This window comes from Paenibacillus lignilyticus (assembly GCF_017942085.1).
Classification (GTDB): domain Bacteria; phylum Bacillota; class Bacilli; order Paenibacillales; family Paenibacillaceae; genus Paenibacillus_Z; species Paenibacillus_Z lignilyticus.
Genome location: NZ_JAGKSP010000010.1, coordinates 57,350 through 172,692 on the forward strand (window position 1 = coordinate 57,350; position 115,343 = coordinate 172,692).

Here is a 115,343-nt window from a genome sequence, read left to right on the forward strand (position 1 = left end):
TCCTCCATTAGGGAAGGCGACGAAATTGTCGGGGAAGTGGTTACCTTCAAGGATATTACGCAGCGGAAACAGATGGAGGAAGAAATCAAATATCGTGCGTATTTCGACAGCTTGACCGATCTTCCTAACCGGCTTCTGCTGAAGGACAGGCTGAATCAAGGACTGACGCAGGCTCAAATCAACAATGAGAAGCTGGCTGTGCTGTATTTGGACCTGGATCGCTTCAAGTTTATTAACGATTCCATGGGACACAGCTACGGCGACCTCTTATTGCGCGATGTGGCGAAGCGGCTCAGCGATTGCGTGCCGAAGGGAGCGACAGTCTCGCGGCAGGGCGGCGACGAGTTTACCATTTTCTTGCCCAATATCAAGAACGAGAACGAAGTGCTGAAGGTTGTCCAGCTGGTGGTCGATTCCTTCACGGATCCGTTCCAGCTGCTCGACAATGAGATCTACATGAAGGCGAGCATCGGCATCAGTCTCTACCCGGATAATGGCGATACGAGCGAAACCTTAATCAAGAACGCAGATACGGCGATGTACAAATCGAAGGAGATTTCGGGCAACAGCTACCATTTCTTCAGCGAGGGCATGGACACCCGAACGTTCGAACGCGTGAAGCTGGAGAACGATCTCTATAAAGCGCTGGATCAGAATGAGCTTGAAATCTATTACCAGCCGCAAATTAACTATAAAACGAAGCGGATCGTCGGTGTGGAAGCGCTGCTGAGATGGAACCATCCGAAGAGAGGCCTTATTGCGCCTGACCAGTTCATTCCGATTGCGGAAGAGACGGCATTAATCGTGCCGATCGGCGAATGGGTGCTTAGAGAGGCGTGCAGGCAGTTAAAGGAATGGCAGAACCAGGGGTATCCGCTGTTCCGGATGTCGGTCAATTTGTCGGTTCGTCAGTTCGAACAGAACAATCTGTTCTCGATGGTCAATAACGTACTCAGGGAAGTAGGCTTGTCTCCCGAGCACTTGGAGCTGGAGCTTACCGAGAACTTGATTATCAAGAATCGGGAATTGACGTTGAAAACGATGAAGGAGCTCAAAGGCCTTGGCATCAAGATTGCCATCGACGACTTCGGAACGGGGTACTCGTCGCTCGGCTACTTGAAGAGCTTGCCGATCGATACGCTTAAGATCGACAAATCGTTCATGCAGGATATCACCAATGACGATGACAATGCGGCGATTACGAACATCATCATCACGCTGGCACAGAACTTGAACCTAAGCGTTATTGCCGAAGGCGTCGAAACCGAGCAGCATGCTCAATTTTTATTTGCTCGTGACTGTTACTTAATGCAAGGCTATTACTTCAGTCGCCCTATGAAGGCGCAAGATATTGCAGAACAATTTCTTCATATCTAAAGCAATAGGGGGCTGGAAGCATGAGAGCAGCAGGGGCGGTATTGGCTTTTTTAAGGGAAAATGGGGTGAAACATCTATTCGGAATTCCGGCAGGCTCCGTTAACGCGTTTTTCGATGAGTTAAATGACATGCCGGAAATCGAACCCATCGTGACGAAGCATGAAGGGGCAGCTTCGTATATGGCCGCGGCCTATGCCAAATATACCGGTCAGTTGAGCGTAGCCATCGGCTGCAGCGGACCGGGCGCAACGAATTTGGTGACGGGCGCGGCTAACGCGATGCGCGAGCATTTGCCCGTTCTGTTTATAACCGGGGCTGTTCCCGTCAACACGATGGGGCTGAATGCTTCGCAGGAGCTCGATGTCGCTCCGGTATTTCGTCCCGTGACCAAGTATAGCGTCTTGGTCACGGAAGCGAAGGATCTGCTTCGCGAAGTTGCCAGAGCCTGCCAAATCGCCATCTCCGGCGTGCCGGGCCCTGTACATATTGCGATTCCAATAGACGTTCAACACGCGGATATCGGCAATCCAATCCTTCCGCCCTTGCTCCCACGCAAACCGATGATTCCTCAGCTTACTACGATAGAGAGAGCGGCGAAAGCACTCTGGAAGAGGCAGAAAGGCTGCATCTTTGTCGGACAAGGCGTACGGGGCTCGGTAGATTCCTTGATTGAGCTGGCGGAGCTGCTGGCGTGGCCGATCGTTACAACGCCGCAGGCCAAAGGCTATATTCCGGAAAGCCATCCTTTGTATGTCGGGGTGTTTGGATTCGCAGGTCATGAAGCGGCATCGGCTTTAATTGCCGAGGATGAAGGTGGCGCATTGTTAATCGTGGGCTCCAGCTTAGGCGAGACCGCTACGAACAACTATAATGCCAATCTGACTAAAGGCCGCTACACGGTACAGTTGGATTTTGACGAGACAGTGTTCAATCGAAAATACAGCATTGATCTGCCGGTTCTCGGAGACATCCATTTGAGTTTGCTGATGTTGATCGAAGAGCTTAGAGCGCTTGGGGCTTCGAGCCAGAGGGGGAAAGTTGACGTAGCAAGCCTGCGGCATCGGCCGCTTCAAGATGCAGCCGAAGACTATAACACCCGAAACGTGCTGCTGAACATTCAAGAATGCCTCCCGCCGGATATGCGCTACACGGTTGATATCGGGGAGTTCATGTCCTATGTCATTCATTACATGAAGGTGCGGGATTGGGATTCGTACAATATCAATGTCCACTTTGGGGCGATGGGAACGGGGATAGCCTCGGCGATCGGCTCCAAATTGGCGGAACCGGATCGTCCGGTGGCATGCATTACGGGAGACGGCTGTTTCTTCATGCACGGCATGGAAATTCTGACAGCCAAAGAATTGGGCCTGCCGATCTTGTTTATCGTGATTAACAATGCCCGGCTGGGTATGGTGTATCACGGACATTCGCTGCAATTTAAGCGGACCCACCCTTCCTTCGAGCAAGAAGCCGTCAGTATCGCGGGAATGGCTGCCGCGATGGGGATACCAAGCTACCGCATTAACGGGATGGCTGATATCCGTTCTGAGCTTATTGAGCCGTTAACGGCATTAAAGGGGCCGGCGATTCTGGAGGTGGCCCTAAAGGACAACAGCACTCCCCCGATGGGGGATCGCGTTAAGTTTCTCTCGTCCTTCGGCAAGTAGCCGCGGCTGTCGTTAGAGGTGAGCGGAAACGGTTCGGATGGCTGACATCACGGCCTTCATCGTTTGGCCTTTGAAGGCATCCGGAACCGGTTCGCCGTGGGGACTTGTGTACGAGCAGGCTCCGGATTCCGCATCGCGGGTGAACCCCAGGTCGGTCAAGGCTTCCAGCAGCTCCTGCGGCAGTTGCGCGGTGCCGGTGTGCTCCGCGTAATAGGCAGTGGGATAAATGCTCACGCCTATGTCATCGGTTCCGGTGTGGACGACGAACAAGTCCCATTCATGCCGGAGCATCCATTGCCCTTTGGAATAGAGGGAAATTCGAGCCTGCTCCAGTGCAGATAAGGCATCCAGATTAATCGCAAACGTTTCATTGATCATTCTGCGGACTTCCGGGCCGGTCACGGAACCAGCGGCCTGCTGAAGAAAAGCATCCAGGACTTCTCGCGGCAAAGGCGATACCTGCAGGGTTTCGAGATCGAAGTTGAAAATGTCCTGGATGATTGCGATGAGTTCAGAGCTGTTGATTCCCTCCTTATAAGCATCAAGAAGCTTGTCCATTTGTGCGGTTTTGGTCATCTGATAGCCGAACCTCCGTTACCGTTGGAATAGTTCCTTCTAACTATTTATTCGGCAATTCATGGACAGAAATAAAGGTCGCCTCAAAGCGACTAATTACGAGAAAAGCTAAGCCGATGATTCGGCTTAGCTTTTTTTGTTGTTGACGGCTTAAGGGAAAGATGGTAAATTAATTTTACGCAATTAAATTGTATGCAATTAAATTATGAAGGAGAGATTAGACATGGAAACATTATATACGGCAATCGCAACAGTAGAGGGTGGACGCAATGGCAGAATCACATCGTCCGACGGTGTGCTTAATCTGGATCTGCGCATGCCTAAGTCGCTTGGCGGTAACGGTGAAGAAGGTACCAATCCGGAGCAGCTGTTCGCAGCGGGCTACTCCGCATGCTTTGACAGTGCATTGAACTTGGTGGCGCGTTCGCAGAAGGTGCAGCATGCCGGCACGGACGTTACTGCTCACGTCGGAATCGGCAAAGATGCGGAAGGCGGATTCGAGTTGGCTGTTCAGCTTCACGTCAACATCGATGGCGTAGATCAGCATACGGCGGAAGAGCTGGTCAAAGCGGCCAAAGGCGTATGTCCGTACTCCAAAGCAACGCGCGGAAATATCGAAACGAAGCTTGTTGTAAATGGACAGCATGTAGGCTAACCACTTGTGCCATTCCCAAAAAAATGCTATAAAAAAGAGAGTGTTTAGCACTCCGAAAGCCAGAGTGCTAATGACATGACTGCGACATTTTTTGGGAGGGTATCGACTAATGATCAAGCAAGAGTTTAAGGCAGAGTCCAAGCGACTGCTCGAAATGATGATTAATTCCATCTACACGCAGCGAGAAATCTTCTTGCGGGAGCTGATCTCCAATGCGAGCGATGCCATCGATAAGATCTATTACAAGGCATTAACCGATGATAACCTGGTATTTAACCAGGCTGATTATTACGTGAAAGTGACTGCCGATAAAGAAGCACGTACATTGACGATCACCGATACCGGTATCGGGATGACGCAAGAAGAGCTGGAGAACAATCTTGGCGTCATCGCGAAGAGCGGCTCGCTCGCGTTCAAGAAAGACAATGAAAGCAAGGACGGCCACAACATTATCGGCCAGTTCGGCGTTGGCTTCTATGCGGCGTTCATGGTTGCGGACCGCGTGACGGTAACAAGCCGTGCACTCGGCAGCGACGAAGCGTTCAAGTGGGAATCCGAAGGCGCGGACGGCTACACGATCGTGCCAAGCGAGAAGGCGACCGTCGGCACGGAGATCGTGCTGCACATCAAGCCTAATACGGAAGATGACAACTATGACGAGTTCCTGGAGGAATACCGTCTGCGCTCGGTCATCAAGAAGTACTCGGACTTCATTCGTTATCCGATTAAGATGGATGTGAAAGGTCAGCGTCCGAAAGCGGGCAGCGAGGGCGAAGAAGAGGCTGAGCTGGAATCGTATGTGGAAGAGCAAACCGTGAACAGCATGGTGCCGATCTGGCGCAAGAATAAGAGCGAGCTCACTGCAGCGGATTACGAGCAGTTCTACAATGAGAAACGTTACGGCTTCGATAAGCCGCTGAAGCATATTCATATTAGCGCGGATGGTGCGGTCGTATACCAAGCGATTCTGTACATTCCGGAGAACACGCCGTTCGATTATTACACGAAGGAATACGAGAAAGGGCTTGAGCTCTATTCCAACGGCGTTCTGATCATGAACAAATGCGCGGACCTGCTGCCGGACTACTTCAGCTTCGTCAAAGGGATGGTGGATTCCGAGGACCTGTCGCTGAACATCTCCCGCGAGATGCTGCAGCATGACCGTCAGCTGACGCTCATCGCGAAGAACATCAAGAACAAGATCAAGAGCCAGCTGCAAAGCCTGCAGAAGGAAGAGCGCGACAAGTACGAAACGTTCTACAAAGCATTCGGGCGCCAGCTGAAATTCGGCGTTTACAGCGACTACGGCATGAACAAGGACACGCTGCAGGATCTGCTGCTGTTCTACTCCTCCAAGGAGAAGAAGCTGGTTTCGCTGGACGAGTACGTATCGAGAATGCCTGAAGACCAGAAGTTCATCTACTACGCTGCGGGTGATTCCATCGAGCGTATCGAGAAGCTTCCGGCGATCGAGCTTGTTTCGGACAAAGGCTATGAAATTCTCTACTTCACCGACGATATCGATGAGTTCGCGATCAAGACGATCATGAGCTACAAAGAGAAGCAGTTCAAGTCCGTCTCGAGCGGCGATCTTGGCATCGAGTCGGATGCGGATAAGGATGGCCAGGACGCGGAAGAGAGCGGCAGCAAAGAGCTGTTCGAGCAAATGCAAACGATCCTTAGCGGCAAAGTAATCAAGGTTAAAGCGTCAAAGCGCTTGAAGAGCCACCCGGTGTGCCTCTCCAGCGAAGGCGAAGTCTCCATTGAGATGGAAAAAATCTTGAAGGCGATGCCGAACAACCAAGACGTGCAAGCGGAGAAGGTGCTTGAGATCAACGTCAATCATCCGGTATTCCAGTCGCTGAAGGAAGCGGCTGACAAGGATGCGGAGAAGCTGAACCTGTATACGCAGCTGCTTTACAACCAAGCGCTGCTGATTGAAGGTTTGCCGATCCAAGATCCGGTTGCTTTTACAAATGCGATTTGCAAAGTCATGGTATAGAAAATGAAGAGAGACCTCATTGCGAGGTCTCTTTTTTCATGTTAGTTAGTTCGACGCTTGTTCGATTCTCACCGCGTTGGCGGGTGCATCCCATGTAACATGGGCTCCGAGCGTCTCCGATAAGAAACGAAGCGGGACGAACACGCTGTCGTTCACGAAGACGGGTTTCTCGGATGCCGGCACGATGCTGCCGTTAAGCGTTGTTTTCAAAGCGATCTTCCCCCCGGTCATTTAACCGTGAAATATCGCCGTTATTCCTGCACCAGTCAGCTGAAGCTTAGCTACTGCAGCGTATTTGAGGCACCGTAAGGGAACTGACTCGAGTAGCCGTTGAACTGTTGATAGGCTTCGTCAAGCTTCGTTTGCTCTTCGGCTTCCAGCTTGTAATGGCCCTTGCGGAACATTAGCTCGAAGATCTCATGCTGGCATTGATGCGTCTCCGTCAGCACCGTCATAATATCTTGATGGAGCGCGACATGACTGGCTTCATTGGCAGCGATGCTGAAGCTGTCGCCTAAATATTTCTCCGTTGCCAAGATGTCGTTGATGCGGTCGCGGTCCGTTAACTCCGGGCCTTTGACCTGCGGCTCGTAGGACGGTTTCGGATTTTGGATCGTATTTTGATTATTCGGGCTCACGATCGGAGTGCCTCCTTTCTAATGTTGGGGAACGTTCTTCATTCCCTCTGCGTTGTTGGTCTGCAGGTGCTTAAGCAGCAGGTTATAGTGGCGTTCGTGCATCTTGCCCGCTTTATCAATCGCTTGGCCGATTTCGGGATCCGAACATTCTCGGGCAAAATGACTGCATTTCTTCATGGCCAGTAGAAGCCAGGACAATTGGTCTTTCAAATAAGACGCATCTTTGGTCGTGATGACTTTGGGCGGCGCCGGCATGATACCGGCCTGCTGCTGGGTGGATTGCGTTTGCTGCAAGTGAAATGACCTCCTTTACGTATTCCCGTTTAGCTTGCGCAATTCCGTCAAAATAACTCCGAATCGCGGCGATTCACTTTTATTGCCATGGTAACATGTAACGGTTTTAAGCTTCTCTTAAGATTCGGCTTCTATAGTGTTGGGATGTGATGCGAAACGTGGAGCTGCGGCGCGGAAGCCGTGACTTAACATACAGACCACAACAAAAGGGGTGCCTTACAAATGGATAACAACTTAGAAACGAATACGCCGAAGAGGCAAACGTCCTATCGAGTGAAACGAACAAAGAAACGTTGGCAGCGGACGGTCAAACAGCTTTCGGTCTTTCTGTTAGTGGCCGTACTGGGTGGCAGCGGATGGTTCTACCTGACGCCTTCCGGCTCGGACGTGCGCTATATGCTGGCGGATACGCTCATTACGAGCCAGCATCGTTATTTGGCGAAATATTTGATCGGACAAGCTGAGCTCGATAACCGCGTCGCGGCTTATAACGAGCAGTTTGATGCGATGGCGCAGGTCAAAGACAATCATAATGTCAATTTGGCCTCACACCCGGAAGGGACCGTGAAAATTGAGCCGATTTCGCGCAAAGGCTTTAAAGGATATTTGATGTATGTGCATGATCCGAAAATGATCCGTGTCGTCACGACCAGCATTGTCGGTTCAGGTGAGCGCGTGGAGAGCATGGTGAAGCGGACGGGCGCCATTGCCGGCGTGAACGGCGGTGCGTTTGATGATCCGAACTGGAACGGGAATGGGTTTAAGCCGGCCGGTATCGTCATGTCCGGAGGAAAAGTGCTGTATAAAGGCAACGGGATGAACGCGAAAGTAAATGTCGTCGGTATCGACCGCAACGGTCTCATGGTGGCGGGCCGTTATTCGCCTAATCAGCTGTTGTCCATGGGCGTATCGGATGCGGTAACGTTCCAGCCGAAATTTATCGTGAACGGCAAAGGCCTTATTAAGAGCGAGGCAGACGGCTGGGGAATCGCGCCGCGTACTTGTATGGCGCAGTTGAAGGATGGCACGATCGTATTCGTCGTGATCGACGGCCGTCAGCCGGGCTATTCGGTCGGCGCAACGTTGTATGATGTGCAGAAAATTTTGCTTGAGAAGGGTGCCGTAACGGCTGCGAATTTGGATGGCGGTTCATCCACGGTTATGGTGAAGGATGACGAGGTTGTCAATAAACCATCAAGTAAATATGGCGCGCGCTATTTGCCAACGGCTTTCCTCGTGTTCGATCATCCTGAGGATGTTAAGGTGCCGAATATTTGGGCAGGCATCGATATGAATAATTTCGACTCTTCGAAGAAACGTACGCAGCAGCAGGTCTCATAAGCAGCTTTCCGAAGAAGCCCCGTGTCCGCTTTAGAGTGGACACGGGGCTTTTTAATACGGGATGGAAGGGGCTGTTTGGAGGATAAATCCCAGTTTGCGCGCACATAGTATAAGGTGTTGAATGGATGAACAGGAGGAACGAATGTGGTTGTAGTATGGCGCTGCTGTGCGGTTCTACTGTGCATTTGCATGTTATGCGGGTTTCAGCTGCCGAAGAAAGACCGTTATTTTTATGAAAGCCGGGGGGACATTATATGGGAGGTGCCGCTCAATGAGAAGAAGATTGCGCTGACCTTCGATGACGGTCCTTATCCGGAAATGACGAATGACATTCTGGATCTGCTCAAGCTGTACAATGCCAAAGCGACTTTCTTCGTACTGGGTTACCGTGTCAAAGAATTTCCGGAGCTCATTAAGCGGGAAATCGCTGAAGGGCATGAAGTTGCGAATCATACATATAGCCATGCTTTTCTGACGAAGGGTACCGCGCTCGCGACGATTCAGAAAGAGATTATGCAAACCGAGGATTCGCTGGTTGCGTTAACCGGGAAGAAACCGCATTTGTTCCGCCCGCCAGGCGGCTTCTACAGTGATCAGACCATCCAAGTCGCACGCAAGCTCGGCTACACGACGGTGCTCTGGTCTTGGCACCAGGATACCGCCGATTGGCGCAGTCCGGGCGTGAATTATATTGTGCGCAAGGTGTTGAAGAATGCGCGGAACGGCGACATTGTTCTGCTCCATGACTATATCCCGGGCTCCATCCACACGGTGAAGGCGCTGCGCATTATTTTGCCGGAGCTTGCTCGGCGAGGGTTTACGTTTGTTACGGTGTCGGAGCTGATTGAAGAGAAGACAAATGCGTATCCGTGACATGTAGGTGGACACAGGAGTGGCTATAATGGAGTGCCCATAACACATTGAGGTGGGTGATCGGTTTTGGAAACCAAGACGGCAAGGGAAACGCGGTGCTTCAAAGTATCTCGGGTGTTCCCTACGGACGTGAACAATCATGATACGCTGTTTGGCGGGAAGCTGATGTCTTATATTGACGATATCGCTTCGATCTCCGTCTCGAAACTGTGCCGAGCTGCGGCGGTGACCGCCTCGACGGATTCCGTCGATTTCTTGCAGCCGATTCGCCCGACGGACTCCGTATCGCTGGAATCGTTTATCACGTGGACGGGTACGAGCTCGATGGAGGTCTTCGTGAAGGTCATCCGCGAAGACCTTCGCAGCGGCGATCGCAAAATCGCTGCGACCGCCTTCCTCACCTTCGTAGCGCTCGACGAAAACAACCGTCCAACGGGCGTTCCGCAGATCGTGCCGGAGACGGAAGAGGAGAAGAAGCTGCACGAAACCGCCGAGCGTCGCGCCGAAATGCGCAAGCACCGCAGAGAAGAAAGCAAAAAGTTCGCAGATTACTTGCTGACAAAATATCCGTGGGAGTAGCGCAGAGGGAGGGCACTCCGGGACTTGGGTGGGTTTGGGAGGGCTTTAAACTAAAGTAGCTCTCTGAGTGATCTACATATTAGATAATCGGTCAATATCCGAGAATGTAGCTCCCTAGGTGATCTACATTCTCGGATAGTACCTTTTTTCAACTAATGTAGATCCCTAGGTACCCTTCTTTCGCAAATTCCGCCTAACTCCGACGCATGCAGCCCCCTGGTTACCCTTCTTTCACCCATTCCGCCCTACTCCGACGCAAGTAGTTCCCTAGTTACCCTTTATTCACCCCTTTCACCCAACTCCCGCACAAGTAGCTCCCTAGGCACTCTTCTTACTCGACATACGTCGGAACGCTGCGGCTTCGAGTAATCAGCAGCATCAGAATTGCCGCTCATACACCAAATTCGTTGCGGAAATTAGTGAAACGTTTCGCAATTCCGCCTCATAATTCCATTTTGGCTGCTGATTTTCCTTGTGAAATCAGCCCTCGAACAAGCAATCTTAATTTTGGTCACTATCATATAAGAAATGATCCGTATAATTTGTGAAAGCGCTTCATGTATAGTGGGGATATAGAAATGAAGGAGGCAAACGGATGACGGAGACACACGCGATCTTCGCAGGAAAGCTCGTTCATAAGCGAAGCGTTGAAGAAGCTTCCGGTCTTTTGAAACGTTTCTACTTAGTGGAGAAACAAGTGATGCGAACACTGGGCGGCGCACTGATCAAAGTGGCCAACTGGGAGTTAAATAAAGATTTGCCTTATCATTTCTGGCAGGATTCGCTGCGTGCGGACGCACTGCGTACCCGCATTATGGAGCTCCGTTACCCGCGCAGGGACGTTGAAGCGAACCATGATCCGAAGCTCGTCCAATTCCTGTCGATGCTCATCCGCGCTCAAGATGATGCGGAGCTGCTCGCCGGCATCTACGATGTGGTGAAGCAGGAGCTGATGGAGCAGTACCGGCTCTACGTGGAGCAGGCAGATCCTGTAAACGATGCACCGACACTGGAGTTTATGGCACGCTTTCCCGAGCAGATTCAGCAGCAAATCGATTACGTGCATGACGTAAGAGATAACATCATGCCGCAGAGCGATGCATCGGAATGGCGGAATGTTATTCGTTCTTATCTGACAGGAATCGGTGGCATTGTTGGAAACGCTGTCACGCCGGAACAGGATGCGGCGGCAGCCGAAGCCGAGCAGTGGATCCTCCGCGAAAGAGCGGAATACGTCATGCCGCGCAAGGCGGCACGGGATCCGCGCTTTATTCCGGCACCAAGCTCGGTACCGCCTAAGAGAGCGGAATCGCCGATTGAAATTCAAGTGCTGACGGCGATCTACCACATCACGGAAATCTGGGCAGCGGAAGCGCCGGGCTTGGCGATCTGGAAGTGGGATGACATGCCGTGGGAGTTCTATTTTGACCTTGCTCGCTGGGCTTACGATGAGACAAGACACGTCAAGATGGGCGAACAGCGACTGAAGGATTGGGGCTTTGAAATCGGCATCGACGTGCCGGTCTACGAAGAAACCTACGCATCGCAAGCACAGAATGGCGGCGATGAGCTTGACCTGATGGCACTGCTGCATCGTTTTGAAATCGACGGTCCGGCCAATCGCGAGAAAGCGAAGCAGCAATTCGAGAGCTTCGGCGATCTCCAAACTTCAACTCATATCGATTACGACTGGGCAGATGAAGCCATCCACCTGAAATACGGTCACAAATGGCTGCTGTACAAATTCGATAACGACTACGAGAAGATGCAGGAAGTGATGGAGGTCACACTGGCCCGTTACTATCAATACGTGGAGGATGTCCACAAAGTATGGGATTACGAACCGTTCCAATCCCGTATCGCAACGAAAATGATTGAGATCGAGAGGGAGTACAATGAGCAGCAATCGCGTAACCATTCAAGCAACGGGTGAAGCGTTTGAAGTAGGGAATCGTGAATTCATCTTGGATGCCGCGATTCGCCAACAAGCGAAAATCCCTTATTCCTGCCGAAACGGTACATGCCGCACATGCATCAGTACCGTAATCGAAGGGCATGTGAAGCAGCATGATATCGAGGATTGTTTGATCTCGCCAAGCGAGCTTGCCGCGAATCAACGATTGGTTTGTCTGTCTACCGCAACAGGTGAGGTTGTCATCGAGCCGCTACGCAAATTGCCTAGGAGGTGAGGGCCGGTTTCGAACGTTTATGAGTCGGAGCTTATCAGCAATTGGCAATAGGGGAGTTTGGAATTAGCGAGTTTGCACCATTACATCAAGCAAACAGGGGGATTTTTAGAATGAAAAAGAACTACTGGGTTAAGCTGGCATCACTTTCACTGTGTCTTTCGTTATCGCTATCGCTGGCAGCATGCGGCAACAACAATAATGAAGGTTCGTCAGATTCAAATGAAGCCGCTGACATCTCCAAGTTGTTGGATCCGAACTCGGAGCCGAAAGATCCGGGCAAATATTCACCGGCAATCGAAGTCACAACGGTTCATACGAACAACGGCATTCTGCAAAACATGCCGAAAGACATTACGATTGAAAACAACATCTACACAAAGACTTGGGAAGAGAAGCTTGGCATCAAGCTGAAATATAACTGGACTTCGCCCGGCGAGCAAGCCGAAGAAAAGATGAACCTGATGATCGCAAGCGGCGACTTGCCCGACTTCTTCTACGTAACGCCGTCCCAATTCGAGAAGCTTGCTTCGACAGGCCAATTGGAAGATATCACGAAAGTCGTTCAAGACTATGCTTCCAAATACACGAAACAGTATTTGACAGGCGACTACTTGGGATTGCTTGAAGGCGTAACGAAGAACGGCAAAATCTACGGTTTGCCGAACGGTATGACTTACCATGATCAAGGCAACATGCTTTGGATCCGTGAAGACAACTTGAAGAAAGCCGGTCTTGAGGCGCCTAAGACTGTAGCTGATCTGGACAAAATTTTGGAAGCGTTCAAGAAGAACGACTACGACGGCACAGGCGGCGAGAAATACCCGATTCCGCTGGCAGACGCAAGCATGGATTCAACAAACTGGGGCATCGGCGGCGCATTCTTCAACATGTTCCATTCGTATCCGGACATTTGGGTGAAGAACAGCAAAGGCGAGCTCGAGCACGGGATGTTCGGTTCAGAAACACGCGAAAATACGCGCGCCGCGCTTCTGAAGCTGCAAGAGTACTACAAAAAAGGCTATATCCACCCCGACTTCGCATCGCTTGACAGCGCGAAATACAACGAGCAAATCGTTAACGCGCAATCTTTCGTCGCTTTCGGCGGACTGTGGGATGCTTGGTGGCCGCTTAACCTGGAACTTGAGAAGAACCCGAATGCGAAATGGGAGCCGGTGGGCATTCCATCCGCAGACGACAAACCGGGTAAATCTTCGGTTACGGCAGCAACTGTACTTGGTGTCAACGTAGCGAAGAAAGGTGTTAAACACCCTGAGGCGCTTGTAACGATGGCGAACCTGTTCCATGATTTGAACAACAATCCGGAAACGATGCAGTTCGGTAAATACAACACAGATCCAAAAACGAACGCAGGTATTTTCCAACTGTACTCGATGCCAATCTACAACCCATCGTTCAACTATCAAGCATTCCTTGACATTAGCGATGCGTTCAAAACAGGCTCGACCGATAAGCTGTCCGAAGCATACAAACTGTTCTACGATCAATCCAAATCGTATGCGGATAAGAATGATGCTGCCGGATTCCCGTCCTACCTGTCCTACACGGATAAAGGTTCCCTTGCTGTCGTAGATCAGTACATCAAGGAAAAAAGATTCGCAATGAACGAGTACACAGCTATGCCGACGCAAGAAATGCTCGATAATGCGCCAATCATCAAAAAAACATGGGATGTTATGTTCCTGAACGTAGTGAAGGGTGCAGACATCAGCGAGTATGACGAGTTCTTGAAGCAATACGATTCCATGTATGCTTCCGTTGTAAATCCGGTTGTGAACAAATGGTTTGAAGCGAAGAACAAAGAAAGCGTTCAAGAGTGGTTTGAGAAGAAATAAGGAATCGGAGTAGGCATGCAGAGTCCGGATGGCAAGTACATCCGTACTCTGCATCTATTCTTAGCCTTAAATTTAGTCATCGTAAGGGGCGAGCTTATGAACGCTTTCAAAATTCCGAAGAAGCAGCTGGCGCTGTATCTCATGCTGATTCTCCCAGTCATAGTCGTATTTATTTATTCCTATCTCCCGATGTTCGGGGTGATCATGGCCTTCCAGAAATACGAGCCAACGCAAGGCTTCTTCGGCTCCAAGTGGGTCGGGTTGGATCATTTCAAACGTCTTCTGCTTATACCTGACGTGAAGCAAGTCGTTGCCAATACGCTCTTTATCGCAACGATGAAAATTATCGTTGAAACGTTTGCGGCCATTGCGGTTGCCATTCTTCTAAATGAAATCGTATCTAAAGTGTTCAAACGCACCGTGCAAACCATTGTTTATTTTCCGTACTTCCTGTCGTGGGTTATCCTCGGCGGTATTTTCCGGGATATGCTCTCTCGCGATGGCTTAATCAATATGATGCTTGGCAAAATGGGCTTCGACCCGATTATTTTCCTGGAAAAAGCGTCATGGTTCCCCTATATACTTGTAGCTACTGAGACATGGCAAATAACCGGCTTCGGTACGATTGTATATCTAGCAGCGATTACGACAATCGATCCGACGCTTTACGAAGCGTCTGTTATGGACGGCGCCAGCCGCTGGAGACAAACGCTGAATATTACACTACCCGGCATGAAATCGACGATTGTTCTTATGGGTACTCTAAGCCTTGGCTACATCCTCAATGCCGGTTTTGAACAGGTACTTATGCTTTACTCTTCGGCTGTCTACTCGACAGGCGATGTTATCGATACATGGGTCTATCGGATGGGGATTCAGCAGGCTCAATATTCGTTAGGTGCTGCGATCGGCTTGTTCCGTTCCGTTGTCAGCCTAATCCTCATTGTTGCATCGTACTATCTGGCCCGCAAAATATCGGATCATCGCATTTTCTAAAGTCTGGAGGGGAATCTAAATGGTAGATCGTTCGTTAGGCAGACGTATATTTTTGAACTTGAACGGCTTGCTGTTCATTCTGTTTTCACTTGCCTGTATCATTCCAATGCTTCACGTACTTGCGATTTCATTCAGCAAGAGCAGCGCGGTAACGGCCGGCGAGGTTACGTTTTGGCCGGTACAGTTCTCGCTGAAGTCGTATGAATATATTTTGAGCAACTCCGAATTCTGGACGGCGATGTTCGTCTCCGTCAAACGCGTGTTCCTTGGCGTGGCGATCAGCATGTTCCTTACGGTGCTGGCGGCTTATCCGCTTTCCAAGAGCCAAGCGAACTTTAAGCATCAGTCGTTCTTTGCCTGGTATTTCGTCGTGACGATGCTGTTCTCGGGCGGTCTTATTCCGACCTTTATGATCGTAAAGAACACCCATCTGTACGGCACGATCTGGTCGCTCGTTATTCCGGGTGCGATCTCGGTATTCAACGTGCTGCTCCTCTCCAACTTCTTCCGCAATATTCCGAAGGATATTGAAGAGTCGGCGTACATGGATGGCGCCGGACATTTCCGCATTCTCGGCACGCTGTATCTCGCGCTATCGATGCCGATTATTGCAACGTTGATCGTATTCTCGGCGGTTGGACACTGGAATGCTTGGTTTGACGGATTGATTTATTTGAAAAGCCAGAAGGACTATCCGCTGCAGTCTTACTTGCAGACGATTCTCGTGGAATCGAACAGCAGGCTGCTTACGAAAGCCCAAGCGCAGCTCATGAACAAAGTATCGAACCGTACGATCCAGGCGTCGCAAGTGTTTATCGCTTCGCTGCCGATTCTGATCGTCTATCCGTTCATGCAGAAATATTTCGTATCCGGCATGATGGTCGGTGCGGTAAAAGAATAGGTTTAGCAGCGAAAGAAGCCGACCCCCCGCGGGGTCGGCTTCTTTTTGATCGCTCGGCATTAATGGTTATCCCTCTTCGTCGGGAGCTGGGCATCGCCGAATTGGCGGGGCGTCATGTTCGTATGCTTCTTAAATACTTTGAAGAAATGCCGCTGGCTCTCGAAGCCGGTCTGCATCGCGACCTCGCTAAGCGGCAGGGAAGGGCGCGAGATAAGCAGCTCCTTGGCTTTGATGACTCTAAGCTGCTGAATATAGGCGAGCACATTCATGCCGGTTTCTTTCTTGAACAGATGGCTCACATAGTTCGGGTGCAGGCCGACATGCTCGGCAACGGAGGTGAGGGAGAGATCCCTCACGTAATTCGCCTCAATAAAGTCGAGAATTTGCCTGCTGGCTTCCGGCTTCTCCACATAATCATGGTCGGCGCCTTCTGTGAAGGCCTCTTGCTCTTGCTCTTCGGCTTCATGTTTCTCTTGTTCGGAGAGTGCGGCTTGACCGAGCCGGGTAAGCAATTCTTCGAGCTGGTCATCATCGATAGGCTTAAGCAGGTAGTCGATGACCTGCAGCCGCAGCGCATCCCGCGCATAAGAGAAATCGTCGTAGCCGGACAAGATGATGAATCGGCTGCACAGTCCTTCGCTCTTAGCGGTTTGGATGAGCTCCAGCCCGTTTATCTCCGGCATGTTGATATCGGTCATGACCAGATCAGCCCCATGCTGCCGCAGCGTCTCCAGCGCTTCCGCGGCGCTCGAGGCGCCCGCGATGTCCGTGAAGGGGGTATGGAATTGTTTGATTTTGCGCAGCAATCCCCGCAGGATCGGCGCTTCATCTTCAACGATGAGGAGCTTCAACGGCATTTCCCTCCTTCGGCATGGATAATGTAATCGTAGTGCCTACCCCAAGCTCGCTTGCGATCGTAAGCCCGTAGGCGGGTCCGAAATGGCTGATCATCCGCTCGTGAACATTCATCACGCCAATGCCGCCCTGCTCCTGCTCAGGCTCCGGCATACTCACGATGCCATCAAGCTTCTGACGAAGCATCTCAAGCCGCTCCGGCGAGATACCGGCCCCGTCATCTTGAATGCATACCAAGGCTAGTGGGCCTTCGCTATATAAGCGGATGCGGAGCGTCCCTGTGCCGCGCTTCTTGGATATGCCGTGCACGATGGCGTTCTCCACCAGCGGTTGAATGATAAATCGCGGACAGGCGATGCGAAGCAGGCTCTCATCTTCCACTTCGATTTCGTATTGAAGCCGCTCTTCCATCCGTACCTTATAAATTTGCAGATAGCTGCGAATGTGCGAGAGCTCGTCCCGCAGCACGACGTACTGGCTCTTGGACAAGCTGTAGCGGATCGACTGCCCGAGCGCATAGATCATTTTGGCTACGTCGGGGCTGTCGCTTTCCTCGGCCGCCATTCGGATGGCCTCAAGACCGTTGTAGATAAAATGAGGGTTAATCTGCGCTTGCAGCGCCAGATAGGCTGCTTCTTTCTGTCGCAGCTGCGAAATATCCACCTTGCTCGTCAGCTCGTCGTTGCGATCAATCATTTTATTGTAGGAAGAGACGAGGAAGGCGATCTCGTCGCTGTCCTGCTCTTCTTTATATTTGGCCAGCAGGTTGCCCCGCATATGCTTGCCGAGCTTCACGATACGCTGTACGACAGTGGAGACGGTAAAGAAATAGGCGCAAGAGAGGATGAGCAGCAAGGCGCTAATCATCAGTAAGTAGAACTGTACGGAATTTTGCGTTTTCTGGAAAAGCTCGCTTGTCGGCGTCACGGTCAGGATCGTGGAAGACAGGCGCGGCACATAGAAGCTGTTCATCATCAGCAGCCCCAGCTCCGAATCCATGTACTGCAGGGATTTGGACTTCTGCACGGCCGAGTAGATCCGTATCTTGTCGGGACTGGCGAGCGGCAGCTTGGCCGACAATGCCACGATTTCGGTATGGGTGATGCCTTTTCTCGGATTGCTGTCTTCGGCCATGTAGTAGTGCAGCGGCGTGCCTTTGACGTCCGAGGAGTGGAACATGCTGGAGAGGAACGTGTATTTCAGCCTGATTTCCATAAGTCCGATCGCCCGGGAGAAGTCCTCGTTATACAGCTTCTTGTAATAGATCATTTGCACCGCGGAAGGTGTAGACATTTCCTGCAGCCAATAGCCTTCCCCGACCTTCAATCCGGTGGCTCGGGACGGGATGCTGCCATCGCTGTCCACGATGCTTGTCCCCATGTTGCGCACTTTAGGGTCTGACTTATAGATCCGGATTTGATCGATGTAGAATGAATTGCTTTTATAGAAGGAAAAAAGAGGCACGAGCTCTTTCAGATAGACGTTGACCTGATCGGACTCCGTTTTGTACTTGCCGGATAGCAGGCCGCTCAGCACCTTATTCGTTTGGAAAATATCATGGATCATCTCGATCTGATTCATGTTCATCGTGAGAGATGAACCGAACTGCTGGATGAAGTATTCGCGGTTATTGGCAAAATCCTTCAGCGCATTATTGTGAATCTGTTTATAGTACAGCAGCCCGATACAAATGGTGGGCAGCAGAATGATGACGACATAGCCGATAATCATTTTCTTAACGATGCCGATTCGAAGTTTACGCAGCTTCAGTCTGTTCACCTTCTTCTGATGTAAGCGTGATCTTTCAATTATAATTCACTTGCCGTGTAATATACTACATGGCGTAGGCATTTAATATCATTCAATATTCATGCTATGATGGAAGCAGCACTGCAAGCATCCGGGAGAGGGGGCCATTGCAAGTTGAACAAGCTAATGAAAGCCGTTTCTTTCGTTATGGCAGCATCCTTAGTATTAGCCGGCTGCGGGGGCGGTAACGCCGACAAAGCGGGGAATGTCGGCGGCAATGAGGCGAATCCCGAGACGGTCGATTATTTCAAGCTTCCGGAACCGGTGGAAATGAGCGTTATTAAATCGGTTGGACCCGGGCTGAAGTTAAAGTCCGGCGAGACGATCGAAGATAATGAATATACGAATTACGTGTTTAACAAAACGAATATTAAGACCAAGGTGCTGTGGGATGCGTCCTCAACCGATTTCGATCAGAAAATGCAGCTGGCGATCGCGAACAACGAAATTCCGGACGCGATGATCGTGGATGAGAAGACCTTCCGCGCCATGGCCGCAGCAGATCAGCTTGAGGATCTAACAGCGGTTTACAAGCGATACGCTTCGCCTCAAATGAAGGATTTCTATAAGTCGACGGATGACAAGGCGCTGGAGAAAGCGACCTATGACGGCAAGCTGATGGCAATTCCGAGCGTGGCGATTCAAGCGGACGCGCCGTCCATTCTGTGGCTTCGCCAGGACTGGCTGGATAAAGTGAATCTCAAGGCGCCGAGGACGATCGATGAGCTGAAGCAGGTACTGCATGCATTCATCGAGAAGGACCCGGACGGCAATGGACAAGCGGACACGATCGGACTAACGGGGAATAGTTTTCAGCTTGCCACGGACGGCGGCGGCATCCACGATTTCAAAGGGATCTTTAACGCTTTTCATTCTTATCCGATGATCTGGATCAAGGATGAGAACGGCGAAGTGGTATACGGCTCCACGACGTTTGGCACGAAGCAGGCGCTAAGCGCTATTCACGAAATGTATGCGGAAGGCTTGATTGATAAGGAGTTTGCGCTGCGCAAAAATCCGGACGACCTTGTCTTGAGCGGCAAAGCCGGCGCTTTCTTCGGCCCATGGTGGGTGCCTTGGGCACTGATCGATTCGCTGAAGCATAATCCCAAGGCGGATTGGAAGCCGTTCATGATTGAGGATGCGAAAGGCCAATATAATATTGCGAGCGTGCCGGTCAGCAACTTCTTCCTCGTCGTTCGGAAAGGCTACGCGCATCCGGAAGCGGCGGTTGTCTATTCGAACATGCGCGTGCAGGCGGAGCGTACGCCGGATAAGCAGGCGATGAAGCTGGACCCGGGCCATGGCCTGTGGCCGCTGCTGATGACAGTCGACTATGCCGATGCGGCAACGCGCAAGCACGATCTGCTGCTCGATGCGTTGGCCGGCAAAGTGAAGAAGGAAGAGATGGACGGGGAAATGCAGCTGGTCTACGAGCAAGAGCTGCGCGACCGTAAGAACCCAAGAAAGAATCCGGATGATTGGGCTGCGCCTGCAGCATATTTGCTGGGAGCGGGCATACTGAAACTACCGATGAACGTGACCGACCCGGTGTATTCGGCGATGACGAAGACGATGGAATCGCGCTGGGCGAATCTGCAGAAGATGGAGACCGAAACCTTCTACAAGATTGTGCTTGGCGATGAGCCGTTAAACGCGTTTGACCAGTTCGTAAAGGATTGGAAGGAGCAAGGCGGCGACAAAATCGTCGAGGAAGTGAAAGAGGAACTGAAGAAGTAAGCAGCTTGTTCCTCTTCAGATCGGCCATGGTCGATGACAACCGGTGGTATTTCGGATAAACGATTGATAGAGCAACCGTTTTCGGGTTATAATAACGTATTCCGTGCCCGCGCACGAAGCTTGGGACTGGTTATCATTATTCGTATAGGAGTGAACATTAATGGCAACGAGAATTTACCTGATTGGCGCAGGCTTCATAGCCCGCACGCACGCAGAAGCGGCTTATAAATTTTATGGTGAAACACCGACGGACATCGAACTGAAGGTAGCGGATCCGAATCCGAAAGCACTGGCTAGCTTTGTTGAACAATTCCCGCATGCGGTTACGTTCAGCGACATGAAGGATATGCTGGCAGAAGAAGCACAAGAGCATGATGTCGTTGTTGTATGTACGCCGCCATTCACGCATTTCGAGCTTTCCAGCTACGCGCTGAAATCGGGCCGCCATGTCCTATGCGAGAAGCCGCTTGTAATGAACGCTTCCGAAGCCGATGAGCTGTCGAAGCTGGCGAAGGATCTGGGCAAGCTGTTCGGCGACTGCAGCGACCGCTTCATCGGCCTTCCTAAGACCGAGCAAGTCAAAGCGATTGTCGCTTCCGGCCAACTGGGCGAAATCTACAAAGTAAGCTTCATTCATCGCGATCAACGCGGAAGAGCAGGCATCGAGTACCAACCGGAGAGCCGCTGGTTCTTGAACAGCAAGCTTTGCGGCGGCGGCATTCTGACGGATTGGGGTCCGTACGACTTCACTGTGCTTGCGGATATTCTTAAGCCATCGGCTGTAGATGTGCTTGGCGGCTGGATCAGCAAGCCGGTAACAGGCGCGGATCCGCAGGATGTCGTTTACGACGTGGAGCATAACTCCGGCGCGTTGATGCGTTATCATGCACAAGGCCAAGACCGTCCTGTGCTTGTGCAGTATGAGCGTTCTTCCTGTACGCATGGCGAGGCTTATTCCCTGGTTGAGATCGAGGGTACGCTTGGCGCAGTGAAATTCTCGCCGTACTTCGGCGGCGACGCAGTCGTACACCGTTTCGATGAGCAAGGCTCCGTTGCAGAGAAAGAAACGCAAGTTCCTAATGATAATGCATACGGCTTCATGGATGCGCCGCTCTACTTCTTCGTAGAACGCGTGCTGGGCCGCGACTCGGCAGCTCTTCTGAATGAAGATGCGGTATTTAACTTCAAATGTATCCAAGCGGTATATGAGAGCGCGGCTTCCGGTAACATTCAATCCGTTAAACGCGGCTAGGTTGTGAAGGTATAGACGGTTTTCTCTAAAAAGCGATCATTTACGGCTAGATTGCCAGTAAGTGGTCGCTTTTTTGCCTTATTTGCCCGCGCACAGTGATTAATAAATGAAGTATAATGGGTAAAATTAAAGTTTAACGATGGCTTGTCGAAATAAGTGTTGTAATTCCGAGTATCCCGATGTATGATTACGAATATCAAATATATACTCTTCATAGAGATACTTGGAGGATGAGAGAATGCGCAGCAAGAGAAGTTTACCCGTCGTGATTGTTCTAGCCCTACTTACCCTGGTAATCAGTGCATGCTCCGGAGGCACTTCGAACAATTCGAATTCGAACACGTCTTCGAATAACGCACCGGCCAATAATACACAAGCGTCTGACAATGCGGGTACCGACGCATCGCAGCCGAAGGATGGCGGCAGCCTCATTATTGCTGTAGCAGCTGATCCGACGATCCTTAACCCGAACTATGCAAGCGACCGTGTCAGCCTAACCATTGACCAAGCGTTGTATGCTCCACTGTTCCAAATCAACAACGGCAAGAAAACCTTCTATCTTGCAGAGAGCTTGACGCCATCTGCCGATAACCTGACTTATACCTTAAAGCTGAAGAACGGCCTGACTTGGCACGATGGCGAGAAGCTGACTGCCGATGACGTTGTCTTCACTTTCAATAAAATTTTGGAAGAGAAACAAAACAGCTTCCTGCGCGGCAACCTCATCATTGGCGGCAAGCCGATCGAAGCGGTTAAAGTGGATGATACGACAGTCGACTTCAAGCTTCCGAGCGTAAGCCCGGCATTCGAAGCAACCTTGGTTCAAATCACGCCGATTCCGAAGCACATCTTCGAGAACGAAGCGGATATTGAGAAAAGCACGAAGAATGCAGCGCCAATCGGCTCCGGCGCATTCAAATTCAAAGAGTACAAAACAGGCGAGTACCTGACGCTTGAGCGTTTCGATAATTATTTTGGCGGCAAACCGCATCTGGATTCCATCACGTACCGTGTTGCGAAAGATACGAATGCAGCGAACCTTGCTCTGCAAAGCGGAGAGATCAACGTGAAGTACTTGGATCCGCAAGACGTAGCGACAATTGATGCTACAGGCAATTTCGAAATTAAGCCTTACAGCGAAGGCCGTCTGTCCTACCTGAACTTCAATGCAAACAGCGATACTGGCATCCTGAAGAAGAAAGAAGTTCGTCAAGCACTGTCTTATGCGCTAAACCGCGAAGAACTCATTCAAGCGGCTTACTCCTCTGCTGATTATGCAGAGCAGGCTCATTCCATTCTGACGCCGGATACGCTGTACCACACGAACGACGTTGCTTCATTTGACAATGATACGGCGAAGGCGAAAGAACTGCTGAAAGCGGCAGGCGTTAAAGAAGGACAGAAGCTGCGTTTCATCGTGTCGAGCGGCAACAAAGTTCAAGAGTCGGTTTCCCTATACGTGCAACAGAAGCTTAAAGAAGTCGGTCTTAATGTAGAACTTCAAAATATGGATGCATCGGCTTTCGGCGATAAGGCTTACGATCCGAAGGCAGCTGATTTCGAATTCTTCGTTGGTGGTTACATTATGGGTTCTGACCCTGATGCATACAGCATCCTGTACGCGACAGGTGCTGACTATAACACGACACATTACTCGAATGCGGAAGTAGACGGCTTGTGGAAACAAGGCGCTGCGGAAGGCGATACTGCAAAACGCGGTGAAGTGTACAAGAAAATTCAAGAAATCGTTGCGGATGATGCTCCTCTCTTCCCAATCGGTTACACGAAAACAATCGTTGCCATGGACAAACGCTATGGCGGCATTGACGAAGCGGTTCTGAAACCGGTCGTAATCTTCGAAGATCCGTCCAAACTATATTTGAAATAAGAACGTTCAAAAAATAAGCTGGATCGTTCCAGCTTATTTTTTGCTACTTGAAAGCAAGGAGAATCCAGCATGAGACAGCTCATCGCCAAACGATTATTGCAGACCATCCCGATGCTCTTCTTCGTCTCGGTTGTCTGCTTTGCTATGATTAAGATGGCTCCGGGCGATCCGGTGCTTTCCTTTGTTACACCCGCCATGCATGCTGACGATATTGAGCGGATTCGGCACAATATGGGGCTCGATCAGCCTGCGATTGTGCAGTATTGGGAATGGCTGAAATCCTGCCTTACAGGCAACTTGGGTTATTCCCTCATTAATCATCAGCCTGTGACGGAGCAAATCTTGGATCGTCTGCCCGCAACAGCAGGGCTGATGGGTGCCGCGATTGGATTGGCGGTATTGCTTTCGATCCCGCTTGGGCTGCTTGCAGGCGCATACCGCAACAAATGGGTGGACAAGCTGATTAATTTCCTCTCTTATATCGGTATTTCCGTGCCGCTGTTCTGGCTTGCTATTTTGTTTATCTATTTCTTCGCGGTTAAGCTGCACTGGCTGCCCAGTATGGGAATGCGGACAATCGGTACGAACTCTGCTTGGGATGTTTTCAAGCATGGCATTCTGCCTTGTCTCGTATTGGCGTTTGGATTCATGCCCGGTTACGTGCGTTACATCCGTTCGAGTACGATTGGACAATTAAAAGAAGACTATGTGCAAATTCAATATGCATTCGGTTCAACTCGAATGAAGATTCTATATCGCCATGTCATGAAGCATGTTCTGCTGCCCGTCATTACGCTGCTGGGGCTGTCCATGGCAGATTTGGTAGCAGGCGCTATTGTGACGGAAACGATATTTTCCTGGCCGGGTATCGGATCGCTGGGCATGACAGCCGCGAGGGGAATGGATTATCCCGTTATTATGGGCATAACGCTATTCTCATCCGTGATGCTGATACTGGGGAATTTGGCCGCGGATCTGCTGTACGGCATTGCCGATCCGAGAATCAAACAGACGAGGTGACTTCATGAATCGCACCAAATGGCGCAATGTTAGAATCGAGCTACTGTCGAATAAATTTGGGATCGCGGCCGTCGTCATTTTGGCGGTGCTGACGATTGGCGCCATTCTGGCGTTTCTATCCTCGCAGGATCCCAATCAATTGAATGTCTTGGAGCGGCTGAAGAAGCCGAGCTCGGCCCACTGGTTCGGGACGGATGACTTCGGTCGTGATTATTTTACAAGGGCGCTGTTCGGCGGTCGCGTATCGCTGATGGTTGGTTTCGCGTCCATGATTTTGGCTACGGGTATCGGCGTCACCATCGGGGTGATTAGCGGCTACTTCGGCGGCAAGCTGGATAATGTACTGATGCGTGGCGTAGAGGTGATCATGTCGATTCCTTCATTCTTAGTTCTGCTCTTGCTCAGCATTTTCTTGAAGCCGAATGTCGGCAGCATCATTCTTATTATTGCTTTATTAATGTGGATGAATATCGCGCGGATCATTAGGGCGGAGACGATGACGGTGAAAGAGCGTGAATTCGTTCTGTATGCCAAAGCTTCGGGGCAGAGCGCCATCGGCATTATTATTCGGCATATTTTGCCGAACCTGATGCCCGTCATTATCGTAGGCGCGACGAATACGATCGGGAATGCCATCATGATGGAGTCGTCCCTTAGCTTTCTCGGCTTTGGGGTGCAGCCGCCCAGCGCGACATGGGGCAGCATGCTCAACAATGCTCAGGGTTATATCGCGCAGGCGCCTTACTTGGCGGTATTCCCAGGACTATTCATACTACTGACGGTTCTTAGCTTCAACGTGCTTGGCGATATTTTGCGCGTCGGATTTGAACCGAAGCTCACTCGGAGATAACCGGTGAACAGCAGGCACAAGGGAGTGAGTCACAGATGACAAAACGGTTACTGACCGCCACGGACCTTAAGGTTTCTTTCTTCACCCGCGAAGGGGAGAATCAAGCTGTCCGCGGCGTCAGCTTTCATATTGATGCAGGGGAGACTGTCGGTATCGTCGGCGAATCCGGCAGCGGCAAGAGTGTAACGGCGAAGGCGTTGATGGGGCTTATTCCGCCGCCGGGCAAGGTGCTTCAAGGGGATATCACGTTTGACGGGAAGTCGATCGCGAAGCTGTCGGATAAAGAATGGCGCAAGCTGCGCGGCAATCGGATCGCGATGGTGTTCCAAGACCCGATGACGGCGCTCAATCCCGTGCAGCGGATCGGCGATCAGATGGCGGAGGTCATTCAGCGGCATCGCGGCTTGAAGCCGAAGGCGGCGATCGCCGAGGCGATCGAAATGCTGCGGCAAGTCGGCATTACGGAGCCGGAGCGGCGCGTGCGCCAATACCCGCATGAGTTCAGCGGCGGTATGCGCCAGCGGGTTATGATTGCGATGGCGCTGTCCTGCCAGCCGGAGCTGCTCATTGCCGATGAGCCGACGACGGCGCTCGACGTGACGATCCAAGCGCAAATTCTGGATCTGCTCAAGGAGCTGAAGGAGCGCTCCCAGACGGCAGTCGCGCTCATTACGCATGATCTGGGCGTAGTGGCGCAGGTGTGCAGCCGCGTTGTCGTCATGTACGGCGGCATGGTGATGGAGGAAGGACCGGTAGAGCAAATCTTCTACAGTCCGCAGCATCCTTATACGCAAGGCTTGCTTCGTTCCTTGCCGAAGCCGGACAAAGGCTCCAAGGAAAGGCTGGTCCCGATCGACGGCACGCCGCCGAATCTACTGGACCCGCCGCCAGGTTGCCCGTTCATGGAGCGCTGTCCGCATGCCATGTCCAAGTGCGCAGCGCTGCCGCCGGTCACCGAGGTTTCGCCGGGGCATCGTTCGCTGTGCTGGTTAACGGTTGAGAAGGAGGGCGGCAACCATGAGTGAACGACGCGATGATTTGCTTGTCGAAGTGCGAGGACTTAAGAAGCATTTTACGAAGAGCACGGATGTGTGGGGCAGGCCGACCGAGGTGCTGAAGGCCGTGGATGGTGTCAGCTTCGGCATCAAACGCGGAGAAACGTTCGGCCTTGTCGGCGAGTCCGGCAGCGGAAAGTCGACCGTCGGCCGGTGCTTGCTTCGGCTTTACGACTATACGGCGGGCGAGGTTCATTTTGACGGCCATGAGCTGTCGTCGCTTGGCGAGCGGCAGTTGAAGCCGTTCCGCCGCCGCATCCAGTCGATTTTTCAGGACCCGTATTCCTCGCTGAATCCCGGCATGAACGTGCTGGAGCTAATTGGGGAACCTATGGATATTCACGGGCTGCATCGCGGTGCCGAGCGTAAGGATGCCGTGGCTGCGCTGCTGGAGCGGGTTGGATTGAAGCGGGAGCATCTGCTTCGTTATCCCCACGAGTTCAGCGGCGGTCAGCGACAGCGGATCTCGATTGCCAGGGCGCTCTCAGTGCGGCCGGATTTTGTCGTATGTGACGAGCCGATCTCGGCACTGGACGTATCTGTCCAAGCCCAAGTTATTAACATGCTGGAGGATTTGCAGCAGGAGTTTGGTTTAACTTATCTCTTTATCGCGCATGACTTGTCGATGGTACGGCATATTTCGGACCGGATCGGCGTGATGTACGGCGGCCGCTTGGTTGAAGTGGCGTCAAGCGAGGAGCTGTACGAGAATCCGCTGCATCCTTATACGAAGGCACTGCTTTCTTCAATTCCGGTACCGGACCCGCGTGCGGTAAGCGAGCGAGTGATCTGGACGAAGGAAGCCGGAGCGGTTGTGCCGGAGTTGCGGGAAGTTAGCCCGGGACATTTTGTGGCGCTGGAGTAGGATTGATGATGGATATAGCATAGTGCATAGAGTATATAGCAGGGAGGAAAGCATGATGGCAGCAGAAGGAACGGAACGGGTGAAGTTGTCCCAATGGGACGCGATGCTGATTGAGTCGCTGCGTGTACTGGGCTGGTCGGACGAGGAGCTGATTCGCCGTACGCAGCAAGGCGACCTGCCGAAGGATGACACCAGCATCTATGAGTTTAACTACGAGGAGCTGGCGGCTTTCGCTGCCAAAGAACCGGCAACGTTCGAAGCGGCGGTACGCTCCGGCTACCAGATCAAGTACAACACCATTCGCGGGATTCGCAGCTGGATTGCCATTGCATTCGCTCAGGAGCCTGAGCTTGTGCTGGAGGAAGGCCGCGAAGCGGTGATCGCTACGCTGACGCCGGCTGAGAAGGCGCGTCTGGATGGAGTGTTATCGCATGGCTGGACGATTCTCGATGGCGAAGGTGAGGCAGGAGCGGGAGCGGCTGTATATCGGATCGTGCCGCAGGCTTAGGCTTAGATGATAGAGCAGCTCGATGAAAAACCGTCCCGAAAGTGCACTTTGTGCCTTAGGGGGCGGTTTTTTTGCGTTTTGGGGAAAGTGGGGGCGAGGAAGTGTTGCAACTAGTAGGGATCATCCCCTCTGGGAGCCGCTTTTCCCATTTCCGATCGGATGATATGGCTCTAACGAATCCAGGAGGGCTTATTTGGGCCAAATGGGCCGGTTTGAAATTCTAACGAATTCTAGCGGTCTTATTTGGTATCAAAACGCCCGTTCCCACTCGAATTTCCCTTAATAAGGCTCCTACGATTCGTTAGATTTTATTTAGGGCTATTTTCACCCAAATAAGACCTCTACGATGCGTTAGCCGCATACGGCCACGGCCAATGTTGCAAAAGGGGCACGGTTGGATCCGGAGCAGGCGCTGGCTAACTGCCGAAGTGTAGCCCTTAGAGCGCCACATGAGCAGAAATCACCAACAAACTGCGCAAGTGTTGCCCCAGAAGCACGATAGCTGCCTTAATGCGCCGACTTTACCAGGCGCATTAAGGCAGCGCCTCCGGTCGCATGTACCGGTCGCGGAATACCGATGGCGTGACGCCTTCGGCGAATCGGAAGCGCTCGATGTAGTAGCTTGGCTTCGAGAAGCCTGCTTCAAGGGCGATTTGCTTCACGGGCTTGGACGTTGTGATCAGCATCTGCTTCGACAGCTCGATGCGCTGCATATTCAAATACGTTAGCGGTGGCATACCCATCTGCATATGGAACGTCCGGCTAAAATAAGCCGGGCTTATTCCGCATTGATCGGCCAGCTTCTGCAGCGGCAAATCCTTGGCGCAGTTCATGCGCATGAACTCGGCGGCGCGCCTGATGGCATGCACCAGGCCGGGCTCGCTTGGTGCGTTCAAGTCCACGGTATGGAGCAGAATCTCGAGCAGGATCTCATACGATAAAGCGGCATACCGAGGCACGCAGGCCATGTCGTTCTTGCCTGCCGCTTCCCAGAGCTCCTCCATAAGCGCGATCAGCCGCGTATTTCCTTCAAACGAGAAAGCCCAGACTTCGCCGATCCGCTTATCGCCGATCAAATCCCGAATCCCTTCCCCGCTCAAGTAAATCCACCACACTTCCCACGGGTCATCCGCGTAGGTTCCGAAATGCTGATACTGATCCTCGGCATAAACGAATCCCATCCCGGGCTTCAGCTCAACGGAGCCGACACTCGTCCGGAGCCACCCGCTGCCTCGCACAACAAAGTGGATATTGTAGAAATTCTCAGCATAACGCATGCCGTTAACGAAATGGTTCGGCTCATCGAAGATATGTCCAACGCCAATCGGGTAGGCCGGGAAACGGTTGAAATCAGGTTTGGCTAAAAAGTGAGCCTCGTACATCTTCATCAGCTCCGCAAAAAGTTGGTATGTAAATCGCAAAAAGCAGGTATCCGATTCACGATAATAATAGTATATATTGAGTTTATGGAAGACGGAATAACAAAATCATCATACTTCTTAAGTGGAAGGACGCTGAGGCATGGAGTATACGACATTTGGGCGAACGGGATTGAAGGTATCCAAGCTTGGCCTTGGAGGGGCGCCGATCGGAGGCGATTTCAAGGATGTGGATGAAGCGGAAATCGAGCGCGTCATTCATGAATCGTTGGATCTGGGCATTAATTTCATCGATACGGCTCCGTTATACGGAGGCGGCTTATCGGAAGAACGCTTCGGCCGGGCGCTTGCCGGCGGGAGACGCGAGAAGATTGTACTCGCCACGAAAGCGGCGCGCTTCGATAAGGATTACGATTATGCAGGCATCATCAATTCTGTAGGAGAAAGTTTAAAGCGCTTACAGACGGATTATATCGATCTGCTTCAGCTCCATGATGTGGAGAAGAAACCGTATGACGTCATTATTAACGAAGCCATTCCGGCGATGCAGAAGCTGCGGGAAGAAGGCAAAATTCGTTTCCTCGGCGTCACGACGCGCAACCTGGATTTGCTGAAACGCTATATGGAGACCGATGTGTTCGATTCCATTCAGTTCTACGCCCGTTATATGCTGCTTGATTATTCCGCGGCCAAAGAGATCATTCCGCTCGCCAAAGCCAAGAACATTGCGGTTATTAACGGCAGTGTGCTGGGCATGGGACTGCTGGCGGATGCGCCTGCGAAGTTTCTGAATGAAGAACTGACCAGCGAGGCAGCCAGGCGCATGGAGAGTTTGGCATTCCTGCGGCGCACGGAGCCCAAAGGGCTGGTGGAACCGGGGATGCGATTCAGTCTGCAAAATCCCGATATCCATGTCACGCTGACCGGCACCGCTTCGAGCCGCTCACTGCGCGCCAATATCTCCTATTGCGACGGCCAAGGCTTGGCGCCGGAGGATCACAGCCGAGTAATGCGTTTATTCGCGGACAGCCCGTCCTTATTTGCTTAATCCACAACTAATTAACCATCTAAAGGAGCGTTTACGACGATGACCTATATTGTGAAAAACACCCATACGATCAGCGATGAATTGCTGGAGGAATTGAAGCTTGTCAGCGTAAGCACGGCTTCTCATACCCTTGTTGAGATGGGGTATCGCAACGCTTATATGCAAGGGATAATGCCATTAAGCTTTCCCGAAGGCCAGGAAAGCGCGGTAGGCCGCGCGGTAACCTTGCGTTTCATTCCGCTGCGAGAGGACCTCGTAAAGCAGCAGTATGATACGCTGCCGGAATCGCCGCACCGGGTTGCGCTGGAGTCGATTACGCAGAATGATATCCTCGTTATCGACACCGGCAGCCATATGGAAACCGGCGTTATCGGCGATATTTTCACCCGTCGTCTCCGTTACCTGGGTGGTCAAGCCATCATTGTAGATGGTTGTATTCGCGACTTGCAGCGGGTAAAAGCTGTGAATTTCCCCGTGCTGGCCAGAGGCGTTCACGGCGGCGCGATTCCGCGCTCCCTGATGTCGGTTGGTTTCAATGAACCGATTCGCTGCGGCGGGGTGTCCGTTGTGCCGGGCGATATTATACTGGTAGACCGGGATGGGGCTGTTGCCATTCCGCCGCAATGCGTGGAGGATATCGTGAAGATTGCCAGAGCGCATGATGAGCTGGAAGAGCGCTGGATCAAGATGAAGCTGGACGAAGGCGCATCGCTGCACACGCATTATCCGCCTAACGCAGAAGCGAGGATCGAATTCGAGAACTGGAAGAAGGAGAATGGCTATGCTTAAACTGCAGGCTAATCTTGCTTTCTATGAGCCGCCGAAGTGGGCTTTGCTGGAGCGCCAGCTCATCAATCTGATGAACGACGCGGTAGAACCGTTGTTGGAACGCTATATCCGTCCTGACGGCACGATTCTGTGGCCAACCACGGATACGCATACCGGCATCGATGCGTTGGACGACATGTACGAGAGCTTTTTCAATTGGCCGTTGTTCTATATCCTGGGCGGTCATGAGAAGTTCAAGACGTTATCTAAGAAGGAATTCGACGCGATTACGGCACAATTCGCGCGTTATGATTCCGGTACCGGCCACAAAATGGTCGAGAAGGAATATGAGCAGGGCTATGACTGGTTCCACCAAGGCGAAGGCTATACGATGTTTTACCATATGGGGCTAATGGATCCGAATGATCCGGTTATCAAAGAGCGCGCGAAGCGTTTTGCCGGACTCTTCCTCAACGAAGACCCGGAGGCGATCAACTATGACCCGGAGCACCGCATCATTCCATATCCGCATTCCGGCAGCAAAGGCGCGACGGACCGCAATTTCAAGACTCATTTTAGTGGCTGGTATTATATCGATTGGATGAGACATTACGGACTTCATTTCCAAGACGTGCCCGGCGTAACTACGCTGGATGATCTGAAGCATGACGAAGGCGCAATGGCGATGGGCAAGGCGATTGTCGAGCGCGCCTCGCGCGGCGATATTCCGCTGAATTTGCTGGCCACCAGCATGGTGACGAATGCGTACTTGCATACGGGCGATCCGAAGTACAAAGCGTGGGTAAAAGAATACGTGGACGCTTGGATCGACAGAACGAAGCAGAACGGCGGTCTGATTCCGGATAATGTCGGCTTGAACGGGATAATCGGGGAGCATAACGGCGGCAAGTGGTACGGCGGCTGGTATGGCTGGACTTGGCCGCATGGCTGGGTAAGCATTGGCCAAGGCGTTGGCGTTGCTGCGCAAAACGCGCTCCTCCTGGAACGCGATCCTGCGTATATGGATTTTCTGCGCTCGCAGTTGACCATCATGAACGATAAGGCGATTGTCGGGGAGGATGGCACCCGCTATTTGCCTAATAAATTCGGCGATCCGGGTTGGTATGAATACACAACCTCGAATATTATTCTTGATGACGACGGGAAGACGGTGACGTGGAAGGATCACGCCTTCGAGTTCACCACCATCGAGCCGTTCTATCCGACGCATCTCTGGTACATGTCGATGGAAGAGGCCGATCATACGCTGCTCAAGTCGCTGCGCAATTATGCGAAACCGGATTACAATCAGATTCGTTATTTCCGGAACAAGGACCAAGCCGGACATGATTATTGCTGGGTTTCCTATCTGGAAGGGGAATATCCGAGCTATCCGGAAGAGATCTTGAGCTATAATTTGACTCAAATTTATCAGCGCCTCAGCTTCATGCGCACAGATACGGAAGATCCGGCGGATTACCGGGATGATTACTTGCAAATTCGCAATACCGTGACGCTGGAAGGCTTGCTGCAGCTTACGCTCGGTGCGCCGTCTCCGCTGTATAACGGCGGTCTGCTGCAGGCGAGGCTCCGCTATTACGATGCAGATGCCAAACGGCCGGGATTGCCTGCCGATGTGGCGGCACTGGTCGAGAAGCTGGAAGCGGATCGGACGACGGTGAAGCTGGTCAATCTTCACCCGACGCAGTCCCGCAGCGTCATCTTGCAAGCAGGCGCATTCGGCGAGCATCAGTTCACGGATGTAGCGTACACGGTGTTCGGTACAGCTGTGAACGATGGCAGCCAGCTGAGCGCATCCACGACGATGGAGAAGCTGCCGAGCGGTTTGTTCAATCCGCAATCGGCAACAGCCACGGCGGAGGTCAACGACAAATGGCTGCAAGTGACGATTGAGCCGGGCAGCCACACGACGCTTGAGCTTGGCATGGCGCGTTTCGTAAATGATCCTTCCTATCAGGAGCCTTGGAGTGAATAACATGTCTAATGAAATCGAACGGATCATCTGGATATCCGCCATCAAGCCGGACATGGAGGAAGCGTTCCTGACCGAGCTGGCAGGCGCGGATGCCTCATTGAAGAAGCGCCTGAAACAGCAGGGCGTGGAAACCTGCAGCGTGTTCCGCGAAGGGCGGTACCTCTTTACGTACTTGGAGCAGCTGCAAGGCGGCAATAGCGACAGCGCCGGCAGTCGTGTCGAGCGTGCTCGCTTATGGGCAGCGGAAGAGAAGCTGTCAGCGTTGCTGGAAACGTGGCCGAGTATCGGCGGAGCTGGGGGCAGCTTGGAGCTGCGGATGAACGATATTTTTCACGATGATCTTCCGCAGCCCGATGTGCCATGGCGGCATCCGGACTACCGGCCAACGCAGCGGGTCGGCAGTCTGTCGAGGCTGAAGCCGGATCAATACGCCAGCTACGTATTCTTGCATTATCAGCTGCAGGAAGAGAAACCGAGGCTGTTCAACAAGTACTATATGATCGGCAGCTTAGGCGAATATATTTTCTCTTATCAGGAGCTTCCGGCGATTGTGGAGCCGCCTCGCAAGGGGCTGCTTTCAACAAAAGAGACGCCGCCGGATTGGGGCGTGGCGATGGAGCCGCATTTTGAGCCGTGGACGGATAAACCGGAAGCGGAGAGGCTTTGGTGCGTGCTGGAAGAGCTGTTCTATATGGGCCGAGGAGAATAGCTTTGGTTCGATAACAAAAAACCTTATCCGGCGTTGGCGGTGTCGCGAACTTTGCGAGCTGCCAACGCCGGATAAGGTTTTTCGGTTTGTTTAAGCCGACTGCTTATCGAATAAGTTGAACATCATGTTGTAGATCACCGCGGAGAGCGCGGCGAGAACGGCCAATAACGTAAACGTCCACGTGAAGCCAATCCAGCTGGTCAGCGGAATGGTGAGCGGCGAAAGTGTCCGTCCGAGCGTGTAGCGCAAGCTGGCGGCGGCAAAATATTGTCCGCGCATCTCCTCTGGCGCGAGCCTGGCGATAAAGGCTTGCTGCGGTCCCGCCGACATCAGCTCAGCCAGGGTGAAGATGGCAATCGCCAGCGTGAACCCCCAGAAGGTGGACATGAGGCCAAACATCTGAATGCCGACGGCGTAGAGTAAAGCTCCTCCGATGAAGATGTAGCGATCGCGGAAACCGACAATCCACTTGGTCACCAGTACGGTGAAGAGAGCAACGAGCAGTCCGTTCTCCGATACGATGAGGCCAAACAATTGCTGACCGGTCACTTCCAGATGCCAGTCCTTAAACGAGAAGATCGTTGCTTGCTGAATGGTTTCCTTCAAGAAGACCGGGAACAAGAGGTCCAGCTGCATGAACGTTTGCGAGAGCAGAACGCCGGCAATGGTGAAGAGCAAGAACACGCGGTCAGTGGCGATTACCTTGTAATCCCGCAGCTGCACAGCGACGGAGCGGTACCACGGATCACCGGCATTGGAGCGTTTGCGTTCGGCAAGTTTCTCCGGCAGCGTCTCCTGCAGTCGGTAGTTCATGAAGAGCGCGAGCAGCATGCAGATAATGGCCGCTATAACCAGCACGGTATAAGGATTGTCTTCATATAGGATCGATCCGAGCAGGGGTCCGACAACGACAGCCATATTGGCTGCCGTATAGAAGATAGCGAAGACGCTCGCCTGATCTTTCTCCTCGACCACATCGGCGACCATCGCTTGACTGGCCGGCCAATATAAGGCGCCGAAGAAACTGGCCATCGTAAAGCCGGTGAAGCCGAGAATCGGCATCGACAGCCAAGGGGATGCGGCTGCGGCGAATAATCCATAACCGACCGCTTGTCCATAGGCGGCAAACACCATCATGCGCTTGCGTCCGAAACGGTCCGCGCAGTAGCCGCCGAGCAAATTCGCAAATACGGACAATAACTGCGACACAACGAGGAGAACCCCGGTCCAGCCTTTGCCGAACTCGCGGGTGAAATAGATGGAGAGGAACGGAAAGAAGGTCCAGAAAATAACGTTAAAAGCAGCTTCTCCGCCGAGGCGGATTTTTAAATTTGAATCCCAATCTCTGATTTTCATGGTGTGTAAATCCCTCTGGTTCTAAGTGTTTAACCATCATACACCTTCTATTCATGTTGAAACAACAAGAAATGGCTGTCATAATTGAGCGAACAGTACAAATGACCAGAGGTGTCTATGTCCAGCGATACGTCTTATACGACCGAAGAAATAGCCAAGCTGCTCAAAATATCCAAGCTCACCGTCTATGATCTCATCAAGAAAGGCGAGCTGCCTTCCTACCGAGTAGGGAAGCAGATCCGCGTGGAGGCTTCCGCTCTCGACGTGTATAAGCATCGGGCCAAAGGTGCCGGTGCGCCCGGTCAAGGAGCCTCGCAGCAGCAGGGGATCACCTCGTCTTCGACCGCCCAGCTGTCGAACATGCCGATACCCCATGCAGCTTCAGAACGCTCGCTTGTCATCACCGGCCACGATATCAGCCTGGACTTGCTGAGTAAGCACATCGAGAAGCAATTGCCCGGCTTCCGGCCGCTTCGTTCATTCGTCGGCAGTATGGACAGCTTGATCTCCATGTACAAAGGCGAATCGGACATCGTGAGCACCCATCTGCTCGACGGCGACACAGGCACTTATAATTTGCCCTATATTCGGAAGCTGCTTGTCGGCAAGCCTGTTATTGTTGTTCATTTACTCGCTCGTACGGCAGGCTTCTATGTCAAGCAGGGGAATCCGAAACAGATGCTGACATGGGCCGATTTGAGCCAGCCGGGGCTTCGCATCGTCAATCGCGAGCAGGGCTCAGGCGCGCGCGTGCTGCTCGATGAACAGCTGAGGCTGCACCGGATTTCCTCGCAGCAGCTTGATGGCTATCAAGATGAAGAGCACAGCCATCTGGCGATAGCCGGCAAAATCGCCTCAGGAGAAGCGGATGTCGGAGTTGGCACCCAGCAGGCAGTGAATATCGTCGGAGGCGTCGATTTCGTGCCGCTCATTCAGGAGCGCTACGATCTGGTCATGCTGAAACGGCCGGATAATCTGCGGTGGATTGAAGCCGTCGTGCAGATTCTGCAATCCGATGCTTATCAAAGCGAGCTGCGGAGCATCCGCGGCTATGATTTGCGGGAGAGCGGACGAGTCCTGCTCGATATGTGACATAGAAGCGAAGTAGAAGAAGCCCCCTCGCCTCGCGTGTAACACGCGTACGCCTGAGGGGCTTCTTTGCTATGCCAAAAATTCCTTTTACCCGTGCAGCACGCGAGGCGAAGGGGATTCTCGAATTAGTAATCCTCTTTCGTTAATCGATTAACGATCAGGAGCATGATAAAGGAGAGCACCACCATGGAGCCGGCCCATGCCCATGCCATGCGCATACTGCCTCCGTCCATCGCAACATAGATGGCGGTAGGAATGGTCTGCGTTCTGCCCGGAATATTCCCGGCAATCATGAGCGTGGCTCCGAATTCGCCGAGCCCGCGCGCGAAGCCCAGAATATAGCCGGTCGTCACGGAGCGAAACGCAAGCGGAAGCGTAATGTAGCGAAAGACCTGCCACTCGGACGCGCCGTACACCCTTGCCGAATTTTCCAGTGAGCGGTCTATTCCCTCGAAGCCGGCTTTCATTGTACGATAAGCTAGCGGAAACGCAACAACCACGGCAGCGATGACGGCAGCTTCCCATGTGAAAATAATCGGACCGCCGAACAGCTTCTCATAAAGCTTGCCGGGCCAGCTTCTCCGTCCGAAGACAACGAGCAGGATGAAGCCGATGACCGTTGGCGGCAGTACAAGCGGAAGCATCAGAATCGCATCGACGATGCTCTTGCCGAAGAAGCGCATGCGGGCCATCCGCCAAGCAATGAGAACGGACAACACCAGCATGATGACGCTGGCGATCAGCGATACTTGAATGGAAAGCGATATGGGTTCAAGAAAGGTTGGCCAATCCATTGTTCATCATCCTGACTTAGGGCAGCATAAAACCGTATTTGACGAATATAGCATCAGCATTACTGCCTTGTAAATACGAATAGAACGCAGCAGCTTCTTTCAAATGTTTCGTATCTTTCACGATACCGGCCGGATAGAGAATCGGCTTATGGACGCCCGGAATAATACGAAGAGCGACTTTTGCTTTCTTGGAAGTGAGCGCATCTGTCTTGTACACGAAACCGGCATCGGCATTCCCGGTCTCTACGTAAGTCAGCACCTGGCGAACATCCTTGGCGTAGACGAGTTTGGACGCAAGGGAGTCCCATAATTTGCGAGTAGTTAACGTTTCTTTCGCATATTGTCCGGCCGGAACGGACTCCGGTTGACCGATCGCAATCGTTTCAATATCTTTACCAACCAGTTGTTTAATGGTAGTAAATGCTTTCTTGCTATCGGTTGGAACTACCATAACGAGCTCATTCTTCAGCAGCAGCGAGCTGCGTTCAATTCGTTTCGCATCATTCAGTGCATCCATTTGCTTCTGGCCTGCAGAGAGGAACAAGTCGGCCGGAGCGCCTTGCTCGATTTGCTTCTGCAGCGTACCGGAGGAACCAAGGTTAAACACCAAGTCAATCGTTGGGTGGCTGGCTTCATAGCCTTTCTCAATCTCAGCGAGGCTGTCCTTCAAGCTTGCGGCAGCGCAAACAAGCAGTTCCGTTTTCTTCGAAGCCGCGATTGCAGGTTGTGCCGTTGCAGCAAGCAGAGCTATGGGAAGGGCAATACGCAGCATCATTTTCGGTGCGCGTTTCATCATACAATGCAACACTTCATTTAATCGTCTATGAATTCGTTTATGTGATGTATCGTAACATAATAGACTACTGTTTTGAATCTCTATTTTATAATTAGTGATATTTAGTATGGTTTAGTTATAACTAGTATGAGGGCTAATCTGAAATATCGGGAGAAGGATCCTAGTGAACAGACATAAGAGTCGAAAACTGCTTATTATTGGCGTTGGTTTTATTTTTGCCATCATGTCATTTACCATTGGCGTGAATCAGTTGCTTACCTTTAAGAAAGCGACCGTTGTTTTTGCCTCCGGCACCGAGTCGGAGGTTCAAATTCCGGTGCTCTGCTATCATTCGATTACGGATAAGAAAACAGGAGAGTATGTGGTCAGTCCGGCTCGCCTCGAGGAACAGATGCAGTGGCTGCGCGAACAAGGCTATCGGAGCATCAATCTGAGCCGGTTTGAGCTATTAATGAAAGGAAAATTGCCAAACGACGGACGAAATGTGCTGATTACGTTCGATGACGGCTATAAGGATAACTATACGAATGCGTATCCGATCTTGAACAAATATGGCTATGTCGCTGTGGAGTTCCTGGTTACCAACTGGGTTGGCGGGCCCGACTATATGAATTGGAGCGAGGTTGATCAGCTGAGCGGCAAGGGCTGGGACCTGATGTCGCATACGCGGACACATCCGTATCTGCCTCTCCACACGACGAAAGGGCAAATGGACGAAATTGCTGGTTCCAAGGCGCTGCTCGAGAAGCATTTGTCCAAACCGGTTCATGTCATTGCCTATCCGTATGGACTGCGCAGCTTTGAGACTGTGAAGATCGTGAAGGACAGCGGGTATGATTACGCGTTTACGTTCGATGACGGCATGACGACCTCATTGCAAAATCCATATCTGCTCAAACGGCTGTTCATCTCGGGGGAGATGGATTTGCCCGCGTTTAAGCAGAAGCTGGAACCGGATAGCGGAAGCTGATCGTATCCATCACAAAAAAGAACCTTCAATGCCACTGCTGCAGTGGCATTGAAGGTTCTTTTGCATGGGCGAGTTATTCGGTTGTGTATCCTTGAAAGAATTGTCCGCTCTCCAGCTGATTGACGAACTGTTGGAGCCATTCATAGTAACGGACGGCATGCTTTAATTTATGGAGGTCCTTCAGGCATAACATCCGCTCTTCCTCGGAGGTGTCTAGCTCGAGGATCATCTCCGATAAGGAAGGGAACACTTCGTCAATAGCGCTGCGCATGACGTCGATTTCCCGTTGCAGCTTCGTTGCGAAGAACTGCTGAAACGCTTTGAAGAAATCCGTTTCGACTTCATAGAGCTCTTTACGGTCAGCCTTCTCTTCCAGCTTGACCATCATTTTGGAATCGATCAAAGCACGAACGGCATAGCTCATGTTGCTCTTGCTCATATTCATGCTGGCTTGCATCTCTTCTTGCGTCATTGGCCGATCCTCGAAGAGCATAATGCCGTAGAGCTGTCCGAAGGAATAATTAACGCCGTACAAGTCCATCGTTTTGGCAATGGCATCAATGACCTTCATGCGAAACTGCTCGCGCGGCGACACCGGTTCTTTCAGTTTCCCCGAAGTGACTTTCTTCACGTTCTCCGCCTCCGACTCCGAATGTACAAGGGTTCCGTGAAATTATACCAAACCGATAGGGGAAACGAAATAACCTCTCTCTATTTGTTCAATAATTTTTGAATTTATGTCAATTATTAAGGTAAAACGATGATATTCCATAAAAAATAAATATTTTTTGAACAAAAATGGATTGATGATGGTGCATGATATGAGTATAGTGATAAAGAGGGGAGAGGACGACTTGAATCATTTGGTGGCAGCAGGTGTTAGTTATCCGATTGATGCAATTTTATTTGATAAAGACGGAACATTGATCGATTTCATCTTCACTTGGGGAAAATGGAGCGAGCATATGCTGGAAGCGTTCGCTAACCAGCTCGAGGCAAAGCATTTGCCGCCGATGCAGCTGGATATCGCTACTCTGTGGGGGACTCGCCATGCTCCGAACGGGGTAATCATCGACTACGATCGCAATGGTCCCCTTGCCATGGGCACGATTGAGGATCTGGTTGCCGTGCTCGCCTGGCAAGGTTATCTTGCCGGTATGTCATGGGCCGAGGCGAAGCTTGCAGTGGAGCAGTGCCGCCAGTTTGCGGATAAGCAGCTTAACGCGGCGCGAGCGGCCAAAGCGCTTCCCGGCATCATTCCATTCCTGGAGCAATGCCGCGAGAATGGGCTTACGCTCGCTGTCGTAACCGCAGATGAGACGGACGCTGCCGTCAAGCAATTGGAGTGGCTGGGGCTCACGTCTTATTTTGCAGTGTGTATCGGCACGGATCAGATAGAGCGGGGCAAGCCGTTCCCGGATATGGTGGAGCTGGCCTGTTCGAGGCTGTCGCTCTCTCCTTCGCGGGTGGCTGTCATTGGGGATACCAATGGCGATATGAAGATGGCCAAATTCGCGGGAGCGGCAGTTGCCATCGGCATTGCGGCTGACGCCGGCGTTGAATCCTTGGCGAAATTGCCCGATGCGGATGCGATCATCGTGTCTATGTCTGAATTAGAACTGCGTAAACAGCTATGATGAAAGGTGAGAGCACCGTGGGCTGGATCCTATTAGCGATTGCGATCGCCTTCGAGCTGACCGGTACGATTTCGATGAAATTGTCCGCAAGCTTCACGAAGCTGATTCCTTCCATCGTTATGTTCGTCTGTTATGCAGCGAGCTTTACGTTAATTAATTACGCGCTTGGTTATTTGCAGGTTAGCGTTGTATATGCGGTTTGGTCGGGCGTCGGAATCGTGCTGATTACGATTGCCGGGTATTTTATTTTCAACGAGAAATTGCCGCCGATCTCCTTCTTATGGATTGGTTTGATTCTTGTTGGCGTGATCGGCTTGCAGGTGAGCAGTAAGGGGCATTGAAACCGACTTAATAGGGGGAAGCTCGCATTCTATGGAAACGAAACTAAACCAAGAGCGGTTGGAGCAGCCTTTGCTCTCCTTCCAAGTTATTACGGACACGCATATTAACAATGATCCGGCGCATGAGCATAATCGGAATTTGGAGCGCGCGCTTGCCGATATTGCGGCCAATGGTGGAGGCAGCTGCGGTATCATGCATGCGGGGGATTTGACCGATAACGGGTTTATCGAGGAGTATGAGGAGTTTTACCGGATTTGGAATGCGAACAAAGAGGCGCTCCCGAAGCTGTACGTGACGAGCGGCAATCATGATATTGGCGATGAATGGCGGCACCACATGGAGCTTTTCTTAGGCCAAACCGGGATGACCGGCATGTATCATGACCATTGGATCGATGGCTATCACTTTATCTTCCTCGGAACGGAGGAGGGGATCGGTCTGTTCTGTACCTTATCGGAGACGCAGCTTGCTTGGCTGGATCAGAAGCTTGGAGAAGAGGCTTCGCCTGATAAGCCGGTATTTGTATTCTTGCATCAGCCGCTGAAGGATACTGTGGCAGGCTCGCTGGAAGCGCAGCACTGGTACGGCGTCACGCAGGACGCGGAGCTCAAGGCGGTGCTGGCCAAACATCGCCAAGCGATCATGTTCACCGGTCACACGCACTGGGAGCTGGATGCCCCGCATAATTTCTTCGACGGAGGCGGGCAGCTGCCGGCGATGTTTAATGCCGCTTCGACTGCGTACCTATGGACGGATGAGGATGAGCATAAGGACGGCAGTCAGGGGTATTATGTCGAGGTGTATGCCGACCGCGTACTCGTGATCGGAAGGGATTTCGAACGAGGCGAATGGGTGGAAGGCGCGCAATTTCAAGTGAATTATCCGGCCTCATTTTAGGTTGGAGTAGGGCACCCGAGCGGGTGTCCTATTTTATTGTTGTCTTTCCGTCTTCGCGGTTATATTATTTTACCAAGTTAATTGGCGGGAGGACGCTGCGAATGGCCTTGTATAAGCAACGCTTGCAGACCGAAATCAGGAAATCGATCTCGATAGGCTATCAGCTCTTTCTGCCCTCGGCCTATGACGAGCAAGAGGAGAAGGACTGGCCGCTGATCGTATTTCTTCATGGCATTAATCGTCGCGGCGACGACCTGAGCGCGCTCGACGGATATGGGCTGCCGGCGATTGCGGAGAGCCGCGGCATCTTCAAATTTGTCGTCGCGGCTCCGCAGTGCGGAGCGCATTCGTTCTGGCCGATCGAGCGTGATGGCGTGATGGCGATGATCGATCATCTCGTTGCGAACTGCCGGATCGACGAGCGGCGCATTTATTTAACCGGATTTAGCATGGGCGGCAACGGTGCATGGGATCTGGCGGCGCGTTATCCGGAGCGCTTCGCGGCGGTGGCTCCGCTCTCCGGCTGGTATCAGCCCGAGGCTGCGGCCTTGCTGAAGGACGTCCCGATCTGGGCCTTCCACGGCGAAGACGACGATGTTGTGCCGGTTAGCGGTTCGCGCGATATGGTGCAGGCGCTCCAAGCGGTCGGCGGCAATATTGCCTTCACGGGCTACCCGGGGCTGAAGCATTCGATCATGAGCGAAACGTACCGGAATACGGAGCTGTACCGATGGTTTTTGCAGCATGAACGTAGGGAGAACCCAGCCGATTAATGGCTGGGTTTTGCTGTTTAATGTAAAAGGAATACATAGTATGAAAATTACTGACATGCTATATTTAGGTAGTTCTTATATATCCTAGAAAAGAGGAAGATGTGCTTTGAATAAGAAGCTAACCCAGGGTCTAATCGCCTTCTTGATTCTCACCCTCTTTACAGCTCAACCGCTGTTCGCAGCCGCTAAAACAACGAAGATTAAAGTGACATTCGTTAGTGCATCTTTAGTCGAGAACAATCATGTGGGGAATGAATGGTGGTCAGGTGGCTCAGTTAACGGTAAGGAACTCGGGGAAGGTCAATCGACAACGCTGAGCCTGAAGTCGACGGATACCGTTAAGTTAGTGGCCGAAGCGCAGGAACAGGATAAGTATCCGGATAATGGTGAAGCTGCTACTTCAATTAAGGTTTCTTCGATTACCAAAACGATCACGAAGACTCTGACGGTATCCATTGTTGAGAATCGCGGACGCTATTCCGGGAATACGGCAATATGGAAGTTTGTTTTCAAAGTCGAGAAAGTAAACTAATATGAACATGGAAGAGAACCCGTCCGGCGGTCGGGTTCTTTTTGCGTTCAGAGAAGGTGGTTGGTATGCAACCTTCTGCGCAGGGTGACCGTATGGCCGAAATGCAACCTTCCATGCAGGGGGATCGTCTGTTGAGATGAAGGGGGAGCTCGATTGAATAGAACTAGGGCCAGTATGATTTTGATTGCGCTGATTGCGCTGGGGTGTGCATTCTATGAAGGATTCCTTCTGGGCTCGAAACAGAACAAGGCAGCGGAGGTTATAGTCCAAGAAGCGATCGCTTCAAGATGGATCAAAGGGGATAAACCTCCATTGCCGAAGATTGTGATCGATGGGGAAGCGATACCTGTAAAATTGAGCGCCTACTCGTGGTGCGGCTCATCCGCCGGGGATTCAGCGACCTGCACAAGCGCGGATGCCTCCATTCCGGAAGTGGAACCCGTCTTCGTCAAAAGCGGTGCATTAATCGAGCAAGTCCCGCCGCAGGGGATTAAAGAGTTCACGCTGACGAATACAAACAAGGATTATAACGGCGACTCATACTACGTACCCACCGCGAAAGGGGTATACCTGTATCACATCCACTGCGAATGGTTCCTGGACCAAGGGCAGGCAGAGTATTATTTCGCCGTTGAAGTGATATAGAGCGAAGAAGGCGACCCGGATGGGTCGCCTTTGTTGTTTGCAGCGTATAGCTTGGGAAGGGGAAGGTAGCACACTGAGCAATATTAGTCTGTATTTAGCCGATCGACGAAGCAATTTCTACTCTACATCAGCAGCAACTTCACTCTAACTAGCCATTCGACGATGCCATAGCAACAGTACATCAGCAGCATTTCACTCTAACGAATCCTAGAGGGCTTATTTGGGGGATTACTGCCCAATATCGCTCCAATTTCCCCAAATAAGGCTCCTACGATTCGTTAGAATCATTTAGGCGCTAATTTACCGTAAATAAGGCTTCTACGATTCGTTAGATTTTTTGAAACGCGAAATTCACCGAGGGGGTAGTCCGGTATGGTATGAAGGCATCGCACATCGCCGCGGACACATTCGCGCAAACGACAAAAAAGCTTTCTCAAAAGCCGCCTCCTGCGGCAATTTTGAGAAAGCTTATTATCGCGAACCGGCTACCCGACCATCCAATCGCGACGCAGGGTGAACAGGTCCTTCAGGGCATCGGTAGACAGCTCGGTGATCCAGCCCTCGGAGCTGGTGATGACGTTGTCGCTCAGCTGCTGCTTGCTCTCCAGCATTTCGTCGATGCGTTCCTCCAGCGTGCCGAGCGAGATGAACTTATGCACCTGCACATCGCGCGTCTGGCCCATCCGGTAAGCCCGGTCGGTGGCCTGGTTCTCCACGGCGGGATTCCACCACCTGTCAAAATGGAACACATGGTTCGCCGCCGTCAAATTCAGCCCGACACCTCCTGCTTTGATGGACAGCACGAACACATTCGGCTGTTCCGCAGCCGGGAGCGACTGCGACTGGAACTGCTCGATCATCCGGTCGCGGCCCGTCTTGGACGTTCCGCCGTGCAGATAGAGCACCGGCTCCTGCAACTCCTGCCCCAGCACCTGCTGCAGCATTTGCCCCATTCCAATATACTGCGTGAAAATCAAACAGCGTTCGCCTTCCTCGCGCAGCTCCCTCACCATCGCCAGCAACCGCTCCAGCTTAGCCGAGCGGCCGATTAACGGCTCCGTTGCCAGCAATCCATCTTCATCCGGCTCCGGAATCGGCTCCTTCGTGAGCAGCATCGGATGATCACACAGCTGCTTGAGCTGGGTAAGCGCGGCAAGTATGGCACCTTTGCGCTCGATGCCCTCCAGCGACTGCATCTTCTCCATCAGCTGATTAACGGTTTGATCATAGAGCGCGCCTTGCTCCGCGGTGAGATTGATGTAGGTTTTCATCTCATTCTTGTCCGGGAGATCGAGCTGAATCGCAGGATCCTTCTTCTTCCGGCGAAGCATGAACGGCTTGACCAGCTTCTGCAAATCCTGCGTGCGTTCCTCATCGCGCGCCTTCTCAATGGCTTGGCTGAACTGTTCATTGAAGGCGCGCGAGCTGCCGAGATAACCCGGATTGATAAAATCATAGATCGACCATAGCTCGGACAGGCGATTCTCAATGGGAGTACCGGTCAGCGCAATGCGGTGCCGGGCAGGGAAGCTGCGGACGGCCACGGATTGTTTGGTTCCGGCGTTCTTAATGTTCTGCGCCTCGTCCAGGCAGATGGCGGACCAGTGCAACCCGCTGATCGTGTCTTGATCCAGCGCCGCAGTCGCAAACGAGGTGAGCACAAGATCCGCTTCCTTCGCCTCCGCGAGGAAAGCTTCACCGCTCTGCCGCCTGCTTCCGTAATGAAGCATGATGCGCAGCGAGGGAGCGAAACGCTTGAGCTCCTTCTGCCAGTTGCCGAGCACGGAGGTCGGACAAATAAGCAGGGACGGCATCGGCAACGTTTCGCTACCCTTACCGTCACCGCTAAGTTCAGCCAGCTCCTTCACATGCAGAAGGTAGGTGATGAACTGAACGGTTTTGCCAAGTCCCATATCGTCTGCGAGGCAAGCCCCGAGTCCGAAGCGGCGCAGGAAGGCAAGCCAGGCAAAACCATCCCGCTGATAGCTGCGCAGCTCCGCCTGCAAATCAGCAGGCACCGGGACTGAAGGCCATTCCGTCTGCTGCGTGAGCTGCGCCATGAGCTTGGTCAGATGCTCATTGAGCTCTACCTCAAGCTGAATACGGCCTGGATTATCTGCCTCGCCGTCGGCACCGCCATTGCCATCCGCTGAACCACCATCCGAGCGACTCTCCGCGCCGTTCCCAAGCAAATGCAGCTGCATAATATCTTGGAAAGACAATCCGCTGCTGCGATCCACACTTGCCATCGCCTTGCGAATTTGTGCGAGCAGCACGGGGTCCAGCGGGACCCAGCGGCCCCGGAAGCGGACGAGACGTTCGCCGCGGGCAACCAGCTCCGCGAATTCTTCCTCGGTCAGATCGGTATCCCCGATCGCAATCCGCCAGTCGAAATCAACGAGCGAATCAAGCCCGAACAGCGAACCGCCGCCGCTGGTTCGATCGCCGCCGGCGCCGGGGCGAACCTTCGCCCGCAGTCGCGGCTTCTTGCGGCTGGCTGCTTCCCACCAGGCGGGAAGCAGCACTTGCCAGCCCGCCGCGAGAAGCCGCTGGCTGCCCTCGGTCAAGAACTGCCATGCGGCATCATCGGTCAGCGGGCAGTTTAAGACATCGTCATCGCCGCCGGCAAGCCGCTCCGCAGGCAAGCTTGCCTGCAGATGCGTCAGCCAAGCGGACGAACGCTCGCGCACATGCGGCGACCACGATGTCGGCCACGACCCCAGTGCCGAGCCGTCCCTTGTCAGCCGCAGCGGGACAAGAAGCGAAGGCTCGCGTTTATCTTGCAGCACGAGCGCAAGCTGCCAGTCTTCTTCGCCTTCTTCGGGCTCAAGCAGCTGCAGCAAGGGCCGGAACGGCGATGTATCGGCCTTCCAGCCGGCCGCGACCAGCCAGGCTTGCGCATCCATGCCGGCGACGGCCGATGCACGATCCTTCGCGAAGAGCATCGGGAAGTCGCGGCGCAGATCGGCCGCGGTTTCTTCCGTTCCATAATAACGCGCGAAGACGGCCGCCGAGAACGCGGCGCGCAAGCCGGCGAAGAAAGCATCATCCTCGCTTTCTCCACCCGCACCTTGATCGGCTTCGGCCAGCAGTCCATGCTGCCGAAGCAATCCAACCGCCTCGGCATCCAGCTGCGCCTCGTCCCAGATCCACTGCAGCTTGCCGCTCCGATAAGCGTCGAAGCTCGGCACGAATTTTCGCTCCGTCAAACACGCAGCGAGAATAGGGGCCAGCGCTACCAGCGTTGCCGCGTCATTCTCCCAAGTCCACTCCATGTGCTCCAGCAGCCGGCGTTCGCCGAAGAAAGGAATGACATGCTCCGAAGGGAGCACGACAAGCTCCATGTCCCGGACCTTCTCGATTTCCAGCTCCGTTCCGTAGAAGGAGGGTTCGTGCCACGCGAATAACCGATGCTTCACATAGACGCCGGTCACAAGGAAGCTGGGTACCGTACCGTGAATGAGCGCATCGCCATGCGAAGTCAAGCTGACTTGAATTGAAAGGGTCTCCGTGTATGCGCTCATGACAGCAATCCTCCCTTCCGAAGCTCTTCTTGCAGCGCGCGAAGGCGGCTGTGGCGAGCGGTGAACGCGCTAATGAAGACGTCCCAGCGCGCGTCCTGCTTGGTTTTCTTATAGAGCTTATTCAGACGTTTCAACAGTTTCACGGCAGCCTTATAGCTGTCTCTGTTCTTCAGCAGAACATAGCGTTCAACAGCTTGATGGTAGAAAGGAAGCAGCAGCTCAGGCGCATCTTTCTCGATGGGCTTCAATACGCCAACCTTAAACTCAAGCGGCTCTTTACCCGAGCTGATTTGAAAATCCATCCATTGCTGCCATCTACCGTAGGACAGCAGTGCATCCTCGTAGAGATGGCGGGAATAGGGGAGCATCGCGCCAAGAGTCGCCCACATCCGCGGCTCTGCATCTTGAACATGCGTCAGCGCAGTCTCCCAATAGCCGCCATAGGAGTTGAAGTCATCGCTGCGATAACGGCTTAGCATCGGACCGACCTGCTCCAGCCAGCTCACGAGCCTTGGCCATGCCTCGGCCTGTACGAGCGCTTCTAATAACGGATCCACTTGACCCGGCTGCAGGGAGGCTCGTTTGCCTTCTGCTCTGAGCAGCGCCCAAGCATCCTCGTCCCGGTGCAGCTCGAAGAACAGCAAACATTGCGCCAGCATCCAAGGCACGCGGGACAGATGCTGCCCATGCACATCCTCGGCCTGCTGCAGCTCGCGCAATTCCTCTTCCACCAGCTCGATGCCGCCATCCAGATTCGGCCGGATCCACTTCATCCAGAACACCTGATACAGCTTGGCAAAACAGTTCAAGCTGCGGTCTTCCCTCAGCATATGCGCCCGCAAATAAGCCAGCGTTTCATTCACGCGCGGCCAATAGTCAGACGCCGGGCCAATCGGCAGCGGTTCAGCGAGGCAGCGCAGCGCCGCTTCGAGCAGCTCATCCATCGCAAGCTGCGTATGATACCCCATGAAATGACCGGAATGGCGCCAATCCTCCTGGGCCGGCTTCACCAGCTTCTCCAGTACAAACAAATAAGCATGCAGGTTAAACAGCTGCTCCGGCACCAGGGTAAGATGCGGCTTCATGTTGTGGATGCCCGTAAGCATTTCCTTCGCTTCCTGCAAGAAGCGGGGGCTGTTGTTGAAAGGGCCTAACGTCCTGCCGAACCGCGAGTGCCACTCGGCAATGCTCAGCGCGGTGAGCTCATCCGCACTAAGCGCTGCGGGGCGAGCTGCCACAGCGGCCTTACCGATAACTTTAGTCCCCTTAGCCGAGGCGTTCGCACTCGCAACCGCTGCTGAGCGAGCATTCACAATGGCATGTACGGAACGCCCTTGCATAGCCGCGTAATAGAGCAGCACGGCAATCACATGCTTACAGCCGCGCGATTTAACGGGACAAGAGCATTCGCTGTCCCGGACATTTTGGAGATTCAGAACAACATCGTACATCTCTGAGCCGTCCACTGCGGCTTCTACTACGGTAGGTTCAGTCATGATGGCGGTATGAACCCGGTCCTGCTTATAATATTGAAAGCCTCGTTTGATCGTGAGGTCGTCGAAATGGGTACCCACCTGCGCGACGAGCGCGGTCCAAGCGGCGTCATCGATGGAGAAAGGGAGTTTCATCGTCATAATTGGCGTCTCCTGCACGTAAATTCATAAACTGCATTCTATTATATCAGGTTTCGATTCACACAAAGGCGAACAGAGGCTATATTCCTTGAAAAGAAATAGCCACATTCAAAAACCCGAACAATCCACAAACAATCGGATAAATAGTTCGCTTATAACCATCGGAAATCACATATTTTCATTGACAGCGCCGACTAATAGCATTAACCTAATAAAGGATTTACCCAATTAAACATTATTTAATCGTTCGTATATCCTCAACAATATGGTTTGGGGGTTTCTACAAGGAGCCAAAGAATCCTAACTACGAGCATAGGGGTACGTGTATCTATGACCCTCCCTATGCTTGCAGGTTAGGTTTTTTTTATTTGGGGGAAGCTAGGTCAACAAGGTTTACAGGAGGCGCTGCAAGACATGGACAAACTATTTAAGCTGCAAGAACGCGGAACTACCGTGTCAACGGAAGTCATGGCGGGGATCACCACTTTTCTGACGATGGTTTATATCGTCATCGTAAACCCGGGTATTCTGAGCGAAGCGGGCATGGATTTCCATGGCGTATTCATCGCTACGGTGCTGGCCAGTATCGTCGCGACGTTAATTATGGGCGTATTCTCGAATTATCCGATCGTCATTGCGCCGGGTATGGGGTTAAATGCTTATTTTGCCTTCAGTGTTGTAGGGGGAAGCGGGATATCGTGGCAGGTGGCGCTGGGAGCTGTGTTTGTCGCGGGCGTTCTGTTCGTGCTGCTGTCGCTGACTTCGTTCCGTTACGCGCTGCTGGATGCGATTCCTACAAGTCTGAAGCATGCCATCACGGCGGGAATCGGCTTGTTCATTACATTCATCGGCTTGCAAAATGCAAAAATCATCGTAGACTCTCCGGCAACGCTGCTGACACTAGGCGATCTCTCTGCACCGATGACGCTGCTTACTATAGTTGGCCTTGTTATTTCTCTTATTCTAATGGCTTACCGCGTACGCGGGTTTCTGTTTATAGGCATGATCATTACAGCCATCATTGCGTTGATAACCGGACAGATGCACTTCCCCGATGCCATTGTTTCGATGCCGAGCGGACTGTCTGCAACAGCCTTCCAGCTGGATATTGGCAGTGTGTTTACGAAAGGGCTCTATTCGGTCATCTTCACCTTCCTGCTGATCACGTTGTTTGATACGACAGGCACCATGCTGGGTGTAGCCGAGCAGGCCAATCTGTTGAAAGATAATAAATTCCCCCGCTCCCAAGGAGCCTTGCTGGCTGATGCCGCCGGTACAACGGTCGGCGCGCTGCTTGGAACGAGTCCGACTTCTGCTTATATCGAATCCAGTGCAGGTGTTGCGATCGGCGGCAGAACGGGCCTTACGGCTGTAGTCGTTAGCATCCTTCTGGCAGTCACCTTATTCTTCTCGCCGGTTGTATCCGTGCTCGCCGGCATTCCGGCCATTACGGCGCCCGCGCTGATTATCGTTGGTTTCTTAATGCTGAACGTGCTGCGCAAAATCGAATGGAATGACATCGAGGAAGCGTTCCCCGCATTTCTCATCGTCGTCCTTATGCCGCTAACGTACAGCATTGCGACAGGCATCGGCGTTGGCTTTATCGTCTATCCGATTCTGAAGCTGGTGCGCGGCAAGCGCAAGGACGTGCACCCGATTTTCTATTTGTTTGCGGTGCTGTTCTTCATCCAACTCGCATTTTTCAATCATTAAAAAAGTTTGGAAAGTATGAGTGAAACTTTTGTGGGATACCACTTGTATTCTAGAAAAAACCTAACATTTTCTTGCTATACTGACAAAGCAGCAAACAAATGTAACCGCCACAGGGGATAGGAGTCAGTCAGCATGAATAGAGTCGTTGGATTGGGAGAATGGGTTTGTTCAGGCAACCAAGTAGAGACTATCACAACCTTCTCCCTGTCCACCTGCGTGGCGGTTACAGCTTACTGCCCGGTTAAGAAAGTAGCGGGCTTAATTCATATCGTGCTTCCGCAGCCGCTTTCCGCGAAGGACGAGGTCAAACGGCCGGGCCATTTTGCCACAACGGGCGTTCCATTACTTATTCGCAAGATGGTGGAGCAGTTTGGCTGCCGCAAGGACAACCTGATTATCCAGCTGTTCGGAGGCGCACAGCCGAAGAAGCGGGATTACTTCCGGATTGGAAGCCGCAACTTGGAGCAAGTGCAGCTCATGCTGCAGCGTATGAATATAGAGCCAATTAAGGCAGAAGTCGGCGGTCATGTAAGCCGTACGCTAATGATGAGTGTCAAGACAGGCGAGATTAAACTCTCAACGTTACCTCTCAGTTCGTAAGAAGAGTACACAATCACCGACATTACACCTAGAGGAAATTCACCATTGTTGTCGAATGATGACTGATAACCTATCAAGCAGGTGCGCAGACATGACGACTTGGACCGGTACGACCACAATTATAAGTACAATTGCAGCGGCTCTCTTATGGGGCCGCTTCTATTACGTTCGGATGCGCAGAGCAGGAGCGCAGCTCAAAGCGCTTCAGTTGGAATATGCGGCTTTGCTGCGAGAGCAGCAGGGGATTACGTTCAAAATTAAGAAGATTGACGGCCGGTATTGCTACACGATGGCTGACGGTCAACTGTTCTATAGGCTCGGGCTGACGCAAGCGGACATCGGCAAGACGATGGAGGATATCTTCCCGGAGAGTATGCACGCTTATATTAGAAGCATATATGACCGGGCATGGGCAGGCGAACAGTTTCAATATGAATCCGAGCTAAAAGGATATACCTATCTGAACAGTGTCATGCCTATTAAGAAAGATGGCCAAACGGTGGAAGTCATCATCGTTGGCAGCGACATTACCGAGCGGAAGAAAGCAGAGAAGGACATGCAAGAGAGCGAAGACCGCTATCGCCGCTTAGTGGATTTGTCTCCGGATGCGATTATGGTGATCGGGAACGGCAAGCTTGTACTGGCCAATCAGAAGGCCATACAATATCTGGGTGACGGCAGTCTCGAGAAGCTAATGGAGCGTCCGCTTGGGACGATCGTGCATCCGGATTATTTGACAAGGGCAAGCAAGCATGTCCAGCAAGTGCTCGAGAGAAGGGATGTCCTGCGGCCTTTCGAGAGCGTCTATTTGCGCTTGGATGGGCAGCCGTTTGATGTCGAAGTGACAGCATCCTGGATGCAATATAACGGCGAGTCTGCCGTTATGGTTATTTTCCGGGACATTACGCAGCGTAAGCTGGAGAAACAGCAATTGCAGGAATCGAATAAGCTGCTCTCTCAGCTGGCCCATGTCGACGGATTGACGGGCATCGCCAACCGCAGGTTTTTTGACGATATGTTCGATAAAGAATGGGAGCTGGCCGTTCATGGGGCGCTTCCGTTGTCGGTTATCCTTTGCGACATTGACTATTTTAAAGCGTATAATGATAGCTACGGGCATCAAGAAGGAGATACCTGCTTGCGGCAGGTGGCCGGTGTACTGAACCGTTTACCGCTGGCGAACGGCGGTGTGGTCGCGCGTTATGGCGGAGAGGAATTTATTATCCTGCTGCCGGAGACGAGCCTGGAAGATGCGGCGGCGATCGGCGGCATGCTGGGCGACAGCATGATGAAGCTGGCGATTCCGCACCGTGCTTCTCGCGTCAGCAGCTCGGTTACGATTAGTGTAGGCGTGGCAGCAATAACGCCGACAGCCTGGGCAGATAAAGAGGTGCTCGTTCGCCATGCGGACACGGCTCTCTATGAAGCGAAGCAGCAGGGGCGGAATCAAATGAAGATCTATGGCAGTGAATCTATGGTTAAAGAAGGTGTGTAGGTGGCGAAGCAGAAGTTTTATGTCGTTTGGGTAGGGAGAAAGCCGGGCGTATACAGCAATTGGAGTGAGTGCCAGGCTCAAACAAGCGGGTTTGACGATGCGAAATTCAAGTCCTATGAAACAAGGGCTGCGGCCGACGAAGCCTATCAAGGCGGCTGGAAGAAGCACTGGGGACAAGGCAGCGGAAGCGCCGGAAGCAGCTCCGGGCAGAGCTTTAAACGGAAGAGCGCCGCAGCGGAAGCGGGAAGCGAAGAGATCGATTACAACAGCATCTCCGTAGACGTAGGGACGAACGGCAATCCCGGACCCGTGGAATATAAAGGCGTGGATACGCAAACGGGCGAAGTGATCTTCGCCGTAGGCCCGATATCCAAAGGCACGAACAATCTCGGAGAGTTTCTCGCCATTGTGCATGGACTGGCTTATTTGAAGAAGCTTGGCAGCAATAAGACGGTATACAGCGATTCGATGAATGCACTCAAATGGGTGAGGCAGAAGGAAGTATCCTCTACGCTTGTCAGGGATGCGTCAACGGCAGAAATATGGGGCATGGTAGACCGGGCCATCAAGTGGCTGCAAACCAATACGTATTCGAATAAAGTGCTGAAGTGGCAGACGAAGCAGTGGGGCGAAATTAAAGCGGATTACGGGCGTAAATAAGCGTCCGTTCTACGCTGAATACAGGTAGATGAACGGAGTACGCATATGGCTTTTCAAGAGATTACCGAACAGGAATGGCTGGGAGAATCCAAAGCGGAGAAGGAGCGGGAAGCGATCTACTTCTTCACGCCGCTCTGCGGGACATGCAAGCTGGGGCTGCGCATGCTCGAAATCGCAGCAGCGGCCGGCAGCACAACGCCGATTCGGACGATGAATATCAATTTCACACCGACTCTGCGAGACGGATGGCGAATTACAAGCGTGCCTTGTCTAGTCCTTCTGGAGGGCGGAGAACCGGTCCGTTTCGAATACGCAATGAGGTCTGTCGATGACCTGTATCGACTGCTTAAATAACGTTCCTTTCTTTATAGAAAGGGACGTTTTTTTCATTTTTTTTTGAGAAAAAATAGAAATCTAACAGTTACTAAATAACTTTACTAACGACTGTGTGGTACATTAGTATCAGATTAGTCCGAAAGCACGATTTTTGGTGGAATTTGTCGAAAATACCGCTTTACTATCATACTAGAAGCTGATTGAGGAGGCGGGGTTTGTTGAAGGCGAATTTCAAGCCCTTTCTGTTTATATTACTATGCTCTACCTTGCTGGTCGCCGGAATCAGCTTCTTCTCTTACTCGCAGTCCAAGTCCATTCTGAAAGAGAAGATGACGCTCTCGACGCAGCAGATGGTGATGCAGTCTGTCGATAAATTGAACCTGATGTTACGGAGTTACGAGGACCTGACCTATAACTTTATTACGGACAACGTGATCTTAAGCAATTTGGCCGAGTACAGCAGCGACAGCAGCGACCAGTTGGACCGCTACACCGCTGCGAATGCCATCAAAACAACCATTGCGGTCCGTTTCTTCAGCAAAGGCGAAATTACGGCCGTTCACCTCTTGCCCCAGGATTCCAAACTGAAAGCCATTACGACGAATCCTCCTGATGTACCCAGCATCGATTACACACATACAGACTGGTATAAACAAGCTTTGGCCGGAGGCAGGACAGCATGGCATGAAACGAAGAGTGCGGGCTACATGTCCGGTTTGTCATCGTTTGCGATCAGCCGCAGTTTGACGCTGAGTTCCGGACAGCGATATCTGCTTATGGTCGAAATCAGTACTCATATACTGAACGATACGCTCTCCGAGAGACAGCTTGGCGACGGCGGCGAGATTGTACTGCTGGATGGCAGCAATCGTCTGCTAAGCCCGGCTCATGGTGCAACTGAAGGAGAGGTTTACTCGATTCCTTCTCTGAACCTGGCCAATATCGACAAAGATGCCTCCTTGTCGACGATCGATACCGCTACGGTCAAGGTGAACGGTGCCAAGCAGCTCATTGTCGCAGGCAAGCTGTCCGTCGCGTATTGGAAGGTAGAGGCGGTCATTCCGGTCTCGGAGCTGGTGAAGGATACAAGTAAAATTCGCAATACAACGCTCGCAAGCGTGATTACCATCGCGATCGTGACGTATTTGCTCAATTATTTGTACCAGCGCAGGCGAAGTGATGCCAGAATCCGCTACATGGCCTATCATGACCATTTGACGGACTTAGCGAATCGCAAGCTGTTTAACGAGCTCTTGGAGAAGGAGATCGGCGTTGCCAAGCAGCATGGGCAGCGTTTTGCCGTAATGTTTATCGATTTAGACCGGCTCAAGATTATTAACGATACGTTCGGACATGGTGCAGGCGATAAGCTGCTTGTCGATATTTCGGGCAAGCTGAAGCGGCAGCTCGATAAAGCCTTTACCATTGCGCGATTTGGCGGAGATGAGTTTCTGGTGCTGATGCCCCAAATCGGCGAGTATGACGAAGTGGAAGCGGTTATTTATGAAATCTCAGCGCTTATCCAGCAGCCTATCTATTATCAGGATAAAGAATTGTTCGTTTCCGCCAGCATCGGCGTTAGTATTTATCCGCTGCATGGCGAGGACGGACAGTCGCTCATCAAGAATGCGGATATGGCGATGTACAGCGTCAAGGAAAGCGGGCGCAGCAGCCACAGGTATTACGATGCGGCGATGGATAAGAAATCGTACGGCAACCTGTCGCTGGAGCGGGATTTGCGCAAGGCGCTGGAGCGGGAGCAGCTGCTGCTGATGTATCAGCCGCAATTTGAGCTCGCAACCGGGCGAATCGCCGGCGTCGAGGCGTTGGTCAGGTGGAGGCATCATGAGCATGGGCTCATTTCACCGGCTGAATTCATCCCGATTGCCGAGGATTCCCGCCTGATCATCCCGATCGGTGAATGGATTCTATATACAGCCTGCAAGCAGAATAAGGCATGGCAGGATGCCGGATTGCCCGCGGTACAGGTTTCCGTCAATTTATCCATTCATCAATTCCAGAGCAACGGCATTATTGAAACGGTATCGTGTGTTTTGAAGCGGACGGGGCTTGAGGCACAGTATCTGGAGCTTGAAATTACGGAATCCATTGCGATGCAGGATGTCGAGAAGGTCATTCTTACGCTGCAAGGGCTGTCCGAGCTGGGCGTCAAAATATCCATCGATGATTTTGGAACAGGCTACTCTTCACTCAGTTATTTGAAGAACTTCCCCATTCACCGACTCAAGGTGGACAAGTCCTTCTTGGACGACATGATCGAGAACCCGAAGGAACGCGCGATTGTCGGAGCCATTATCGTCATGTCGCACAGCTTGAATTTGAGCGTAACTGCCGAAGGCGTCGAGACGATGGAGCAAGTGAAGCTGCTTAGCGAATTGAATTGCGATGATGTTCAGGGATACATATTCAGCCGCCCTCTCTCGCCGGAAGATTGCGCGAGTCGTCTAGTCGAAAATGTCAGTTATGCAGGCAGGAGGCCATAGCTATGGGAGTACATCCTACTAGAAAGCTGCGTCCGTTTGTTTTCGCATTCATGATGTTGACCGTGGCCGCAGGCTGCAGCGTCAAGAACAATTCGAATTCGAAAGATGCCGTTCTCCTGATCGAGCCGGTGCAAGCGAATACGCCATCGGAGAAGGTAACCCTTAAGATGATGGAGAGTTTGACGAACCCGCAGCGAACGGGCATTCTGAAAGAACAACTTGCGGCGTTCGAGGCGGAGAATCCGCTGATTCATGTGGAACTGATCTCGCCGCCATTCGACCAAGCGGACGAGACGATTCGAACGATGCTCGCTGCCAAACAAGATCTGGACGTGATCGAGGTACGGGATGTTAACATTGCAGATTATGTGAGTAAACAGTATATCGATCCCTTGGATACGTACGCGGCGAATTGGAAGGATTTCTCGACCGTGGCGGATATTCCGCTGAATGTGGGCAGCGTGGAGGGACAGATGTATTTTCTGGCCAATGGCTTGTATGAACGGCAGCTCTACTACCGCAAGGATTGGTTCGACAGTCGGGAGCTGACGCCGCCGACAACGTGGCAGGAGCTGTATGAGACGGCCGTGAAGCTAACCGATCGCAGCAAGAACCGTTACGGATTCTCCTTCCGCGGCGCGAAGGGAGCCAATTCCATCTTTGATACGATGATCCGGACGTACAACGGCGATCAGATGGATCAGGATGACGGCGCCTTCCGCAAGGACGGCGCGAGTGCGTATTCGTCGCCGGAAGCGGAGCAAGCATTATCGTTGTTTGCCTTGCTCTATAAGAATGCCTCGCCGGAGGAATCCTTGTATTTTGGTTTTGAAGAGCAGGTTAATGCATTCACCTCGGGTCAGACGGCGATGCTGCTTCAAGATTCGGATGTCATCCAGACGCTTCAGGCCAAGATGGCGCCGGGCACTTGGGCTACGGCCCCGATGCCCGCAGGTCCGAGCGGGAAAGCATTAATTACAGTCGGAGCGGCAGGCTGGGGAATTCCCGCACAATCGCTGCACAAGGAAGAAGCGTGGAAGCTGATTGCATATCTGTCGAGCCCGGAGCGAAACATCTCCTTCGGCAAACGGTACGGATTGGTGCCGATTCATACGACTGCCGCTGTTGATCCTTTTTTTATGACCGGTCCTTATCAGCCTTTAATCGAAATGACCAATGATCCCGATACATATATGTACTATCGGCTGCCGATCCAGTACCCAAGCTACTTGGAATGGGAGAAACGATCCACCAAAGCGGAACAGCGGATGCTCCTCGGGGAAGCAACGGTGAAGGAAACACTGAAGGCGTGGGACGCCTTTTGGAAAGAACAGAAGGCACTCATGCATCGTTAATAACAGCAGGTCTGCCATTGGGTGGACTTGCTTTTTTTTACAAAAAAACGTTGACAGTTTGTCCCAAGCGGGAGTAGCATAGGTGCCATGTTACAACAGTAAACCGTTTTCATTCTAACGTAGGGAGTGTACAGCGACTTGTATAACTTTAATGGTTTGGATTTGGGAATTGGAAACTTAGCAAGACTGTCGAATGCCGTAACAAGATCGATCAGCCCGGAAAACTTTACGGGTGAGCCGGGTAAGGGCGGCATGGCCGCTGAAGGTACAGGTGCAAACTGCGCACGTGACTTGGGTGTAGGCTGGAAAGTGTCTCCATCGGTGGAGATCGCGGCAGGAGAAACGTTAACGATGGGCGAAATTGCCGGACCCGGCGCGATTCAACATATTTGGCTGACCTGCCATCCAGGTTCATGGCGCAACTTGATCTTCCGCATTTATTGGGACAATGAAGAAACACCTTCCGTGGAAGTGCCTGTCGGCGATTTCTTCTGCAATGGCTGGCAAGAGCGCTGCAACGTGAATTCGTTCCCTGTTGCGGTTAATCCGGCCGGCGGCATGAACAGCTACTGGCAAATGCCTTTCCGCGGATCGGCACGGCTCACGATGGAGAACACGTCGAAATCGGACAAAGCTGTCCTATACTATCAAATCGACTACACCCTTACGGAAGTGCCGGAGGATATGGCGTATTTCCATGCGCAATGGAGAAGAAGCAATCCGGTCGCTTACAAGGATGTTCATACCCTAATTGACGGCGTTAAAGGTAAAGGCCATTATGTAGGCACTTACCTCGCTTGGCAAGTCAACAACACCGGCTGGTGGGGCGAAGGCGAAATCAAGTTCTTCATGGACGGGGACAGCGAGTACCCGACGATCTGCGGAACCGGTACGGAAGATTATTTCGGCGGCGCTTGGAACTGGGAGCATCCGCAGGGCCAATATGGCGTGTACTCCACGCCGTTCCTCGGGATGCACCAAGTCATTAAGCCGGATGGTCTGTATCGCAGCCAACAGCGTTTCGGAATGTACCGCTGGCATGTGCAGGATCCAATTCGCTTCGAATCCGAGCTGCGCGTGACGATTCAAGATCTGGGCTGGCGATCCGGCGGCCGCTACCTGCCTCAGCAAAGCGATATCGCTTCGACGACCTTCTGGTATCAAGCGGAACCGCATGCGCCGTTCCCGACTTTGCCGGGTAATGATGAGCGGGAAGTTATCTAATTGATGCGTAGCTTAGGTTGAAGCCGGCTCAAGATGAGTCGGCTTCTTTTCTGTGCTATGATAATGACAACCTAAACATTGGAAAAGCAGGTGGTACCCCTATGCCTTCGCGTAAGTTCGCCGGGTTATGGAAATGGATCGCACTAACAGCTGTCTATGCGGTCTTGATGGCTGTATATGTCTGGTTTACATCGCCGAATAATGTACCGGCTGCCTATGTCGGAACCGCTGGCGATCCGGCGACATTCTTCAGCGCGGAACAATTGAAAGACAGCGCAGTGTTAAACGCGATGCGCAATTGGATTTTCTTCATCAGCGGACCATGGGAATGGCTCATTTATTTGTTTCTGCTCTTCGGCGGTCTTGCTCGGTATTGGCGGGATGCACTGGAGCGCCGCGGGCTGCCGCTTATTGTGCGTTTTCCGCTCTTCGTGCTGCTTGTTGACGCGGCTTCGTTTCTGCTTTATTTGCCGCTTCGCGTGCTGGGCTACAGCTTGTCGAAGTCGTACGGCATTACGACGCAGCCCGTGCCGGGGTGGATCCGGGATAAGCTGGTTGCTTTCGGCGTCGGCTATGCGACGCTGCTTGCCGTCTCTGCGGTTGCGTTCTGGATTCTCTCCCGCAAGGGCAGATGGTGGCTGAAGCTGTGGCTGATCTCGGTGCCGTTCACGGTGTTTATGATGTACGTGCAGCCGGTCGTCATTGATCCGCTGTACAACCATTTTACCGAGCTGTCTGATCCGCAGCTGGAGAAACGGATACTGGAGCTCGCTGCCAAAGCAGATATCCCGGCTGATCGCGTATATGAGGCGGATATGTCCACCAAGACAAACGCGATAAACGCGTATGTGACCGGAATCGGCTCCTCGCTGCGGATCGTACTCTGGGACACGACGCTCAAGCAGCTGACCGAGCAGGAGATTCTGCTCATTATGGCGCATGAGATGGGCCACTATGTGATGCACCACTTGGAGTGGAGCGCGCTCGGTGCCGTCGGTTCGTCGCTTGTGGTTATCGTAGTGGGCGGCTGGGTATATACATGGAGCATTCGCCGTTACGGGGAGCGTTTCGGCATTCGCAGCCGCTCCGATATGACGGCATTGCCGCTCTTGCTGCTGATTATCGCGGTGTTGTCCTTCGCTTCGCTGCCGATTAGCAATTTCGTGTCGCGGGGGGCGGAATCCGCAGCCGATGCGTATGCGATGGATTTGCTCGGCAGCGCGGACGGATCGGTCTCGATGCAGCAGAAGACCGCGGTTATTACGCTGAGCGATATTAACCCGCCGCTGCTGGTGCACTGGTTCCGGGATACGCATCCGAGCGACCTGGAGCGGATTGCCGCGGCTATGAAATTCGAACGCGAGCATAAAGGGGAAGGCACGCATGAGTAATCCTCCTGTTGCAAAAGGAGAGATCTCGCTTTATTTGCTTAGCGGTCTGGCGACTGCGCCGCAATTCATGGAGAGCTTTCGCGCGGCGCTGCATGCTATACTGACTCGAGAAGGCTACGAGGTAGGTGCTTCACAGCTGCTCTTCCCGTATGGGGATTGGAGCCGTAACGTTATTCCCCAGCTCTGGGAGATCGGGCGTGATATGCGGCTTAGCCCTCGGAGGGCTTCGCGCTCTATCGGCGGGAGGCGAGTCGTCGCCGACATTCAGGCCGGCCGACTTCGCCGCGGGCAGCATGGTGGCCGGACGATTCTGATCGGCCACAGCGGCGGCGGCGTTGCCGCCGTGCAAGCGGCGAAGCTTCTGCTTGAGCAGGAGGGCGGTGCGCCGAGCCCGGTTGTGATGATTGGCTCGCCGAGATGCCGCATTGCCGAAGAGCTGCGGCAGTCGGTGCTGTTTGTTCACGCCACCGCGGAGTCGGAGTCGGCCAGCGATCGAGCGGTGGATACGATCAGCCGGCTGGGCTCCTTCGGCGGTTGGGCTCGCGGGCAGCGCGGCTTCCTGCCGGTATGGCAGCCGGGTAAGCATGGGCCGGCCGGAGCATGCGGCGTTCCGATTATCGGTAAACATGCGGATTACTTTCGAGAGCACGCCCCGTATACGAATCGGATGGGCTTGTCGAACCAGTGGCTGACGCTTCAGGCGGTATGGGGCTGGCTTAGCGGAATGATCTAGAACAAAGTCTTGCTGTTCTTTGGTAATTTTGCTATTTTGCATAATAGACAAACTAATTATGGTGATACAACGACTGGGAGGAACTGGGGATCATGCTTATTGGAGCGGTGGAAGCCGGCGGCACGAAATTTGTTTGCGGGATCGGTAATGAGAAAGGCGAAATTCTGGATCGGGTAAGCTTCCCGACCGAACAGCCGGAGAAGACGCTGGCGAACGTAATCGCGTATTTCCGCGAGAAAGAAGTAGAAGCAATCGGGATCGGCTCGTTCGGCCCGATTAACATTGATCCGGCCAGCCCGTTATACGGCTATGTGACGACAACGCCGAAGCCGGGCTGGGGCAACTATCCGTTCCTGCCGGAGCTGCGCAAAGTGTTCGACGTTCCGTTTGGCTGGGATACCGATGTAAACGCAGCTGCACTGGGTGAAGCCACTTGGGGCGCGGCTGCGGGACTGGACAGCTGCCTTTATTACACGATCGGTACCGGCGTCGGTGTCGGCGTCTATGCGGAAGGCAAGCTCGTGCACGGTTTGGTTCATCCGGAAGGCGGACATGTGCTCACGCGTCGTCATCCGGCGGATACGTACGAAGGCTTCTGCCCGTATCATGGCGATTGCTTGGAAGGGATGGCCGCGGGTCCCGCGCTTGAGGGCCGATGGAAAGTGAAGGGCAGCGAGCTTGCGCCGGAGCACCCGGCTTGGGCGATGGAGGCTTTCTATATCGGACAGGCCGTGTCGAGCGCGGTCCTGCTCATGTCGCCGAAGCGCGTTATTCTGGGCGGCGGCGTTATGCACCAGGAGCATCTCTTCCCGCTGATCCGAGAAGAGGTACGCAAGAACCTGAACGGTTACGTCAGCGCGGAAGCCTTACTTGGCGGCATCGACGAGTACATCGTGCCACCGGGCCTTGGCGACAATGCCGGCTTGAGCGGCGCGTTGGCGCTTGGCCTGCGTGCGCTGGGCGCGAAATAAAATAAAGCTGCTCCAAAAGTGGTTTAGACGACTTTTGGAGCAGCTTTTGTTTTGTGTGGAAGAGTGACGCCTCTTAGCACAAGTGGCTTCTAGTGGAAATGCTGCATGAAATGCAACATTTCGCTTCTCCCAAGGATAAAAACGACCAAATGTTGCACGAATAGCAACATCTCAGTGCAGATTGGCGCGCAGGAGGCTGTATGAGGCGAAAATGTTGTAAAAAACGCAGCATTTCCTCCACGGGACCCACTTATCCCAAGAAATGTTGCACAAAAGGCAGTATTTTATATAGCTGCCGCTTGGCCAACTTGAGCGTGGGATGGGCTTGCGGCGTGCAGCTTGCTTAGGGCTCATGGCTGCTGCTCGGTCAGCGAGCGCACATAGCGCAGCGCGGTGCCGGAGAGCTCTTCCCACTGATCGGCGTGGTCCGGCGGGACCTGAATCCAGCCCTTCATCGCTTTGCCGGGGGACGGCTCGAATGCTGCTCATAGTGCGGCATACTCGTTCCTCCTACTCCTCGCGGACAAGCGGTTTCCCGCTGAAATTGCGGACTTCAATCGTAAGCTGAGGCGGTGCCGTGATGCGATAACGAAGCTCGCCGTCCTCGATGCGCCATTCCAGTTCAACAAGCCCTTCCGGCGTCGGCAGCTTTCCGCTGCACCATTGCAGCGACGTGTCCGTGAAGGCGACCGACAGCTTGTTCTGCTTCAGATCGAGCGACTCGATGCCAAGCGCATCGCGGTACAGACTGCGTACGACATGGGAGGCGAAGCCGTGGTTGCAGCTGGCCGTCGTCCGGTTATGCTCCCAGAGCGTCCCGGTTTGCTCCGCCATGCGGCCGAAGAACGCCTTAATCTCCTCCAGCAGCTGTGTGGTGGCACCTAGCTGCGATAACAGCTCCATGCGCAAATAATAACCGATAAACGCATTGGCAGGATGAATCTCGCTGATATCCGCGATTGTCGGCTCATCCGCGCCGCGGCTCGGGCTGAAATCGTGAACAAGACTCGCGTACCACTCGCGCTGTTCTTCAGGATCCGCGATCCCGAAAAAGGCTGCGTAGTATTGGCACACTTCGGTGCGGTTGTCGGTCATTTCGATTTCGCCGTCCGCATTCTCAATCGCTTGGTCAATGAAGAACTCCCCGTCGAACGAGAATTCTCGGATGACTTGTTTGAGTGCAGCGCCTTGCGCGAGATAGTCCGAGTTCGTATATAATCTTCCTGCCGCTTCTAAAGCCCCGGCATAGAGCATGTTGGAAGGGAAATTAATGCCGCTGACAAAGCTGTTTGCCTTCGACCATTCGATGAACACCCAGCTCTCCAAGTTCTCCAGCAGCCCAAACTCATTATGGAAGCCTTCAAAATAACGCAGCAGCGCATCCACTCTCGGCTGCAGCGAACGGATTAGCGATTCATCTCCGCCGCGGAAGCGGTATTCCTCCAGCTGGATAATGAACCACAGCGCCCAGTTCGGAATGAACTCGCCGCTGTTATGGTCCGCGGGATAGCACATGGGCAGCATGCCCTCCGGAAGATGAGCGAAGTGCTCCGGCAGCGCGAAATTTTCAAGGAAGTTGTGCTCAATGACGGACTGTCCGGTCAAATCGGCTTCCACGCGAGCGGTGAAGAAGCTGTCGCACAACCAGCCCGCACGTTCACGCGAAGGGCAGTCCATGAAGAGATCAACGGCATTCTGGCGGAACGACTCGCGCGCGGCTTCAAAGATCTTACCCAGCGCCTCATCGGAGCTGCCGAACGCAGCACGATCCGCATCCGGATTCGCGTATTCCCGCAAGGAGCAGCCGGAGAGAAGGCAGTCACCTTCAAGAACGATGATTTTCATATATTTCAGCGTATACGGTTCAATCGATTCAAACGCATAAGCGCCGGGCTCGCAAGTCAGATAGATGACATTCGAGCATTCCAGCCGCAGATGGTCGACATCCCCCTCCGTGAGAATCTCATCGAATGTAATCGCAATGCGCGAGGCACGCGCACAAGAGAATTGAATGCCGATAAACCCGGATAGATTGCGGTCAAAAGCAAAAATCGCTGTTTCGTGTGCGCCAAACGCAAGCGGTTTTCCTTCATACGCCTCTGCTGCGATTTCGCTCCGCATGCTCGTCACCAACTCGCCCAGCTCATCGGTAGGCAGGAGCGCAAGCTCGCCAAGCTCGAAACCTTTGAACAACGGGCCAATTCCGGTCAACGCGCGGTCCCGCCAAGGGGTACCGGCATTTGAGCGTTTCGCAACCGTTCCGGAGGCAGCAATTGCAGCCGGAGCTTTGACCGCAAAGTCCGAATAACTTACCCGCCGCGGCAGAAGCCGTTTCTCTTCCACGGCACTCCAAGCCGATGGGGAAGCGGGGAGCGATTGTGCATTCGTGCGCCACTCATGAACATGCGCATTCAACCGATACGCTTCGATAAAAGCACGCTGGAAGCTGTACCGCTGCACCTTCTGCACGCGTTCCGGAAGCACGAACACGTCGAAGCCTCGCGCCGGATCGCCTGTTGCTGCTGCGACAACGCCATCAATCTCAACTTCTGCCTGGACAAAAGAAGGCTGGTCAAGCGTATAGAAACTGTTCACATTGTAGCCGGCTGCTTCAATGACGACGATGTTCGTGCCTTCCCGCACAACATGCGATGAGAGCTCCCATTCATCGACGCGGTAATAGCCATGCGGTCCTGCCGCCGGGCCATGCCCGCAGAAATGTCCATTCACATAAACGCGATATCGGCAGGAAGCCGTCACTCTCACAATCCGGCGTTCAGCCCCGGGAGCAGTCCCTTGAAACGAAGCTCTGAAGCCGCCGGCAATATTCATTTCTTTCTCTAGCCCTTCGGGCCAAATGGGCCGTGCATATTGAAACATAACGTTTCCTACCTCCGGGAATGGTTTATATTCTGGTTCGCGCCGCCACAGCTGGACCTAATGATGAGTTCCGAGGGGATGACGATGTTCTGAGCGCTGCGTTCTTTCTTGCGGGTGAGCAATTTATAGAGAAGCCTTGCGCCTTCCTTGCCGATCTCGTACAGGTCTGTCGTCACCGATGAAATGCCATATTTCTCGGCGAGCTCGGAATTCTCGAAGCTGATGAGCGCCAGATCATCGGGGATGGAGAGCCCGTGCGCCTTGGCATACTCGCATACCCCGACGGCTTGAGTGTCCCGACCGGATACGATGGCAGTCGGCGGCTCCTTCAAGCTTAGAAAAGCATCCGTGGCGCGGTAGCCGCTTCCTTCATGCTCGTCACCGATAAACAGGTACTCGTCGCGGTACCGAATTCCGGCCTCTTCGAGTGCATCGCGATAGCCTTCCAGCCGATCCTCGCATACGAGATACTCGAGGGGACCCGGGCTGATGAAGGCGATTCGCGTATGCCCGAGCGCTAGCATATGCTGCACGTTGCGAAAGGCGATATCGTAATTATCGACGTCGACGGAGTTGACCTGGTTCTTCAGTCCATTGCTGCCAATGATGACGACGGGAAAACGATGCTCGAGCAGCTCCTCAATAACCGAGGAGTCGTGGCTGGGCAGGCAGATGAGCAGCCCGTCCATGGCACGCTCGCGCATCAGCTTGATGAGCTTCGGTGTCTTGGCTTTATGGCCGAGATTATCCCACGAGATAAGCAGATTGTAATCCTTCTGATCCAGGATCTCGCCGATGCCTTGCAGCAGATGGGTAAACACGCTGTTGCCCGCAAAGGAGAAGAAGCCGGAAGCAGGCTGAGGGGTAAATAAGCAAATATTGTTCGTCCTGCGCGTGACAAGGCCGCGGGCGGCCGAGTTCGGCTGATAGTTCAGCCGTTTGATGACCTCGAAGATGCGTTCCTTCGTTTCGGGTGCGACAGGGGCGGTCCCGTTAAAGGCGAAAGAAACGGTGGAAATCGATACGCCGGCTTCTCGCGCAATATCTTTGATCGTGACGCTGCGGTCTGATTTTTTCATCGCTCGCACCCTCTAAAAACGTTTTATAGGGGTAACGTAGCACACCGATCTGAGAGCGTCAATATATGGAATTTGTTATAAACGTCGCCCATTTCTCGCAGTGGCATAGCTAGCGATAGTTGCAGAGGGCAAGCGCTGTCCTCCCCCACTCCCAACCGCCTAAGTTCGCTCTTCGCAACTTCAATAGTCCGCTCTAACGAATCATAGAGGTCTTATTTCAACCCAATGAGCGAGTTTGAAAATCTAACGAATCCTACAAGCCTTATTTCGTGTTAAGAAGCCTTTTTCGCTCTATTTTCCCGAAATAAGACCCCCACGATTCGTTAGAATTAGAAAAAGGCTATTTTCGGGCAAATAAGGCCGCTGCGATTCGTTAGAGTGAGCGGCCTATTAGCTGCATCGAATCATAAGTCGGCTTTTGGCGTATGGTGGGAGGGTTGGCTGGCGCGAGACGCTCAATTAAAACGTTTTACACCTCGCAAGCGCGACATGATTTCATAATTGCCAGGGTATACTCAGTACTGCATACTGGTAAAGAGTACCTTGGGAGGAGGAGATGGAGTTGAACCGAATCGCGCAAACCGTTCCATATGGCTATGAGCCGCCTAAAGAGCAGCTAAAAGGAACCATGATCGTGTACGATTCCTTCCAGCGCATGTCGAACGAGAGTCTTGCTTTTATGGTGGAAACGGCGGTGAAGCTTCGTTTTGCCAAGCTGGTGCTGTATCCCCTGCATGAAGAGACCATCAGGCGAATGACGAAGGAAACGGTACTTCCTTATTACAAAAGATTGGATCGGCTGCATGATTGGAAGCGGGAGCTTGAAGCCGGGCATGAAGCCGGCGGCAACGGAAACGGAATCGGCGGGCTAACGATAATCGTAGAGGGGCTGGAAGGCAAGCGGAAGAAATATACGCCGATCGAGGCGGCGCTGCGTCATCTGGCAGAGTCCTACCCATCGCCCTACTTCTTGTATGTCACGCCGGAGACGGCAAATTTGTTCGCCTCTTACTCTTCTTTCGAGGAATGGATCGTCAAATTAAGATTGCTGCTGGCCTCCAAACCTTCCCAAGCGCTGCATCCCAAGCTGGAGCAGTATCGCCATCGCTGGAACGTCGCAGGCGAATAACAACATGCAAACTAGCCCCGGCACTTGATAAAGTGATCGAGGGCTTTTTTTCGATTTAGCCGGGGTTCGGTTGCAGGTGGGGCTGATTGTTAGAGGATTAGGCAGCTTTCGAAGGGGAAAGGGGCTTGTCCGCATTGCGGTCCGCGATGACGCGAAGCTCTTGAAGCAAGACGTTCAGTTCGTTGCGCAGATCGCTCAGTTCTTTGCTGCAGCGGGCTTGAAGCTTGTTCAGCTCGCGCTCCGACAGCTGATTTTGTTTCACTTGGTAGATCAGTTTGTTGGTCATCGTATCGCTTTCGCTCAACCTTGTAGTATAGATGATGCCGGCATTCAAAGACGTGGACATGGTGCAGCTCCTTTGTGGCTTATTTGAGCCCAGTATAGCAACGAATGATTAGAGGAAGATGTGAGAATTGTAAAAGCAGTGTTAGATTTTGGTCCAATGTCCTGCAACCGGCCGCGTCGATCGCTCGTCAGAGGAAGAAGAGATATAGAATTGGCAATGTTGGGTAATCAAGCCTATGAGGTGATGTCGATGAAAAGAGGAAAAAGATTGGCGATGCTGGCGATGGCGGTGCTGCTGGGGACATCTTTATTGATGCCGGCTCGCTACAACGCTTCTGCACAGGCGGCTGCGCCGGAACCGGAAGCTTCGGCAGCCTGCAGAACCGATGATCACGGACTGGATTTACAGACGATGACGGATACGGACGCTCCGCATATCCAGGCGATTCAGTTCTTAGGCGCCACTACCGGACGTGCTGCCGGGAACGGCTTCATGATCGGCACATCGGACGGCGGCTGCCACTGGCAAGCGATCTATAACACGGGCAAGCTGAGCTTCAGCCAGATGGAGTTCTTGACCAACTCGGTCGGCTATGTGCTGGCGAAGACAAGCGCTACGAAGCAGAATACGCTGCTGAAAACGACAAACGGCGGTTCCGGCTATACGTGGGTGCCGACAGGGCAGTATGGTTTTGAACGGATTGATTTTCTGAATGAGCAAGTGGGTTATGGATTTACGCGCGCGTTCACGTTCAAGACTGCGAATGGCGGCAGGACATGGACGAAGGTGACGACACCTCCGAACTCCCGCTATGTGCATTTCATAACGGAGGATAAAGGCTGGGTCATTACCGTGCTGGCTGCCGGCGGGTATGAGGTGAAACGGACGACTGACGGCGGTCGCCACTGGACCGATTCGCTCAAGGTAAAAGCGGCCGTTAACTATGGCGGAGCCATCTATGGCACGGACAGCTCGGATATCTGGGTGATGCTGTATGGCGATTCCGGGATGTCGCAGACGTCCTACTCGCTGTTTCATACCACGGATGCAGGCGCTCACTGGAAACAAGTGATTTCGCATCCTACTGCGGGAGGCGGACCGGCGCCCGGAGCGGTAGCCCCTGCGGGCACGCTTAACGGACCGGCGGGAAGGCCGACGGATATGGCGGTAATCGGGCGCAATGCGGCATTCCTGGTAGCCGGAAGCGGAGCGCTGGATACGCTGCAATTCGGCCGATCGCTCGATGACCGGACATGGAGCAATTTGCCGATAGCCGTGCCCGGGTATGAAGCGAAGCTCTCGTTCATCTCCCCGTCAACCGGTTACCTGGCGGTAACGAGCCTTTCGAAGTCCGGCGTTTACCGGACGACCGATGGCGGGAAGACATGGTTGAAACGATTTTCGCTGCCGGAGCCCCGTTAGATGATGGTATAATGGTGGTAAAAAAAGGCGGTGAACGAGCGCGATGATTCACCACGAGGGCGTTCATCACGTTAGCTTGATCGTAACAGACATCGAGCGGGCGAAGGCGTTTTATCGGGATGTGATCGGTTTGCGGGAGATCCAGCGGCCGGCGTTCGATTTTGAAGGGGCTTGGTATGCCGTTGGCAGCGGCGGTCAGCAGCTGCATCTGCTCGTGCATGAAGGCGAGACGAAGCGCACCGGCGGTATTGATACGCGAGATGGCCATTTTGCCATTCGCGTGGCCGACTTCGACGAAACGATCCGGTGGCTGGACCAATGCGGCATTCCGCATCGTCACAACCGCAACAGCATCACGGGTTTCTCTCAGATCTTCCTGCTCGACCCCGATCATAATGTGATTGAGCTCAATGCCGCACGGCATGATTCTTAAGTAGACAAAAGACCGATTCCGAACGCGTAACCATGTCGTAACGTTACGCGGGAGAGTCGGTCTTTTTTGTGCTGCGGTTCTATCCTTCGATCATGAGCAGCTCCTGAATTTCCTCGGCGGTGAGGGCAGAGAGCGCTTCTTGACCGGGCTGGATCACTTCGTCGATCAGGTTCTTCTTGCGCTGCTGCAGCTCGTACATTTTGTCCTCGACGGTGCCTTCGGAGACGAGTCGAATGACTTGGACGACCTTCTTCTGACCGATGCGATGCGCGCGGTCGGCGGCTTGCTGCTCAACAGCGGGGTTCCACCAGAGGTCGTAGAGAATGACCGTGTCTGCCCCCGTGAGGTTAAGCCCCGTTCCGCCGGCTTTGAGCGAGATGAGGAACAAATCCCGCTCGCCGTCGTTGAAGCGGCTGCTCAGCTCGGCGCGTTCCGATGACGGTGTGCTGCCATCCAAGTAGAAATGAGGGATTTCGCGACGGTGCAATTCGTGCTTGATGATCTTCAGCATCTCCACGAACTGCGAGAATACGAGCAGGCGCTTGCCTGCCTCCCGGCATTCGTCGATGAGCTCCAGCAGCTGCTCAAGCTTGGCCGAACTGCCCGAGTAGTCCTCGATGAACAAGGCGGGGTGACAGCATAACTGGCGCAGCCGGGTGAGACCGGCCAAGATGCGGATCCGATTCTTATGCAGCGTATCCTTGTTCAGATGCTTCAGCGTCTCCTCGCGAAGCTTGGCGAGATAAGCCGCATACAGCTTCTTCTGTTCCGGCAGCAGCTTCGACACCTGCGTGGACTCGATTTTCTCCGGCAGCTCCTTCAGAACGTCGGTTTTCACGCGGCGCAGCAAGAACGGACGCGAGCGCTTCGCGACGACCTCGCGCGGCAGGTCGCCGAAAGCGCGCCTTGCCGGGAAGAGCTCGGGGCATACGGCATCGAAAATCGACCATAGATCCTCCAGTCGATTCTCGACCGGCGTCCCCGTTAGCGCAAAGCGATTGCGCGCTTGAAGCAGCTTGACGCTTTGCGCTGTCTGCGTCGTGTAATTCTTGAATGCTTGCGCCTCGTCGAGTATCAGCGTGTGGAAGGACATGCCCGCATAAGCTTCGATATCCCGGCGCAGCAGCGGATAGGACGTAATCAAGACATCAAGGGTCGAACTCCTTCGAAGAATGGCATCCCGTTCTTGTTTCGTGCCATCCACAATCGCGGCGCGAAGGCTTGGCGCGAATTTGCGCAGCTCATTGCGCCAATTGTAGGTGATGGAAGCGGGAGCGACGATCAGTGCAGGCAGCCGTTCTTCGCGAATATCCGGCAGGAAGGATTGCAGGAATGCGATAGCCTGTACGGTCTTGCCAAGCCCCATATCGTCAGCGAGAATACCGCCGAAACCATACTGGGCCAAGGTCCGCATCCACTGATAGCCATAGCTTTGATAGTCGCGAAGCACGCCGGACATCCCATCCGGCAGCCCGAAATCCAGGTTATCGGGATTTCGCAGGTTCTCGAGCAGCTGTCGGAGCGGTTTATCGATCTTCACCGAGCTGCCTTGTCTCGGCGTATCCATCAGATGCAGACCGCGGAAGAGCGGGATGGAAATGCCGGAATCGCGCAGATCCTTCAGCGTAAAACGGGCTTCGTTAATCATGCGAATGATTTCCTGCATGGCCTCCGTCTCAAGCGGCATTAGAGCGCCGGTCGCCAAGCGGTGATATTTTCGCTTCTCCTCGATCGATTTGAGCAACTTGCGAATTTCGGCCTCGGGTATGCCCTCGATATCGAATTTGAAATCCAGCCAATTCGTCCGTTCGTTGAACTGGACTTTCACGATCGGCGGCACGCTTCCCGTATGGATGCGCGTCCGCACCGCCGAGGTGGCATGTACCGTCAGCAGCTTCTCGAGCTGCGGCACGACATGATAGAGGAAGTGATATTCGCTGTCTTCATCGCCTAAGAAGAAGCCTGCTTCTGTCTTGGCGAAGGACGCTTCTTCCATCAGCGTGAGGATTTGGCGCTCCTGCTCGCCATCGCGCACGAGAATCGGCCCGTTCGTGCGGACCTCGCTCTCCGACTCCAGCGGATTGATGATCAGGTCGCCATAGTGAAATTCCAGCGCGGCCAATAGTCGGTCCCGGACGCGGTCGAGGAACAGCTTGGCCTTAAGCGGCCGATGAGTGATGCGGCGCGACACTTCCTCCGCGATATGGACCGTGCCCAGCTTCAGCAGCTCCGGCACGACGCGCTCCATGAAGGGCTCGATTAGTTCCGGCAAAATCGGGATATACGGCAAGGAGGACCGTTCTTGCAGCTGCTGCAGCTCCGCCAGTCGGCGGCAAGCCGCGGGCGGCAGCTCGATCAGTCTGCCTTCGGCGAGAACAAGACCATAAGCTTCGATGACGACCAGTTGGTCCAAGCCTCGTGCATGAATGTGGTAGCTTCCTCGCTCGCGATCTTGTTCTCCTCGTTCGTTAAGCTGCTGAAGATCGAAAGTCAGTGGAGGAAGCCGTTCCTCGGATATAGCAAGGGTTGGATAAACGGTATTGCCTTGTTCAAGTAACGCCGAAGGCGCGCTGAGCAACGTAGCGAGAAGAGACTTCCAAGCACCGGGCGGAATCGGAAGCATGCGCTGCCCGCTGAGCGGAGCCGCATGCATGGCATAGACGCTCGATGTTTCTTGGTATAAGCGTTCCTGCTGCAGCACCGCGATCAACTGCCGGATCACCTCGAAGTCTTCCGGCAGGAAGCTGTGCAGCTGCGGATCATAGAGGAACGATTTGGCTATCGCAATAGGCTCGCCGAGTTCGATGTGGCGGAGGAACTCTCGAACTTGCTGTACAATTACCGGCCGCTTCGTTCCAACCTTGAGCTCGATGCCGAGCAGCAGCTTGCCGCCGCTGTACGCGAACGGCTTGCAGACGAAGGTTACGGCAAGCGGCTCGCGGGCATCGAACCTTGTTTGGGCACCGCGAAACGACTTTCTCGTGTTGGCCGGCGCGAACATGGAGAGCAGCTCGCGGGCAAGCTCGCCCTCGGACTCCGCTGTTACGGCGAGGGAGGCAGAATCGGAAGCAGGGCTGCTGCCCGCTTGTCCGGTTTGTCCGCCCGTCGGAGCGCGGCCGCTCTGTTGCGCATCGTACAAGAGCAATAGGACGGCCGCGACATGGGAGCAATACTTGTCGTAGGAAGATAAGGAAGGGCAGGTGCATTTGGCGGCAACATCGCCATCGTCATCGAAACGGATGCTCACCTCGAACGTTTCCTGCAGCTTCACCGTCGCCTCGCATCGCGCTGCGTCCGGATCATAATAGGTAACCGCTACTTTCCGGCTGCGGAAAGCGGATTCCCCTTTCTTATAAGAAAGCTGCCCGCACATGGATAAGATGGCGGACTGCGTCAGATGGTAGCTCATGTGCGGTATTCCTTTCTACTATGCTTTATTGGAAGGTCTGCTGGTGAAGCTCTATCAGCATCATAACCGTTTTGATCGCGGCAGCACCAGTTTATTGCAATAAAAAAGAGCTGAATCCCGGATGCTCGCTGCCGGCCGGATCTCAGCTCTTCTTTCTTAACGATTCGTTTTACGATTCGTCCTGCAATTGTTCAAGCGCCCATTCCGCCCAGCTCAGATCAGACTGGATGGAGAACCGTCCTCGCTGCATGAGCAGCCGCATGCCCCGTGACGGAGCGGGTTCTTTGGTGGAATAGATTTCAATTTTGCGGTCCAGCCAGTGCAGCCTGTCGCGGCAGTAATTGACGCGCAGCTCAAGCTGGCGCTTAATGTCAGCCGGGTTGCCTTGATCCATGGCGAAGATTTTGAGCGTCAGCTCATCGCGTGTCACCGGTTCGTTCGCAGGTACGGACAGCCAAGCGCGAAGCGCGTCCCGGCCCGTATCGGTAATCGAGTACACTTTCTTATCCGGCTTGTCCGTTTGGGTGACGAGCACGTGCCGAACGTAGCCGTCGTTCTCCATTTGGGAAAGGAGCGGGTAGATTTGGCTGTGCTTGGCCGGCCAACAGGACTGGATCTTCAGCATCAGATCATACCCTGAATCCGGTGAAAAAGAGAGAAAACTAAGAAGTCCATACGCAAGGGTGTTCATAGGCAGTCCCTTTCCATACGTAAGTTTTGACATATTACTGGGAGTGGTATATGATTGTCATTGGTTTTGATTATATGTAAATACCGACATATACGCAACCGGTGCCGGGAGAGGTGCCTGTTCGAGACGATGCTCCGGTATTGAGGGGGAAATGAAGTTGACTGATCAGGAGCAGCAGGACAAAGTGAAGTTTTGGCCGATTATGACGGCGATCTTTGTCGGCTCTTTTTTGTGTGTTTTGGCATCCAGTACGATTAATATTGCGCTGCCGATTTTGCAGGACCATTTTCATACAACGCTAAGCTCCATTCAATGGACGCTGACCGGCTTTATGCTGGCGATGGGCACGCTTGCCCCGATCGTCGGTTATTTGGGAGAAAAATTCAGCTATAAGCGGCTTTATTTATTCGCTCTTATCGGATTCGTAGTGGCATCCGTGCTGTGTGCCGCATCGTGGGATGAATATTCGCTTATCGCTTTCCGGGTTATGCAGGGCGCGTTCAGCGGGTTGATTTTGCCGGCATCGATGGCGATTATCTATCAAGTGGTTCCGCGCGAGAAACAGGCGATGGCGATTGCGCTGTGGTCGCTTGCTGCGATGATGGCTCCGGCAATCGGACCGACATTCAGCGGCTGGCTGCTGGAGAACTTTGCGTGGCAGTGGCTGTTCTTGATGAACATTCCGATCGGCTTGATTTCGATCGTGCTGGTGTTTGCCTTTATTCCTTACTATCGTCTCAGCGTGCCGAAGAGCTTCGATGGCATCGGGTTTGTTACCGTCCTTGTCAGCAGTTCCTCGTTGCTGCTCGCGCTTGGTCAAGGTCACAACTGGGGCTGGGATTCGGGCCGGATTATTTCGCTTCTCGTCGTAGGCGGCATTACGCTCGTGCTGTTTATTTGGCGGGAGCTTACGACCGATACGCCGCTGCTTGATCTGCGCGTATTTAAGAATGGACGTTATTCGCTGAACTTAATTATTACAATCGTGCTGACGATCAGCTTGTACTCCGGTACGTTCCTGACGCCGATCTTCCTGCAGCGCATTCAGCATGTATCCGCGATGGATACAGGGCTGATCCTGCTTCCGGCTTCGCTGGCGATGGCGCTTATTATGCCCGTTGTCGGCAAATTGTATGGTAAAATCGGACCGCGCTGGCTGATGGCGATCGGAATTCCGCTGCTTGCGCTCGGTACGCTGACGCTGAGCTGGCTCAGCATCGACGTGTCTCACGCCTACATCCTCTGGTGGATGACGGTTCGCAACCTGGGTATCGCCATGGTTATGATGCCTGCGAGCAACGCGGCGATGGAGCAAATCCCGCGCCATCTGGTGGGGCACGCGTCGTCGATCTCCAATTGGACGCGTAACGTATTCGGTTCCTTCGCGATTGCGATCTTCACCACGCTGCTTGCATCGCGTTCCGTTCAGCACGGTACCGATCTGGCGATGGCCGGCGATACGAACGAGCTTCACATTGCCAACATGGCGTTCACGATGAGTGTCAACGACGTGTATCTGTTGGCCACATTGATTGCTGCCGTTGCGTTCCCGCTTGCGCTGTTCGTCGGCAAAGCGAAGCAGCCGAAGGTTGCCGTCGTGGAAGTACAACAATCGGCGTAAAAGGTTGAATATGAGCCTCCCCATTGTCTGATGAGACGATGGGGAGGTTTTTTGCGCGTGTGGGGACGTGAGGCTCTGCTCTGGTGCTGCAGGTTTGGTGGATGCTCGATGCCTGCGGACCTGATGGATTTCGATGCTGTAGGGCGGGTCGGTGCGGGTGCTCTAACGAATCTCAGAGGTCTTACTTTGGGCGAAATATGGCGTTTCCGGATTCTAACGAATCCAGGAGGTCTTATTTGCCCGATTTTGATCAAAAATAAAGGCTAACGAATCGTACAGGTCTTATTTAGTCAAATTAGCGCGTCAAACGGCCTTTTTGGGCTAAATAAGACCTCTGTGATTCGTTAGCATTTTCGAGGGGCTGTTTTCTCGCAAATAAGCCCTCTACGATTCGTTAGAAGTTCGCGCATAGTTTGCGGATGACGCAAATGGCGGGATTTTGGATACTAAAATATGATATGGTGAGTAGAGTGAATGCTTGCAGCTTGCAGCGTGTAGATAGTGGCGGGAAGATGAATCGGAAAGGGACGAGCGATATGCGATTCGCACAGATGGATGAACGTTATTTGCCGCAGGTGCTGGAGATTTATAATCATTACGTCGTGCACACGACGGTCTCTTTTCACACGGTTCCCTTGACACTGGAAGAGATTCGACCGAATGTGATGCCTGCCAACCCGCTGTATAGCACGTATGTGTGCGAAGAAGACGGCGCGATCATAGGCTATGGACTGCTTACGCAGCACAAGAACAAGCAAGCCTATAATACGACGGCAGAGGTGACCGTCTATCTGGCTCCGGAGCATCTCGGTAAGCGGATTGGCGCAGAGATGGTGGCTTTTCTGGAGACGGAGGCGCGAGCGAGAAAATTTCATGTGCTTGTTGCGACGGTGTGTACGGAGAATGAACGAAGCATGCGGTTGTTTGAGCGTCTCGGGTACGAGCGGGCGGCGTTATTTAAGGAAGTGGGCCATAAGTTTGGCAGGTGGCTCGACATTGCCAGCTATCAGAAGATCTTAAGGTAGGAAGCGGCAGCTCCGGCGGCGAGCGCAAATTTAAACGAAAGTAGGTACAAACTATGAATAACCTGACCAAATTTCGAATCGCCAGACCGGCGCATGACTTGTTCGAAGCTTTCGCAGATCCTGCGAAGATCGGCAACTTCTGGTTCTCATCCAGCTCGGAGCGATGGGAGAAAGGCAAGTCGGTTACGCTGATTTACAAAGAGTACAATGCCGAAGTGGGCATTACGCTGCTTGACGTTGAGGCGGATAAGAAGATCGTTTTTCAATGGGCGGGCGAGGAGAATATCGTCACCATCACCTTGGAAGAGCAGCCTGACGAAAGTACGATTATTGCCATTAACGAAGAGGGGTTTCATGAGAATGATCCCGAGCTGCTCAGCAAAATCGTAGACAACAAAGAAGGCTGGGTGTTTGTGCTGTCGTGCTTGAAAGGGTACATGGAGTTTGGCGTGACGGCGCTTCGGACAGGCATTGTCAAATAAAGCCGCCAGGCAAAGGCAGTTTGGATTGGGACAAAGTAAGTTGTTCTAATCGGAGCTGCCTTTTTCTACGCCTTCCGTTGATCATCGATACCGCGAGCGGAACTCCTTCGGACGAGCCCCGGTGTGCTTGCTGAAGCAGCGGACGAAATAGGGAAAGGTCTGGAAGCCGGTTTCTTCGGCGATTTTGCCAATGGGCTCGCCGGTGTGGATGAGCAGCTGCTTCGCTTGCTCGATGCGGTACCGGGTGAGGTAGTCCTGCGGCGTGCAGCCGAATGCTTTCTTCATGCAGAGCGCGATATAGTTGGCGTGAAAATGCAGATGCTCCGACAGCTCCTTGTAGCGAAGCTGCTCCCGGTAGCGGCGCCGCAAAAACGCGGCGGCCTCGTCCGCCAGCGCGAGCTGCGGATCCTTGGCGGCCGTGTTGCTCTCCTCTTGCAGCTGAAGCAGCAGCTCCTGGATCAGTGCTTGCTGGCGGAAGCGTGCCGCCGCCGTGACCTCGGACCGCAGCTCAAGCAGCTGCTGCAGCCGCTCATAGAAGTTTTCGCGCGTATGGAGCTCGCCGCGCCGCGGAATATGGAACACGAACGACTCGATCTGCATGTAGGGCTCCGTGCCGGACGGAAGCATATACGGCTCCCGTTCCGTTACCTCGCTCCAAGTCCCGAGCGTCTGAAAATGGAGCCAATAGAAGTGCGTCTCTTCCTTGCACGGCAGGGCCGTCCGATGAGAGCGATCGGGCCGCAGAATGGCGAAATGCCCGGCCGGGACGGATAACGGCAGTCCATCCTCCTCCAGATACAGACAGCCGCGCGTCACCGCGAGCAGATCAAACACGCCGATGCCGGAGCGGTTCGGGTGCCGGCCTTCGGCGGGATACGTATCCTCGCCGGACGTAATGTAGTGCGGCATGGGCGGAGAAGTGAATCGGAACATTGGCGAGCAGCTCCTTTGATGCGGGGTTCCTTTATCATAAGGGTTTGACGAAGGATATGCCATATTCACCATGTTGTAATCGGACAAAAACCGGTTGTCATCCGCTATCGGCTTCTCCTGCCCGGGCATGCTATATTCGGTTCATATCATTCTATTATTGCTGATAAGGGAGACGATTGAACGTATGGAGATCACGAAGAACAAGCTGACCGCTGCCGCGTTTCAAGCGCTGCCGCTTGGCGCGATCAAGCCTGCCGGATGGCTTCGGAACCAGCTGCGCATACAAGCCGACGGACTGACCGGACATTTGGAAGAGCATTGGGGCGATGTTGGTCCGGATAACGGCTGGATTGGCGGCGAAGGCGAGAGCTGGGAGCGCGGTCCTTATTATTTGGACGGTCTGCTGCCGCTCGCTTACTTGCTGGAGGATGAGAAGCTGATAGCCAAAGCGCAGCGCTGGGTGGAATGGTCGCTCGCCAGCCAAGGGGAGGACGGCAACTTCGGCCCTCGCGGAACGATTCAATCGGTGAATAACGACATTAACAAGAAGCATGACTGGTGGCATTACATGATCATGCTCAAGGTGATGACGCAATACGCGGAAGTGACGGGGGACGAACGTGTCGTTCCGTTCTTGACCCGATACTTCCGTTACGTGCACAGTCATATCGCATCTAACCCGCTTGAGGGATGGGCGAAGGCTCGCGGCGCGGAGATGGTGCTGTGCGTGCAGTGGCTGTATAAAGCGACGGGAGATGCGTTCCTGCTGGAGCTTGCTGATATTGTGGCCGAGCAGACGCTCGATTGGACAGATGTCTTCCATGACTTCCCCTACTGGCGCAAAGTAGAGGAGTGGGATTGGAGCACGCATGTCGTAAACGTGGCTATGGGGATCAAAACACCTGCCATCCGTTATGAGCTGAGCGGCGCAGAGGTTGAGCTTGCGGCAGTGCATCGCGGCATTGACAGCCTGATGACGTATCATGGTCAAGCGCATGGCATGTTCTCCGGTGACGAGTGGTTGTCCGGTACGAGCCCAAGTCAAGGCGTCGAGCTGTGCGCCGTGGTCGAATATATGTATTCGATGGAGCATCTGACGCGCGTGTTTGGCGAAGGACGGTTCGGCGATATTTTGGAAAAGGTGGCGTTCAACGCGCTCCCTGCCGCAATCTCGAAAGACTGGACATCGCATCAATACGATCAGCAGGTGAATCAAATCGTCTGCAACGTGGCTCCGCGGGCTTGGAGCAACGGTCCGGATGCGAACTTGTTCGGTCTGGAGCCGCATTTCGGCTGCTGCACATCGAATATGCATCAAGGCTGGCCTAAGTTTACGTCTCATCTGTGGATGGGGGACGGGAACGGAGGCTTGGCGGCTGTGTCGTATGCGCCGAGCGTGGTGAACGCGACAGTTGGAAGCGGTGCGACGACGACAGCGGCGACGGTTACCGTGAGCGGGGAGTATCCGTTCCGCGATACGGTTCACATCACCGTGGCGCTGGATCGTCCAAGTGAAACCTTCGCCGTTTCTCTGCGGATTCCGGCTTGGTGCGCTTCGCCCGGTTTGTCGGTTAACGGGGCTAACGTTTCGCTTAACGTCGTTAACGGCTATGCGCGGGTGGAACGCGAGTGGAAAAATGGCGATGTGCTGACGCTGTGCCTGCCGATGGGCGTTACTACGACATCACGCAATTTGTATGCCATTAGCGTTGAACGCGGCCCTCTTGTTTACGCCTTGCCAATTCAGGAAAACTGGCAGCTGCTGACGAAGCGGGCGATGTTTCACGACTGGGAGGTATATCCGGGTTCGCCTTGGAAATACGGCCTGCTGGCAGACAACGACTATGCGGTCAGCGAGAGTGAGGTTCCGTATCAGCCGTTCGACGCGGAGCATGCGCCGGTTCGATTGAAGGCAGCCGGCCAGCTGGTGCGCGAGTGGAAAATGGAAGGCAACAACGCAGGGACGCCGCCGATCTATCCGAAGGTCGAAGGTCAGGAGATGGCGGAATTAACGCTTGTCCCTTACGGCAGCGCGCGTCTGCGGATTGGCGAGTTCCCGCTGATCGGGGAACGCGAGAAGGCGTGGAAGAAGCGGGTTTAATCGAAGCGTGAGCAGGCAAAGTGGCTGAACGGGGGAGCTCCGTTCAGCCACTTTTTTGATTTTCTATCCGGATAGTAGGGAGACGAATGTTGCACATGCATACCACCTGGCTGCGCACTGCCTTCACCGAATGCGGACAAGCGCATGCTGCAGCACGTTGTTGCCGGTCTGTGGAGTTAGCGGTTCTTGGCTGAGGCCGAACACGTTGAGAATGACTTTGCGATTCGCTGTGCTGCGGCTGATGCGCACCTCGTATTTATACTGGACGCTCGATACGTCCGCGTATACGAAATTCGATGTGCCCGGAGCAAGGGATACGAAGCATTTTGTCGTGTTACATGGCGTTAGCGTGAGCGCGACCGGCAGGCCGCTTGACCAGTCGAATACTTGGACCTTCATTCGTAAGGCGTTTGCAAAGCCGAGGTTGACCAAGTCAACGAGGGCGAAGTTGGTACCTGGATTCCGGCGCAGAATTCCCGTCGAGAAAACCGCTCTGCTATAACTGCTGCGTACACTCCCCTTGTCGGCTCCACTGCTGCTGCTTTGGACTTTCCGGCCGCTTTTGACGACTCTACTGCTTTTTCTCAACATCGACATTCTCCTATCCCCTACTCTCTCATTCCTATCGCTGCTAGTTGCTATACTCCTGTTAATAGATGCCGAGCGTGATGAAAGGGTACGGGTTTCTGCCTGCCTTGAAATAAAAGAAAGAATAACGTGCTGGCCCGCCAGGAGGACGTAGACAGCCGTTTCACCTTGTGTGCATGAAATGAATGGAAACGTCCACAATATAAGGGGCTGACCATCCAGACCATACCGGCTTCAGAGAAGGAGAAGAATAACAATGCGGATGAAAAAACAATTGCTAAGCCTGACTCTCGTGTGTGTGCTGCTTGGGCTATGGCTGGCTCCCTTAAGTGCCTCAGCTGCTAATCAGGACCATCATGCCCATCAATTGCGCTATACACAGTCGATGGTGAACCTGAGCAAGGAGCTCCGAAAGCTGTGGGGGGACCATGTATACTGGACAAGATCCTACATCGTGAGTGCGATCGATGGGGGGGCAGACCGCGATAAAGTATTGGAGCGATTGCTTCGTAACCAACAGGATCTCGGCAACGCGATTAAGCCTTACTATGGCGAGAAGGCTGGGAATAAGCTGGCTGAGCTGCTGAGGGAGCATATCCTGATTGCCGGGCAAGTGCTTGAAGCAGCGAAAACCGGCAATCAGGCAGACCTCGAGAAGTACAACCAAGCATGGTACCGGAACGCCGATGATATCGTGAAGTTCCTGAGCGGCGCTAACCCCAACTGGACGCACAAAGAAATCAAAAGCAAGATGGATCGACATTTGCAGCTGATTACGGTCGCGGTGACCGCGAGGCTGAAGAAAGATTATAACGGCGATATTGCCGCGTTCGATGCGGGATTGACTCATGTGTTGATGTTTGCGGATATTCTCACGCAGGGCATCATTGCCCAGTTCCCCGATAAGTTCAAATAACCAGCTTGATTACTGCTAAGAGGCCGCCGGATTGTATTCGGTGGCCTTTTTGCATGCTCCGAGCAGGTTCAGCAAGAATCATCAAGAATATAGGATAGAGTCGCGCTACAATGAGAACAGCAAAGGAAGAGGAGGTCCTGCATTCGAATGAGGGAAGATTACCTGCTGCAAATTCAAAAGACGATCGATTACGTAGAAGCGCATGTGGAGGAGGAGCTGTCTTTATCGCGGCTGGCGCAGGTTGCGAGGCTGTCCGACTTTCATTTTCACCGGGTCTTTCTGTCCATGGCAGGCGATACGGTAATGGAATACGTGCGTAAGCGTCGTTTGGCGTTATCGGCTTGGCAGGTGGCTTATTCGGATGCAAGGCTGCTCGACATTGCGCTTAACTTCGGCTTTCAGAATCATGAAACGTTCACTCGCGCCTTCAAGCGCATGTTCGAGATGACGCCGGCCGACTACCGCAAGCAGGGGATCAAGCCGCCGGCTTACTCGAAGCTAAATGTGCTGCAGCGCAAATACAATCCTTATTTGGGAGGCATTCGCATGAATTATCGGATTGAAACCAAGCCCGCGTACAAGGTCATCGGCTACGAGCTTACAACATCCACGAACGATGGCGAGAATCAACGTCAAATTCCGGCCTACTGGCAGGAGTATTTGAAGAATGGCTGGGCGGGCCGTATTCCGAACCGCGTTCATAAAGACAACCCGGTCGAGCTCGGCATCTGCCACAGCTTCGATATGGCGACCGGAAGCTTCAAGTACCTGATCGGCATGGAAGCAGAGACTTTCGACAATGTGCCGGAGGATCTCGTATGCCGCGAGTTCGGCGCTGCCGAATATGCGGTGTTTACGACACCGAAGGTGCCTAGCGAGCAATTCTCGAACTCGATTCAAAGCACATGGGGCGCGATCTTCGGCGAATGGTTCCCGCATTCCGGCTATGAGCATTCCGGTGCTGCGGAGTTCGAGCTGTATGATTACCGCTGCCACCCGGATCAAGAGCTGGTGGAGATGGACATCTATGTCCCGGTGAAACGCAAAGAAGCGTAAGCTTCAACCTATAGCTAAGAAAAGGTACAGCCGATTATCGGCTGTACCTTTTCTTATTGCTCCGGGCGGACGAATTTTGCGCTATACGAGGATGCAAGATTCACCAACTTCTCTTTTTTCAACTCAGAAGGGTTCTGAGAAAATGGTGTAGTGCTCTGCTCGGGGCGGAAAAAGGTGTACTGCCCGAAAAAATCCCGTTGAGTACGGGAAGTCCCGCGTTTATCCTAAGTCTACAAGATAGAGGTAAGGAGAGAGCGGGTTGAGTCCATTTTCAATTGAAGGAAATGCGTTTGTAGTTGAAGGCAAGCCTGTCCGCCTTCTGTCCGGTGCCATGCATTATTTCCGGATTGTCCCTCAGTACTGGCAAGACCGTTTACTGAAGTTGAAAGCTTGCGGACTAAATACGGTAGAGACGTACGTTCCCTGGAATGTTCATGAGCCGAATGAAGGGCAGTTCTGTTTCGAAGGAATGGCCGATGTGTTCGCTTATATCGAGCTTGCGGGCAGCCTCGGCTTGCATGTCATCGTTCGTCCGAGTCCATATATTTGTGCGGAATGGGAATTCGGCGGGCAGCCGGCATGGCTGCTGGCGGATTCCGATATGCAGCTGAGATGCAGCTATCCGGCTTATCTCGAAAAGGTTGATGCTTATTATGATGCGCTCATACCGCGGTTGAAGCCGCTGCTCTGCACAAATGGCGGACCGATTATCGCGGTGCAGATCGAGAATGAATATGGCAGCTACGGCAATGACCCCAATTACCTGGACTATTTGCGGCAGGCGCTGCTTAAACGCGGGATCGATGTCCCGCTGTTTACCTCCGATGGACCCACTGATGCGCTGCTGCAGGGCGGATCCGTTCAAGGCGTGCTGGCGACGGTCAATTTTGGCTCCAATCCGACCTCTTCCTTTGACAAGCTGAAGGAATATCAGCCGGATTCGCCGCTCATGTGCATGGAGTATTGGAATGGCTGGTTTGACCATTGGGGCAAACCGCATCATATGCGCGATGCTGCAGATGCGGCGGCAGTGCTGGATGAAATGCTGGCAGCCGGCGCTTCCGTCAATTTCTATATGTTCCACGGCGGCACGAATTTCGGGTTCTACAATGGCGCAAACTGCCAGGAGCCTAATCTCTACGAGCCGACAATCACGAGCTATGACTATGACTCACCGCTGGATGAAACCGGCATGCCAACGGCTAAGTATTTCGCGGTGCGCGAAGTCATTGCCCGGTATGAAGAGCTGGGTTCGCTGGAGCTTCCTCCTGCCATCCCCCGCCGCGCTTACGGGCAAGTTGAATTGACGGAGCAGGGAACGTTATGGGAGCAGCTCGACGTTCTGTCGGTACCGGTGCAATCCGTTACACCGCTTCCGATGGAGAAGGTCGGCCAGAATTATGGCTTTATTCTATATTCGACGCACATTTCAGGACCGCGTCCTTCGGAGCAGCTCCATCTGCAAGAGGTGCGCGACCGGGCATTAATCTTCGTCGACGGCGCATTCAAAGGCGTGATCGAGCGATCGCAGACGCCGCAATCGCTGGCGATTGAGGTGCCGGCCGGAGGCGCGAGATTGGATATTCTCGTTGAAAATATGGGCAGAATCAACTATGGACCTTACCTAAGAGACCGCAAAGGGATCACGGAAGGGGTCCGACTGGGGTTCCAATTTCTCTTCAATTGGACCATTCGGCCGATTCCGCTGGAAGACGTATCGAAGCTGGATTTTGCAAACAACAGCTCGAGAGCGGATGGGCCTGGTTTCTATAATGGCTCCTTCCATGTGCATGAAGCCGATGCAGATACGTTCCTGGATATGCAAGGCTGGACAAAAGGCGTCGTCTTCATCAACGGCTTTAATCTGGGACGTTACTGGAGCAAAGGTCCACAGCAAACGCTGTATGTGCCTGCGCCTCTGCTACGCGCAGGCCGCAATGAAATCACGGTATTCGAGCTTCATGGCGCATCGCCGACAGCGAAGGTAATGTTCACGGATACGCCGATACTCAATCATCAGCCGCAGCAAGCCGACAAATAAGCGTAAGGAATAAGAAAATACACAAAAGAAGGTGAATCGCTTGTCCAATCCACTCAAAATGCCGCAATCGATCCAAGCTGTTCTGGCCCTGGCGGAGACAGAGCTGGCTGCGCATCCGAAGCTGCTTCATATGTTCAAGCAATGCTTCCCGAACACATTGGAAACAACCACGCGCCTGATGGATGACGGGACATCGTTCGTGTTTACCGGCGATATCCCGGCCATGTGGCTGCGGGATTCCAGTGCACAGGTCAGACCTTATATTCAACTGGCTTCGGAGGATCCGGAGCTTCGCCGCATCATCGAAGGGCTGTTGAAGCGTCAATTCCAGTGCATCCTCATCGATCCGTATGCGAATGCCTTCAACGAAGAGGCCAATGACAATCGGTACGAGAACGACATTACGGAATTGCCTGCGCCTAGTCCATGGGTATGGGAGCGTAAATACGAGATCGATTCCTTGTGTTATCCGATTCAAATCAGTTACTTGTACTGGAAACAGACTGGCAGCACGGCTGCATTCGACGAGACGTTCAAGCAGGCAGCGGCACTTATTCTGCAGCTGTGGCGCACGGAGCAGAAGCATGTGGAAGAGTCGCCGTACCGTTTCACCCGTCTGTCCGGCCCGCCAAGCGATACGATCCACAACAACGGAATGGGCGCGCCGGTCAGCTACACAGGCATGACGTGGTCCGGCTTCCGGCCTAGCGATGATGCTTGTGCCTATGGCTATCTGGTTCCCGCTAACATGTTCGCGAGCGTGGTGTTAGGCTACTTGGCCGAGATCGCAAGCGAAGTGCTGGGCGATGCGTCCATGCAGAGCGAAGCGCTTGCGCTGCAGGAAGAGATCGATGTTGGCATTCACGATTTCGGTATCTGCAAGCACCCGGTATACGGCGATATATTCGCCTATGAAACCGATGGGCAGGGCAATTACACGCTGATGGACGATGCGAACGTGCCAAGCCTGCTGTCCATTCCTTATCTGGGCTACGCAGCCAAGGATGATCCGATTTACCTGAACACGCGCCGTTTCATTCTGAGCAAGGACAACCCGTACTACTACGAAGGCAGCGTTGCGAAAGGGATCGGAAGCCCGCATACGCCGCCGCGTTATATTTGGCACATCAGCTTGGTCATGCAAGCCCTCACCTCGACCGACGATCAGGAAATCGCGGAGCTCGTGAAGCTGCTGATCGCTACGGACGGAGACACCGGCTTTATGCACGAAGGCTTCAGCGTGGATGATCCGACGCAGTTCACGAGATCGTGGTTTGCTTGGGCAAACACCTTGTTCGGCGAGCTGATTCTGAAGCTGATCCACGAGAAGAAGATTGGAGCCATGCTCGCATAAGCGGCGAAGCATCGTTAATTATTAAGGAGGCTAACAACATGAGTGAAACCGTACATGAAGTGGAAAATGGCGTTCATAATTATAGCAGCGAATCCGAGTGGGTCAAACCAACGGACCCGGTAACTGTGGAACGTCTGGAATGGTTCCAGGATCAGAAGCTCGCCTTGATGATGCACTGGGGTCCCTATTCCCAGATCGGCATGGTGGAATCGTGGACGCTTAGCGATGAAGACGGCGACTGGGCGCGTAATGACGTCGATTGGACGGACGACTATGAAGAGATGAAACGCGAGTACTTCGCGCTGAATAAGACCTTCAATCCGATCCGCTTCGAGCCGGAGAAGTGGGCGGAAGTAGCGGCCGAAGGCGGCTTCAAATATTTGATCTTCACGACTAAGCATCACGATGGTTTCTGCATGTGGGATACGCATACGACGGACTACCGCATTACGGGCAAGGATACGCCTTTCCATGCGCACCGCTATGCGGATATTTGCAAGAATGTATTCGATGCCTTCCGCGATAAAGGACTTGCGATCGCAACGTATTTCTCCAAAGCGGACTGGAATACGCCTTATTACTGGGCACCGGGCATGGAGAGAGGGCGTCATATGTGGCGCGGACCTTCTTACAATCCGGCGGAGCATCCTTCGATGTGGGAGAAATTCGTCCAGTTCACGCATGAGCAAATTATGGAGCTGATGACGCGTTATGGCCGCATCGACATCCTGTGGCTCGATGCCGGCTGGGTACGAGACGGCGGCAAGGTCAATCAAGATATCCGTCTTGGCGAAGTGGTTGAGCGCGCACGCCAGACTTCGCAGCCATGGCTGCTGTCGGCTGACCGCACAGTAGGCGGCGCTTATGAGAATTACGTGACACCGGAGCAAACGATCCCGGATCGTCCGCTGCACGTGCCGTGGGAGAGCTGCATCACTATCGGTACTTCGTTCTCGTTCGGCTTCGAGGACAAGTACAAGTCTGCGCGCCAATTGGTTCATATCTTGATGGAGGTAGTGGCTAAAGGCGGCAACCTGGCACTGAACGTCGGACCTCAGCCTGACGGCAGATTGCCCAAAGGCGCCGTGAAGAGCATGAAGGACCTCGGAGCTTGGATGAAAGTGTATGGCGAAGCGGTCTACGGTACGCGGATTTGCGCTCCGTACTACACGGGCGATTGTGCGTTTACGCGGAAAGGCGACACGGTTTACTGCACGTATCTGTATGCAAACGAGAACTCGCCGGTATCCGGACAAATCCGCATTCCGTATACGGAAGCAGTTACGGGCATCGAACTCGTGGATACGGGAGAATCCGTCTTCTACACGCGGGACCAAGAGGGTATTATCGTGCATCTTCCGGAGAACCAGTTGAACGGAGCAGCTCCGATCGCGCATGTTTTCCGCATGGCTACGAAGTAGTTCGCGCAGCTTCTAAATCTAGCAAATTTGGCAAGGAGACATAAACTAGTGTAAAATAAAGTGTATTTTTTTAAAGAGACGACACGGGAAACATAAGATAAAGGGGGATGGACATGAACAGCAACTGGTTCCGTAAATTACTTTTATCTTATCTTCCCGTGTTTTTTGTTGTTGTCACGATATTATTTGTTGTCTTCTTCCAAACGCTTAACGAGCAGAATCGCAAAGAAGCGATTAAGGCCAATGAGTTTCTCGCCCAGCAGGTTGTAAGGTTCACGGACAACTCCCTTAAGACGCTGGATTATCGGATACTGCGAGACACGCTTTCGACTGCGGAGCTGAGGAAATTCTTTAATGCGAAGAGCGAAGACGTGTACATTAATATGCAAGCTAACACGCTCATGGATGATTGGAAGCTCAATTACTCCATCATCGATTCCGCGTATCTCATCCGGTTAAAGGATGATTTCGTTGTGGGCGATGGATCGGGCATTACTTCGGACTTTGTGGACAAGCCTTTTATAGAGCCGTACATAGAGCAGAAGCTGCCACCGGGAAAATGGACGGGAAAACGAAGCTACAAACCCTATAAGGCGGAGAAAGCCAAGGATGTTATTACGCTTGTGCAGGATTATCCGCATTTCACGACGGAGAAGAAAGGGTATATCGTCGTCAATGTCAGCTTGTCCAAACTGAAAGCCTCCGTTACGCCCATGTACAATCCGAATCTGACCTTCGTTCGCATCAGCGATAAACTGGGCAGCAGCCTTATGGATGACAGCACGGTAAGCGAAGGAAACCGAACGGTGCTTTCCCATTACGTGTCTCCGTATACAGGCTGGGAAGTCGAGAGCGGACCGGCTGATTCAGGTCTGTCGCGGCTTGTCCTCAATTTCTATAGTATTTGGGTCATCATTGCCATCGTTGCGGTTCTCTTAGGCGTCATTTGGGTCGTCCACGTGACGAGGCGCAACTATAAACCGATCAGTCAGTTGGTTTCCCTGATTCGTACCAGTGCGTTAATCAAGCCGGAGGATGGCAAAACCGGCGACAACGAATTCGGGTTTATCCGCGGTGCGCTTGAGCATCTGATGGAGGAAACGACGAAGACCAGAGAACAGAACAAAGAAACGGTTATTTTGAAGAAAAAGCATCGCTTCAATGAGGCCATCGAAGGGCGCGTGCCGATTCGGGAAACGGAATGGCAGGCGGATTTGCTTACGTACCATGTCAATCCGGCCGGTTCGAAGGCGTTTGTGTACGTGCTTGAAATCGACCGTTATCAGCAGTTTATCGAGACCTACCATCACCAGGATCAATCCATTCTCAAATTTGTCATAACCAGCGTTATGCAGGAAATGTCCGCACTAAGCGGTGCGAGTGTTTGGGCGGAGTGGATTGTGGACAGCAAGTTAGCCGCCATCGTGTGGGTGCCGGATGAAGCGGATGCGAACGCGCAGAGCGTACACATCGGCGAGCAAATCGTGGAATGGGTGCGTGGCAATTTGAGCTTCACGGTGACCATCGGCTCGGGTGCAATCGTGAGCAGTCTTGAAGGGATTCGAAGTTCGTACGAGCTTGCGGGCAACCTGCTGCAGTACAAGGCGGTGCTCGGAACGGGAAGACTGCTTCAACCTTCGGAGCTCGATGCGTCGAAGTTCCGTGTCCACGATTATTTTGGCACCATTCACTCCCTATCTCAGGCAATCAGGCTTGCTGAGAGCGGGTGGAAGAAACATTTGGACGAGCTGTTCGATCAAATCCAAGATTCCATCTCCTCACGCAAGGAGATCGAGAGTTTCCTGCAATTCCTTCACCAGCAGCTTAGCCGCGTATTCGTGGAGCTGTCCAAGGATTATCGCAATGTGTGGAAAGATGCGGGCGCGGAGCTCGTTGAACTAGGGAGAAACTGGGAGACGGCAGCCGAGCTGAAGCAGGGCTGCACGCAAATCTTCGAAGCCGCGACGGATCGCTTGCAAGCGCTCAAGGATTCCCAGCGGACGCGGGCCGTAATCGGCGACATTCGTGCCTATATCGAGGAGCATTATGCCAATCCGGAGCTCTCGCTTGATCATCTCAGCGACAAGTTCAACATTCATGCGAAGAACATCAGTAAGCTGTTCAAAGAAGAGTCGGGTGGGAATTTTGTGGATTTCTTAATCGGATTGCGAATGGATAAAGCCAAACAGCTGCTGCTCAGTACCGATATTTCGTTGCAGGAAATCAGCGTGCAGGTCGGCTACTTCAACTACAACTCATTCAACCGTGCGTTCAAGAACGTTGCGGGATTTTCTCCAAGCGATTATCGCAAGCAGCAGAAATGATGGGCATTCTATAACCTTGGGTCAAGCCGGCAGTACCGGCGGACACCAAGGTTTTTTTGCGCTTCACATCGTGGTGTAAGGTATCGTCTGCACGATATTCGGCGGTTTTCGAGGGCGAAAAAGGTCAAGTGTAGAAAATGGAGGAGTCCTCTTAATTCCCGGCGCTGAAATATCACCGATTGCACACCCCGCGAAAATAGTGGTATCGCGGAATCTTACGAATTGCCGGCGTTGTCCTCGGCGGGCTAGAATCGAGCTACCGAATACGACACTGAATTAAGGGGTAATGCGGATGGCGCAGACATGGAGCAAAATGAAGCGGAGTTGGGAGCTATACCTGCTTGTCCTTCTACCGGTACTTTATCTTATCATCTTCAAATATATACCGATGTTTGGAGTCATTATCGCGTTTAAAGATTTTAATGTCATTAAAGGGATCCTGGGCAGCCCGTGGGTCGGGTTTAAACACTTTGATAATTTGTTTAGCTCGCCGAACTTTCCTATCCTCATCAAGAACACGCTGATCATCAGTTTCTACTCGCTCTTGGCAGGATTCCCGATACCGATTCTGCTGGCGCTGGCATTAAATGAAATTCGGACAGGCTTCTTTAAACGGTCGGTTCAAATGATCACTTACGCGCCTCACTTTATTTCGACGGTTATTATGGTATCGATTATCATTCTGATGCTTTCCCCGCATGTTGGGGTAATTGACAGAGTCTTGTCCTTCTTAGGATGGGAGTCCATTAACTTCATGGGTGAGCCCAAACTATTCAAATCGATTTATGTTTGGTCCGGCGTATGGCAGGAAATGGGTTATGCATCCATTATCTATATCGCGGCATTGGCCAGCGTCGATCCTTCGCTCTATGAAGCGGCACGCATGGATGGCGCATCTCGATTCAAGAAAATCATTCATATCGACTTACCGTCACTACTCCCGATTACGATTACGCTGCTCATTCTAAGTCTGGGCAACGTCATGGCGGTCGGCTTTGAGAAAATCTTCTTAATGCAAAACTCGCTGAACTTGAGTACGTCCGAGGTTATCTCGACTTATGTGTATAAGGTCGGTTTGCTCGGAGCGAACTTCAGCTTCTCCTCTGCGGTTGGATTATTCAACTCCGTCATTAACTTGATTCTGCTTGTCGGCGTAAACGCAGTAGCACGCAGAGTTTCACAAAACAGCTTGTGGTAGAAAGGCGGCCGTCTATGTTAATCAAACAAAAAATCAGAGAACCCTTCGGCGACCGCGTTTTGCTGATCTCTCTTTATCTCTTGCTTGCAGCGATTACACTGACCGTGCTGTATCCGCTGCTCTATATTTTCAGTTCATCGCTCAGCTCGCCTGATGCCGTTGTTTCAGGGAAAGTGTGGCTGTTCCCGGTCGACTTCTCCTTCAGAGCCTATAAGTCGATTTTCCAAAGCTCGCAGCTGATGACAGGCTATTATAACAGCTTTATTTATACGATTTTCGGAACGCTGATTAACGTCACCTTTACCGTGCTCATGGCCTTCCCGCTGTCGCAGCGGACGATGCCGGGGCGCAAATACATCATGATTCTCATGATGGTCACGTTATTTTTTAGCGGCGGACTCATACCAACGTACTTGCTGGTAAAAAATTTACACATGCTGGATACGCGCTGGGCGCTGTGGCTCCCCGGAGCATTCTCGATTTTCCAAGTTATCATTGCCAGAACTTTCTTCCAATCTTCGATTCCGTCGGAGCTGCAAGAGGCTTCCCAGATGGACGGCTGCCGAGATCTTCGTTACTTGTGGAGCATCGTATTGCCATTGTCCAAACCGGTCCTGGCCGTTATGACGCTGATGTATGCGGTAGGCCACTGGAATGCTTACTTTGATGCCCTGATCTACTTGAGATCGGAACATCTTTTCCCGCTGCAATATGTCCTTCGCAACATGCTGATTCTTAACGCAGCTGATCCGGCGATGCTGGCGAATACCGCGCAGAGTCTTCGGGACAAGGGCTTCGAGCAGGTGCTGAAATATGCGCTGATCGTCGTAGCGTGCGTACCTGTTCTCATCATGTATCCTTTCGTGCAAAAGCATTTCGTCAAAGGTGTTATGGTTGGTTCCCTAAAGGGCTAACTTCAGCAATAGCGTGAACTAATGGTGGAGGTGGGGCAACGACATCATCGATCTGACTTAAGCGTGTTGGCAATCAGGGGGAACTGCTCGGGAAGCTCGAGCAGCTGCAACGAAACAATTCATTCTAGGAGGAGTTCGTTTTGAAAAAGTCCATCTGGGTATCACTCATGATCGTATTGATCAGCAGTATCGTTCTTTCCGCATGTGGCAGCAACAACAAAGAGAATGCCGGTGCAGGCAATGAAACAAAAGGCAACAACGCAGCTACTGAAGCATCGGGACCTATCGATATCGGATTTTTTGCGCCGCAGGGCAAAGCACCGCTTGAAGACAATGAGTACACGAAGCTTGTGGAAGAGAAATTCAATGTCAAAATCAAGTGGGATGTCGCTCCTACCGATGCACTTGTAGACCGTAGACAGCTGCTGCTTGCAAGCGGCGACTATCCGGAAGTGTTCCTGGAAGCGAAATTCACGACCGGCGACTTGATGACATACGGCAAACAAGGCGTGCTGATTCCGCTTAACGATCTCATTGACAAGTATGCGCCGAATTTGAAGGCGATGATGGAGAAGAAGCCTTACCTGAAAGAAGCGATGACAGCTCCGGACGGCAACATTTACGGCATTGCACGCTTGAATGAATGTTACCACTGTACGCATGCACAGAAGTTCTGGATGAACAAGGCTTGGCTGGATAAATTGGGACTTGCAGTTCCTACAACGACTGACGAGCTGTATAATGTTCTCAAAGCTTTCAAGACGAAAGATCCGAACGGCAACGGCAAGGCGGATGAAATTCCATTGACAGGTGCTCCGAACAAATCGGTCTGGAACGGAAATATCGATTCTTATCTGATGAATTCATTTATTTATAACGATAACGACAAGTATTTAACGGTAACGGATGGTAAAGTAGACTTTGCAGCGAACAAGCCGGAGTGGAAAGAAGGCTTGGCCTATATGCACAAGCTGTACGCCGAAGGTTTGATCGACAAAGCATCGTTCACGCAGAATGATCAAGCGGTTGGTCAGCTAGGCCAACGTGAAGGCGATGAGATTGTAGGTTCCATCACGACTGCGCTAGTCAGCTACCTGGTTAAAGCTTACGAAGATACGGATGAGCGTCAAAAGCACTGGGTTATCGTACCACCGGTAAAAGGACCGAGCGGTGTTCAGCTTGCAGGTACGTCGCAAGGCATCAGCGAGTTCCCAATGGCGATTACGAACAAAGCATCTGAAGCACAGCAAATCGCCGCAATCAAAATCATCGACTACGCATACAGCGAAGAAGGCGCACTGTTCAGCGAATATGGCGCTAAAGAAGGCATCGGCTGGAAGACAGCGGAAGCAGGCGAACTTAACATTACCGGTCAACCTGCGAAGTACAGCTTCTCCGGATTGCAGCCTGTAGACGAGAATGTGGTTCGTAACGACAGCTGGTCCCTTCTTGGACCTAAAGATCTGTCGAAGGAATTCCGCGATTTGTTCGCGACAGCTCAAGACCCGCTTACAGCTGCAGGTTATGAGAAACGTCTTGCAGATGCAACGGCAGCATACGATGCATATGCACCGAAGGAAACATACCCATCCGGCGCTTACGTGAAAGCGGAAGACACGGATACAATCGCGCAATTGGCGACTTCCATCAAGGATTATGTCAATTCGAACATGGCACAGTTCATCATCGGCGACAAGGACATTGAGAAAGATTGGGATGCTTACGTGAAAGGGTTCGACGGTTTGAACCTGCCGCAATACATCCAAATTTATCAATCCGCGATTGAAAAGAAATAAATCAAACAACAAGGAAGTATTCCTTCGGGCGTACTTCCTTGTGTTTTCTTGTAGGGACAGAAGGAGGAAGGTACTATGCGATACAAAGACGCTTCGCTTACAGTCTCTGAACGGGTAAGTGATTTGCTGGCACGCATGACAGTTGAAGAGAAGATCGGCCAGATGACGCAGCCATTCGGGTGGAAAACGTATCATAAGAAGGCCGATGGCACGATCGAGCTGGATGCCGACTTTCAGGAACAGGTTAAGAAAGGCGGCATCGGCTCCCTCTATGGCACGCTTCGTGCGGATCCGTGGACAGAGGTAACGCTTGAGAACGGACTTTCGCCGGAGCAAGGCGCGCGCGCGGTTAATGAAATCCAGCGCTTCGCCATGGAACAGTCCAGACTCGGCATTCCGATTCTGTTTGGCGAAGAGTGCTCGCACGGTCATATGGCGATTGGCGCTACCGTATTTCCGGTTCCGCTTCTGATCGGAAGCGCATGGAATGTGGAGCTGTACCGCGAGATGTGCCGCGCCGTGGCGCTCGAAACCCGCAGCCAAGGCGGGGCCGCTACGTATTCGCCGGTGCTCGACGTCGTTCGCGATCCGCGCTGGGGCAGAACCGAGGAGTGCTTCGGGGAAGACCCGTTCATGATCGGGGAGCTGGCGGCTGCGGCTGTACAGGGATTGCAAGGGGAGCGGCTTGATGGAGAAGGAAGCTTGATCGCCACGTTGAAGCATTTTGTCGGCTATGGCGCCTCAGAGGGAGGACGCAATGCCGGACCTGCCCACATGGGGAAACGGGAGCTGCACGAAGTCGACTTACTGCCGTTTCGTAAAGGCGTCGAAGCCGGTGCGAAGTCGATCATGCCGGCTTATAACGAGATCGACGGCGTGCCTTGCACGTCGAATGCCGAACTGCTGCAGCAAGTGCTCCGCGAAGAATGGGGCTTTGACGGGTTCGTCATTACCGATTGCGGAGCGATCAATATGCTGGCTTGGGGACATGACGTCGCGGAGAACGGCGAAGAGGCTTCGGCGATCTCGCTCAAGGCGGGCATCGATATGGAGATGTCGGGGGCGATGTTCGCCGGGCATCTTCATTCTGCGCTGCGCAGCGGCTTAGTTGAAGAAGCGGATCTCGATGTGGCCGTTGGGCGGATTCTGAAGGCCAAATTCGAGCTCGGATTGTTTGATCGTGCTTACGTTGATCCGGCTGCGGCCGCGCGGGTTATCGGTTGCCCGGAGCATGCAGAGCTGGCGCGCGAGGTCGCTCGCCAAGGCATCATCCTGCTGAAGAACGAAGGCGCGGCGTTGCCGCTGTCTAAGGCAGCATCAGGCAAAATCGCCGTGATCGGTCCCAATGCCGATCACATCTATAATCAGCTTGGCGATTACACGTCGCCGCAGCCGCGCGAGCAGATCGTTACGCTGCTTGACGGCATTAAGGCAGCGCTCGGCGAAGAAGCGCAGGACCGTGTGCTCTACGCCCCGGGCTGTAGAATTCAAGGCGATTCCAAGGAAGGCTTCGCTTCCGCCCTTGCTTGCGCGGAGCAAGCCGATGTTGTCGTACTGGCGCTTGGCGGCTCCAGTGCGCGGGATTTCGGCGAAGGCACCATCGACTTGCGCACGGGCGCATCCGTTGTGTCCGACCTGGCTTGGAGCGATATGGAATGCGGCGAGGGGATCGATCGCACCGGACTTCATTTGATGGGCGTTCAGCTTACGCTGGCGCAGGAAATTCATAAATTGGGCAAGAAACTCGTTGTCGTCTATATCAACGGCCGTCCGATTGTAGAGCCGTGGATCGACGAGCATGCCGATGCTATTCTTGAAGCCTGGTACCCCGGGCAAGAAGGCGGCGCAGCGCTTGCCGATATTCTGTTCGGCGACGTGAATCCGTCCGGCAGGCTGACGATATCGGTGCCGAAGCATGTCGGCCAGCTTCCGGTCTACTATAACGGCAAACGCAGCCGGGGCAAGCGGTATTTGGAAATGGATGCAAAGCCGCGTTATCCGTTTGGCTTCGGGCTCAGCTACACGACGTTCGAATATAGCGAGCTAACCGTATTCCCGGAAGTCGTATCACCCGATGGGAAAGCAGTCGTTAACGTAAACGTATCCAATACCGGCAATGTCGCAGGCACCGAGGTCGTTCAGTTCTATATTTCCGACAAAGTAAGCTCCATCACTCGGCCGGGGAAAGAACTGAAAGGCTTTGAGCGCGTGGATCTTAAGCCGGGAGAAACGAAGACGGTCAGCTTCATCGTAAAGAAGGAACATCTGCAGATGCTGGATGCGAACCTGAAGCCGTTTGTGGAAGCAGGGGAATTCCTGATGATGATCGGAAGAAACGCGGAAGACGTAATCAGCACATCCTTGCATGTGCGAAGTGAGGTGTAGGAGATGTATCGCATTCATCGTTTTATTCGCAACTTGTCGGAGCGCCAATGGGCAGAGGCTTCGACCTTGCTGGATTGGGAGATGAGAAAGGTTCGCTACGGCCTTCCGGGCGAATATGAGACGCTTCCGGGCGGGGAGCCCCGTATTCTGAAGGATACGCGCTTGGATGGGAAACATGGCATTACTTATTTTCTGAAGAAGCAAATCTCGATTCCGGCTCATTGGGAGGACGGCACGGCCGGTTTGACGATGAGCGGCGGCGGCGAAGGCCTGCTGCGCGTGAACGGCGCGTCTTACCAGGGGCTGGACCGCAATCATGACTTCGTTCCGCTGTATCTGAAAGGAGCAGGCCGCGAGCCGCTGCTTGAGATCGAGCTGTTCGACCCGATTCCGGAGCCGGTTGATCCGCTGAACAACCAAGCGCCGGTTGTTTCGCCGGTAACGAATTATGAGGTGAAGCTGGTTCGCGTCAACAAACCTGCGCAGAGTCTGCTATACAGCGTTCAAGCGGTATTCGAAACGATGCGTCTGCTGCCGGAACAGGACTACAGCCGCCAGCAGATGATGGACGCGCTGTATGGGACGATGAATGAAGCGGAGCAATTGCCGGAGGATAGCTGGCACAGCCCGGAGCTGGTCGCTGCCATTGAGCAGGGGCTTCGTGACCGGATCGGCGAACGGTTCCCGGCAAGTCAGGCGCAAGGTAAGATGCATATGGTCGGCCAGTCCCATATCGATATTGCTTGGCTGTGGCCTGTTCGGGAGACGGTGCGCAAAGCGAGCCGTACCTTCTCGACGATGACGTCGCTGATGGAGGAATACCCGGAGTTCATCTATTCTCAAAGCCAGCCGCTTCTGTATGCGTTTGTGAAAGAGCATGATCCTGCCCTCTATGCGAAAATCAAACAAGCCGTAGCGGACGACCGCTGGGAGCTCGTCGGGGGGATGTGGGTCGAGCCGGATCTTAACATTCCAAGCGGGGAGTCACTTGTTCGTCAAATGCTGTACGGACAGCTCTTCTACCGCGACGAGTTCAACAAGAGCTCGGCAATCGAATGGCTGCCCGATACGTTCGGCTATTGCGCTTCGCTGCCTCAGCTGCTGAAGCTGGCGGGGGTCGATTACTTCATGACGACCAAGCTGAACTGGAACGATACGAACAAATTCCCGCATGAGCTGTTCCGCTGGGTCGGCATCGACGGGACTGCCATCGTCTCTTATTTGAACCACGGGATTAACGAGCATACGAGACCGAAAGACGTGGAGGAGCACTGGAGAGAGTATCGTCAGAAGGATAAGCTGAATGAGCTGATGCTGCTGTACGGACATGGCGACGGCGGCGGCGGGGTGACGCGCGAAATGATTGAATTCGCGAAGCGCGGCTCACTGATGCCGGGTCTTCCGGCAAGCAGCTTCAGCACGGCGGCGGCCTTCTTCGAATCCGTGGAGGAAGTCTCGCACACCTTGCCGGAGTGGCATGGGGACTTGTATCTGGAGCTGCATCGCGGCACCTTGACGACGCATGGCCGCAATAAGAGAAGCAACCGTAAAGCGGAGGTGCTGTACCGCGAAGCGGAAATTTGGAGCTCGCTGGCCCATGCCTATACGGGTGTTGACGGTAATACGGCTTCGCTTGCCGAAGGCTGGAAGCTGATGATGCTCAACCAGTTCCATGACATTATTCCGGGGACCGCGATTACGGAAACGTATGTCACGTCAGCTGCGGAATACGAGCGGATCTTCGCGCTCGGCAACCAAGGGCTCTCGCAAGCGATGCTGACAGTTGCCGGAGAGATTGGCGCGGTCGGCGAAGGAACACCGTACGCCGTATTCAATAGTCTTGGTTGGAAGCGCGATGAAACGGTCGTGCTGGAGGTCGACGCACATCAAGCGGGCGTCTGCGCGTTTGATGAAGCGGGCAATCGCCTGCCTTGTGATCAGGTAGAGCTGGCGTGCGGCAAGTTCCGGTTGTCGATTGCCGTCTCCGCCATCCCGGCATTCGGCTACAAAACGATCTGGCTGCTGGAGTCCGAAGGTGCTGAAGCGAAGCAGCATCAAGTAAGCGCGGTTGGTAATGCTGCTTCTCTGGACGAGTGGGAAACGGTTCATTACAAGCTGGCATTCAATGAGCGCGGGGAAATCGTCCGTTGGCTCGACAAAGCGGCGAACCGCGAACTGTTGCCTAAGGGTGCGAAGGCGAATGAACTGCAGTTCTTCCACGACAGACCGCTGTACTGGGATGCATGGGATATCGATCCTAAATTCGAGCAGTTCAGAGCAGGCGAGGCGGAGCTGATTTCGAAGCAGCTGGTGCTCTCCGGCGAAGCGCTTGATGTCATTCGTTTCGAGTGGCGGCTGGGCGAATCCGTGATTTCACAGGATCTGATGCTGTACCACCATCAGAAACGGGTTGATTTCAAGACGCGGGTACAGTGGAACGAGAGCCACAAACTGCTGAAGGTTGCTTTCCCTGTGGACGTTCTGACGACGAAAGCGTCGTATGAAATTCCGTTTGGCGCCATGGAGCGTCCGACCCACCGCAACACGAGCTGGGAGCAGGCGCAATTCGAAGTCTGCGGCCATCGCTGGGCGGATTTATCGGAGGGCGGCTACGGCGTCAGCCTGCTGAACGATTGCAAATACGGCTACGACGTGAAAGACGGCGTGCTGCGCCTGTCCTTGCTCCGCGCTCCGAAATGGCCGGATAATACCGCGGATCTGGGCGAGCATGAGTTCACGTATTCCTTGTTCCCGCATGAACAGGACTGGCGTCAGGCGGAGGTTGTGCGCAGGGCGGCGGAACTGAACCATCCGGCGATTGCCCTTCGTCTTCCGGAGAGCAGCGGATCGGCAAATGCCTTGCCGTCATCGTATTCCATGCTGCAGCTGGACAGCCGCACGGTGCTGCTGGATACCGTCAAACCGGCAGAGCGCGGTGCAGGAACCATTCTCCGTTTCTATGAATCGACGGGAAGCCGCGATCAAGTGAAGGTACAGCTGCCGGCAGGCACGAAGCGGGCGAGCATCGTCAATCTGCTGGAGGATGAGCTGGAACCGTGCACGATCGGTGCGAACGGCGTGCTTACGCTGTCGTTTAAACCGTACGAGATCCAAACGGTTCGATTCGAATAACCGTAATTGTGTATGAATCAAAGAAGAGCTGTCCCCCATGGGGGACAGCTCTTCTTTGATAAGGCAATGGTTGGTTGCGAGAATGATCGGCATGGATCATCTAAAGTTGCAGAAAATGCAACATTTCAGCTAGCTGGGTGGTCGAAACGACCTAATGTTGCGTAAAAGGCAACATTTCAATGCGAATTGGCGGCCAAGTGGCGGCTGGAGAGGAATTTGTTGCAAATCAAGCGCGGCGTCAACTATAGAAGAAATGTTGCAATATAGGCAACATTTCAAGAAGACGAGCAGAACAGAAAAGTAGAACCGCAGCAGGTTTGCAGAAGTTTGCAGCCCAGACCAACAGACAACCTAGCAGCACAGCCCAGCAGAACTGCAGCAGATCAGCCCAGCACAGCTCGATAGAGCAGCCCAGGGGACCAACAACCCTGCAGAGCATTCCCGCTACGCTACCTTCTGCGAATTTCGAAGAACTCGCAGGCGTTGCGGTCGTGGTAAGCGACATCGCTGACACTGGATTGGCTGACGACGGTCGTGTCGTCGAAGCGGATTATGATGCCGTCGGAATCGACGATATGGTCGTCTTTATAGACGCGAAGCTTGTATTGGCGCTCCATCGCCTCGGTGAAATCGTCATCCGTCAGGAGACGGCGGTACAAGGCCATGATAAGCCCTCCTTCCTCAGCTCAGCTTCCCGTACTCGTACTAGAGATTGCGCTCGAAGTGGTATTCCATATCTCCGGCCATTGCGGCAGGCGTATCGCCCGTAACACGGAAATCATGGCTGTGCAGCAGCTTGAAATCGCCGAAATCAACCTGCTTATAGAACTCGAAGCAAGGGAACCCGTCATGACTGCCCTTCACTTCGACTTGGCCCGTTTCTTCGCGAACGGTCACTCGGAGTTCATAATCGACTGCCGGAGCAGCCGGGCGAAGGGGATTGGCGGCAGTCGCTTTCATGATGAAGGAAACCGATGAAGCGTCCCAAGTTTCATCCGAGACGGTCACGCCATCGGCAGATGCTTTGCCTTGCTTAAACTCCGATATGCCATCCGGCTTAGTCACGCGCAGCGTAGTAGTGCCGGTATCTGCGAACGCGAACAGCTTGCGTTTCACGAAATCAACGACAACCTCTTGCTCCACGCGGGATCGCCCCGTATGCACGGCATGAGGCGTGAATTCCCGCGCATCACCCGCATATTCATGGATCAGGCCGGTTTCGGGGTCGGTCATCGCAGGGAGCCACTGCAAGCCGCCGATAAATACACTGCCTCGTATTTTCACAATTGCAACCATTTGTTGATTTTTCCTCACTTTCGGCATTTGCTCCGCTTATTTTAGCATAGAAATGACCCCGATCCTGCAGCTTGTCCGAAAAATTCACATAACTTCCAGCATTCCGGGATACAGTAACCTCTGTATGGTTCCAATATGCAGCAGGCAACATGCGAGAAGAAAGTGGTGAACATCGAACAACATGCACAAACCAAACCGTCTTCGCCCACAAGCTTGGGTTTCTCTGTTGGCGTCGCTTGTCCTCATGCTATCCGTTGCAGGAACGGCAATGGCATCGGAATCGATCGGTGCGCCGGGAGGCCCCTTTCATTTTGGATTCAAGAAGAGCGTCGGCGGCTCGCTGCCCTCGATTAGAGAAGAAGGCTTTCAGCCGATTCTGGAGCAGCACGGGGCGATCTTCCTTGGCGATACGAAACAAAGAGAGCTGTATCTGACCTTCGATAACGGCTACGAGAACGGCTACACAAGCCGCATCCTGGATGTCTTGAAGGAGAAAGGCGTGCCGGCGATCTTCTTCGTAACCGGTCATTATGTCAAGGACAAGCCCGATCTGGTTAAGCGGATGGCCGCGGATGGCCATCTGATCGGCAACCACTCCTGGAGCCACCCGGATATGAGCGTCATTCCGAGCAGCCAGATCCAAACGGAGCTCGCCAAAGTGAAGATGGCCGTAGCGGAGCTGACCGGGCAGCAGGAGATGCGGTTTCTTCGTCCGCCGCGGGGGATCTTCAATAGTCGGGTGCTGGCCGTCAGCAAGGAGCAGGGGTATACGAGTGTGTTCTGGTCCGTCGCCTATAGGGATTGGGAGCCCAATGCTCAGCGCGGCTGGCGTTATGCCTATGATAACGTCATGAAGCAGCTTCATCCGGGAGCGGTCATTCTGCTGCACAGCGTGTCCAAGGACAACACCGAAGCGTTACCTCAAATCATTGATGCGGCAAGGCAGCAAGGCTATACCTTTAAGCCGCTTAATGAATTGGAGACCAAGAGTTATTAACCGTATAAAAGAAGACGACGTGAAGAGAGGTGCGAAGCAGGCACCTCTTTTTTATTTGTCGACAAGCAGAGGGAATTATCGAAATATGTCGAATATTGGATGGAAATATTCAATCCAGCGGACAGCAGGAAGGTGAGCATCAATGATAAAAGATTTGGTTGTTAACGCCGCATTCATGACCATGATCACTTTTTTCTCCAGCAAGCTGTTTGCCGCAAACCGAAAAAATAGCAAGTGGAAAGAAATCCTTAAATTAGGCATCGTGCAAGGGATTCTCGGCTGCATTTTGGTCTACTACGGCGTTCGGCTCAGCGATAGCATTGTCATCGATTTACGTTATGTTCCGGTTTTGATGGCGACTTATTTCGGAGGCTTTGGGGCTGCGGCGATAGCCGGAGCATTGGTCATTCTATATCGAATGACGGTGTCACCGTTTGGGATCGGCACCATTACGGCGATTGTGACGATGCTGGTTTATGTAGGCGGGGTCGGATTCATTATGCTGCGTGTCCAAAGCCTCCTCCGCCAGTGGGCGTATGCGACCCTGTTCAGCGGAATAGCATTCTTGATTATCGGTACGCAAATGATTCGAATTCCGGTGAACATCCTGTTGATTCTCAGCACGGCGAACACGCTGGGCTGTTACGCGATGATTTATTTCCGATCTTATATTATCCGTGCGGGCGAGCTCGAGCAGAAGAATCTCCGCGCAAGCGAAGAGCTGCATCGGCTGCTGCACCTCCAATCCGGGATGACGGCGAAGATCATTCGGGACAGCCACGGGGATTATCGCTATTCCTTAATTGAAGGGCAGCTGCTGCTCAAACAAGGCTGGAATGGTGGCGAGATAACGGGCAAGCGGCCCAATGATTTGGCGGGGCTGAGCCAAGAGCATGTTGAGCTGGTCTCGGCCATTTACGATCGAGCTTTCAAAGGCGAGGAGGTCAGGTACGAGTCCGGCTTTAACGGATTTCGGACGTTTAACATCGTGCAGCCGATCTTTAAGGACGGACAAGTCACGGAGATCATTCTCTCCAGCACCGATATTACGAATTGGAAGCAAGCGGAAGATGATCTGCGCGAGAGCGAAGAGCGTTACCGGACCATCGTGGAGAATTCGAACGATATCTTCATTACGTTCAATTGTGAGGGGACGATTCTGTCGGTTAACGCGAAGCTGGCCCGGCTGCTGGACCTGAATATGGAGAGAATCGAAGGCAAACGGCTCACGGATTTGGTCCGCATCGGCAAAGAGGAAGAGTGGGATCGGTATTTCCGCGAAGGGGTGGAGACGAAAGAGATGCAGCGCTTCGAGCTGGATCTTAACTTCGAGGGCCAATCCCCGCGGAGCTTCTCCGTTACGATTCTGCCTATGACCGTGAAGGGGAAGATACGGATCAAGGTCACCTTCCATGACTTGACCGACTGGAAGCTCAAACGCGAGGCCGATGGGGCGAACAAAGCGAAGAGCCAGTTCCTGGCGCAGATGAGCCACGAGATTCGAACGCCGATCAATGCCATTCTGGGGCTTAATTATTTGCTGCAGAAGACGGAGCTCTCGGACAGACAGAAGGACTATGTCAACAAATCGATTTTATCGACGAGAAGCTTGCTCAATATTATCGATGACATTCTTGATTTCTCCAAAATCGAAGCGAACAAGATCGTGCTCGAGCAGATTGCTTTTGACCTGTACGAGGTGATTCATGATCTCTCCAATATCGTGGCGGTTAAGGCCTACGAGAAGGAGCTGAAGCTGCATTTTGCGATCAATCACCGGGTGCCGCAAATGCTGAGCGGCGATCCGCTTCGCTTGAAGCAAGTCCTGCTTAACCTCGTTAACAATGCCGTGAAGTTTACGCACCAAGGGGAAGTAGCGGTTTCCATTGATTTTGTGAAAAGCAATGAGCATGATGTTACGCTTCATTTTGCAGTGAGCGATACCGGTATCGGCATCAGTTCGGAGCAGCAGAAGAAGCTGTTCCATAACTTCACGCAGGCGGACATGTCGACGACGCGGCGATATGGCGGGACGGGACTCGGACTTGTCATCAGTCAGAAATTCGTCGAGCTGATGAACGGCAAGCTTGAGGTGGAAAGCACGCCGGGCGTAGGCAGCTGCTTCTCCTTCGTGGCTGAATTCAGAAGCACGGATGCACCGGTTATGCGGCAGGGGCTGGAGCTGGATATGAAGTTTCTGCGCGTGCTGCTCATTTGCGATAATTCGGAGATGCAGCAGGTGCTGCGCAACCAGCTGGAGCAGTTTAAGTTTATCGTCAGCCTGGCTGCGTCGGAGCAAGAAGCGATCTATACCCTATCGATGCATAACCGATATGACTTGATTATGGTGGATTGGAAGCTGCAGGCCGGAGATGCGGTGCTGCTCGCGGAGCGGATCAAACGAGATTTACCCGACAAATCGCAGTCTATTGTACTTACGAGCGCCTACCACGAGATGGAGCTGCAGAAGGGGGTGCCGTCCCCGGCGATCGAGAAGGTGTTCTTCTATCCCATTAGCCAGTCGCATCTGTTCGATGAAGTGATTTCGCTGATGAAGCCGCAAGCCGTTGGGAAGCCGCTCGAGACGGAAAATGCGGAGATTGCGGAGAAATATGCGCTGCTTCGCGGCGCTTCCGTGCTGCTGGTGGAGGATAATGCAATCAATCAGCTCGTTGCGATGGAGCTGCTCAAGGGAATGGGCATGGTCATCGATGTCGTCGATAACGGCGAGGAAGCGGTGAACCGCGTGCGCGGCAAGCGATACGATGTTATTTTGATGGATTTGCAGATGCCGATTATGGATGGATACGAATCTACAAGACTTATCCGGCAGATTGAGCATGCGAAGCAAACGCCGATTATTGCGATGACCGCGGATGCGATGAAGGGCGTGCAGGAAGAAGTGCTTGAAGCGGGGATGGACTATTATTTGACCAAACCGTTTGATCCGGCTCTGATCTATACGGTGCTGCTGCAATCTTTGCAGAAAATCGCTTAGCAGGGTGCAGAAACCGGGAATAATTCAGCACTACAGATGAGCTGCGGATGATATACTTTGTTGTATAGCCGGTCATTACACTGAGCGAGGTGAGTAAGGAATGAATACAGCAAAGCCAGTAAACGCTTCCCGCTTAGAGCAGCCCTACTCGGAGCGGCAGCTTGGCCTGACGGAGCTTACGCCTTCTTATCGGGTTGACCTTCGCCCGCACAAAGATAAGGCATACGAGCGGTTTATCCGGGTGAATACGGTGAAGGATTGGTCGCAGCTGACCTGGGAGCGGGTAGGCAAACCTTACGAGGTGCGGACGATGTCGGAGGCCCGCAAGCAGTGGGAGCAGGAGCATGAGAAGGCGATGGATGCGAAGACGTCGTGGACGTATTTTAACAAAGCCTTTCATGAGTGGTTCGACAAGGATATCCCGAAAGAGATCAGCGGAGACCAATCTGCTTTTCTGAAGAGCCTCGCCACGTTCAAGCCATCGGAAATCCGTGCGGCTTTGGGCGATGTAGCCCGCATTCATCTATGGAATTATGTGCACCGCATTCAAGACGGCGTCTGGGATCCGCGCGGTAAACGGTCCTTGTTTGAAGGACTGAATGTCACGCGTCCGCGCATTCTGTTTCTCGGAGCAGCGGAGGGGTATGAGGCGATGCAGCTTGCGGCGCTTTATCCGGGAGCCGAGGTAGTGTTGGTCGATTATGACGCATACTGCAAGACCGTTCGTCACGGCGAGTTTCCCGATTCGTATCCGTTTCTCGGGTCCAGCACTTCTACAGGCGGGGCGAAGGTGTACTATAAGCCTGACTTTAATATCGAATACGTAGTCGATGACGTACGTAATCTATCATTTGGCAAGACGTTTGATATCGTGCTTTCGGTCGGCTTGCTGGAGCATTTCCCGGATACCTACAAACCGGAGGTTGTCGATTGGCACCGCAGATTCCTCAAAGACGGCGGCTATGCGATCTTCACCACACCGCGCAACCAATGGAAAAGCAGGCTGTTCTACGTCATTATGGCCGATATTATGAATCACACCTATCGCGAGCTGATGACGGTGGAGCAGATGGGACTCTATATTTATGAAAATGGCTTTGACATCATCCGCCATGGCTATATCAAGGCGCACAATGCGGTCATTGCCCAGGTGCGCTAAGGCGCAAGCTTCTTCGGTACAGTTTCGTGTAAGCACTTACAATCGGGGGCCGGCTTCGTCCGACTGACCGGGAGAGCAGGGATATCATGGCTTCCTTTGAGCAATTGTTGAAACGGCAGCAAGCCTGGTTTCAAACGGGCGAAAGCCGAGGGTATGCGTTTCGAATGGCGCAGCTGCGGAAATTGAAACAAGCCGTGGTGGAGCGTGAAGCTGCGATTATCACGGCGCTCCGCGCGGATTTAAATAAGAGCGAGCATGAAGCGTACACGCTGGAGATCGGTCCTTTCTACACCGAGATCAACTTTGCGATGAAACATCTGAAGAAATGGATGAAGCCGAAGCGGGTGAAGACGCCTTCCACGCATCTTGGCAGCCGGGGGTATGTGATGCCGGAGCCGCTCGGATCATCGCTCATCATCGCCCCTTGGAATTATCCCTTTAACCTCACATTAGTTCCGCTGATCGGCGCTATCGCCGCAGGCAACACCGCTGTATTGAAACCCTCCGAGCTGTCACAGGCAACGACTTCGTTAATAGCAGCCATAGTCGCGGATAGCTTCAAGCCGGAGTATATTGCTGTTGTCGAAGGTGGGGTTGAGGCGAGCCGGGCTTTGCTGGAGCAGCCTTTCGATCATATATTCTTCACCGGCGGCGTTGAGGTCGGCAAGTCGGTGATGGCTGCGGCCGCGAAACATCTGACGCCTGTTACCTTGGAGCTCGGAGGCAAGTCGCCGTGCATCGTGCATCATGATGCGTCTATTGCGCTTGCGGCCAGACGGATTGCCTTCGGCAAGTTTCTCAATAGCGGGCAGACCTGCCTCGCGCCTGACTACTTGCTGGTGCATCACAGCGTGAAGGATGAACTGCTGGCCGCAATCCATCAATCGGTGACGGCATTCTATGGCGAAGCGCCTTTGGAGCACCCGGACTATGGCGCGATCGTCACTCGCCGCCACTATGATCGGCTTCGCGCGTTCCTTGCGGATGGCACGGCTGCGATCGGCGGCGGGACGGATGACAAGAAGCTTCGCATCGCCCCGACCTTACTTGAAGATGTGGCGTGGGATTCCCCCATTATGCAGGAAGAGATCTTCGGGCCGATCCTGCCGGTGTTCACTTATGATGACCCGCGCGAGGTGGTGGCGATTGTGAATGCGCGGCCCAAGCCGCTGGCGCTGTATATTTTCAGCAAGGATCAGGCGGTGCAGCAGCTGTTTACGGGCAACATTTCCTTCGGCGGCGGTTGTATTAACGATACGCTTCTGCATATCGGAACACCATATCTGCCATTTGGCGGGGTAGGCCATAGCGGAACAGGCAGCTATCACGGCGAGCAAAGCTTCCGTACGTTCTCGCATATGAAGAGCATGCTGAAGCAGACAACGGCGTTTGATTTTCCGTTCCGCTACCCGTCTGCCAAGAATGGGCTTAAGTTTATCCGTATGCTAATGAAGCCTTAGGCGAAGAGGATGTGCAGACGATGTCGGATACCTATGCTTATTACAAGACGGTGTTTGAAGGCGTGCCGAAGCCGTTTGCATTCGTAGATTTGGATATGCTGGATCGCAACATCGCGGCGATTGCGAATGCGGCGGGAAGCAAGAAGGTGCGGATTGCGAGCAAATCGATCCGCTGCCTTGAGGTCATGAGGCGCATTCTGGCCAGCAGCCCGGTTTATCAAGGGATCATGTGCTACACCGCCGATGAAGCGGCGATGCTCGTGCGCGAAGGCTTCGATGACCTGCTGCTCGGTTACCCGCAGTGGCAGCCGGATCGGATCGCCGAGCTGGTTAGGTCCATCGGCGAGGGGCGCTCGATTACGTTTATGGTCGACTGTGCCGAGCATGTGCGGCAGATTGAGCGCATCGCCGCAGAGCAGGGAGTCGTCGTGCCGCTATGTCTGGATATCGATATGTCGGCCGATTATCCGGGATTGCATTTTGGCGTCTGGCGTTCGCCGTTATCGAGCTGGGAGCAAGCGTGCCCCGTTGCGGAGCTTATCGCCGCTTCGGCGTGGCTGAAACTGGACGGCATTATGGGCTACGAGGCGCAGGTTGCCGGTCTTGGCGATAATGTGGCAGGCAAGCAGTTGAAGAACAGCGTGATCCGCTGGTTGAAGAAACGATCGATTGCCGAAGTCGCGAAGCGGCGCCGCGAAGTCGTGGAAGGCCTTGAAGCGATGGGGGCCGCGGAGCTTCGTTTCGTGAATGCCGGCGGAACCGGCAGCATGGACAGCTCGCGTCTTGAGGCGTGCGTGACCGAGATAACAGCAGGCTCGGGGTTCTATGCGCCTGGCTTGTTTGACGCGTATACCGGGTTCCGATACGAGCCTGCGGCAGGGTTTGCGGTGGAAATTGTCCGCCGTCCGAGGCCCGATATCGTCACTTGTATGGGTGGCGGATATACAGCCTCCGGGGCCATAGGGATCGAGAAGCAGGCGCAGGTGTATTTGCCGGAAGGACTGGAGCTGTTTCCGCTAGAGGGAGCAGGCGAGGTGCAGACCCCTCTGCGCGTGAAGAACGGGCTGTCGCTGTCGCTCGGCGATCCGGTCTTCTTCCGCCATGCCAAAGCAGGCGAGCTGTGCGAGCGCTTCTTGCATCTGGTTGCGGTATCCAAGGGGCAAATCGTCGGTGAATATGCAACCTATCGCGGAATGGGGGCTTGTTTTCTATGAATGGACATGCGGCAATGCGCGTAGCGTGGTCGAATTGGTCAGGCTCCGTACAGGCTACTCCGAGTATGGTTCTGTATCCCGAATCCATAGAAGAGGTCGTCGACATTGTACGGATGTGCAGGCGTGAGGGGAGGAAGCTCCGGGTTGTCGGAACGGGGCATTCGTTTACGCCAATTGCAGCTTCCGGTGACGTGCTTGTTTCCCTGGACCGGATGCAGGGGTTGGTTGAAGTCGATGCTGCGGCAGAGACCGCCACGGTCTGGGCCGGTACGAAGCTGAAGCTGCTGGGTGAGTTGCTGTTTCAGCAAGGCTTGGCGCAGGAGAACCTTGGCGATATCGACGTCCAATCGATCGCGGGCGCCATCAGCACCGGCACGCATGGCACGGGCCGGGAGTTCGGCAATATCGCGACGCAGGTAATTGGACTGACGCTTGTAACCGGGGGCGGCGAGGTTGTCGAGTGTTCGCCGGAGTCCCATCCGGAGACGTTTCGGGGCATGCAAGTATCGGTGGGCGCACTCGGCGTGTTGGTGCAGGTGAAGCTGAGACTCCGCTCCGCATTCAAAATGCGCTACGAGAGCAGGCGGACGCAGCTGACGGCATGTTTGACACAGCTGCCAACACTTGCCGACTCGCATCGTCACTTCGAGATGTATTGGTTCCCCTATGCCGAGTCGTGTCAGCTCAAAATCATGAATGAAACGACCGAGCCTGTCACACCGCGGCGGGTGGGCGATTATATCAGCGATGTGGTGCTGGAGAATGGCGTATTCGGTCTGCTGTCAGGCATGTGCCGACGGGTGCCGAAGCTGTGCAAACCTATAAGCCGGTTCTCTGCGGCGCAGTTTCCCCTGTTTAGCAAGGTGGCGTACAGCCATCGTCTGTTCGCGACGAAGCGGCTCGTGCGCTTCAATGAGATGGAATACAATCTGCCCGCGGAGGCGATGCCCGCTGTCATTGAAGAGATGCGCGCGGTGATGGAAGAAGAGCGGTTCGCGGTTCATTTTCCGATTGAGTGCCGTTATGCCAAAGGGGATGACATCTGGCTGAGCCCCGCGTATGGCCGGGATTCTGCCTATATTGCCGTACATATGTATAAAGGGATGCCGTACGGGGCTTATTTTGCGGCGATGGAGAAGATCTTCCTGCGGCACGGGGGGCGGCCGCATTGGGGCAAAATGCACTCCCTTCGCGCCTCGCAGCTGCAGGAGCTGTATCCGATGTGGGACGCCTTCGTCCGTCTGCGGGAGCAGTATGATCCGGATGGCATTCTGCTGAATCCGTATTTGGAGAAGCTGTTCGGGGTTCCGGAGCTGTCGTTATGATAGGGGATCATGGTTTGAATCGAGAGCAAGAGCAAGAGCAAGAGCAAGAGCAAGAGCAAGGGGCTTCGCGCTGGTCCGTTATCGCTGCTTATGCGGGCGTGGTAGCAGTCACGCAGCTGCTGTGGGTGACGTTTACGCCGATTACGACGGATGCTTCCGAACAGTGGGGGGTATCCGTAGATGCCGTTGGGTGGCTGTCGCTCGTTTTTCCGCTGGTCTATGTGCTGCTGTCGATTCCGTTTGGCTTCGCATCGGATCGCAGCTTCCGCGGCGCGCTCACTTGGGGAGCCGGACTTACCGTTGCCGGCGCGTTGCTCCGCGTCGTGCCCGGGTATGAATATGCGCTTGCCGGACAGTTCATCATCGCCGTCGGTCAGCCGCTTGTGCTCAATGCGGTGAACAAAATGGCGGTGCTCTATGCGGCACCGCCAAAACGTCCAATTGCCATTGCAGCCGGCACGGCCAGCTTGTTTGTCGGCATCATGATCTCCAATGTGACGGTGCCTTTTCTGCTGGAATGGGGCGGAATGCCTGCCGTGCTGTGGACGCAGGCGCTTATTGGTGCAGCCGCTTGCCTCGCGCTGCTGGTAACTCTTCGCAAGCCTCCCCTGTACGAAGGGGCGACGGATGCAGAGCCCGCACCGGCGCTGCGCACCTTACGGGCGCTTTGGTCGCAGCAGTGGGTTCGATTATTCAGCTTGCTCCTGTTTGCGGGCTTCGGTATTTTCATTACGCTGGCGACATGGCTTGAAGTATTGGCGGATGCAATCGGCTATGATTCGGTGCAGGTCGGAACAGGCTTAGGACTCATGACGGCGGCTGGGATTATCGGGGCGGCGGTATTGCCGGACTTCGCAATGCGCGGGAATCGTGCACGAAACGTGCTTGTGCTGTCACTCGCGGTTAGCGCGGTACTGCTCGTATTCCTTGCGGCAGGCATGCCTGCCTGGCTGTTTATGACGCTGCTGGCTTTAGCCGGTCTGCTGCTGCTGGCTGACTTGCCCATTGTGCTTTCTTTTGCCGAAGCCAAAGCGGAGCCGCGCACTGCCGGGGCTATTACGGGGCTGCTGCTCTTGTTCGGCAATCTGGGCGGCATCGTGCTGTCCCTGCTTGTGCAGCTGCTGCTGGACGAACGCGTTCTGGCGATCGGCGCGCTCGCGGTCGTGACGGTCGTCATCGTACCCTTTGCCCTTCAATTTCCGGGGAAATCAAAACCACACAAATAAGGAGCGAAACAACCCGCGTTTGCGTGCAGGCGACGGGACAGCGACTGGCGATTCGATGGCTGCTGCGGTTTCGGCCGCGTATGAAGGTATGCTCAAGGGCGGGATCGGCTGCTTGGCAAATTCGATGGCTGCGCTCAGGTGATCAATCATCTTGCGCAGCTCCTCCAGCTCCGAGCGATGCTGCAAAATTTGCGCAGCGACAACCTCGTCGGCTTTCTGTTCCAGCCTGCGCTCCACCTGTACCAAGCGGCAGTGAATCTCGGAGTCATACGTTTCCGATGCTGCAGCTACTTGCTCGTTGTTGCCGAATAGCAGGGAATGCGATGCCTGTGCGGCTGAATTCAATGGCTGTTCCGGCTGCTGCTCGGGTTCCGGTAACACGATCATATCCATCGTTTCACCGCGTTCGAGCGATTCTTTGATATAAGCGAGCATCGACAGGTCACGGGACGAGAATACATAATGGCCGAATCGATCCTTTTGAAAATAATGAGGGAAGTGGGAAGCCCAGCGTTTGACCGTGGTTTGACTGACGTTCAACGACTCAGCCGCATCCTTGCTCTTGACTAGTTCCAATCCTATCACTCCGTTCGGGTGGAATGCATAGGTAATTCGCGGTTCGGAAACCACTCCCTGCAAGGGCGACAAAGGAAGTGCTCATTCGCTAAACAAAGTGGTTTTACGCGCCATCTCGCGCTTTCGCGGCGGTTGCCGTTCGTCAAGTTTCCCGTTGATTTCGGGCACTTTCGCAGGACGCGAGGCTCCGAGAGAAGGAGTCTGGGGGAGATCGCAAGAGGATCTCTGTGTGATCTACATTGGCTCGAATTTTGAGGGTCGAGCCACAAGTAGATCTCCAGGTGAGCTACATGTGACTTGAATTCAGTTAAACGAGTACAAGAGGATCTCTGTGTTATCTACATTTGCTCGAATTCTCAGAATGAAGCACAAGTAGATCTTTGGGTGAGCTTCATGGGGCTTGTATTCAGCGAAACGAGCACAAGTAGATCTCTGGATGAGCTACATTGGCTCGAATTCTCTGAATGCAGCACAAGAGGATCTCTGTATGATCTACATTGGCTCGAATTCTGAGAATACAGTACAAGTAGATCTCTAGTTAAGCTACATGTGACTTGAATTCAGTTTACCGAGCACAAGAGGAGCGTCATCGGTTCCTACCCGAAAAAACAAAAAGCCGAGAGCCCCAAATCCCGGCTCCCAGCCCTCTAAGCTGTCTTTACTAGCGTTCTAACCAACCCTCTACCACAAACCTACTTCCCGCCGCTCCCGAAGCTGTTCACGTCGATAAACGGTGTCGCTCCGCCGGTCACGTTTGGCAGGCTGCCGTCCCATTTGTCCACGGCCATCTCCTGCACCTCGATTTGCTTCAGCTGGATGAGCTCCGGCGTCACTTCTTGCTTCTTCAGCTTCAGGGATTCCGCTTCGGCCTGCGCCTGCGCGATCTTCTGCTTCGCCTCGATTTGAACCCGTTTGAGGTCGTTTTCGGCCTTCAACGCCTGCTGCTGCGCAACCTGCTTCGCTTCGATCGACGCGTTGAACGCATCGGAAAACTTGAAGTTCACGATATTAATGTCGGCCACGATTAAATTATACTTCGCGAGCCGCGTCGTTAGATGCTCCCGGACTTCGCCGGCGACGACGTCGCGCTTGGCGATCAGATCTTCAGCGGGATAGCGTGCCGTCACTTCTTTGACGATTTCCTGAATGGCGGGGTTCACGATGACGTTGTCGAACGAGCCGCCGACGTTATTCATCAGCTTATACGCAGCCGCTTTGTCGACGGAATAGTTGACGGCCACATGCGTCGAGACCGGCTGCAAATCCTTCGAAGACGCGCTCGTATCGGTCTCCGCCTTGGTCACCTGCACATTGACCTGAATGATGCTTTGCACGAACGGGATCTTCATGTGAATGCCCGGCGACAGTATGTTATCATTTAATTTGCCGAACGTTTTGTACAAGCCGACATTGCCGTACTGGACCGTCTGAAAACCGTTAAAGGCGACGATGACGCCGACGACGATCAACAGACTGAATAGAATGTAAGGCTTCAAGTTCACTTTTTTCACCGGATTCGGTTCAACAACATGCATGGACGACCCCTCCTCATAAATAGCTATGCGCATTTTAAGGGATACATACGAGGTTGCATGGAAAAAGGTTCCTAAACGTAACGTAAAAGGAGATGACGCGAAAATGGAACATACAGCGCAAGAAGCGGCAGAGTGGATGGTACAGGAGCTGAAGTCGGCAGGCATGCTGCGTCAGGAGCAGGCGGTCGCGCATATTAAGGCGCATTTCGGGGAGCAGTTTATTTACGTCAATGAGAATGGCAACGAATCCATCGACAAGGAAGTCAAGAAAGCATTCAAAAAGCTGCACGGCGGGCGCGCAGCTTGGGAGCGGGACGGGTTTTTCTGGGGCTGGGTATAAAGGTGAAGCGAGCTGACACAAGCTACACGGTGTAGTCGATTTTGCCATCGGCCCAGATGATGAGCTGTTTGGCTGCCGCGTCATATTCGACGAGGCCGTGTGTAGAATAGTACCAAGTCTTCTGATCAACCGCGCCATCCGCGACGAGAAAGATATTGAGCTCGTCGTTATGCCGGCAAATCGGTGCGCCGATGGACTCATCCACGGCATCAATGCAGAGCTTCCAGCCTTCCCGGCCCTCTGCAGGCGCGACGGAGAATGGGAGCTCATGCTTCTTCGAATCGAGAAATAATCGGCCGCCAACGGTGTGGCGAATGTACAAATGATCCAATGGAATCCCTCCTTGACAAAGCTAACTATAACACACATACTTACATAAAGTAAGTGAGTAAAAATGAAATCATGAGGAGTGTTCTGGAGCATGATCGCAATCTATCCGGCAGCATCGAGGCATTCTGGGGACTTGGGATGGCTACAGTTTAATTTTAGTTTTTCATTTGCAGATTATTACGATCCGGACAATTTGAATTTTGGTCCGCTGCGCGTATTTAATGAGGATTATATTCAGCCAAGCAAAGGATTCGGCACGCATCCGCACCGGGATATGGAGATCGTTACGGTTGTGATGAAGGGCGAATTGGCGCATGAGGACAATACGGGCGGCAAAGAGATTTTAAGATCTGGCGAGGTACAGCGGATGACAGCGGGAACGGGCATTTTGCACTCCGAGGTCAATTCTTCGGACACCGAAGTAGCTAACCTGCTGCAGATGTGGTTCCTCCCCGAAGCAAAAGGGCTTACGCCGTCTTACGAGCAAAAGGCGTACGATCCAGCTGCGATGAAGAACGCGCTGCTTCCCATTGTCTCGAAGCGTCTTCAGAGCGAAACGATTACATCGATTCACCAGGATCTCACCATTTATCTCTCCCGCCTGGAAGCGGGTAACAGCGTTCCGTTCGAGCAGGATGCCGAACGCAAAATCTTCCTGTTCGTGATGGAAGGCGAAGTGACGTTAAATGGGGAGCATCATTTGAGCCGAAGCGACTCCGCGCGCATTACCGATCTTGAGGAGCTTGTTATTGCCAGCGCGAATGGCGGGCAATTCATGCTCATCGATTTGCCATAAATCTGCTCGGTCCGCGCATAAGCAGGGCTGTTGCCGTTAACAATGAGAGTACACCTGAAATCTAGCAATGGAGGGACTCTCGTGAATTATAAACCGGCGCAACTAGACGGACAGTTACTGGCGCAGCTGCAGCAATTCGAATCCGATTTGCGTAAGCAGACAAGCAGCAATATCGTGTTAATCGCCTATCAAACGACTGCTGAGGAAGCAGATAACGGAGCAGCGGCAGGCGGGAAGTAAGTGAGATACAAGAAGAGCACCGGCCTTAGTGGTCGGTGCTCTTCTTGTGTTGTTTTGATGGATAGAAATGAGTGGGACTTTTTTCCTGCAATATGTTTGTGACTTTTGGAGGACATCGGCTTCCGGCTGTCGAAAATTACTAAAAGATGTCACTAAACTGTTCGGGTAGGAGAGCCGGTATGAAATTAATTTCGGGAAACGCGTTTGGACAAACCTTTCGCAAATTTGGCGAGGACAAGGAAGAGTATACGAAGGTGCTTTTCCTCTTTATTTATTTGTTTGCGGTTTCATCGGCCTCAACGGTTGGCAGAACGGCGGCGGATGCGTTGTTTCTATCGCGTTTTGGCGCCTCACAGCTTTCCTTTATGTATGTGCCGCAGTCGGCGGCGCTTCTCTTAATCGGACTGCTGTTCCAGCGGTTCAGTCCGCGGTTTCGGATGGACCATCTGCTAAAGCTGCTCATTCCGCTAATTTCAGGGCTGGTGCTATTATCGCGGTTTGGCGTAGGCATGGATTTCAGCTGGGTGTACCCGGTTATCTATGTTGGCTATGATGTGTTCAACTTCCTTATGATTGTCTGTTTCTGGCAGTTTGCAGCTTCCGTTCTGGATCAGCGCAAGGTGAAACGGACCATCGGGCTTGTCGGCAGCGGCGGGCTTATGGGCGGTATTATAAGCGGTTTCGGCTTGAAGCTGGTTGTTCCGTTAGTGGGGACAGCTAATTTGATTTGCTTCTATGCCGCACTTCAGCTGCTTGCGCTTGTGGCGGTTATCCGGTTATTGAAGCTCGCAGGGAAAGGGTCTGACCTATTTACGTCTGTTAAGCCTCAACGTAAGCAGTCCGGCGGCGGCGGGATGAAGACGAAGGATAGCGGAGGCCTGTTCCGGAACGTCCCCCATCTCAAATATATAGCGATCATGTCGGCAGCGCTCGTAATTACCCTTACGCTGATCGACTATCAGTTTAAGGTTATTTTGCGCGGTACGCTTCAGGATGAGGCATTGGCCGGATTTATGGGGAGCTTTTATGGATTTTCCGGATTGCTGGCGTTGTTTATTCAGCTCTTTGTCGCTGGGAAGCTGCTCACCCGATTCGGTGTCATGACGGCCATATTGGTATTCCCGATTGCGCTGTTCACCGGAAGCCTCGGCGTATTGATGATGCCGGTGCTGGCGATGGTTGTGATTGTAAAAGGGAGCGACAAGGTGCTTGGCGATACGATTTATTCTTCGGTCAGCCAGCTCGTCATGTTTCCGATTCCGCCGGAGTGGCGCAACTCGGCGAAGAGCTTCCTGGATGGCGTCGTTCGCAACGGTGCCAAAGGAATCGCCGCCGTCAGCTTGATTTTGCTGTCTCAGCTGCTGACGACGCAGCAGTTCAGCTATGTGATTTTGGCACTGCTATGCGTCTGTATTGTAGCGGCGGTGAAGGTAAAGGGGGCTTACCTGGAGGCGCTGCTGTCTACCTTGAAGACCAGGGGGCATGACCTGCATGAGGGGCAGCTGGATCTGATGGATCCTGCCAGCTTGCGGGTACTGACGGATACGCTTGTGCAGCCGGATAAAGTGCAGGTTC

General features: G+C 53.2%; 97 protein-coding genes and 1 riboswitch (2 of these 98 running past the window's edge). Of the genes, 72 read left to right on the plus strand and 25 right to left on the minus strand.

Going from position 1 to position 115,343, the window contains the following annotated elements:
• Together I8J30_RS21710 and I8J30_RS21715 are read left to right on the plus strand one after the other, a co-directional pair.
• Nucleotides 1-1,377, plus strand: the end of a protein-coding gene (locus I8J30_RS21710) for a bifunctional diguanylate cyclase/phosphodiesterase (protein WP_210661663.1). Its footprint begins 1,398 nt before the window's first position; the window shows 1,377 of its 2,775 coding nt (coding positions 1,399-2,775); its start codon lies beyond the left edge, outside the window; its stop codon occupies nucleotides 1,375-1,377.
• Between the two features lie 20 nt (nucleotides 1,378-1,397).
• Nucleotides 1,398-3,047, plus strand: a complete 1,650-nt coding sequence (locus I8J30_RS21715) for a thiamine pyrophosphate-binding protein (protein ID WP_210661665.1) — start codon at nucleotides 1,398-1,400, stop codon at nucleotides 3,045-3,047.
• Nucleotides 3,048-3,059: 12 nt separating this feature from the next.
• On the opposite strand, the gene I8J30_RS21720 is transcribed toward I8J30_RS21715, so the two are convergent.
• Nucleotides 3,060-3,623 (minus strand): hypothetical protein, encoded by a 564-nt coding sequence (locus I8J30_RS21720; protein WP_210661666.1) that lies wholly within the window; start codon nucleotides 3,621-3,623, stop codon nucleotides 3,060-3,062.
• A 223-nt stretch (nucleotides 3,624-3,846) separates the two neighbouring features.
• Between I8J30_RS21720 and I8J30_RS21725 the strand changes: the two genes are divergently transcribed.
• A complete protein-coding gene (locus I8J30_RS21725) occupies nucleotides 3,847-4,278 on the plus strand; it encodes an organic hydroperoxide resistance protein (RefSeq protein ID WP_091224565.1) in 432 nt (143 codons plus the stop codon).
• Nucleotides 4,279-4,387: 109 nt separating this feature from the next.
• On the plus strand, nucleotides 4,388-6,280 hold the full coding sequence (gene htpG, locus I8J30_RS21730) for a molecular chaperone HtpG (protein WP_210661668.1): 1,893 nt from the start codon (nucleotides 4,388-4,390) through the stop codon (nucleotides 6,278-6,280).
• Between the two features lie 45 nt (nucleotides 6,281-6,325).
• Here htpG and I8J30_RS21735 read toward each other — a convergent pair whose 3' ends face one another.
• The 3 genes from I8J30_RS21735 to I8J30_RS21745 all read right to left on the minus strand — a co-directional run bounded on the left by I8J30_RS21735 (nucleotide 6,326) and on the right by I8J30_RS21745 (nucleotide 7,212).
• Nucleotides 6,326-6,490, minus strand: coding sequence for a copper amine oxidase N-terminal domain-containing protein (locus I8J30_RS21735; RefSeq protein WP_210661670.1), 165 nt, complete (start codon nucleotides 6,488-6,490; stop codon nucleotides 6,326-6,328).
• 71 nt (nucleotides 6,491-6,561) lie between these two features.
• Nucleotides 6,562-6,921: a spore coat protein gene (locus I8J30_RS21740; protein ID WP_420831251.1), complete on the minus strand. Its 360-nt coding sequence runs from the start codon at nucleotides 6,919-6,921 to the stop codon at nucleotides 6,562-6,564.
• Between the two features lie 15 nt (nucleotides 6,922-6,936).
• Nucleotides 6,937-7,212, minus strand: coding sequence for a hypothetical protein (locus I8J30_RS21745; RefSeq protein WP_420831249.1), 276 nt, complete (start codon nucleotides 7,210-7,212; stop codon nucleotides 6,937-6,939).
• 222 nt (nucleotides 7,213-7,434) lie between these two features.
• Between I8J30_RS21745 and I8J30_RS21750 the strand changes: the two genes are divergently transcribed.
• From I8J30_RS21750 to I8J30_RS21785, 8 genes are all read left to right on the plus strand, one after another.
• The gene (locus tag I8J30_RS21750; protein WP_210661673.1) at nucleotides 7,435-8,553 is read left to right on the plus strand and encodes a phosphodiester glycosidase family protein; all 1,119 of its coding nucleotides are present in this window, start codon (nucleotides 7,435-7,437) and stop codon (nucleotides 8,551-8,553) included.
• Nucleotides 8,554-8,742: 189 nt separating this feature from the next.
• Nucleotides 8,743-9,426: a polysaccharide deacetylase family protein gene (locus tag I8J30_RS21755; protein WP_210661888.1), complete on the plus strand. Its 684-nt coding sequence runs from the start codon at nucleotides 8,743-8,745 to the stop codon at nucleotides 9,424-9,426.
• Between the two features lie 66 nt (nucleotides 9,427-9,492).
• Nucleotides 9,493-10,005, plus strand: coding sequence for an acyl-CoA thioesterase (locus I8J30_RS21760; protein WP_210661675.1), 513 nt, complete (start codon nucleotides 9,493-9,495; stop codon nucleotides 10,003-10,005).
• Between the two features lie 595 nt (nucleotides 10,006-10,600).
• Complete coding sequence (locus I8J30_RS21765) at nucleotides 10,601-11,938, plus strand: DUF455 family protein (RefSeq protein WP_210661677.1); 1,338 nt, start codon at nucleotides 10,601-10,603, stop codon at nucleotides 11,936-11,938.
• A complete protein-coding gene (locus tag I8J30_RS21770; RefSeq protein ID WP_210661678.1) occupies nucleotides 11,901-12,194 on the plus strand; it encodes a 2Fe-2S iron-sulfur cluster-binding protein in 294 nt (97 codons plus the stop codon). Before I8J30_RS21765 ends, I8J30_RS21770 begins: the two co-directional genes overlap by 38 nt.
• A gap of 110 nt (nucleotides 12,195-12,304) precedes the next feature.
• A complete protein-coding gene (locus I8J30_RS21775; protein ID WP_210661680.1) occupies nucleotides 12,305-14,047 on the plus strand; it encodes a type 2 periplasmic-binding domain-containing protein in 1,743 nt (580 codons plus the stop codon).
• Between the two features lie 96 nt (nucleotides 14,048-14,143).
• Nucleotides 14,144-15,043, plus strand: coding sequence for an ABC transporter permease (locus tag I8J30_RS21780; protein ID WP_210661682.1), 900 nt, complete (start codon nucleotides 14,144-14,146; stop codon nucleotides 15,041-15,043).
• A 19-nt stretch (nucleotides 15,044-15,062) separates the two neighbouring features.
• Nucleotides 15,063-15,944 carry a carbohydrate ABC transporter permease gene (locus tag I8J30_RS21785; protein ID WP_210661684.1) on the plus strand — a complete coding sequence of 294 codons (882 nt, stop codon included), beginning with the start codon at nucleotides 15,063-15,065 and terminating at the stop codon, nucleotides 15,942-15,944.
• 59 nt (nucleotides 15,945-16,003) lie between these two features.
• Here the strand turns inward: I8J30_RS21785 and I8J30_RS21790 are convergent, their stop codons facing one another.
• Together I8J30_RS21790 and I8J30_RS21795 are read right to left on the minus strand one after the other, a co-directional pair.
• Complete coding sequence (locus I8J30_RS21790; RefSeq protein ID WP_240548272.1) at nucleotides 16,004-16,795, minus strand: response regulator transcription factor; 792 nt, start codon at nucleotides 16,793-16,795, stop codon at nucleotides 16,004-16,006.
• Nucleotides 16,776-18,578: a sensor histidine kinase gene (locus tag I8J30_RS21795; protein WP_210661687.1), complete on the minus strand. Its 1,803-nt coding sequence runs from the start codon at nucleotides 18,576-18,578 to the stop codon at nucleotides 16,776-16,778. Before I8J30_RS21795 ends, I8J30_RS21790 begins: the two co-directional genes overlap by 20 nt.
• 144 nt (nucleotides 18,579-18,722) lie before the next feature.
• On the opposite strand from I8J30_RS21795, the gene I8J30_RS21800 reads away from it, so the two are divergent.
• The 8 genes from I8J30_RS21800 (at nucleotide 18,723) to I8J30_RS21835 (ending at nucleotide 27,786) form a co-directional block, all read left to right on the plus strand.
• Nucleotides 18,723-20,348 (plus strand): type 2 periplasmic-binding domain-containing protein, encoded by a 1,626-nt coding sequence (locus I8J30_RS21800; RefSeq protein WP_210661689.1) that lies wholly within the window; start codon nucleotides 18,723-18,725, stop codon nucleotides 20,346-20,348.
• A gap of 160 nt (nucleotides 20,349-20,508) precedes the next feature.
• On the plus strand, nucleotides 20,509-21,600 hold the full coding sequence (locus tag I8J30_RS21805; RefSeq protein ID WP_091224551.1) for a Gfo/Idh/MocA family protein: 1,092 nt from the start codon (nucleotides 20,509-20,511) through the stop codon (nucleotides 21,598-21,600).
• Between the two features lie 238 nt (nucleotides 21,601-21,838).
• A complete protein-coding gene (locus tag I8J30_RS21810) occupies nucleotides 21,839-23,488 on the plus strand; it encodes an ABC transporter substrate-binding protein (protein ID WP_210661691.1) in 1,650 nt (549 codons plus the stop codon).
• A gap of 69 nt (nucleotides 23,489-23,557) precedes the next feature.
• Complete coding sequence (locus I8J30_RS21815; RefSeq protein ID WP_210661693.1) at nucleotides 23,558-24,508, plus strand: ABC transporter permease; 951 nt, start codon at nucleotides 23,558-23,560, stop codon at nucleotides 24,506-24,508.
• A 4-nt stretch (nucleotides 24,509-24,512) separates the two neighbouring features.
• Complete coding sequence (locus I8J30_RS21820) at nucleotides 24,513-25,358, plus strand: ABC transporter permease (protein ID WP_210661695.1); 846 nt, start codon at nucleotides 24,513-24,515, stop codon at nucleotides 25,356-25,358.
• A gap of 35 nt (nucleotides 25,359-25,393) precedes the next feature.
• The gene (locus I8J30_RS21825; protein WP_210661697.1) at nucleotides 25,394-26,383 is read left to right on the plus strand and encodes an ABC transporter ATP-binding protein; all 990 of its coding nucleotides are present in this window, start codon (nucleotides 25,394-25,396) and stop codon (nucleotides 26,381-26,383) included.
• Nucleotides 26,376-27,278 (plus strand): ABC transporter ATP-binding protein, encoded by a 903-nt coding sequence (locus tag I8J30_RS21830; RefSeq protein ID WP_210661699.1) that lies wholly within the window; start codon nucleotides 26,376-26,378, stop codon nucleotides 27,276-27,278. Before I8J30_RS21825 ends, I8J30_RS21830 begins: the two co-directional genes overlap by 8 nt.
• Before the next feature lie 55 nt (nucleotides 27,279-27,333).
• Entirely contained in the window at nucleotides 27,334-27,786 is a 453-nt protein-coding gene (locus I8J30_RS21835) for a hypothetical protein (protein WP_210661890.1), read from the plus strand.
• 533 nt (nucleotides 27,787-28,319) lie between these two features.
• Here I8J30_RS21835 and I8J30_RS21840 read toward each other — a convergent pair.
• Complete coding sequence (locus tag I8J30_RS21840; RefSeq protein ID WP_210661701.1) at nucleotides 28,320-29,168, minus strand: helix-turn-helix transcriptional regulator; 849 nt, start codon at nucleotides 29,166-29,168, stop codon at nucleotides 28,320-28,322.
• 139 nt (nucleotides 29,169-29,307) lie between these two features.
• Between I8J30_RS21840 and I8J30_RS21845 the strand changes: the two genes are divergently transcribed.
• The 4 genes from I8J30_RS21845 to I8J30_RS21860 are packed head-to-tail and all read left to right on the plus strand — an operon-like array spanning nucleotide 29,308 to nucleotide 33,686.
• Nucleotides 29,308-30,213, plus strand: coding sequence for an aldo/keto reductase (locus I8J30_RS21845; RefSeq protein ID WP_210661703.1), 906 nt, complete (start codon nucleotides 29,308-29,310; stop codon nucleotides 30,211-30,213).
• A 39-nt stretch (nucleotides 30,214-30,252) separates the two neighbouring features.
• Complete coding sequence (locus I8J30_RS21850; RefSeq protein WP_210661705.1) at nucleotides 30,253-31,002, plus strand: RraA family protein; 750 nt, start codon at nucleotides 30,253-30,255, stop codon at nucleotides 31,000-31,002.
• Entirely contained in the window at nucleotides 30,995-32,977 is a 1,983-nt protein-coding gene (locus I8J30_RS21855; RefSeq protein ID WP_210661707.1) for a DUF8034 domain-containing protein, read from the plus strand. Before I8J30_RS21850 ends, I8J30_RS21855 begins: the two co-directional genes overlap by 8 nt.
• 1 nt (nucleotide 32,978) lies before the next feature.
• Nucleotides 32,979-33,686, plus strand: coding sequence for a hypothetical protein (locus I8J30_RS21860; protein ID WP_210661709.1), 708 nt, complete (start codon nucleotides 32,979-32,981; stop codon nucleotides 33,684-33,686).
• Between the two features lie 90 nt (nucleotides 33,687-33,776).
• Here the strand turns inward: I8J30_RS21860 and I8J30_RS21865 are convergent, their stop codons facing one another.
• The gene (locus I8J30_RS21865; protein WP_210661711.1) at nucleotides 33,777-35,042 is read right to left on the minus strand and encodes an MDR family MFS transporter; all 1,266 of its coding nucleotides are present in this window, start codon (nucleotides 35,040-35,042) and stop codon (nucleotides 33,777-33,779) included.
• 117 nt (nucleotides 35,043-35,159) lie between these two features.
• Between I8J30_RS21865 and I8J30_RS21870 the strand changes: the two genes are divergently transcribed.
• The gene (locus I8J30_RS21870; RefSeq protein WP_210661713.1) at nucleotides 35,160-36,134 is read left to right on the plus strand and encodes a helix-turn-helix transcriptional regulator; all 975 of its coding nucleotides are present in this window, start codon (nucleotides 35,160-35,162) and stop codon (nucleotides 36,132-36,134) included.
• A gap of 125 nt (nucleotides 36,135-36,259) precedes the next feature.
• Here the strand turns inward: I8J30_RS21870 and modB are convergent, their stop codons facing one another.
• On the minus strand, nucleotides 36,260-36,928 hold the full coding sequence (modB, locus tag I8J30_RS21875) for a molybdate ABC transporter permease subunit (RefSeq protein WP_210661715.1): 669 nt from the start codon (nucleotides 36,926-36,928) through the stop codon (nucleotides 36,260-36,262).
• A 16-nt stretch (nucleotides 36,929-36,944) separates the two neighbouring features.
• Nucleotides 36,945-37,724 (minus strand): molybdate ABC transporter substrate-binding protein, encoded by a 780-nt coding sequence (modA, locus tag I8J30_RS21880; protein ID WP_420831250.1) that lies wholly within the window; start codon nucleotides 37,722-37,724, stop codon nucleotides 36,945-36,947.
• A gap of 163 nt (nucleotides 37,725-37,887) precedes the next feature.
• Here modA and I8J30_RS34060 point away from each other — a divergent pair, with 163 nt between their 5' ends.
• Nucleotides 37,888-38,694: a polysaccharide deacetylase family protein gene (locus tag I8J30_RS34060; protein WP_210661717.1), complete on the plus strand. Its 807-nt coding sequence runs from the start codon at nucleotides 37,888-37,890 to the stop codon at nucleotides 38,692-38,694.
• Between the two features lie 73 nt (nucleotides 38,695-38,767).
• On the opposite strand, the gene I8J30_RS21890 is transcribed toward I8J30_RS34060, so the two are convergent.
• Entirely contained in the window at nucleotides 38,768-39,325 is a 558-nt protein-coding gene (locus I8J30_RS21890; RefSeq protein WP_210661719.1) for a GbsR/MarR family transcriptional regulator, read from the minus strand.
• Between the two features lie 223 nt (nucleotides 39,326-39,548).
• Here I8J30_RS21890 and I8J30_RS21895 point away from each other — a divergent pair, with 223 nt between their 5' ends.
• The 6 genes from I8J30_RS21895 (at nucleotide 39,549) to I8J30_RS21920 (ending at nucleotide 43,520) form a co-directional block, all read left to right on the plus strand.
• The gene (locus I8J30_RS21895) at nucleotides 39,549-40,331 is read left to right on the plus strand and encodes an HAD family hydrolase (RefSeq protein WP_210661721.1); all 783 of its coding nucleotides are present in this window, start codon (nucleotides 39,549-39,551) and stop codon (nucleotides 40,329-40,331) included.
• On the plus strand, nucleotides 40,331-40,672 hold the full coding sequence (locus I8J30_RS21900) for a DMT family transporter (RefSeq protein WP_210661894.1): 342 nt from the start codon (nucleotides 40,331-40,333) through the stop codon (nucleotides 40,670-40,672). The genes I8J30_RS21895 and I8J30_RS21900 overlap by 1 nt, the downstream gene beginning before the upstream one ends.
• Nucleotides 40,673-40,703: 31 nt before the next feature.
• Nucleotides 40,704-41,570: a metallophosphoesterase family protein gene (locus tag I8J30_RS21905; protein WP_210661723.1), complete on the plus strand. Its 867-nt coding sequence runs from the start codon at nucleotides 40,704-40,706 to the stop codon at nucleotides 41,568-41,570.
• Nucleotides 41,571-41,671: 101 nt separating this feature from the next.
• Nucleotides 41,672-42,343, plus strand: a complete 672-nt coding sequence (locus I8J30_RS21910; protein WP_210661725.1) for a carboxylesterase family protein — start codon at nucleotides 41,672-41,674, stop codon at nucleotides 42,341-42,343.
• Nucleotides 42,344-42,449: 106 nt separating this feature from the next.
• Nucleotides 42,450-42,875, plus strand: a complete 426-nt coding sequence (locus tag I8J30_RS21915) for a hypothetical protein (RefSeq protein ID WP_240548274.1) — start codon at nucleotides 42,450-42,452, stop codon at nucleotides 42,873-42,875.
• A 153-nt stretch (nucleotides 42,876-43,028) separates the two neighbouring features.
• Nucleotides 43,029-43,520, plus strand: a complete 492-nt coding sequence (locus tag I8J30_RS21920) for a hypothetical protein (RefSeq protein ID WP_210661727.1) — start codon at nucleotides 43,029-43,031, stop codon at nucleotides 43,518-43,520.
• Between the two features lie 485 nt (nucleotides 43,521-44,005).
• Here I8J30_RS21920 and I8J30_RS21925 read toward each other — a convergent pair whose 3' ends face one another.
• Nucleotides 44,006-47,044, minus strand: a complete 3,039-nt coding sequence (locus tag I8J30_RS21925) for a DEAD/DEAH box helicase (RefSeq protein ID WP_210661729.1) — start codon at nucleotides 47,042-47,044, stop codon at nucleotides 44,006-44,008.
• Nucleotides 47,041-48,678 (minus strand): SWIM zinc finger family protein, encoded by a 1,638-nt coding sequence (locus I8J30_RS21930; protein ID WP_210661731.1) that lies wholly within the window; start codon nucleotides 48,676-48,678, stop codon nucleotides 47,041-47,043. The genes I8J30_RS21925 and I8J30_RS21930 overlap by 4 nt, the downstream gene beginning before the upstream one ends.
• Nucleotides 48,679-48,905: 227 nt before the next feature.
• Nucleotides 48,906-49,005: riboswitch (purine riboswitch) on the plus strand.
• An 87-nt stretch (nucleotides 49,006-49,092) separates the two neighbouring features.
• Between I8J30_RS21930 and I8J30_RS21935 the strand changes: the two genes are divergently transcribed.
• From I8J30_RS21935 to I8J30_RS21985, 11 genes are all read left to right on the plus strand, one after another.
• Nucleotides 49,093-50,391 (plus strand): NCS2 family permease, encoded by a 1,299-nt coding sequence (locus tag I8J30_RS21935; protein WP_210661733.1) that lies wholly within the window; start codon nucleotides 49,093-49,095, stop codon nucleotides 50,389-50,391.
• 132 nt (nucleotides 50,392-50,523) lie between these two features.
• The gene (locus I8J30_RS21940; RefSeq protein ID WP_210661736.1) at nucleotides 50,524-50,991 is read left to right on the plus strand and encodes a chemotaxis protein CheD; all 468 of its coding nucleotides are present in this window, start codon (nucleotides 50,524-50,526) and stop codon (nucleotides 50,989-50,991) included.
• A 91-nt stretch (nucleotides 50,992-51,082) separates the two neighbouring features.
• Nucleotides 51,083-52,486 (plus strand): GGDEF domain-containing protein, encoded by a 1,404-nt coding sequence (locus I8J30_RS21945; protein WP_210661738.1) that lies wholly within the window; start codon nucleotides 51,083-51,085, stop codon nucleotides 52,484-52,486.
• Entirely contained in the window at nucleotides 52,487-53,146 is a 660-nt protein-coding gene (gene rnhA / locus I8J30_RS21950; protein ID WP_210661740.1) for a ribonuclease H, read from the plus strand.
• Between the two features lie 45 nt (nucleotides 53,147-53,191).
• Nucleotides 53,192-53,500, plus strand: coding sequence for a thioredoxin family protein (locus tag I8J30_RS21955; RefSeq protein ID WP_210661742.1), 309 nt, complete (start codon nucleotides 53,192-53,194; stop codon nucleotides 53,498-53,500).
• A gap of 200 nt (nucleotides 53,501-53,700) precedes the next feature.
• On the plus strand, nucleotides 53,701-55,986 hold the full coding sequence (locus I8J30_RS21960; protein ID WP_210661743.1) for a bifunctional diguanylate cyclase/phosphodiesterase: 2,286 nt from the start codon (nucleotides 53,701-53,703) through the stop codon (nucleotides 55,984-55,986).
• A 2-nt stretch (nucleotides 55,987-55,988) separates the two neighbouring features.
• Nucleotides 55,989-57,341: an ABC transporter substrate-binding protein gene (locus I8J30_RS21965; RefSeq protein ID WP_210661745.1), complete on the plus strand. Its 1,353-nt coding sequence runs from the start codon at nucleotides 55,989-55,991 to the stop codon at nucleotides 57,339-57,341.
• Between the two features lie 138 nt (nucleotides 57,342-57,479).
• Nucleotides 57,480-58,565 carry a glycoside hydrolase family 172 protein gene (locus tag I8J30_RS21970; RefSeq protein WP_210661747.1) on the plus strand — a complete coding sequence of 362 codons (1,086 nt, stop codon included), beginning with the start codon at nucleotides 57,480-57,482 and terminating at the stop codon, nucleotides 58,563-58,565.
• Between the two features lie 101 nt (nucleotides 58,566-58,666).
• Nucleotides 58,667-59,956: a M48 family metallopeptidase gene (locus I8J30_RS21975; protein ID WP_210661749.1), complete on the plus strand. Its 1,290-nt coding sequence runs from the start codon at nucleotides 58,667-58,669 to the stop codon at nucleotides 59,954-59,956.
• Nucleotides 59,949-60,689, plus strand: a complete 741-nt coding sequence (locus tag I8J30_RS21980; RefSeq protein ID WP_210661751.1) for an alpha/beta hydrolase family protein — start codon at nucleotides 59,949-59,951, stop codon at nucleotides 60,687-60,689. Before I8J30_RS21975 ends, I8J30_RS21980 begins: the two co-directional genes overlap by 8 nt.
• 92 nt (nucleotides 60,690-60,781) lie before the next feature.
• Complete coding sequence (locus I8J30_RS21985; RefSeq protein WP_210661753.1) at nucleotides 60,782-61,660, plus strand: ROK family protein; 879 nt, start codon at nucleotides 60,782-60,784, stop codon at nucleotides 61,658-61,660.
• A gap of 510 nt (nucleotides 61,661-62,170) precedes the next feature.
• Here I8J30_RS21985 and I8J30_RS21990 read toward each other — a convergent pair.
• Complete coding sequence (locus I8J30_RS21990; RefSeq protein WP_210661755.1) at nucleotides 62,171-64,540, minus strand: alpha-L-rhamnosidase-related protein; 2,370 nt, start codon at nucleotides 64,538-64,540, stop codon at nucleotides 62,171-62,173.
• An 8-nt stretch (nucleotides 64,541-64,548) separates the two neighbouring features.
• Nucleotides 64,549-65,619 carry a LacI family DNA-binding transcriptional regulator gene (locus I8J30_RS21995; protein WP_210661757.1) on the minus strand — a complete coding sequence of 357 codons (1,071 nt, stop codon included), beginning with the start codon at nucleotides 65,617-65,619 and terminating at the stop codon, nucleotides 64,549-64,551.
• Nucleotides 65,620-66,181: 562 nt separating this feature from the next.
• On the opposite strand from I8J30_RS21995, the gene I8J30_RS22000 reads away from it, so the two are divergent.
• Nucleotides 66,182-66,748, plus strand: coding sequence for a hypothetical protein (locus I8J30_RS22000; RefSeq protein WP_210661898.1), 567 nt, complete (start codon nucleotides 66,182-66,184; stop codon nucleotides 66,746-66,748).
• Between the two features lie 97 nt (nucleotides 66,749-66,845).
• Here the strand turns inward: I8J30_RS22000 and I8J30_RS22005 are convergent, their stop codons facing one another.
• Nucleotides 66,846-67,094, minus strand: coding sequence for a hypothetical protein (locus I8J30_RS22005; RefSeq protein ID WP_210661759.1), 249 nt, complete (start codon nucleotides 67,092-67,094; stop codon nucleotides 66,846-66,848).
• A gap of 189 nt (nucleotides 67,095-67,283) precedes the next feature.
• Between I8J30_RS22005 and I8J30_RS22010 the strand changes: the two genes are divergently transcribed.
• Nucleotides 67,284-68,456, plus strand: coding sequence for a WD40/YVTN/BNR-like repeat-containing protein (locus I8J30_RS22010; RefSeq protein ID WP_210661761.1), 1,173 nt, complete (start codon nucleotides 67,284-67,286; stop codon nucleotides 68,454-68,456).
• A gap of 43 nt (nucleotides 68,457-68,499) precedes the next feature.
• Nucleotides 68,500-68,889, plus strand: coding sequence for a VOC family protein (locus I8J30_RS22015; RefSeq protein ID WP_210661763.1), 390 nt, complete (start codon nucleotides 68,500-68,502; stop codon nucleotides 68,887-68,889).
• Between the two features lie 79 nt (nucleotides 68,890-68,968).
• Here I8J30_RS22015 and I8J30_RS22020 read toward each other — a convergent pair whose 3' ends face one another.
• Both I8J30_RS22020 and I8J30_RS22025 read right to left on the minus strand, forming a co-directional pair.
• Entirely contained in the window at nucleotides 68,969-72,298 is a 3,330-nt protein-coding gene (locus tag I8J30_RS22020) for a DEAD/DEAH box helicase (protein WP_210661764.1), read from the minus strand.
• 169 nt (nucleotides 72,299-72,467) lie between these two features.
• The gene (locus I8J30_RS22025) at nucleotides 72,468-73,022 is read right to left on the minus strand and encodes a PadR family transcriptional regulator (protein WP_338044916.1); all 555 of its coding nucleotides are present in this window, start codon (nucleotides 73,020-73,022) and stop codon (nucleotides 72,468-72,470) included.
• Between the two features lie 124 nt (nucleotides 73,023-73,146).
• On the opposite strand from I8J30_RS22025, the gene I8J30_RS22030 reads away from it, so the two are divergent.
• From I8J30_RS22030 to I8J30_RS22040, 3 genes are all read left to right on the plus strand, one after another.
• A complete protein-coding gene (locus I8J30_RS22030; RefSeq protein ID WP_240548276.1) occupies nucleotides 73,147-74,610 on the plus strand; it encodes a DHA2 family efflux MFS transporter permease subunit in 1,464 nt (487 codons plus the stop codon).
• A 512-nt stretch (nucleotides 74,611-75,122) separates the two neighbouring features.
• Nucleotides 75,123-75,635 (plus strand): GNAT family N-acetyltransferase, encoded by a 513-nt coding sequence (locus tag I8J30_RS22035; RefSeq protein ID WP_210661768.1) that lies wholly within the window; start codon nucleotides 75,123-75,125, stop codon nucleotides 75,633-75,635.
• 53 nt (nucleotides 75,636-75,688) lie between these two features.
• The gene (locus tag I8J30_RS22040; protein ID WP_210661771.1) at nucleotides 75,689-76,117 is read left to right on the plus strand and encodes an SRPBCC family protein; all 429 of its coding nucleotides are present in this window, start codon (nucleotides 75,689-75,691) and stop codon (nucleotides 76,115-76,117) included.
• A gap of 81 nt (nucleotides 76,118-76,198) precedes the next feature.
• Here I8J30_RS22040 and I8J30_RS22045 read toward each other — a convergent pair whose 3' ends face one another.
• A complete protein-coding gene (locus I8J30_RS22045) occupies nucleotides 76,199-77,050 on the minus strand; it encodes a helix-turn-helix transcriptional regulator (RefSeq protein ID WP_210661773.1) in 852 nt (283 codons plus the stop codon).
• Nucleotides 77,051-77,234: 184 nt separating this feature from the next.
• Between I8J30_RS22045 and I8J30_RS22050 the strand changes: the two genes are divergently transcribed.
• Nucleotides 77,235-79,151 (plus strand): beta-L-arabinofuranosidase domain-containing protein, encoded by a 1,917-nt coding sequence (locus I8J30_RS22050; protein WP_210661775.1) that lies wholly within the window; start codon nucleotides 77,235-77,237, stop codon nucleotides 79,149-79,151.
• Nucleotides 79,152-79,274: 123 nt separating this feature from the next.
• Here the strand turns inward: I8J30_RS22050 and I8J30_RS22055 are convergent, their stop codons facing one another.
• A complete protein-coding gene (locus I8J30_RS22055; protein WP_210661776.1) occupies nucleotides 79,275-79,748 on the minus strand; it encodes a hypothetical protein in 474 nt (157 codons plus the stop codon).
• 247 nt (nucleotides 79,749-79,995) lie between these two features.
• Here I8J30_RS22055 and I8J30_RS22060 point away from each other — a divergent pair, with 247 nt between their 5' ends.
• The 11 genes from I8J30_RS22060 (at nucleotide 79,996) to I8J30_RS22110 (ending at nucleotide 98,276) form a co-directional block, all read left to right on the plus strand.
• Nucleotides 79,996-80,655 carry a glycosyltransferase gene (locus tag I8J30_RS22060; protein WP_210661778.1) on the plus strand — a complete coding sequence of 220 codons (660 nt, stop codon included), beginning with the start codon at nucleotides 79,996-79,998 and terminating at the stop codon, nucleotides 80,653-80,655.
• Nucleotides 80,656-80,802: 147 nt separating this feature from the next.
• On the plus strand, nucleotides 80,803-81,711 hold the full coding sequence (locus I8J30_RS22065) for an AraC family transcriptional regulator (RefSeq protein ID WP_210661780.1): 909 nt from the start codon (nucleotides 80,803-80,805) through the stop codon (nucleotides 81,709-81,711).
• 259 nt (nucleotides 81,712-81,970) lie between these two features.
• Entirely contained in the window at nucleotides 81,971-83,752 is a 1,782-nt protein-coding gene (locus tag I8J30_RS22070; RefSeq protein WP_210661782.1) for a glycoside hydrolase family 35 protein, read from the plus strand.
• 58 nt (nucleotides 83,753-83,810) lie between these two features.
• Nucleotides 83,811-85,106, plus strand: a complete 1,296-nt coding sequence (locus I8J30_RS22075) for a glycoside hydrolase family 125 protein (RefSeq protein WP_210661902.1) — start codon at nucleotides 83,811-83,813, stop codon at nucleotides 85,104-85,106.
• Between the two features lie 38 nt (nucleotides 85,107-85,144).
• Nucleotides 85,145-86,527 carry an alpha-L-fucosidase gene (locus tag I8J30_RS22080; RefSeq protein ID WP_210661784.1) on the plus strand — a complete coding sequence of 461 codons (1,383 nt, stop codon included), beginning with the start codon at nucleotides 85,145-85,147 and terminating at the stop codon, nucleotides 86,525-86,527.
• Nucleotides 86,528-86,640: 113 nt separating this feature from the next.
• Nucleotides 86,641-88,851: a helix-turn-helix domain-containing protein gene (locus I8J30_RS22085; protein ID WP_210661786.1), complete on the plus strand. Its 2,211-nt coding sequence runs from the start codon at nucleotides 86,641-86,643 to the stop codon at nucleotides 88,849-88,851.
• 292 nt (nucleotides 88,852-89,143) lie between these two features.
• Complete coding sequence (locus I8J30_RS22090; RefSeq protein ID WP_338044917.1) at nucleotides 89,144-90,049, plus strand: ABC transporter permease; 906 nt, start codon at nucleotides 89,144-89,146, stop codon at nucleotides 90,047-90,049.
• Between the two features lie 14 nt (nucleotides 90,050-90,063).
• Complete coding sequence (locus I8J30_RS22095; RefSeq protein WP_210661788.1) at nucleotides 90,064-90,963, plus strand: carbohydrate ABC transporter permease; 900 nt, start codon at nucleotides 90,064-90,066, stop codon at nucleotides 90,961-90,963.
• A gap of 140 nt (nucleotides 90,964-91,103) precedes the next feature.
• Nucleotides 91,104-92,759: a type 2 periplasmic-binding domain-containing protein gene (locus I8J30_RS22100; protein WP_240548277.1), complete on the plus strand. Its 1,656-nt coding sequence runs from the start codon at nucleotides 91,104-91,106 to the stop codon at nucleotides 92,757-92,759.
• 75 nt (nucleotides 92,760-92,834) lie between these two features.
• Nucleotides 92,835-95,144 (plus strand): glycoside hydrolase family 3 N-terminal domain-containing protein, encoded by a 2,310-nt coding sequence (locus tag I8J30_RS22105; protein WP_210661790.1) that lies wholly within the window; start codon nucleotides 92,835-92,837, stop codon nucleotides 95,142-95,144.
• A gap of 3 nt (nucleotides 95,145-95,147) precedes the next feature.
• Nucleotides 95,148-98,276 (plus strand): alpha-mannosidase, encoded by a 3,129-nt coding sequence (locus tag I8J30_RS22110; RefSeq protein WP_210661792.1) that lies wholly within the window; start codon nucleotides 95,148-95,150, stop codon nucleotides 98,274-98,276.
• A 449-nt stretch (nucleotides 98,277-98,725) separates the two neighbouring features.
• Here I8J30_RS22110 and I8J30_RS22115 read toward each other — a convergent pair whose 3' ends face one another.
• Nucleotides 98,726-98,941, minus strand: coding sequence for a hypothetical protein (locus I8J30_RS22115; protein WP_210661794.1), 216 nt, complete (start codon nucleotides 98,939-98,941; stop codon nucleotides 98,726-98,728).
• Between the two features lie 40 nt (nucleotides 98,942-98,981).
• The gene (locus I8J30_RS22120) at nucleotides 98,982-99,572 is read right to left on the minus strand and encodes a DUF3238 domain-containing protein (RefSeq protein ID WP_210661796.1); all 591 of its coding nucleotides are present in this window, start codon (nucleotides 99,570-99,572) and stop codon (nucleotides 98,982-98,984) included.
• Between the two features lie 181 nt (nucleotides 99,573-99,753).
• On the opposite strand from I8J30_RS22120, the gene pdaA reads away from it, so the two are divergent.
• From pdaA to I8J30_RS22155, 7 genes are all read left to right on the plus strand, one after another.
• Nucleotides 99,754-100,569, plus strand: a complete 816-nt coding sequence (gene pdaA / locus I8J30_RS22125) for a delta-lactam-biosynthetic de-N-acetylase (protein WP_210661798.1) — start codon at nucleotides 99,754-99,756, stop codon at nucleotides 100,567-100,569.
• A gap of 142 nt (nucleotides 100,570-100,711) precedes the next feature.
• Nucleotides 100,712-103,567, plus strand: coding sequence for a PAS domain-containing hybrid sensor histidine kinase/response regulator (locus I8J30_RS22130; protein WP_210661800.1), 2,856 nt, complete (start codon nucleotides 100,712-100,714; stop codon nucleotides 103,565-103,567).
• A 100-nt stretch (nucleotides 103,568-103,667) separates the two neighbouring features.
• Complete coding sequence (locus I8J30_RS22135) at nucleotides 103,668-104,726, plus strand: class I SAM-dependent methyltransferase (RefSeq protein ID WP_210661802.1); 1,059 nt, start codon at nucleotides 103,668-103,670, stop codon at nucleotides 104,724-104,726.
• Nucleotides 104,727-104,812: 86 nt separating this feature from the next.
• Nucleotides 104,813-106,186 carry an aldehyde dehydrogenase gene (locus I8J30_RS22140; protein ID WP_210661804.1) on the plus strand — a complete coding sequence of 458 codons (1,374 nt, stop codon included), beginning with the start codon at nucleotides 104,813-104,815 and terminating at the stop codon, nucleotides 106,184-106,186.
• 20 nt (nucleotides 106,187-106,206) lie between these two features.
• Nucleotides 106,207-107,400: an amino acid deaminase/aldolase gene (locus I8J30_RS22145; protein WP_210661807.1), complete on the plus strand. Its 1,194-nt coding sequence runs from the start codon at nucleotides 106,207-106,209 to the stop codon at nucleotides 107,398-107,400.
• Nucleotides 107,397-108,725 carry a D-arabinono-1,4-lactone oxidase gene (locus I8J30_RS22150; RefSeq protein ID WP_240548278.1) on the plus strand — a complete coding sequence of 443 codons (1,329 nt, stop codon included), beginning with the start codon at nucleotides 107,397-107,399 and terminating at the stop codon, nucleotides 108,723-108,725. The genes I8J30_RS22145 and I8J30_RS22150 overlap by 4 nt, the downstream gene beginning before the upstream one ends.
• Nucleotides 108,726-108,739: 14 nt before the next feature.
• The gene (locus tag I8J30_RS22155) at nucleotides 108,740-109,951 is read left to right on the plus strand and encodes an MFS transporter (protein WP_210661809.1); all 1,212 of its coding nucleotides are present in this window, start codon (nucleotides 108,740-108,742) and stop codon (nucleotides 109,949-109,951) included.
• On the opposite strand, the gene I8J30_RS22160 is transcribed toward I8J30_RS22155, so the two are convergent.
• Both I8J30_RS22160 and I8J30_RS22165 read right to left on the minus strand, forming a co-directional pair.
• Nucleotides 109,934-110,527: a MerR family transcriptional regulator gene (locus I8J30_RS22160; RefSeq protein ID WP_210661811.1), complete on the minus strand. Its 594-nt coding sequence runs from the start codon at nucleotides 110,525-110,527 to the stop codon at nucleotides 109,934-109,936. The two genes, I8J30_RS22155 and I8J30_RS22160, sit on opposite strands and share 18 nt — an antisense overlap.
• Before the next feature lie 692 nt (nucleotides 110,528-111,219).
• The gene (locus I8J30_RS22165; protein ID WP_091224458.1) at nucleotides 111,220-112,062 is read right to left on the minus strand and encodes a prohibitin family protein; all 843 of its coding nucleotides are present in this window, start codon (nucleotides 112,060-112,062) and stop codon (nucleotides 111,220-111,222) included.
• 103 nt (nucleotides 112,063-112,165) lie between these two features.
• Between I8J30_RS22165 and I8J30_RS22170 the strand changes: the two genes are divergently transcribed.
• Nucleotides 112,166-112,402 (plus strand): DUF6953 family protein, encoded by a 237-nt coding sequence (locus tag I8J30_RS22170; RefSeq protein WP_210661813.1) that lies wholly within the window; start codon nucleotides 112,166-112,168, stop codon nucleotides 112,400-112,402.
• A gap of 22 nt (nucleotides 112,403-112,424) precedes the next feature.
• Here the strand turns inward: I8J30_RS22170 and I8J30_RS22175 are convergent, their stop codons facing one another.
• A complete protein-coding gene (locus I8J30_RS22175) occupies nucleotides 112,425-112,733 on the minus strand; it encodes a hypothetical protein (protein WP_210661815.1) in 309 nt (102 codons plus the stop codon).
• 90 nt (nucleotides 112,734-112,823) lie between these two features.
• Between I8J30_RS22175 and I8J30_RS22180 the strand changes: the two genes are divergently transcribed.
• The 3 genes from I8J30_RS22180 to I8J30_RS22190 all read left to right on the plus strand — a co-directional run.
• Nucleotides 112,824-113,528, plus strand: a complete 705-nt coding sequence (locus I8J30_RS22180; RefSeq protein WP_210661817.1) for a pirin family protein — start codon at nucleotides 112,824-112,826, stop codon at nucleotides 113,526-113,528.
• 81 nt (nucleotides 113,529-113,609) lie between these two features.
• A complete protein-coding gene (locus I8J30_RS22185; RefSeq protein WP_240548289.1) occupies nucleotides 113,610-113,768 on the plus strand; it encodes a hypothetical protein in 159 nt (52 codons plus the stop codon).
• A gap of 179 nt (nucleotides 113,769-113,947) precedes the next feature.
• Nucleotides 113,948-115,343, plus strand: the beginning of a protein-coding gene (locus tag I8J30_RS22190; protein ID WP_210661820.1) for an Npt1/Npt2 family nucleotide transporter. It continues 2,207 nt past the right edge of the window; only the first 1,396 of its 3,603 coding nucleotides appear in the window; the start codon lies at nucleotides 113,948-113,950; the stop codon falls past the right edge of the window.

What these genes read in the sequence shown, in the direction of transcription:
- I8J30_RS21715 (WP_210661665.1), top strand. Translation starts at nt 1,398, where the DNA reads ATGAGAGCAGCAGGGGCGGTATTGGCTTTTTTAAGGGAAAATGGGGTG.
- I8J30_RS21720 (WP_210661666.1), bottom strand. Translation starts at nt 3,623, where the DNA reads ATGACCAAAACCGCACAAATGGACAAGCTTCTTGATGCTTATAAGGAG.
- I8J30_RS21725 (WP_091224565.1), top strand. Translation starts at nt 3,847, where the DNA reads ATGGAAACATTATATACGGCAATCGCAACAGTAGAGGGTGGACGCAAT.
- htpG (WP_210661668.1), top strand. Translation starts at nt 4,388, where the DNA reads ATGATCAAGCAAGAGTTTAAGGCAGAGTCCAAGCGACTGCTCGAAATG.
- I8J30_RS21750 (WP_210661673.1), top strand. Translation starts at nt 7,435, where the DNA reads ATGGATAACAACTTAGAAACGAATACGCCGAAGAGGCAAACGTCCTAT.
- I8J30_RS21755 (WP_210661888.1), top strand. Translation starts at nt 8,743, where the DNA reads ATGTTATGCGGGTTTCAGCTGCCGAAGAAAGACCGTTATTTTTATGAA.
- I8J30_RS21765 (WP_210661677.1), top strand. Translation starts at nt 10,601, where the DNA reads ATGACGGAGACACACGCGATCTTCGCAGGAAAGCTCGTTCATAAGCGA.
- I8J30_RS21770 (WP_210661678.1), top strand. Translation starts at nt 11,901, where the DNA reads ATGAGCAGCAATCGCGTAACCATTCAAGCAACGGGTGAAGCGTTTGAA.
- I8J30_RS21775 (WP_210661680.1), top strand. Translation starts at nt 12,305, where the DNA reads ATGAAAAAGAACTACTGGGTTAAGCTGGCATCACTTTCACTGTGTCTT.
- I8J30_RS21780 (WP_210661682.1), top strand. Translation starts at nt 14,144, where the DNA reads ATGAACGCTTTCAAAATTCCGAAGAAGCAGCTGGCGCTGTATCTCATG.
- I8J30_RS21785 (WP_210661684.1), top strand. Translation starts at nt 15,063, where the DNA reads ATGGTAGATCGTTCGTTAGGCAGACGTATATTTTTGAACTTGAACGGC.
- I8J30_RS21805 (WP_091224551.1), top strand. Translation starts at nt 20,509, where the DNA reads ATGGCAACGAGAATTTACCTGATTGGCGCAGGCTTCATAGCCCGCACG.
- I8J30_RS21810 (WP_210661691.1), top strand. Translation starts at nt 21,839, where the DNA reads ATGCGCAGCAAGAGAAGTTTACCCGTCGTGATTGTTCTAGCCCTACTT.
- I8J30_RS21815 (WP_210661693.1), top strand. Translation starts at nt 23,558, where the DNA reads ATGAGACAGCTCATCGCCAAACGATTATTGCAGACCATCCCGATGCTC.
- I8J30_RS21820 (WP_210661695.1), top strand. Translation starts at nt 24,513, where the DNA reads ATGAATCGCACCAAATGGCGCAATGTTAGAATCGAGCTACTGTCGAAT.
- I8J30_RS21825 (WP_210661697.1), top strand. Translation starts at nt 25,394, where the DNA reads ATGACAAAACGGTTACTGACCGCCACGGACCTTAAGGTTTCTTTCTTC.
- I8J30_RS21830 (WP_210661699.1), top strand. Translation starts at nt 26,376, where the DNA reads ATGAGTGAACGACGCGATGATTTGCTTGTCGAAGTGCGAGGACTTAAG.
- I8J30_RS21835 (WP_210661890.1), top strand. Translation starts at nt 27,334, where the DNA reads ATGGCAGCAGAAGGAACGGAACGGGTGAAGTTGTCCCAATGGGACGCG.
- I8J30_RS21840 (WP_210661701.1), bottom strand. Translation starts at nt 29,168, where the DNA reads ATGTACGAGGCTCACTTTTTAGCCAAACCTGATTTCAACCGTTTCCCG.
- I8J30_RS21845 (WP_210661703.1), top strand. Translation starts at nt 29,308, where the DNA reads ATGGAGTATACGACATTTGGGCGAACGGGATTGAAGGTATCCAAGCTT.
- I8J30_RS21850 (WP_210661705.1), top strand. Translation starts at nt 30,253, where the DNA reads ATGACCTATATTGTGAAAAACACCCATACGATCAGCGATGAATTGCTG.
- I8J30_RS21855 (WP_210661707.1), top strand. Translation starts at nt 30,995, where the DNA reads ATGCTTAAACTGCAGGCTAATCTTGCTTTCTATGAGCCGCCGAAGTGG.
- I8J30_RS21860 (WP_210661709.1), top strand. Translation starts at nt 32,979, where the DNA reads ATGTCTAATGAAATCGAACGGATCATCTGGATATCCGCCATCAAGCCG.
- I8J30_RS21865 (WP_210661711.1), bottom strand. Translation starts at nt 35,042, where the DNA reads ATGAAAATCAGAGATTGGGATTCAAATTTAAAAATCCGCCTCGGCGGA.
- I8J30_RS21870 (WP_210661713.1), top strand. Translation starts at nt 35,160, where the DNA reads ATGTCCAGCGATACGTCTTATACGACCGAAGAAATAGCCAAGCTGCTC.
- modB (WP_210661715.1), bottom strand. Translation starts at nt 36,928, where the DNA reads ATGGATTGGCCAACCTTTCTTGAACCCATATCGCTTTCCATTCAAGTA.
- modA (WP_420831250.1), bottom strand. Translation starts at nt 37,724, where the DNA reads ATGATGAAACGCGCACCGAAAATGATGCTGCGTATTGCCCTTCCCATA.
- I8J30_RS21900 (WP_210661894.1), top strand. Translation starts at nt 40,331, where the DNA reads ATGAAAGGTGAGAGCACCGTGGGCTGGATCCTATTAGCGATTGCGATC.
- I8J30_RS21905 (WP_210661723.1), top strand. Translation starts at nt 40,704, where the DNA reads ATGGAAACGAAACTAAACCAAGAGCGGTTGGAGCAGCCTTTGCTCTCC.
- I8J30_RS21910 (WP_210661725.1), top strand. Translation starts at nt 41,672, where the DNA reads ATGGCCTTGTATAAGCAACGCTTGCAGACCGAAATCAGGAAATCGATC.
- I8J30_RS21925 (WP_210661729.1), bottom strand. Translation starts at nt 47,044, where the DNA reads ATGAGCGCATACACGGAGACCCTTTCAATTCAAGTCAGCTTGACTTCG.
- I8J30_RS21930 (WP_210661731.1), bottom strand. Translation starts at nt 48,678, where the DNA reads ATGACGATGAAACTCCCTTTCTCCATCGATGACGCCGCTTGGACCGCG.
- I8J30_RS21935 (WP_210661733.1), top strand. Translation starts at nt 49,093, where the DNA reads ATGGACAAACTATTTAAGCTGCAAGAACGCGGAACTACCGTGTCAACG.
- I8J30_RS21940 (WP_210661736.1), top strand. Translation starts at nt 50,524, where the DNA reads ATGAATAGAGTCGTTGGATTGGGAGAATGGGTTTGTTCAGGCAACCAA.
- I8J30_RS21945 (WP_210661738.1), top strand. Translation starts at nt 51,083, where the DNA reads ATGACGACTTGGACCGGTACGACCACAATTATAAGTACAATTGCAGCG.
- I8J30_RS21955 (WP_210661742.1), top strand. Translation starts at nt 53,192, where the DNA reads ATGGCTTTTCAAGAGATTACCGAACAGGAATGGCTGGGAGAATCCAAA.
- I8J30_RS21965 (WP_210661745.1), top strand. Translation starts at nt 55,989, where the DNA reads ATGGGAGTACATCCTACTAGAAAGCTGCGTCCGTTTGTTTTCGCATTC.
- I8J30_RS21975 (WP_210661749.1), top strand. Translation starts at nt 58,667, where the DNA reads ATGCCTTCGCGTAAGTTCGCCGGGTTATGGAAATGGATCGCACTAACA.
- I8J30_RS21980 (WP_210661751.1), top strand. Translation starts at nt 59,949, where the DNA reads ATGAGTAATCCTCCTGTTGCAAAAGGAGAGATCTCGCTTTATTTGCTT.
- I8J30_RS21985 (WP_210661753.1), top strand. Translation starts at nt 60,782, where the DNA reads ATGCTTATTGGAGCGGTGGAAGCCGGCGGCACGAAATTTGTTTGCGGG.
- I8J30_RS21990 (WP_210661755.1), bottom strand. Translation starts at nt 64,540, where the DNA reads ATGTTTCAATATGCACGGCCCATTTGGCCCGAAGGGCTAGAGAAAGAA.
- I8J30_RS21995 (WP_210661757.1), bottom strand. Translation starts at nt 65,619, where the DNA reads ATGAAAAAATCAGACCGCAGCGTCACGATCAAAGATATTGCGCGAGAA.
- I8J30_RS22005 (WP_210661759.1), bottom strand. Translation starts at nt 67,094, where the DNA reads ATGTCCACGTCTTTGAATGCCGGCATCATCTATACTACAAGGTTGAGC.
- I8J30_RS22010 (WP_210661761.1), top strand. Translation starts at nt 67,284, where the DNA reads ATGAAAAGAGGAAAAAGATTGGCGATGCTGGCGATGGCGGTGCTGCTG.
- I8J30_RS22015 (WP_210661763.1), top strand. Translation starts at nt 68,500, where the DNA reads ATGATTCACCACGAGGGCGTTCATCACGTTAGCTTGATCGTAACAGAC.
- I8J30_RS22020 (WP_210661764.1), bottom strand. Translation starts at nt 72,298, where the DNA reads ATGAGCTACCATCTGACGCAGTCCGCCATCTTATCCATGTGCGGGCAG.
- I8J30_RS22025 (WP_338044916.1), bottom strand. Translation starts at nt 73,022, where the DNA reads ATGTCAAAACTTACGTATGGAAAGGGACTGCCTATGAACACCCTTGCG.
- I8J30_RS22035 (WP_210661768.1), top strand. Translation starts at nt 75,123, where the DNA reads ATGAATCGGAAAGGGACGAGCGATATGCGATTCGCACAGATGGATGAA.
- I8J30_RS22040 (WP_210661771.1), top strand. Translation starts at nt 75,689, where the DNA reads ATGAATAACCTGACCAAATTTCGAATCGCCAGACCGGCGCATGACTTG.
- I8J30_RS22045 (WP_210661773.1), bottom strand. Translation starts at nt 77,050, where the DNA reads ATGTTCCGATTCACTTCTCCGCCCATGCCGCACTACATTACGTCCGGC.
- I8J30_RS22050 (WP_210661775.1), top strand. Translation starts at nt 77,235, where the DNA reads ATGGAGATCACGAAGAACAAGCTGACCGCTGCCGCGTTTCAAGCGCTG.
- I8J30_RS22055 (WP_210661776.1), bottom strand. Translation starts at nt 79,748, where the DNA reads ATGTCGATGTTGAGAAAAAGCAGTAGAGTCGTCAAAAGCGGCCGGAAA.
- I8J30_RS22060 (WP_210661778.1), top strand. Translation starts at nt 79,996, where the DNA reads ATGCGGATGAAAAAACAATTGCTAAGCCTGACTCTCGTGTGTGTGCTG.
- I8J30_RS22065 (WP_210661780.1), top strand. Translation starts at nt 80,803, where the DNA reads ATGAGGGAAGATTACCTGCTGCAAATTCAAAAGACGATCGATTACGTA.
- I8J30_RS22075 (WP_210661902.1), top strand. Translation starts at nt 83,811, where the DNA reads ATGCCGCAATCGATCCAAGCTGTTCTGGCCCTGGCGGAGACAGAGCTG.
- I8J30_RS22080 (WP_210661784.1), top strand. Translation starts at nt 85,145, where the DNA reads ATGAGTGAAACCGTACATGAAGTGGAAAATGGCGTTCATAATTATAGC.
- I8J30_RS22085 (WP_210661786.1), top strand. Translation starts at nt 86,641, where the DNA reads ATGAACAGCAACTGGTTCCGTAAATTACTTTTATCTTATCTTCCCGTG.
- I8J30_RS22090 (WP_338044917.1), top strand. Translation starts at nt 89,144, where the DNA reads ATGGCGCAGACATGGAGCAAAATGAAGCGGAGTTGGGAGCTATACCTG.
- I8J30_RS22095 (WP_210661788.1), top strand. Translation starts at nt 90,064, where the DNA reads ATGTTAATCAAACAAAAAATCAGAGAACCCTTCGGCGACCGCGTTTTG.
- I8J30_RS22105 (WP_210661790.1), top strand. Translation starts at nt 92,835, where the DNA reads ATGCGATACAAAGACGCTTCGCTTACAGTCTCTGAACGGGTAAGTGAT.
- I8J30_RS22110 (WP_210661792.1), top strand. Translation starts at nt 95,148, where the DNA reads ATGTATCGCATTCATCGTTTTATTCGCAACTTGTCGGAGCGCCAATGG.
- I8J30_RS22115 (WP_210661794.1), bottom strand. Translation starts at nt 98,941, where the DNA reads ATGGCCTTGTACCGCCGTCTCCTGACGGATGACGATTTCACCGAGGCG.
- I8J30_RS22120 (WP_210661796.1), bottom strand. Translation starts at nt 99,572, where the DNA reads ATGGTTGCAATTGTGAAAATACGAGGCAGTGTATTTATCGGCGGCTTG.
- pdaA (WP_210661798.1), top strand. Translation starts at nt 99,754, where the DNA reads ATGCACAAACCAAACCGTCTTCGCCCACAAGCTTGGGTTTCTCTGTTG.
- I8J30_RS22130 (WP_210661800.1), top strand. Translation starts at nt 100,712, where the DNA reads ATGATAAAAGATTTGGTTGTTAACGCCGCATTCATGACCATGATCACT.
- I8J30_RS22135 (WP_210661802.1), top strand. Translation starts at nt 103,668, where the DNA reads ATGAATACAGCAAAGCCAGTAAACGCTTCCCGCTTAGAGCAGCCCTAC.
- I8J30_RS22140 (WP_210661804.1), top strand. Translation starts at nt 104,813, where the DNA reads ATGGCTTCCTTTGAGCAATTGTTGAAACGGCAGCAAGCCTGGTTTCAA.
- I8J30_RS22145 (WP_210661807.1), top strand. Translation starts at nt 106,207, where the DNA reads ATGTCGGATACCTATGCTTATTACAAGACGGTGTTTGAAGGCGTGCCG.
- I8J30_RS22150 (WP_240548278.1), top strand. Translation starts at nt 107,397, where the DNA reads ATGAATGGACATGCGGCAATGCGCGTAGCGTGGTCGAATTGGTCAGGC.
- I8J30_RS22165 (WP_091224458.1), bottom strand. Translation starts at nt 112,062, where the DNA reads ATGCATGTTGTTGAACCGAATCCGGTGAAAAAAGTGAACTTGAAGCCT.
- I8J30_RS22170 (WP_210661813.1), top strand. Translation starts at nt 112,166, where the DNA reads ATGGAACATACAGCGCAAGAAGCGGCAGAGTGGATGGTACAGGAGCTG.
- I8J30_RS22180 (WP_210661817.1), top strand. Translation starts at nt 112,824, where the DNA reads ATGATCGCAATCTATCCGGCAGCATCGAGGCATTCTGGGGACTTGGGA.